Raw genomic sequence first — 112,054 nt, forward strand, 5'->3', positions numbered from 1 at the left:
GGCCTCTTTCCTTTCTCGTTCTGTATATCGACAAGCGGCACAACAATGAAGTACACAACCTTACCAGTGGGTGGCGATGGAATCGTGACAGCGCCATTTGCACCGCCAGTATCCACGCTGCCCATTGTCTGGCTGATCTTCATTGTCATGTCGACAAGTACAGCGTTGTCTGCCGACCGTATTGTCAATCCTGTCATATTAGAGAACCAGCGCAACTCCGAGAACGCCATTAGCGTGATACAGCTTGAATCCCGAATTTTCGATTGTTGAGCGACGCCCATCAGACATGGAGCCATTCAACTGCCAAGGCCCTGTCTTCGGAAGAAGCCATCCGGATGTATTCGCAACGTAATCATTCGACTGCAAGTTGCCGACTTTCAGGCTTGTGATAGATCCATCTTCAATAAATGCGGACTTGATAAATGTCTGTCCACCACTTATCCCGAATAGCGACTCAGGGGTCTGAGAGTTTGTATTCATCACAAGAAAAGTGTCGGCCCTCACGACAAAACTCGATGTCGTCCCGCCCGGACCAGACGCCAACCCCAGGCCAAACCCGGCAGCGTATGGCTGGCCGTTCGACGTTGCTTCCATGCGTACAGTCCAGAGCGTCGATATTTTTCCGTCAGTGCTGGCTTGAGCCTGTGTAACCTGCTGGACCGCTGCTGCATTGCCTGCCACGCTTGCCCGTAGCGTTTCAGTTGCCGTTGCAAAGGCTTGATCCTGCGTTGCCCGGACAACGATCTCGTTTGCATATGCAGCTTGGGTATCCCACTGATTCAAAGCCGACTGCAGGTCACCCTCACCATTGTCGTCACGCCATGCTGCGCGCAACACCTGAACGCTTGATGCCTCAGCAGCCAGCTCATCAATGTCAGTAGTGTTCTGCTGAACTTGTTGAGCCAAGCCATTTGCTGCTTCGACAACAGATCCGACATCGATCCAGTAATTGACGTTGGGCGGAGGCGTATTGATCGGCACTGCCTGGGTGGCCTGATAGATCCGCCCATTGGCAAGCGTCATCTCGCGAGCGAAATATGATTGATCAGGTATGTAAGCCGACAATCCATCCAGCGCTTCTATCTGCGCCTGCAGATCGTCGATCTTTTCAGAGAGCTGCTGACCCACTTCGCTTTCAACGTACTTGCCTGTGAGCAGTTCAAGGATCGGGGCAGGATCTGAGCTGGAGCGACCGACAACCCCAGTCCCCGCCGGGTACCACGGCCCGATATTCCCCGTCCGGTCCACAAGCCGTGCCCAGAAGAAGAACTCAGCGCCAGCCTGCGGGACCCGCATCAGATATTCGGATTGAGGGTAAGCCAAGTCGCTGAGCTTTTCTGCGCTCTCCAGATCTGTCGTCGGCCCGCACCATATCTCCGTGCGCTGCGTATCATCCGCGCCAGCAGGAAAGCCCCACTTCAAGCTGATGCCAAAGAGCTCGCTGCTGGTCGTCAGGTAAGCAACAGCAGGCGGAAGGCCTGTCTTACCCATCAGGCTGGTCACAACTGACGCGGTAGGCAGCGACGAAACATTCATAGGGCTCACTGCGCGCACCCTGGCAATGTAGTCACCCGAGTAGATTCCGCGAACCTCTGCAGCCTGCTCGGCCGTGCGAGGGACCTTGACCCACTCCCGCGCTCCCCACTTCCATTCGACGTCATAACCGGTCGCGCCAGGCGCGGCATCCCAACTGATCGTCATGAATGTGACGGCTATGCCTTGCTCGACAACAACGTGCTGACTCAGGTAGACGCCAGATGGCGCGGCTTGCACGCCCAAGGGAATACCGCTGATTGGCCGCGCGTCGACCACCGCTCCAGAATCAATTGCATCGAACTTGCTGGACTCATGCTGGATGCAATCAAGCTGGTACTGGTGCCATTCCGGGCGCGTGATATTGCGCACAAGAAACTGCATAGTTTTAAGGTCGTCGTATTCTAGAATCCAGCCACATTCAACCTCGGGGACCTCGCTGAACTCAGCCGCAAGCGTTGCACGACGGCCGTCCAGGGAACTGATTACACGCGCCTCGCTTTTTCCGCTGGGCAGATTCACGCGCAGCTTGGCACCCGTCGACAACTCAATGTCACGGTCAACGGTGATCACCCGCCCCGCTACCGCGCTGATACGCCCGCCGTTCGCACGACCGGCCAACATGGGGTCGGCAACGGCGATGATCTGACCCGGCTTCGGGATTTGGCCGTCCAGACCTACACGAAACGACGCACCCCTCGTCTGTGTCTGCTCAGTGAGCAGCGCATACTGCCCGGCGCGCTGTGCCTGGGCCAGGTTGGTGCAACCATATGCATCAACAGACAACTCATTGACCGATCCGGTCTGCGCCAGCACCTCGTCATCAAAGACCGGCTCCTTGTCGGTGTCGAATCCCTGCGCCGGGTTGTCCCAGCTGACCATCGCCAGATTATGCCGATCACGCGCCCGAGTGCCGGAATACTGGATCTCGCCAGCATTCAGGATCTGCGAAGGGTTGTATGTGTAGACCGGGTCGCCAGGCATATCAGCGTTGAATGTGATCTGGCTTCCGTCCCACGTGCTCATTCCGTGAAAGATGGCAGACAGGTCCTGAAGCACCGCATATGCGTCTGCCTGCTTCTGCAAGTAGATGTTGCAGGTCAGTCGTGGTTGCATGCCGCCCTGCCCGTCAGATACAAACTGGTCGCAATACTGAGCAATTCGATACAGGTTCCAGCGGTCGACCATCGTCGCGTCTATCCGGTGTCCAAGGCCATAGTAAGGGTTGAGGGCCAGGTCGTAGCACACCCACGCAGGGTTGTTCGTGTAGGCCTCTTTGAATGTACCATCCCAGATGCCGCCACTTGTGCCTGCGCCAGACGTGGCGTATGTCCGTGTCTCCGGATCGTAGTTTGTCGGCACCCGCACGATCCGCCCACGCATCAGGACAGCAATCTTGGCGATATCGCCGCCGAACTGCTGGGCGTCATATTCAACGCAGCCCACGGCGGTGAGCGGAAATTCCTGATCGCTGTCTACGACCTCGGCCACTGCCTCCACAAACATGCTGTCCTGAACCAACGAGCTGTTGGCCTCAGGTGTGATCCGGCGCACACGCATCGTCCAGCGGTTTCCGGCTGGCAGGTCGAGGCGGTGACTGCGTTCGTACTTTGTGACGTTCTTGCGGTCGACGAATGATGCGAGAACCTGTACGAACGGGCCGCCATCAGTTGCGATATCGATAGCGTAATCAACCCTCACGCCATTGATGTTACCGCTCTGATCCTGAGATTGAAGCTGTGGCCAGCTCAGGCGCACTCGCAGGGCGTCCAGCATTGCGTTGTTCACAGTTCGCAAGTACGGCGCTGTGCTGAGTAGCTGCTGATCGACGTTGATTTCGTTGCTCGACTCGGCGATGCCCTCCAGGCGCGCCTGATTCAGTTCACCATTGCGGAACTGCCACTTCACACCCGGATAGTTCACGGTGCCGTCTTCAGCAACCAGAGGTGTGCCGTCGAGTTTGACCGAACGCAGGCCGTCAACAGGCCCAACGATGGGACCCCAGCTCCACAGGTACACGATGCGAGCGGTGGCCAGCGAAGGCGTGCTGTTTTCCGCGATGCTCGGCTGCTTCTGCTTCGCCTCGCCACCTTTGGAGCCTTGAACGTCGAGTTTGAGCGCTGCGCACATGCGATTCTCCAGGTAATAAAAAACCCGCCGAAGCGGGTCTGGTATTTCAGATTGTCATATCTGATCTTGCGTGTAGATGCCGCCTGACTCTACGGCCCCGCCGATCTCACGCTCGCCGTACAGCACAGGGTACGGGTTGCCCTGGGCAACTGTGGTGACTGCGCCGCCGAAGCCATAGCTCGGATTGTTCCCGTCCTCGTTGTTGCCTGTAACGCTGGCACTCGTAGTCGGTGACAGCATCTGAACGACACCACCCAGGCCGACCGCCGCGCCTGTGGCAAGCAACCCCATCCCAAGGGTGCTCGTTGTGCCGCCGGTGAATGCTCCAGCCACAACAAGCGCAACGCCAAGCACGACCTGAAACAGACCGGCCTGCTTGCTACCCTGGATCAGCGGCACGATGCGAATCTCGCTGTCGTCGCTACCCTGCAGGTCGAACTCTTGCGCACCGGCGTTCCGCTTGCCACAGAACACGCTGAACACCAGGCCGCGCTCTTCGCCGGTGCGCAGAAACTTCTCGAGGCCTGGGAGTTGCGCGCAGAGGCAATTCACAGCATCACGCACGCTATGCACATTTAGGATGAACTCTTTGCCGAAGTGCTTGCGGAGAACGCCGTACAAAATAACCTTTCGCATTACAGTAATCATTGGTTGTATTCCTTGTGGCGCAGAATCAGCTTCACCCGGTTTGCCATGGACCAGCCGTAGACTTCTCGGGCAGCCAGGCGACCGGGCATGTGGTGGTAGATGAAAGGCCCGGTACCGCCGAGCGCCGGTGCTGGCTCGCTGTGCAGGCTGGCATCGGTGCCCAGGTAGATCGCTGCGTGGTTCGGGAAGTGGCAGGGACGGCCTACAGTTGGTATCTGAAAAATCAACATATCGCCGCGCTGGGGCTGATCAACCCTGACGAACCCGCAGGCCTCGTAGTTCTCTTCGTAATGGCTGGGGCTGTTCGGATCTTCCCACCACAGTTCTTTGCGCTCGAAGTTCGGCAGCGGCAACGACGCCTCGCGGGCGTACCAGTCGCGGCAGGCCGACCAGCAATCGAGCAGGCCGTGCGAGAAGTCCCGGCCCAGCAGCGGAGCCTGGAACCCGCTGGGCTTGAACCACTGAATATCGCCGCCGGGCCAGCCCACAATTGCCCAGGGCAGTTCGTGCAGCTCGCAGCTGACCCGATCGGTCATGCTCGGCGTGGCGGCGCGGTCCGGGTGGCTGTGCACGATCGCCAGCACCTCGCCCCGGTCCTCTGCCGCCGCCGCGTCGTGCTTGTCGATCAGGAAGTGCTGCAGCGGGTTGGTGGCGACATTGCCGCAAGGCACGTACTCACGTCCGGCATCGGTCTTGATCAGCAGCCCGCAGGCCTCGGCCGGGTGCGACTGCTCGGCGTGCGCCCGAATGGCGTCCTGAAGCTTTTGATTGATTCGCATGCTTACCCCTTGGCGATCAGGCTTGCGCCCATTGAGCCGCCGAACCGGCGGGTATTGCCGCGCAACTTGCAGCTGCTCCACCAGCCGCCGCAGCGGTCCAGCGCCGGGTTGTCGGTGGGTTCGTTCTTCTTGTCGAAATACGCGGTGCCGGTGTACGCGCACGCCTCCTGCCGATACTGGCCGCGCATGGCCCAGCGGCACAGCTTGGTGATTTGCTGAGACGGCAGCTGCTGCCCCTCCATGTCGATGGGACTCGAAAGCTCGAACGTGACCGAGGCACGGTTTTCCTCTGTCTTCTGCTCAATGGTCCAAAGGCTTCTGCGGGACTGATCAGCAGCATCCGGGTTTCCTTCAGCGAAATTCGCTGCATCCAGGAAGTGCTTGAACGTTTCGATCACAGTGAAGCGAGCGCCAGCAAGGTCACGGTACTGGAGGCAGATAGCTGATATCGCACCGCGAATACCCGATAGCTCGTTGGCAAGCTTGAGTGTCGGTGTTGCCGGTCGGCCATCGCCCCGGATATCGAAGCCGCTGGCCTCGATCTGAATCGGCGAATACAGCTGGCCTTGCCAGATGATGTCGCCTTCGTGCTCGTGCCCATGGAAGCGCCATAGCGTAGCGCCGAGACGTGTGGCATCCAGTTCGTACAGACGAATCTGGTTGCCGGGCTCCAGCTTCTGGATGTCCGCGCTGTAAATCATGATGATCACCAAAAGAAAACCCCGCACTTGGCGGGGTCAGGCTTGAAAGAAAACTGAATGGTTGTACAGCGTGGACGTAACTCCAGTAACGCCAGCTCTCTGAGCCGTAGTAGCGTTACGCCCCCAACGAACCGCCGCGGTCCGTTGCCTGCAAGCCCATGGACCGGGGCAATATGACCTGGAGGTCAATGTGAGCGGAGAGCAACGAGTTATCACCCCTTTTGAAATAGGCGTGTGCGGCGCACTTCAAGTAATAGGAACAGCCATCGCTGTGCTAGATGTTGCCAACAGGGAGAAGGTCGCCGATGCAGCACGCGCCGTTATAGCTGCTTTGCCTGCCGACAATTCGATTGTCCCGAATCGTTCTGCGCATCACCTTGCACTTGAATCTTTGATACAAGGTCTTTTTCTAGAGCAGTCTCGGAAATCTGGCGACTGATCCAGTCAAGCGCTTTCCCGGCGTCGCCGTGGCCCGGGAAAGGGTCTTTAATGGCTTCCATTTTCGCTCCTGCGGCTCTGCCGCATCATGCTGTTTCATGGGTTGAAGGTTTGTTTGAAGCTCACTGAGAGCGAGTGGAGGCCGCCGCCGAGCGTCGATATCTTGTAGCCGGTTGCCCGGTAACGGCCCTGACCACTGCCCGGTGGCGTCCACAGGAAGGATTTGTACCCTTCCTGCCGGTCCAGAAAATCCCGCACCAACTGAAGCTTTTGGCCCTCGCCAAACCGCCCGATGACCGATACGTCCCAAGACTGCGACCTGGTATTGATACCCACGCCGCCGGACTGGCTGTAACCGTCACCGAAATCGTTCGACCAGGTGCGCTGCGACACGTCACCGGAAGCGCCGACCTGCACGTCAAAGTCGAATATTTCAGCCATCACGCGCGCCTCCAGAGCAGGCCGCCCTGCCTCATTTCCTGCTGAATAACTTGGCGCACCTGCTGCGCCGCACTATCGCCTATGGCCTTGCCCTGCCTGGCCGCCTCGGCGTCGCTCATGCCTGGCTGCGCTTCGACGGTGACAGGCACACTGATGTGGATCGGAGCTGTACCGCCACCGCCACCTGCAGTCTTGTCAGCCAGGTATTTGGTCAGGTCGCGGTTCTGGTTCGGGTTGAGCACACGCTCACCACCATCGAGCAGCCAGGTACCCTCTTTCGGGATGTTGTCCATACCGTTGTGAGCCATACCAGCGAGCGCCGACGTGGTGACCGCTGCGACCATCGGCATTGTTGCCGCCGAGGCTGCGAGCGCCGCCCCGGGAGCAAGTGCGGGGCCAATAAGCGGTATGCCGGCAGTCGATGCGTAAGCGTTCAATGCTGCTTGCGCAGATGCTGCTTGCGCATTGGCAATCAAGCCGGTGGCAGCGGCTGACTGCCCGCTCTTACCAACCAAAAGCTGAATACCCTGGTAGATCACCCATTGAGCAGCCATGTCGGTCAAGGCGCTGATCATGGATTTGGCGAAGCCGCTTACCATGTCCATCACCGCATCGCCCGCACTCTTCGAGGTGGTGGCAACATCAGACATAAACGAGCTCAGCTCACTCCTGGCACTTCCAAGAATCGAACCGGTGGCATCTGCAGCCATGGCTGAATAGTTCTGTGCCGCATCAGCGAAGTTCTGCCAAGCATCACCAACGCCATCCATCCAGTTGGCCTGGGCCTCTTCGACCTTGTTGTAGTAATCCTGCTGAATCACCAGGCGCTCTGCCATCGCCTCGCTGATAACCGCTGTTTCCTTCAGATACAAGCTTTCACTGATATCACCACTGTTGCGCTGGAGCACAAGCTCGCGTTGCTGCTTGTTGAAATCCTGTTCAATTGAAAGCATCTGCTGGAGCTGGCCTCGACGCTTATCGCCCTGGCCTGCTCCGGCGAGCTGCTGATCGAACCCGTCTTTTACGGACTGATTGCTCTCTTTGGCATTTGAGCTGAAAGCCTTAAGCTTTTTCTCCTCTTCCAGCGCGATTTTTCGCAACTCGTTTTCTTTCTCGAGATTCGCGTTCCGCTTCAGATCGGCGGTGATCGACTCCTGCTTGGCGAGCAGCGACTTCTGGTCGGCAGTCAGAGTCTGCTTCGACTTTATATCCGCAAGCTCCTGCTCCCACTTGATAAGCTCGCGAGAGGCAGCGCCGATCTTGTCGATATCTCCTTTCTGCGCCCCCAGCAGCACAGACTGTTCTTTCAGAACCGCGTACTGCTGACGAGCCTGATCAAGAGTCTTCTGCGCAGCATCTTCCCGATATTTCGACTGCGTTTTGTTGGGGTCAGTAGTTTCGGTGATGCGGGAAATAGCATCGTTCGCCCGCTGGACAGCATCCTTTCTAGGGTCTTTCGCGACAATCGGCGTCTCAGAGCCAGGCAGCACCATACTGCGACCTGTTACATCAGACTGAACCGGAGCCGCCAACAGCATGTTGCGCCCACTGAGAAAGCTTGAGCTCTTTGAAATATTTCCAGCGGCGGCTACCACTCGCTGCATTTCCTTGATCTGCTGGTTCGCGCTGTCTGTTGCGGCTTTCGCAGATTCGTTGTGAGCTTTCGCAGCGGCAGCCGCAGCATCCAACGCAGCCTGTTCGGCCGTGTAAAGACCTACCAACTGCCGCCTCAGCGCGTCCTGCTGGATCTTGTCGTTCGACTTTACAGCGTCCTTGTATTTCTCCAGAACGTCCTTCTGCTGCGAAATAACCTTGGCCTGCTCACGCTGCTGAGACGTGAGCCCCATTTGTTCAGCGGCATAAGCAGCCTGCGCTTCAGCGTTTGCCCCGAACAAGTCGCGACTTTCGATCAGCTTCGCGATGTATTTTTCCCATTCCGCGAGCTGAGCCTTTGTCTGTCCTCCAGACCCAGAAAGAGCGGTCGAAAGCCCCTTCGTCTGTGCAACCAGGCCGGAAGTCTCTTGAGTGGCCCCAGCAAGAAGCAGCCGGTACTTCTCCGCCTGCTCGCCACTCCGTTCATTTGCCGCCGCCGATTCTTCGAGAGACGAAATATAGGACGGCATGATGTCGCCGTTTTCTTTGACTGACGCGGTGACGCTGGCGAGCGTCCTTGACCCGTTGCGAACCTGGCTGAGCATGTGCTCAAAGGCCTTGCCGCCTTCAATCCCAGCAACACCGAGGTTTTGATAGGCATTGCGCCCTCGAATTGAGAAATCGTCGAATGCTTTCGCCGCAGCCTCGGACGCCTCGGTTTGCTTGGCCGTCCATGTCGAGAACTGAAGCATTTTCTGCGCTTGACCCAGCTCCTTGAACTTCGTGATCGACTCATCAAGCGTCAGGTTCTGATCTATCAGAGCAGCAGTCGCGCTATTTGCGCCACCGCCAAAGTCGATAAACGAGGATGCAACCAAGGCCGTCATCGCGATCAGTCCGACCGGACCGGTCAGAAGACCGAGCACTCCTCGCCCAGCAGCAGACGCCGCCACCATTGCCGTGCTACTTCTGGATGCGGCCACCGTGGCGGCATCAGAAGCTCTTGATGCGGCGTCGGTTGTGAGCTTTGCCTCGGCGAATGCCGTGACAGCTGCCGTTTTCACCGCATACGAAGCTTGTATCTCGGCAGAAGTGGCTGCTGTGGTCGCAGCCAGACGTACTTCTGCCGCTGAGATTTGATCAATGATCTGAACCTCCGCACGACGCGCTAAAGCCATCCTGTTTCGGGCGGCAGCACGACCCTGCTCGGATATCTGACTGGCAAGCCTGACTGCCTCTTGCTCTCGCTCTGCCATGAGAGTCATTTGAACAGTCTTAAGATTATTCAGCTCGGACTGTTGACGTGCTCGATCGGCTGCCAGTTTTTGCTGGGCTGCGGCCACTTCTGCCTGGGCTCTGGTCAAGGTAGCTTTTGCATCAGCCTCTTTCAGCTGAGCCAGCGTAAGAATCTGCTTGGCCGAGGCTGCTTCAGTATTAGCATTTTGAATGCTCATCGCGGTTGAGCGCGCCAACGCCCCCGCCTGTGCGATCGACGCCTTCGTGGCCATTGCGAAGCCGGCCGCACCTTGCGCAGCGGCGACGGCCAGGCGCGTGCCGAGAATGTAAGCCAGCGTCTCGGCGGCGCTTGAAATCTGCTCAAAGGTTTTCGAGGTAGCCCCGAAGTCCTTGGTCAGACCATCAATGGATTGCGAAACCTTGACGATATTCGCCGATATCGCTGCGCTGGCCCCGCTCGCCTGATCCATCCGGCCAATGAACTGGGTCAGCGAGTTACCAGTTGCGGTGATACTGTTGCCGATCGTCACGGCGGTTTTGTTGAATAGGTCAGCAACTGCCTTTTCTTGGGCCTGCAGCGCCTTCACAACGGAGTCGGCCGTGAGCTTGCCCTCTGCACCCAAGGTGCGCAGTTCACCCACAGTCTTGCCCATGCCGACCGCGATGGCCTGTGCCAGCGCTGGAGCTTGCTCCATAACGCTATTCAGCTCTTCACCTCGAAGTACTCCAGAGGCGAATGCCTGGCCGAGTTGCACCAGCGCAGCGTTCGCAGAAGCAGCAGAAGCACCGGAGATAGCCAGCGTCTTACTGATGGTGCCCACTACGCCGGCTACGCCTTCGCCGGTCAGCTTCAGCTCTTTCTGGTTGGTCGCAATCCGCTGGTAGAGCTCTGCGGTCGCGCTCAACGGCTGATAAGCGCTCTGGGCAATCGAAAAAACCGCATCCTGAGCCTTCGCGAGTTCTGCGGATCCTTCTGTTACCAGCTTGAGACGGCTGGTCAGGGATGTGTAAGCCTCAGAAGCGTTGTAGATCGCGCTGACGCTGAAAGCAGCAGACAACGGCCCAGCAATGCTTGCCGCCATGCTGGAAAGGGACAGCATCTGCCCCTGCATTGCGGCCACCCTCGCCGAAGCAGCGTCAGCAGCAACGCCGGTGCGTGTTACAGACTGTGAAGCCCGGTCCATATTCTGCTGAAATCCGCCAATACGCGCGATGAGATCAAGCGTCAACGTGCCAAGGGATCTTGACGCCATAGATTTTCTCCAGGCAATAAAAAACCCGCCTTGGCGGGTTTTTCTAATAGCAAATTTTACATGGCAGTCGGTGTTATATCGTAGGAGTCACCTGAAATAGTGATTCGCCGCCTGACAGACTCGCCCACCTCTAGTTGTACTTCTCTTTCAATAAGCCCTTTGCCAGAACAGGCCAAGCTCGGCTTTATTCCCAGAACGTGACGCCCCCGCTTAACTCCAAACTTAGCTACTTCTCCTGAAGCAAACTCAGCAGCTAATACACCGTCGATGTAGAAAAAGTAGTTGCACGCAGCCCCGTAAAAACCACTGTCACGGGTCACGACAATTTGAGCGTCGCCTTTTCCGATAAACGCATGAATGCGTGAACCAGGAACAGGATCCGCTCTTTCGGGCGATATGGGCGACGTTGAACAGCCCGCGATTAAAGAAGCTACAAGGGCAAAAAAAACTGGACGCATGACGATCATTCGGTATGGGTTCGCAAACAATCTACCATCGCCAACCCCATTAAGCCCACTCATTCATGGCCTGATCAAGCGTGACTTCTACGACGCGCTCTGAATTGGGCATAAAGTCGATCAACTCTGCCTTACCACCGTTGGCACGATTGATTTGGAAGGCAATCATGGCGCTAGACCACTCGCTCCTGCGCATCGGATTCAGCGATCCGTACTTATCCCGATACGCAGACCACGCCAAAACCTCCGACCAACTGATATTGGCCTTGGCCTCAGCAATGGTGCAGCCCCCTATACCGTTGAGCACAAGCTCATGCATCAGCTCATCGGCAGGGGTCAGTTTTTTGCGGCGTGGTTAACCTCGTTCACAGCCTTCATCAAGGCGAAACCCAGTTCCGGGTCCAAATTCATCGCGTCATCGTAAGGCAGCGGTTCATCACCGTTAGCTCCGAGAAGGATGGTGGCAGCCAGGTAGGTGGCGTTTCTGGATTTTTCGGGGTCGTCACCTGCAAACAAAACCTCCATCTTTCCGTAGGTGTGGCGGCGGACGTGCACAGTGAATTTATCGGTCACCTTCTTGCCTTTTGAATCAGAGTGCGTCCATTGCACCTCTTTCTTCACCAAGGTTTCAGCAACCACAGCACCCTTCTTTTTCAACTCAGCCAGATTCATATATACCCCTTAAACCTTCTTGATCCAGGCCGAGCCGCCCGAGCGTTGAATGGTAGCCGCAGTACTCACAACGGCGTTTGCGGCGAAATCGAACGGGAAGTCCGAAACGTAGCCAGCGAAGACGAACCAGGTGCGAGTGTCTGGCAACTCGAAATCATCACCTTCGGCGTTGACAGTCGGGTCCGCAGTGCCGTCAGACCAACCAACAGCCCACTTTACAGCGGTATCGCCGTCGGACTCGGAGAGCTGATGCAGGCGAATATGGCTGGCATTTGCCGGGTCAGCATTGACAGTCAGCGAGGCCTGGCCAGGGGTGCGCAAGCCCTTCTTGTAGGTCCGCTCTTTGGATCTGAGACAGGTGTCTTCGATCTGGTCAGCAGGCGCACCGCCAGGGTTGAATGCTGTGGCGCACTCGACCTCCAGCACTGTGAGCGGGCCTGTGCCGGAAACGGGCGGTACAAGGGCATAAACCTGAGTACCCTGGGTCAGAATCGACATGGTTTTCTCCAAGTGTCGGGCAATAAAAAACCCGCACTTGGCGGGTTGTTGTGTTTGAAAACGGGTTACCGGCGAACCATCCAGTCCACGTCGAAGCTCCGGTGAAAATCTTTGGTATCGGGGTCTCGATCTGAAGCGCCCCAACGAACGATGTAGGCATGCAGCTCGATTGCGTCACGCAACGCCCGGGTGACTGCAGTCGCGCCACCAGCAGCGACCGAATAGACATCCACCTGCAAAGTGAAGCCGTCGACATCTGGCCGGCCATGCAGGTAGTTTTCCGGGCTGCCGCTGATCACGCTCCAGACTGCATAGGGTTTCGCTACGCCTTCCGGAGCCTCACCGAACGAGTAAAGCCTGCACTCAACGCCGGATCCAAGCAGCGCAGCAACGCCCGGATCTGCCGAGCACACAGAGAAAATAGGGGCGTCCATCAGGCCTCCTGAAGTGCAGCTTCAATTTCCCGAGTCAGCACCGAGGCAAACCGGTCCACGACCGCATTGACGTTGGTCGAAAACGCAGGTCGCATGAAGGGCGCGGGCGGCGTGTACTTCGTGCCGAACTCGATGTACCGCCAGTGCCGGGTGTCGCCACCCGGGTTGCCGGAGGCGTCCTTGCTGTGCTGATTTGAGCCTGCGCCACCACGAATACCGACGCGCATCGCAACGCCACCCTCTTGACGCCCCAGCCGGGCCGCCTCCTGGGTGATGATGTTTTTCCAGATTTTTTCGGCAGTTTCCGGATCGTCCAGCGCCTTGGCGCGGGCCTTGGCATCATCCCGAACAATGTTCATAGCCTGCCGAGCAGCCTTGCGAAGTCCTTTTCGGCGCAGCTTTGGGGCCAGGCCGAGCATTTTCTGCGTCACCTGCGCGAGCCCCTGCAAGCGCGCATTGATTTGATCAGTCATGAGCATCAATCCAGGTATTGGCCTTTAGGATTGCGCCGGCGAGCTCCGAAACCGCCATGTGTCTTCGGGCAAAACTCAACTGCATGCTGACTACTGCCGCAATAAGTACACCGCAAACGAGCACGCTGTGAGCTTCCTGACCAGGTATGAGGGCAAAGGCTTTTAGGGTGTTTTCCACCACAATAACCACAGTAGGCATCAGCCATCTTTCACCCCCTTCGAGACAAGAATCGTCAGGTACTCACGACCAGAGTTCGGGTCCTCCAGCGGCGGGCCGACAATACTGTACAGCTCACCCCGGTAGACGACCCGCATCGTGGCAAGCACACCTGCCCGATAGCGAATGACCATTCGCGCAGAGGCTTCGGACTGGCCGGCCTGAGCTGCGATCAGATCCCTTGCAGACAGAGGCGTCACCTGCGCGGGACACTTTTCCCAGACGGCAACCCATTGAGGCTCGGCGAACTCCCCTGTTGCGGGATCTCGAACAGCAACCTTCTGCTGGATATCGATGCGATGCCGGAGCTTACCGGCACGCATCACACACCCATCCTGCAGCGATAGGGCATCAGCAGTGAGCGGGATGCCAACGGCAGTTCAACGGCATTACCGTCAGTGATCACTTCTTCGCGGTTGGCAAACAAGTGGCCCAGTTTGAGCAAGCAGGCAGACGTGATCGCGTCATTGATCACAATGCCGTAACCGATCAAATCGACCTGCTCATAGGCGTCAGCCAAAGCTTTCCGGGCATGATCCAGCTTGCGGCAGCGGATGCCATGATCTTCCTCGTTCTCGGCGGCCGCCACTGCCGCAGCATTGGCATCGCGTGCAGCCCGCATCAGGCCATCAAGACCCGCCCTGGCAAGTTCAAATTCCTGCTGATCAGCGTAAAAGCGGCGGTTCAGGAACTGCATTGCTGCCTCTTCCGCAGCGTTCAACTGAGCCTGAACCAACACCTGGTCATCTGGCTCTGCCTGCAGGTGATGCATGGCCAGCTCAATACTGATGACCGACATGATCTACTCCTTGTCCGCTGGCTCAGACGGTGCGAGCAGCTCAGAACCGCCCTCACCTTCTGAAGGCAGCTCAGGATCTTCAACCTCGCCAGCCGCAGCAACCAAGCGCTCCAGTTCGACCGCGGCCTCATCCTTGGAACCACTGAAATCACCAACAGGCTCACCAGATCCATCAACCACGACCCACTTACCCCGGGACAGATTTTTGATGGAAAGATCGAGTGCCACAACGGCAGACTGGCCTTGCACCACCTCGCAAAGACCTGAGTCCTTCAGCTCTTTCGCCAGCCAGTCAGGTGCCGGATACGGCTGGCTATTACGCCGGCGAATTTCGCCGCGATCTTCATATGTCCGCAGCGGCTTGATCATTACGTCAGTCATGAAATACCTCGATGGGGCGGCACCCCGCCCCGGAGTGCTTACTGGGTCAGAGAGCCGGTCACAAAGGCTTCGCCGCGATACACAGCCAACGCCAGGCGCTGCTCAGCACGGACGGTGACCATGTTGTTCTCAAAATCCTTGTCGTTCTCGGTCGAGATCAGAATTTCAACATCCATGCGGTCGAAAATCTGAGCGCCCAGCGCGAACGCGCCAACCAGGAAGTCATCCTGAGGCATGGATTGAGTGGAGACTACCGGGCGACGCCACAGAGTCGGCTGAGTACTGCCCTGCGGCTGACCGATCAGATAATTGCCATTGGCGTCCTTCAGCAACTCGATCAGAGCCCAGTCAATCGGGTTCAGAACGATGCCATCAGAAGGAAACTCGGCAAGCTCGGCTTGGAGCAAAGCCAAGCGGATTCGGTCGATACGCTGCTCACCCGTTACCGTAACGCCGCCTGGCGCGGCGTAAGCCTGAGCTTTCGGGACAATACCGCCAATGTTGGCACCGATACCGTTACCGAACAGCAGTTGGTTTTCTTCAGCCAGTTTCAGACCGTAACGACCGCGCGCATCGATAAAGCTTTGCAGAGCCGGTGCGTCATCCAGGATCTGGCGGCTTGCCTTGAACAAATGCGCAAGTGTGCGAACCGGCGCATTCGCCAACGCGAACTTGATATCGGAGTAAGGCTTTGCACCACCCTCAGCGACCGGCGCTGCGCTGTTGGTGAAACCGTCCTCCTTGACGTATTCAACTGCGTTGCTGGATGTTTGACCGGGCGCAATCAAATCCCGGATGGTCAGACGGCGCTCCGGAGTAGCCTGAATGCCATACAAGCGTTCATTGGCAACCAGGGCAGCGCCAGAGCCCGCCACAGAAGTGATGGCTGCGCGCGGCACGGCGATGCGACGGGAACCCCGAAACGAAGAGTCGACACCCTCCATTTCCTGAGATGCAACAACGATCTCGCCAGCAGACTTCTGACGATCCTCGCCGGTTCGACCGGAATTGGCATTGACCAACTTCTGTTCGGCCTCTTGCAGTCGCGCCTGCAACTCGCCTTGTTTTGTGAGCAGGTCATCTACCTTGGCACGGGTTTCCTGGCTGAGTTCCTGATGCTTCTGAACATCCTTCTGGGCCTGCTCAGCATGCACCTTGAGCTGATCGCCGATGTCTCTCAGGTTGGCCTGCACTTCCTTGTACTGACCCTCGATATCATCGGAGCCGACCTTGCCCATCTGCGAGTTCCATGCCCGATAGCGAGAGGTGCCAGGCTGTACCAACGAACTGGATACCAGCACCACACACAGCGCACCCAGGATGGTCGCGGGAGTTGCACCAAAAGTAAGCGGAATCAGTGCGGACACGCTGAGAACCGCCATCAAAAACAGAGGGGACAAACGAAATTTCATAGCTTGATTCCTTATGAAGGAAAAGAGAGTTTTGGGAGTGGCGGTAGGTTCAGCGCAACAGCGCGAGGCGTATTGGTCGGGCCAGCGCTCGGCGTGACCCCGCCGGCAGCGCGAGGCGTACCGGACTTGAAATTGGCGAACAGTTCGCGACGATCACTGCGGGACATGCCAGCCTTTGCCAGAGCAACATCCATGGCCTTGAGCGAGCTGGTCTGCTTGGAAGCCTCGTCATCAGACTCGGTGACCTCATCCTGCGTAAGCAGCCCAGTGGCCAGGCCAAGCTCAACAGCACGCTTGCCACGGATAAAGGTTTCGTCATCCATCAGGGCGGCCATATCCTCAATGCCTTGGCCGCTTGTTTCGGCATACAACTCGGCCATGGCCGAATCGAACTCTTCCATGTCGTCAGCGATATCTCGCAAGACATGGCGGTTACCAACGGTGTAAGTCCAGCAGTTATGGATCATGAGAAAAGCGCTGCTGGCCACCTGACGCTGCTCGCCAGCCAGGTAGATAACTGAGGCGGCCGAGGCAGCCAAACCCAGCACCTTGGTGGTGACTGATTGAGAGTGCTCGCGCAGACGGTTGTAGATTGCGATGCCTTCAAACATGTCTCCGCCTGGCGAATTGATGTAGACCGTCACTGGCTTGTCGCCGATGGCCCGAAGGGCTGCATCTATGCGCTTCACCGTCACGCCTTCGTCATACCAGCCTTCGCCAATCAACCCGTAAATAGTGATGGTTTCGCCAGCAGTCTCTACGGCTGCCTTGATCGCCGGATTCCATTTTTCGAGCGCACGAGGGCTTAGCTCGCAGCGAAAGCTGCCAGCTTTGATGTCCAGCTTCATGGTTACTCCTTCGAGGTGTCGTTCTGGCTCAGCCAGTTATTCAGGGCGGTGCGGGCAGGCTCGGCGTCGCCCGATTTTCCAAGCTGATCAAGCGGTACCAGGTTGGATTGAACGGTCAGCACATCGCCACCAGGCATAGCGGGTAAATTTTCCTTGCGACGCCCCTCGTTGCGCGTCATGTAGCCGTTCTGCCCCATTGTGCTGAGATATGCGGCCCTACCGGTGCTGTCTGCGCGAAGGAATGCCTCAAGCGAGAACTCAGCGTAAAAGGTCCTTCGATCCACCGCAGTCATGCAGCGCTTGTTGACACACTGCTCGATGGGAGCCGTGTACGACATGATGCAGTAGGTCAGAAACGCGATCTGCTGCTGCTCAAGGCCGGTACCCCAGTTGCTGCCCTTGTCGGTCTTCATCACCATCCAGGGTGGAACGCCGAACCAGCGGCAGATTTCTTCGATGCTGTGCCCGCGCGACTCCAGCAGTTGAGCATCGACTGGGTTGATGCCGATCATCTCCGGCTTGACACCAGCCTCCAGCACCGGGCTCTTACCGGCATTCAGCGCGCCGGATATCGTCTGGACATATTCGCGAAACTCAACGCGCTGGTTGGGCGTCAGGGTCTTATCGACCGAAAACGCCACAGTCGGCATCATTCCATTCTTGAATGTGCTGTTCGCAGCGTCATCAGCAGACATCGCCGAGCCGAACACGTCGGCACCGTATCGAATTGCTGAAAGCCCCATGCGTCCATCAAGAGTGAATGCCGGGATATGCAGCATGTCTTCTCGCTGGATCTGCCGCCTTGCGCCCTTTCTCGGCCTGAAGAAGTACTTCAAGCGCCCATCGTCGTCCAACTCCACATCAACCCGGGACGGCATCAGAAAATCGAGCGCGATGACTCGGCCCGCAGAACGGTGAATCTCGCAGTAAGCATTACCCCACAACAGCATTGAGGCGACCACAGCCTGCCAGAAGTGAAAGGCGGCCATGTCCTCGTTCGGACTTGTGTGTACTACGTCATAAAGCGGGAAGTCTCTGGCGCTTTCGCGGCTCCCATCCTTTTTTCGCTGATAAATGCTTAGCGGCAGACCTGCGACAGATGTAGAGATAATGCGAACGCATGCCCAGACCGTGGAAAGCCGCATCGCCTTGTCGACAGTAACGGACTTGCCACTGCTTGACTGCGCGCCGTTGAAGGCGCTCCAGAATCCACCATCAGATAGCTTTATCGACTTACCCAGCCAACCGCTCAGGCTCTCAGATGCGGATGGCTTTGCGGCCGCGCTACCAAGAGCCTGGAAAAGGGTTTTACTCACTGGAAAGACCTCGACGGATAAAGCCCGCGATACAGAACATGCTGAACGAAGCCGCAAGCAACGCCCACGCCACACCGGCCAACATCCAAATACCCGCGCAAGCCAGGCCAAAGCCCATCAAGGCGAAGATGATGAAGCAAGAAAATGCACTCATGCGATCAAAGGGTCCCGTATGCCAGCCATGAAATTATCCATACCACCAGAGGCGGCTTCAGGATTAAGAGCCATCAGTGTGGCTGCATCGAATGTCGCCATAAGCGGGTCGATCTTGGCTGAACCGCTGACCTGCTTATTGATTGTCGTTGCGTTGCCGACCTGAACGGTTCGTGCGTTGCCTACGCACCAAGCCATCAGGCGGGTTCCTCCGTGGATGAGCTCGCCACCGGCAACTTTCCGCTCTGTCGTCTTGATGGCACCGTTAAGCCTCCACCCCTGGGAGACTGATACGATGCATTCCATGGCAATACCTCGGTCTGCCGTGATCAGCTCATCGACAATGTCCCCAATACCCGAAGCATCAACTCCGATGGCTTGCTTTTCAGGCAGCAAGCCTGCGTCGCGCACTTGGCAAATGATGTCAGCGACTGCCTTAACATCATCGCCAGGCCGATCAACAATGGTGAGATCACCGTCTTTCACAAAATCCATCAGAAGACTGGAGATATCCTTGCGGCGCTCAAGTGCGATCTTGTGTGCCCATGCGTGCGCCCAATGCAGCCACTTGCGGGTGCCCCGCTCACGACCGATCAGGCTTAGCCCGAGCAAGTCATCCAGACCACCGCCATCGATACCGGCAACAACGACCTCGCTCCGCCGCAAGAACTCTTCAAGAGTGAGCTTTTTATCGCCTTGCGCCTCCCAGTGATCAGCACCTGCCCACCGGTTAGCCCGAAGATTCATTCCGATCTGGATATTCAGATGCTTGGCAATGAATTTACGTCGACTTCCTTCATCCTTGCGAAGCTCTTTTGCCAGATTATCTTCCAGCCACTCCTTGCTTACAGAGCGTCCCATGTTCGGGTTGGTTACGTAAAAATTCTCGGCCTTCAGGTAGTCCTCGTTGGCCACCATGGCTTTAGGAAATTCGTATAGCACCCCAAGCGACTTTGGATCGTTGACGATGCCATCACGTACGTCACGGTAGTAACTCAGTTTTTCCTCAAAAACGCCTGCCGGTGGCTCATCGCTCTGCGTCGATAGAAAAATGATGAAACCTTCTTCCCGCGATATCTGACCGCCAGTAGCCTCCATCAACATCGCATCCGCGTTGACGCGCTTGCCAAAGATCCAAAGCTCATCGATCAGAATCTTTCCGGATTTTTTACCTGATACCGTGTCAGTGTCTGCAGCAACAACCTTCAGAGAAGCCTTGGTCTCCAAGTGAGTGATCGTGCGCAGGTGATCCTGAACGTGCATCAGCGCACTCAATTCTGTATCAGCTCGCACCATTGCTGCGGCTGGCTTGTAGCTGTTGCCCGCCACCTCAATAGTCGGCGCAATGATCAGCAGCTCCTCTTCATGTCGCCAGTTGAGAATCAATGCGGTCAGCATGATCCCGGCGGCGATCGTAGATTTGGAGTTCTTCTTGCTGATCAGGAGAAAGAACTCTCGGATCAGTTGCTTTCCACGCTCAGCGTCATAAGCCCCAAAGATTGCCGATACGAAATCGAACACCCACTGCTCGCAACATGCACCGAAGGTCGGCTGCCCTGGGAGATCGACAACCTTCAGGGATTTGAAAACCTCCAGCGCAGCCTCGGCCTCATCCACAAACAATGGCTTGAAGGGGATGAGTGAGCGCCTGGAGACAATACGCTGCTCCCAGTCAGGGCAAGCCGTAGTCCACTGCATTTGTCATCCCTTCGTGTTGTCGACCACCATCTTGGGGGCGGACCTCGGTGCGAACCGCCCTTTTCCAGCCTCTTTTGCTGCTGCGGCTTTCTCACCCTTCTTGCCAGAATCCCCTTTCTTGCCGTGAATGTAGGGAACCGCTGTCTGGGCGGCATTACGCCGATCAAAGACCTTGGCGCGAGGCTCATTCATGAGCGCAAGCAGCCACTCAAGCGGATCTTCTGTAAAGGGCATGCAATCCAAGAACTCGCCGCCAGCATCAGGAGGCGAGTCAGTATCTTCTTCAGCAGCCTGTTTAGATGCGCGCGGTGAGCGGCCCGGCTTAACACTGAGCTCGGCCTTCCTTGCCAGGATTGCTGCAGAAATTTTGGGGTCGTTGGCCCATCGCGATCCGGCGGCAGATGCCGTAGAAGCCTTGCACCCTGCCGCTTCCGCCGCCTCTTTGTTGGACGCACCTCGAGCCTTAGCGTCAACAAACTGTCGCTGCTTGTCTGTTAACACCATTAACATAAACCTTGGAGGGGGGATAAAAACTACGAATGGGAGAGGGGGTGGTGTCCGAGACAAAAGGTCTTGAACTTTCGACCCGCCCTCCCCCTCAGGTGAGGCAATCAGCCTCGCAATTGAGATCGATTATCATTCATTGATGCCGCGAGATTCGGCAGCCGTCTTGACCTGGTGACATGGCACACAGAGGCTTTGCAGGTTGAGGTCATCATCAGTGCCGCCAAGGGTCTTGCCAATGATGTGGTCAACCTCAAGCTGCTCGGTGATCTTTCCGCATTTCTGGCATGTGTATTGATCCCTGATCAGGATTCGCTCACGAATTCGACGCCATGGCCGCCCGCCGCGTCCGGAGCCCCATTCAGTTGGGGCTGCCGATTTAAGGCGACTTGTTTGCGCAGGCTCAATTCGCGGCCTCAGCGTCTTAAGCCTGCTCAAAGCTGTCCACTCCTGACCGGAGAGCCATCAAGGTAGGTCAGGGCCTGCATCTCCTCTTCCACCCCCTGCTCCTCCGCCAACGCCTGAATCAGAACCATCTGGTTCGTTGCAATCTGCTGGAGCAGTGCCGTCTGCTTCTTCTGCTCGGACAGCATCTGCTCCTGCAATAAGATTGAGTGCTCGCTCATACGCAATGCGGCTCCACTTGTTGATCCATTCGCGCCGGGCGGCGCACCCACTACATGCCACTATTCACCATCCATGCGCACATACGTGCCGTCGCAGACGAACTCAACGACAAGGCGGGTTGCTTCGCCAGGATTCTGGATGAGCTTGACGCTGCTCTGGCCACCCAGCACTTCACCACTGAAAGCGTCATGCAGGCACACATGCTGGCCGCTGCGCTTCACGATCAGTGGGCGGGACGACAGCAGGTAGCTGAGATTACTTTGGGCGGCACTCTTCATATCTACTCACTCTACGGTTGCGGTCGGCCATATCACTCTTGCGCATGCCAGCGCTTCGGCATGACTCAGAGCTGGACCCATAGGGATCATTGGGAATGGTGGGTAACCAGGTGCGTGGACGAGCCAAGACTTTTTCACTTGGCGTCGTGCAGGCGCTGTTTCAGCTCATAGCCCATCAGCGGCCAGATTTTCTGCTCGGCGTTCTGTCGGGAGATCTTGCGGCCGATCTCGGCGTCGAAGTTTTCCGGGCTGGCACAGGCCGATTCGCCGGTGACGGTGAAGCCGTTCTCCAGCACCAGCACACAGAAGGTCAGCAGGCCGAGCGCTTGAGTGGACTCTTGGCTCGGCGTCCCGCCCACCGGATGAACATCATCGCCGTTGCGGTACGCGCCCATCACGCCGTCGACACCAGTGAAATAGTGCTCACTTGCGATGTTCGCTTGAAGGTCGGCCGGAGTGATTCGCGGCGCAGTCTTGCCCTTGACCTGAATCTCTTGCTCGATTGCCTTGTCGTTCATGCTGTACTCCAGAATGCAAAAGCCCCAGCGGGTGCCAGGGCTTGGGTTGTTCGCGCCACGAAATGGCAGCTATCGAATTTGTGGCGCTACTGGCCTGACCTGTTCAGTGCTTCGCCAGCCTTGTCCACGGCCTTGGTCGCTGTTGTCGCCGCCCTGGTTGCTTTCTCGGCTGCCGTGCTGGTCTTGCGGGTCAGCTCATCTAGGCGATGATCACGCTGCAGCGTGGCCTCATCGTATGCAGCGCGAATCTCTGCAACCTGCTGCCGGTACGCATCCGCGAGCGTCCACTGGGCAACTTGAAAGCCCAGCATCGCACCACCGGCCAGCAGCAGGATCGCAATGAGCCAGATCTCCACCCGGCGCCACCAGTGGCGAGCGATGAAGTTGATTGCGCATCTGTCCATCACGCAGTACCTCCAAGCTGGGCGCGCAGGCGAGAAATCTCCGCGCTTTGAGTCGTTACCTTGTCAGTGAGCGTGGCGATCTGGCTTGTCAAAGCCTCCACCTTGCCCTCCATGCGCCCTACTGCCGCCGCCAATTCGTTGCGCTCTTTTGCGAACTGATCAGCACGAGCCTCTGCGGCGTTTGCTCTTGCCCGCTCGGAATCGAGCAATTCGTTCAGGCGCCGGACAGTGCCGATATCAGCGTTGTCCATTGCCCGATCAGCAGCATCCTTGGAGAGGAATTTCCTCAGCCACAGAAAGCCACCCAGTAGGATGGTGCCGGTCCCGCCCAGCCAGGTAGCTGTGCCCGGGCCGAGGTCGGTTGGGTCCATCGTTACTCCAGATACGAAAAAGGCCCAGCAGATGCTGAGCCTTGAAATAGGTGTGAACGTCTTTCCGTGCGGTCTGCCAACAACCAATCACCGGCTTATCAGAGACGCCCATAGGGCCGCCCTGGTTGCGGGTCCATCAAACCGCAGGCAATAAAAAAACCCAGCTTTTGGTGGCTGGGCTTTGGTTTCGCTGCGTATCACCGCACGCAAGATCGACATGATGGAGATAATTTACTGCCACTGCGCCACTACAGTCAAGCGGCATCTATGAAGATTTGTTCCTGATCGAAAATCTCGGTCACATGAATGACTGCGGCCTCCTCAATCTGCTCAAGACGCTTGTGAATACCAGACTTCCAGCGATGACGAGTGCGCTCAGGTGATGCGCCGGTCTCCCACGTATTCATGTCGTAGAACTCGGCGGACAGCACGATCATGTCTGTTGAGCGCTTGCCAGACTGCACACCCTTGAGCTTTGGAATAGCCCAGGCTGTCAGCGCCTTATAGACAAACAATTGAGGCGCGGGCGACACCATGCGACTTACCAGGCGGCCAATAGCCGCGACCTTGTTCGCCTTGTGCGTTGAGTACTTTGCGACCAGCACATCCCAGTGCGCAGCCTCCAGCCGCCGATGCAGCAGCGCATACAGACAGCAGTCGTAATCGAACTTGTCTCGCACTGAAAGCGTTGAGCCTGTACCACCCTGGCGCATGTCGGCATCGATCAGCTTCTGCCACGACTGCTTTGTGCTGTTATCGATGTTGTCGGCAGCGAGCACACGCACAAGGGTGCCCATCACGTCTTTATAGATGCCCATTGATCAATCCCCTGTGTAATTCGTGCCACCGGCACCGCGACGGTTGTTCGTTCGATATTGCGCTTCAGGCCCGCTGATAGTGTTGGGGCGCTGGCGCTCGGCCTGCTGCTCCAGTTCGCGCACTCGCAGACCAAGCTGGGTTACAAGTTCTTCCAGCGGCAATGCCTCTCCTGTCGGCGCCGATATCCACCCGGAAGCGTTGCAGCGGCCGCAGGGCAACTCGTAAAAGACGCCCCTCACGACGGCTCTGCCCCGACAGTCTGGACACTGGGTCAAGTCCACCCTCTCTTTGCGCAGCGCTGGCCCGTACTGCTTCTTCATTTTCCCGGCGCCCCTTCAATCTCTTTGAGCCCAACCCAAGTGTGACCATCACGGCATTCACAACCCGAGTCATCCAATGAGCCAATCCGGATGAACGCCTCATACTTGCGACCATTCAACTCATAGACATCAAGGCCCTGGGGTGAAATCTCACCCTCAACCAGACTTGCGATCTGCCCACCGAACATTACCCTGGCTTTTTTCATGGTTTCAAAACCTCGCCTATGATTGATTCGCCAACAGGGCCGCAACCCTTATCAGCCGTGGCTTGCAGGCCATTACCAGAATCGCCCAATCTAAAGCCGGTCAATGTCTGAATGCGGTCGAAGCCCTTTGAATCTAGATGCGCGTGCCACTTCTCAAGGGCGTCACGCTTGCGGGCCATCACGTCTGACTGGATGTACACCTTCACGTTATGACCCATGGCGTGGTTGATCAGCAGCTCACCGATCAGGTGGTCAATGCCAATATCCGCCCAGCCAGTGCGGGCTACTTTTCGCAGGTCGTGGCTTGTCCACTCACCCTGCCCCAGTCTTGAGAACACAGCGCTGGCCTGACCCTCGCTGAGTGCATTACCGTTGCGAGACGGAAAAAGGAATTGGCCGCTGTACCCGCTGGCCCACTGGATGTTTCGGTAGCTGATCAGCATCCTGCGAACTTGATCAGTCAGCGGCAGGTGATGCTCGACACCGGTCTTGGTGTTCTCAGCCGGAATGAACCACTCGCGCTCAGCCAGGCTGATGTGCGCCCAGCGCGCCTGCCGTGTCTCGCCGATGCGGGTGCCATGGCAGAGCATCATCAGCGCCAGCAAGCCGCCAGCTGACTCGGTCTCGATGGCGGTCAGCAAGCGCGCAATCAGCTCCTGCAACTGGGTACCGCGCAGCCTGGACGGCTTGACGCCCACCTTGGCTTTCGAGAAGTCGCTGAACTTGATGTCCTTCATCGGATTGGCTGCAATCAGGCGCAGCTTGAAGGCTTGACGGAATGCCAGGGCCAGCAACTGGAATGCCGAGCGCACGTAATCGATGCCGATGGCTTCCTGCGCCGGCCACATGAACTGGTCGTCCAGCGTGGCTTTGTCGATGGCGGTCAGCGGCACACTGCCCAGGCGCGGCTTGAGCTGACATTTGATCAACGACGCCCCGGTCTTTTTGCGCTTGTCCGACAGGCTGCGGTCGCGAGCCATGCGGTCCGCGTACCAGTCCAGCAGCTCACCAGTGGTCACCCATTTGGAAAGATTGGAACCCGCCCCGGCCTCGAGGCGCAGGCGAATGGCGGGCAGCGCCGCAACAACCTGCTTGGCCGACAAGTCAGGATAACTGCCGACGAGATTCCACTTGCCCTTGCTGACCAGGTACCACGATGCCCGGGCGCGGTCGCGCGTGAAACGTAGGTACAAGCCTCGGTTCTCTACGTCGCGCAGATCACGCTCGGCACCAGCGGACTGACGCTTGATTTCCGCATCGGTGATGCGCACAGAGGCAGTCATGCAGGCACCGCCTGCGCCTTCTGCTGCTCTGAAAGGAAATCGCCGCGCAGGGGCATCAGGTTCTTTTGAGAGAAAAACCAAACACCATTATGTCCTCCGAAATCGACGAACGCTGAGGGGCTTCCGTCCGCATGGCCTTCATGGATTTCTCCGTAAGCGTCGTACTCTTCCCGGTCATCGAACAGGACCTTCAATACCTCAACAACTCTCCCAATGAGGCCCTTCTCGCCACTACTTATGACAAGCGCCAGATCGCCTGGCTTGAATTGATGGTTCATGCCGCCACCTCTGTTTTAGGAAGTCGAAGATATGCCCTGATTTGCTCCATCGCGTCGAAATGCCCCCGGCAGACGATGGCCAGATAGCCCTGCTCATTCAGTTGGCGAATCCAGGCGTACTGGCTAGTCGAAACGGCCGCGTCGTGCGGAGCCGTGGCTTTGAACTCGATGTACAGGCCGAAGTAACCACCGCGAGCCATCGGTAGAACGAGATCGGGGACACCGGCACGGACGCCCTGCTCTTTCAGCTTGATCGCCACAAGCTTGTGCCGGTGACCACCATTCGGGACGTGATATATCAGCGCTGCAACCAACGGCATTCGCAGTTTGAGCTCATTCAGCAGCGCGGCCTGCTCCAACCCCTCACGATCAACGGCTTTCGCGCGAGTGCGCTTCGGTTTGAAAAGCGGCATATTCATGGCTTCACACTTCCTTCGCGAATCAGAATGTCCTGCGTACGCATGACGCCCTCGGCGTGGAACAGACGGACCTCTTGCCGACTAAGCACGGCCGGAGCGCGCAGGCGACCGTCCGCAATGTCGCGGCAGTAGGCACAGGCCCAAGCAGCTTGAAAATCGTTCGGCTTGATGCCCATGCCGCACGTACCAGCCAGCCGGTAGTGAGCCAGCACGGTCGTGGATGACTCGCTTGAGCAGCCTGGATAACGGATCTGGCAGTCACGGTCACGCGCCGCACGGGTAAGCTTGCTCATTGCGCGTCTCCGTTGCGCTTAGCGCGCAGTGCGGCCAATGCCTTGTTGCCCACATCAGGAGTGATTGATTTGCCTGGAGCCGCAAGCTGCGCAACCGGTACAGGTGGCAACTCTTCGCCGCGCCAGATCTTGCGACACTGATCCAGGTACTTTTGCTCAAACCGAGCCATACCCAAGTCACGAGGAAGGGTTTGCAAGCTGAGAAACCCGGCGGCGGCAGTAGCGTGGTAGATCGCCGGATGGAACCACTTGCCGCGCCCTTCCATGCCCGGGTGTGAGTTGCGCAGAGCCTGTGAGTAAGCAACCTCGACACCGGGCAACCCAAGACCTTCTGGAGCAAAACACCAGCTTACGAAGACGCCCGGTGCAGGCACGAACGCCGACTTACTGGCACTGACTACACGCATACCGTGACGCAACTGATCCATGGACGTGATCCCCGAGCGCATGAACTCGGCCAGCCACTCAAGCTTTGAGGCATCCATGATTTTCTGATTGGGCCATGACTGCCGCCACGCACCACAAGCCCCTTGCAGCCTGAGAAAAAGCTCATCGATCACCTGCTCAGTGGCCGGGTCAATCTCGACGGCAACGGCAGGTGCCGGGCTGTAGGCTGGATCAGTTTTCCGGTGATGGGCAAGGTAACCGGCTCGAACAGGACCGCTCACAGAATCACCCCCTTAGATGCCCAGCCGCCTGGTGCTGTTGGCTCCTCATCGACGACAGGCAACGCGCCGCTGGCTCGCTCCTTCACGAACCAGACCACAAGGCGATGGCACCAGCCTGCCGCCGTGTCCACTGTGCCGGGTTTGGCTACGAACCACCCCATGAAACCTTTGATCACCGTATCGGGGATATCGGTCGGTTTCACACCAGCAATCTGAGCTTGGGCGATCAGATAACGGCTATCCGGTGCCCAGTCGGCAAACATGGCAAATCGCTGGCGATCATCGGCGACCTCAAGGGCTTGCTTGTCCTGCTCCTCGACGATCTCTGAAATCTCGCGCAGCTGCTGCTCTTCGGTTAATTGATGGTTAAGTGACGGATTGGGTGCAGATTTCGCACCCCGTTCGGTCGAAATCTGCACCCCGTCCTGCTGTAAATTGCACCCCGTGCCGTCATCTGCACCCCGTTCTGTGCGGGGTGCAGTATTTGCACCCCGCTTGATAGGGAGGTCATATACAACTGGTCGCCGGTCATGACGCTCAATGTATACGGCGGCCAGAGCCTGATTGCCTGGAACGATAATTCCAGACGACCGCAAGACTTCCAATTTGGCTCGCACGGTACGCTCAGAAAGACCGGTGTCTTCGCTCAAGGTTGTGGCTGAGGGGAACGCCCCGCGACCATCCGTACCGGCGTAGTTGGCCAGGCAGAGAAGCACGTGCCGGGCGCTGGAATCAGAAAGGGTTTCACGTGGGATCTGTAGAGCCCACGACATTGCTTGAACGCTCACGGTACAACTCCAATATTTTTCTCGGCCAGAAGGGCCAGGCCTTTCGGGGTTACAAGAGGCTGAAATGCCGCACGCTCGACCCCGGTTTCGGTATCTGGCTTTAGCGCTGTGACCTTGTGCTTTAAGTAGCCAGCCTTTATGCGAGGCTCCATTGCTATCCAGCGCGTCGAGCCACCTCGGCGATAGATCCACCGGTTTGCATGCATCCAATCGAAAAGCTTTGATGGTGGGATGCCAAGCTGTTTTGCGGCATCAGTGATGCAGATAGCGCCCTCGGCGGCAGCCAGACGCCTGATCGCTGCAACCTTGGGTGCTTGCAGTTCAATCACGCCGATCAAACGACTGTTTTCTCGCGCCTGATCGGCGGCAAGCTGAAGGGCCTCGGCGTAGTTTTCAGGAATGCGCGGTGCGGCCTGCTCTTCCAGTTCGCGCCAGCGACGTACAACAGCCATACGCATTGGCGCGCTGTAACCAGTCAATAAGCAGTCGGTGTGCTCTCGGTCGAGCAAGTATTCGGTCTGACTGCGATTCATACCGTCCAGATAGATATGAGCAAAACCGCTCACATCTTCTTTCAGGTCGCGCAGCATGACTTGAATGTCGCGCTTCACGTCGGGATGGCGCTTGCCGGTCAATGCGGCGATATCGCGCGACGACATGACCTGTCGCATCAGTTTTGGCGATGCGTGCAAAACTGACGTATCAGCTCCACTATTGATCGCCTCGTTCAAGGTGTGCATAATCTGCCCCGCATTGTTGTGAAGAAGCCGGTCTAGCCACCGGCTTTTTTTTGCCCGGAATTTGGTACTGGATGAATCAACAGCTAATCCGCTGTACTTACTGCCCTTCCTGCTTGAGGGGATAATCAGCGTCAAGCCACCGATACGTGAGCACGGGTGGTTGGAGCGCACAGTTCTCGCGCGGTTACGAGCCCCTTGGTTAGCTCTTCAGCCTTAAAAGCCTTGTCCGCGCCCATGCTGTGAATTCCGGATACCCAATACGAAACCGCTGCCTGAGAAACGCCCAGAGCCGCAGCCGTCTTGGTCTGCCCGCCGAAAAAGTCAACGAGCCTCTGAATGGGGGTCATCTGAGAGCCCTCCTGATAAGCCTGCTTATATCGTATTTAGAAGAAGGCTTATTTGCAAGCGCATAAGGGAACTTATAAATTCGTGAGCATGAAGACTCTTGCCGAACGCATTAAAATCGCTCGCCAGCATGCGAGCCTCACCCAGAAAGCACTGGCCTCAAAGGTTGGTGTCGAGCAGCCTGTTATTTCCCAGCTGGAAACCGGAAAGAACCTGCAAAGTGCTCACCTTCCAAAAATTGCGCATGTGTGCGGGATCAGCGCTATCTGGCTTTCCGATGAGATCGGAGAGATGGTTGAAGGCCGCCCAGGAGCTGACCACCAAGCCAATGTTTCATTGGTCGAGCGGCCCAATATGGTGTTCAGATACCCAGTTATAAGTTGGGTTGAGGCTGGCGATTGGGCCGAAGCGGTTGAGCCATTTCCTCCCGGGTTTGGCGACGCCTACGAGCTTTCAGACTACAACTCGAAAGGTCAGGCTTTCTGGCTGAAGGTGCGTGGGGACTCTATGACTGCCCCAGCAGGAACCAGCATACCTGAGGGGATGATGATATTAGTTGACACCGAGGCTGACGCTATACCTGGGAAACTTGTAATCGCTAAGCTTCCCGCCAGTAACGAGGCAACTTTCAAGAAGTTGGTAGAGGATGGCGGTGTTCGGTATTTGAAGCCCCTCAATCCTGCCTACAAGATGATTGAGTGCGGTCAAGACTGCCGGATCATCGGCGTGGCGGTAAGGGTGATGGGCAAGCTTTAGAAGGAGCCAAAGGATTTTTCAAAGCAAGGAGTGCCACCTGTGAGCGTTGTGAAATTCAGCTACAAGGATGCCAAAGGGCAAGTAAGTGAGCGAGAGCTGATCCAGTGGTCAGAGAACTCCAGCTATATCCAAGGTCGCCGCACAGGCGACACTTTTCCAAAAAGCTACCGAAAAGACCGGATATTAGGCTTCATATCTGGCGCTGATTTGCTCCTCGGCGAATCAGCACCTCCAGCACCAAAACCAAGCGCATTAAATTACGCCGCCGCGGCAGCAGCTGCTACTCGTGGAGAAAAAAACATCTCACCTGGCGCTACCAATCAAATACTGTTTACCGGTTTTTCCTCGACCGAGAGATCAGAGCTTGAAGCACTGGCGAGCGCATCTGGAATGAAGACCGTAAAGACTCAATACAGCGGCCCGCTAATCGCGGGCTTTTTTGTGTCCATCCCTCAGCATTGAATACAGCCTGTTGCGATTCTCCCACGAAGCAAATACTGTATATATATACAGATATAGAAAGGAGAATTCTTATGCTGTCTCGCCCCGCATTTACAACTACCAAACCTCGCACCTATGAGCACATCCGTCGTCGAATCCAGCGAATCCTGACTGATCCAAAGCTGCAAAAAACCCAGAGCGTAACGGTCGCACGACTGCCTGATGAGTCCTGTTCCGATTGGAGAAACCTAATGACAGAGATTGGCGAGGTGGATGGCATTCGCCTTGATGATATGGGGGATGGCGTAGTAAGGATTGCCTGGAAGGAATACAGCGAAGCCTGAGAGGAGCCCGCTAATAGCGGGCTTTTTTTCGGCCCAAGGAAAATTTATAAGCATGCTTATTGACTACCACTGATAAGCAAGCTTATATTTAACCCATCGAGACGCCACAACGCCTCGACAGACCGCAGGCATATGCCCGGCCATGGCAGCGATCAAATAGCCATGACCTTCAAGCGGATTATTTGAGATGGGTAGCCTCTCCCAAGGTGTGCAGCGTAAAGCATCGAAACAGAGCGTTGGCAGCCAAGCGTGGCCAACTGTTGAGCCCTAAGGGCTCCCGAGAAAACAATCGCCCAGTCCGCAGGTGGCGTGTAACAGCGGCAACAGGATGGATAAATCACTGAAGCACCTGGCTTGCCGGGTGCTTTGGGATGACAACCAACCCGACAAGGATCAACACATGAACGCAGAACAGAAACTGACGCCTCCAGCAATCGGCCAGGTGTGGCCAGGGCAAGGCGGCATCTACGGCGGCCTTCGCCTGTATCCGGAAGGCATGTGCCACATCATTTACGCAGTCGAAGATGTTCCAGGTCGCCACGAATACGGCGGCTACGGCGAGAATGTGGAAGCGGAAAGCCGCGCGGACGGGCTCGCGAACACCAAGACATTGATCGCGAATGAGGGTGTGCATCACGCCGCCATTGCGGCCTCAAGCTACACGGCAGACGACCACAAGGACTTCTATCTGCCTGCCGTCGGTGAGCTGCACCACGCATGGCAGTACTTGCCGGAGTCATTCGCCACTGACCAGTACTACTGGTCGAGCACGCAGTACTCAGCCCGCTACGCCGACGGCATGGACTTTGAGCATGGCTGGCTCACCAGCTACGGCAAGGGCCTCGAGCGCGTGGTGCGTCCCGTCCGCAGATTCCTTCAGTAATTCATTAAATCACTCTCCTTTGTTCAAGGAGGGATCGGTCGAGCAGAAAGAATGGAATCAACAATCGTAAGCGGCGCTTGGAAGGGTCATCTCGGCCGTGGACTTGCGCCGCGAGAGTTGCAGTTTTTGTTGTCGGTCGCCCAGGGCTGCACGGCCAAAGAAATCGCACGGACGTTCGGCATCGCACCGGGCACCGTGGTAAAGCGGCTGTCAGTCGCAATGTTCAAGCTCGGCGTGAATCGCCAAACCGCTATGATCGCCGAGGCCATGCGCAGGCAGATCATTTCCCCGCTTTGTTTCATGTTTGCGTCGTTGATAGCTCTGCATTCAGTCCTCGATGACGACGCAATGAGGCGAGACAGAAAAATTCCCGAGTCACGCCGGGGCGGTTACGAACTGAAGATCAGTCGCAAGGGTGCCGAGAAGATTCGGCCCGCATCTGCGATCTGCTGAACAACCAGCGCCAACGTCAGCCTGACGAAAACTGCTCGACGCCCTGCCCCGGCAGGCCGCATCGGAGATTGATCGGAACGCGCTCAAGCGAGCTGCAGCGCTAGGATCGCAAAGCCCCGGGAATCTCCTGAGCCGGTATGAGCGAGACGGCCAACACCAAAAACGCGGCGGGAAGCAAGTCTGGGTAGCGCCAGGGTGTTTCGATCAATCTCCGATGTGGATGACCCCAAACCGTTAAATCGGCCCCCTGCATCAACAAGACTAGCGCCATTTGAGCGTGAGCAGTCGGTTCGCATGGCGACCAGTTCGCCGCGAGCGCCGACGCCGGAGAGAAAGTGCAACCGGACCGATCACCTCGAAAGAGGCTGTATCGGAATGTCGGCGCCCCATGAAAAAAGCTGATCCAGGCCAACTGTTTGCATGCGAACGGGTGGACGTAGTTAGGCATCTTGGCCAGGACCGACATTCCAATACAGCTTCAACGGTGGCCACTGCCTTCCCAGTGAGCGAGCAATGGAGGATGCAGCCATGCAGAAGTAGCCGACCGTCGCCGAGCGACAGCATGACCAGCCGCTACAGCGCTGGGCGCTTTGACCGACGACAGAATATCGGTCACGGAGTGCGCTGGTGTGCCGCCAGCCCCGTTAGCGGGAATCGACCCTACGGTCGGTCATTGGCATTGACGCCGGAGACGTAACCGGCACCGCAGGCGAATCCGGGGCCCCGAGCGGGCCAGTCCAGATGCAACTGGGGTAGCTCCCAGCGCCTGCACCCCCCTCCCTTTCAGTTCGACCGCATCGGCAGGTGCCAGGCCAGTCTCACGGCTGGGTTTGGTCACCCGTGCCTGGCATCTGCCAATGCGGTCAAGGAGCCTCACATGCATCAGACGATCAGTCAGCGCCGTGCAATTCTTGAAGGCCTTCGCCAGCGCTGCACGCTCTCAACTGCCGAGTTTTACGACAAGACCGGGCGCTTCAACCCGGCAACGCTGCCACGCTTCAACGTCGTTCCAGCTGGCGGCAACCAGTTCGGCATTGTCGAGCGCTCGACGGGTGTCGTGAAAGAAGTCTGCACGGGACACAACGCTGCATGCAAAACCGCTCAGCACCTTGAGCAAGTACCGGCACAAAAGCCGAAAGCAAGCTTCGCTGTCTTGATGTTGCGCTGGACTGCAATCCTCTGCGTGATCATCGCCCTGTTCGCCTTCTACGGCTCTCACCCGTGATCAGCATGGAGCTGAGCAGTGTTCAGCACAACACAGCGAAGTCCGCAGAGCTGTCTGCGGCAATGGCGGCGTTTCTCGCCCAGGGCGGCACAGTCTCGAATCTTGAGGGCTTTGTGCATAGGCCGCGACAGCCGGCCAAGGCTTATGGCCGGAGCATGTCGATTTCCAGCTCTGCGAAAGTCGAGCGAGTAAGCAAGGGTCAGCAAAAAGGAGTGCGAGTCAGTGATTCGGTGAAGGATCTCGTGAAGAAGCTCGCTGAAACGATGACGCTTGCCCAGGCACGAAAAGAAACAAACCTGAGCTCTTATGTCTTGAAACGCATCGCACTCGAATGCGAGTTCGCATTTCAAGAATGGGACCCGAGTCAGAACCTGGTTCCGAGCAGCACAGATCCGGTAGCCGATGCTCTCAACGTCGTGCGTATTAAAGCCGCGCGAGACAGAGGCCTTTCGCAGAAAGCTGCGATCAAAGAGCTGTCGATCAGCAATACGCTCATGAAGCGACTGATCAGCGAGTTCTCAATAGATTACCCGTTGCAGCGCACATCTCGATGAGACGAATACTCTCAAGAGCCAATCAGCGCCGCCGCCCTCTTCAACTCAAAATACCACCTCATGGAACCAGTCATGGAGAAGAGCCAAGCAGCAAAGCATTCGAGCGACTACCGAAAACGCCAAGCCAAGAAGAACGAAGCCTTGGGCATCGAGCGAGTGACACTTAATGTCGCTACCGGCGTAAGGAGCGGCATGGCCGAAGCAATGAAGCGCAACGGCATCAAAAATGCGCAGGAAGCATGGCAGAACCTTGGTTTGCACTTCATGCGTGCCACTCCCAAGCAGCAAGACAAGATGCTCAAGCCTGACACGTCAGGTTTTGTTGTATCCGAAAAACTGGCGCATCAGTTCCACGAAGAAAGCTTGAAAGAGATTCGGCACGACCCTGGTGACGAGATAGTAGCGCCCGCCAGCAATTCGTAACCCCCCCCTTCCAATCAAAACTGCCACCGGCAAAAAACAGCTGGCGGCTGCCACACAACTTGAGGAAAGCACATGAAGCCTGTTTTCAACATCGAGAACGTGACACTGAACATCCACACTTACCAGCGCGCCCCGGCCTTAGTTGCGCTCGGCGCAGCCCTTGCTGCTGCGACTGCTACGCCAGCTCCAGAGCCAGTCGAGCTGACAGGCGTACCGGCGCACGGCGAATACTGGCCGGGTGAAGGTGGCAAAAACGGCGGCTACGTACCGGCTCGCTGTGACGTTCCAGCCCACTACCTGATCATCGCTGCCGAGGATGTCGGCAAGCGCGCATGGGGTGGCTACGGAGTCGAGTCGAAAGCTCTCAGCAAGACTGATGGCAAAGCCAACACCTGCGCCCTGATCGAGTCTGAAACCGATCATCCGGCCGCCCAGGCTGCGGCTGAATATACGGCTGATGGTCATAACGACTTTTGCCTGCCGTCTGCCGCCGAGCTTTATCAGGCATGGGTGAACTGCCCTGAGCTGTTCGCAAAAGAGTGGTACTGGAGCAGCACGCAGCGCTCAGCCTACAACGCATTCATTCAGGGTTTCGGTGATGGCTATCAGTACGGCAACGGCAAGACCAGCGAGTTCCTCGTGCGTCCCGTCCGCAGAAAATTCATTTGATTCTTCATTCATTTATCCATGGGCGCATCAGCGCCTTTTTTGTTGCCTGAAAAACTGGAGCAGCACATGAGCACAGCAGAAAGCGTTGCAGTTCAAATCCCAGCAATCGGCCAGGCCTACGGCGGCGGCTTCGTAACCGGCATCACTCGTGATACAGAAACCGGTGTCCGCCGCCTGCACATCACTGCCGGTGCCGAGCATGAGCTGCGCGGTGCATGGGGCAAGTACGGCGAGAAGATCGCTGGAGCTGACAGCTTCACTGATAGCAGGGCGAACACTGAAGCGATTGCCGCCGCGGGCAGCGAGATCGCTCAGAAGGTGCTCGCGCTGGAAATCGGCGGCTTCACTGACTGGGCTATCCCGGCCCGCGATGCGCAAGAGCTTCAGTATCGCCACTTCAAGCCGACTAACGAAGAAAACTGGCAGTACGGCCGCAGCGGTGACAACCCCAGCAGCGAGCCGGTCGGCAAGCTCTACAGCGAGGAAGATCCGGCGCAGACGGCTCACGAGGCCTTCCGCGAGGGCGGGCCGGAAGCCTTCAAAGAGCGCGTCTACTGGTCGTCTTCGCAGCGCTCAGCCGACACCGCGTTCGATCAGAATTTCGCTGATGGCGATCAGAGCTACTACGGCAAGTACCTCGAGTTCCTCGTGCGTCCCGTCCGCAGCGAAATAATTCAATAATTCATTCATTTACCAGCCGCTTGCGGCTGGTCGCCCAAGGAGGGGCATGCCGTGGCAATGCATACCGAACTCTCCATCTACAAAGCGGCTCTCGGGCTGCTGCAGATGGCTACGAACCTCACAAGAAATATTCCGCGCGACCTCAAGCAGTCATTGGGTCGCCGCGTAATCGATGAGTGCATTGATGTGCTCATGCTTGTGGCCAGAGCGAATTCGGCTCAAGACAAGCGCCCGCATCTGTCCAGTTTGGTAGAGCGAGTTCAAGTGATCGAGATGCTGATGCGGCTGTTCAAGGACAGTCGTTTCATTAGCGTCACGCAACTCGCAAACGCCATTGAGGTTACGACCTCTATCGGCAAACAGGCCAACGCCTGGAAACGCTCCACCCAATCCGCGCCCGCTTCCTGAGGGTCAAGGCTCTCAGGACTGTGCGATTTGAATCTGGTCGTGCCGCTGACTCGATGAGTCACCGCCATGCGCGTCAAGGGTACCGCCGATCTAAAGGGTTCGGGCTGGTCCTGCGCAGTTTCCCCGCTGAGCAATCGACGGGGTGACGTAGATAGCACGACAGGTCGCAGCGCTCAGCCAACAACGCATTCAATCAGAATTTCGATGATGGCAATCAGAACAACAACGACAAGAACAACGAGTTCCTCGTGCGTCCCGTCCGCAGATTCAACGCCCTACCCGTTCAGCGATCTGGTACAGGCTTATTACGACTGTCGGCGCTCAAAGCGCAACAGCGCAAGCGCGCTGACTTTCGAGGTGGGCCTGGAAAGAAACCTGATCAATCTACACAACGACCTGATTGCTGGCCGATACCAGCCTGGTCGTTCTATTTGTTTCGTTGTCACAAGACCGAAAGCCCGAGAGGTATGGGCGGCCGACTTTCGCGACCGCATCGTGCATCACCTGCTCTACAACCGCATCGGTCCAAGGATAGAAAGCACTTTCATTGCGGACAGCTGCGCCTGCATCACCGGACGCGGAACGCTGTACGCAGCAAAGCGGCTTGAGTCGAAAATCAGGAGCCAGACACAGAACTGGTCGCGTCCAGGCTTCTACCTGAAATGCGACTTGGCCAATTTCTTCGTCGCAATCGACAAGCGCGTGCTGGCCCAGCAGCTTTCTGAACGGATCACTGATCCGTGGTGGCAGGCGCTCGCGTTGCAGGTGCTCTGGCACGACCCACGTGAAGACTTCGCTACGCGCAGCCCTGCGCACCTGTTCAATCGCGTGCCGCAGCACAAGCAGCTTGCGGCACAGCCTGCGCATCTCGGGTTACCGATCGGCAACTTGAGTTCGCAGTTCTTCGCGAACGTCTATCTCGACGCGCTCGATCAGTTCTGCAAGCACACGCTGAAAGTTCGGCATTACATTCGGTATGTCGATGACTTCGTGCTGCTGCATGAGTCGCCGCAGCAGTTGAATGAGTGGCACGCCCAGATCGAGGCCTTTCTGCCGACACTGGGCGCTCGGCTCAATCCGAAGAAGACGATTCTTCAGCCCATCGACCGGGGTGTGGATTTCGTCGGGCACGTCATCAAGCCCTGGCGCAGGACAACTCGGAAGCGATCAGTTGCGCAGGCCCTGAAGCGCGTTGCTGCAGCGCCAGCGGAAGACCTTCGCGAGACGGCCAACAGTTACTTCGGGCTGCTCTCGCAAGCGAGCCACAGCCATAAAGACCGCGCAAAGCTGGCGAACCTGCTGTTACGGCGCGGACATACTGTCAATGGCTCGCTGACCAAGACCTACGCAAAAAACCTGATTCATCAACACCAATTTGCCGCCGCCGGTTACGGATGTGCGCGCATGCATGGAGGCACCCATGGCGAAGTTCTACTACCAGATAAAAGGGCGTCTACCAGCCAAAAGCGAGTACAGCACGTCAGAATGGGCCTGGCCTCCGGTGTTCAGCGGTCAGGTTGAAGCCGAAAACAGGAAAGCGGCGCGGACAGCGGTCGAAGGTCTGTACGAGCGCAAGTTTCCGATGGCCGTAAAGCTCAAGGACATCGACGCACACGACTACTTGTTGCACATCCAGCCCCTTGAAGACACCGATACCTACCTGTTGTCGCGCTTTGAAGACAAGGCCTGCAAGGAATGCGGCGCGGTGTTCAAGCTGATCGACAAGTACAACGACCCGTACACAGAGACGAAGAGCCACGACTACTGCACTGAGGCCTGCCTGGCGGCAGCGAAACACCGTGACCTTTCCGAATTCCGACTGGCCAGCGAAGGCCGGTCACCGCCGGTGATCTACCAGGTGCGCCAGAAGTCGACCGGCATGGTCTATGTAGGGCAAACCACTCAACCGTTCACGCTTCGTTGGTGGCAGCACTTGAGCAATCCAACGGGATGCAAATTTCACGCAGCGCTTAAAAGTACTGAAATAACTGACTGGGATTTCGGTGTTCTTGAAGTGATCAATTATCCAGAGGGCTGCACCGATCGGGCGGCCTACATCACCCGGCGCGAAGGACACTGGATTGAGGCTCTCTCAGCGGTAGACGCCGGATTCAACACGGTTCGCCCAGTGGCGACGGCCAACCCGGCACAGCCAGCATATCCCCTCACCTGAACACCACCCCTAAATTCAACGATAACGCTCCCTCCGGCGAGGGCGGCGCTCACCTGAGGTAATCAAAATGCCCGTACTTCACAGCGTCATTCACAAGATCGACAAGAAGCCAGATGGTAGCCCTGCAGTTCTGTTTCTCGGCAATGCCGAGCAGGTTGAGAGCCAGGCGCGGGATGATCTGATGTGTCAATTCAACGAAAGCTACAACGCCACCGCCGGCAAAGGCTGGGGGCTATTCCACCCCGAGTCGGGCGCCTATCCACTGAGCGGATGGCTCGACAAATACCTGGGTGACGGAATCGACTTTCTGGAGTTCAGCACCACCGCTGTAGAGCACTTGGTAAAGCTGATGGAAGAGTCGAACCTGACAACCGGCGGGCACGCCCTCTTCTGCCACTACCGGCAAGGCATGACCGATTACCTGGTCATTGCTTTGGTGCAGGAAACGGAAGCAGTGACCATGACCGAAGAACTTGCTCTCATGACAGTCAAGCGCCTGGATCTGGACCACATTCGCCTGGCTGCACGGATCAACCTCAGCGAATGGAAGAACAACCCGAAATCTCGCCAGTACATCTCGTTTCTGAAGGGCAAGCAGGGCCGCAAGGTCAGCGATTATTTCCGCGACTTCATCGGTTGTCAGGAGGGCGTGGATGGCCCAGGCGAAACCCGCACCCTACTCAAGGCATTCAGCGACTTCGTGGAAAGCGAAGACCTGCCCGAAGAGTCGGCGCGGGAGAAAACCAAGACGCTGGTGGATTACGCCAGCAGCCAGAGCAAACTGGGTGAGCCCATTGGCCTGGAAGAGCTGTCCGAGCTGATCGACGAAGACCGCCCGCGCGCGTTCTACGATCACATCCGCAACAAGGATTACGGCCTGTCTTCGGAAATCCCGGCGGACAAACGCACCCTGAACCAGTTCCGCCGCTTCACGGGCCGCGCCGAAGGCATGTCGATCAGCTTCGAGCAGCATCTGCTCGGATCGAAAATCGAGTTCGATAAGGCCGGAGGCACGTTGACTTTGCGGGACCTTCCAACCTCGCTCATTGATCAGCTAAAGCGGTCGGTAAACAGCTAACAATCATTCCGCTTCCATCCGGCCCCGCATGTGCGCGCAATAGCCACAATAGCCGCCGTTATGGTAGGCCTCATATTTCTCTGACCACGGTATCGGGGCGCTGCAGCGCTCACAACTCTCCTGAGCAAACTCATCCAAAACCTGCGTATTGAAAACGTGAGCTTGCGCAGGGGTCAGCACCTCTCGCCCTTTATCAAGTACCAACCTCGAAATACCAAGCGCTGCCCCCTCAAGGTGATCGCCGTCGACTACCGCGCTTAAAAATTCATCAAATTCATCACGAGCCTGATCATGCATACCTTCTCTCCTTGACCCGGCCCCATGCCGGTCACCAGTTATAGCCCACCCCAACAAAATTGCCACCACCGGATACGGAGGTAGGCGCATGCATGGAGAAAGCCATGAGCAAGGAAACCAAGATTTTGATCCCGGAGATTCCCGGCGAATGGACCGAGCGCACACGCAGCGGACATACGTGCACGTGGAATGATGGCTGGCACGGCAAGCCCCATAAAAACGGCCTGCCCTACGTAGAGCTCACCGCACCTGAGAAGGGGCTATACGCAGAGCGCATCGATGGGGCCTGGTACTGGGTGTCCGGCTGCGCAAAATGCACCGGAAGCGGAGAAGGCTGGAGCTACATCGTCTGCGACAAACACGACATTTGCGTGAGTTGCAGCGCTCATAGATCCACGCTGACAGATACCCCTTGGGGGCGGCGTGATGGGTTCATCTGCAAGCCCTGCCAAGACCGTGAGGATGCGGCAGCCAAAGCCGAAGCCCTGGCCAGGTTTGCTGATGCTGAATACGACGAATCGGACTTTGAATGTCAGGACGAGTGCAAGTGTCCGCACTGCGCGACCGTGATCCATATAGAGACCGAGGACTACGGCGACAAAAATATGGACTGTGACACCTGCGGCGGTAGCTTCCGGCTGCAACTCGAATACAGCGTCAGCTTCACTACAACGGTGATTGGCGAGAGAGTAACGACCTGAGCCGCCAGAAAGGGTTGCCGGTCTTCGCCGAGTTCTGATCCACCCTCCCCACTTTTGAATCACGCCAGCCCGGCAATGCCGAAGGCTGCCTGGAGTTCTTATGCAATCGATCATCTATGCGGGAATGCGCAACGGTGAGCGCGACCAGAAAATTCTGGAAGCCCTCACGTTCAAGCACGTCAAAGAGGTAGCAGCAGATTTCAAGCTGGCTCCCTCGACGATCAGATCAATCGCAAAGCGAATTGAGGCAATTGCCGTTTATGACCTGAGCCTGATGGGGGGGGGTAGCCCGATCCGTATTGGCCAGGTTGCAGCAGACTCGTTCCGCAAGGCTGCTCTCGGGGCTTACAGGAACTTCCATGGCACATTTCGCAACCTTGAACTGAGCTGCTGGAAGATCACTGACGGCGAGAACGCAGTTGATGTGGCAGAGCTTCGGCTCATCGATACCGGAGAAAAACCGCTTTAGCTCGGCATGTCGAAGATGAAGAAGTCTTTCAACCTTCCGCGCAAGTGCTTGGGCGTTTCCGCCGCGAAATAAAACCTCCAAGCTCCGTCGGCAAGCAGTTCCGAATCAACAAGATAGGTCCCCACTTCGTTTTCAGTCATCCCTACAGCGACTGCAATCTCCTTATTTGTAGGTCTGCTGCTCATAAGTAAGCCTCCGATGCTCGGCAAAGCGCCGAACTTCAAGAAATAGCCCACTTCAACGAATCACGCCACAGGCGAGGATGATCTATGTCCGCATTTCAGCCGGCCCCGTCTATGGGCCTTCCCTTTGAACAAGAGCTGGTAGTCGATCTTTTCGCCGGAGGCGGCGGCGCTAGCACCGGTATCGCTCGTGCATACCGTGAACCTGATGTGGCTGTGAACCACAATCCAATCGCCCTGGCGGTGCACCGCGCCAACCACCCGCACACCCAGCACTATGTGGCGGACGTGTTTGAAGTCGACCCGATCAAGGCTACGAAGGGTCAGCCAGTAGGCGTACTGTGGGCATCGCCAGACTGCCGCCATCACAGCAAAGCCAAAGGTGGCGCACCACGAGATCGCAAGGTTCGCGGGCTGGCCTGGGTGGTGGTGCGCTGGGCGCACTCGACCAAGCCCCGAATGCTGTTCCTGGAGAACGTCGAAGAGTTCTGCAAGTGGGGCCCGGTTGATGATGCGGGCCAGCCGATCAAGGCTGAAGAAGGCAGAACGTTCAGGGCCTTCGTTGCCGCGCTCAGTACCGGCCTGCCCGAAGATCATCCTGACATGCCAGAAATTCTGGCTTCCATTGGGGAGTTCGTGCCGGTCGCGGCACTGGTTCGCGGGCTTGGCTACAACGTTGAATGGCAAGAGCGGATCGCGGCCAATGCCAATGCACCGACTATTCGTAAGCGCCTGTATATGATCGCCCGTAACGACGGAAAGCCCATCGTCTGGCCGGCACCCACCCGGCATAAGAACCCTGTCGGCAACCAGCTACCCTGGCGCACAGCAGCCGAATGCATCGACTGGAGCAACGTCGGCAAGACGATTTTCCGTGACAAGCCGATGGCCACGAATACGCTGCGGCGTGTTGCCAAGGGCCTGTGGCGGCATGTTCTGACCAACGCCAGGCCTTTCATCGTACCGATGCGCGGCACGTCAGCATCACACACAAGCACGCACAGCATTGAAGAGCCGGTGTCGACGATCAGCGCAAACGGAACCCATCACGCCCTAGTGCAGCCAGCAACCGCGCCATTCCTGACAGAGTGCGCCAACGCCTCGTCCCAGCGTATTTTCAGCGTGCAGGAGCCGTTGCGTACGCAAGTCGCTCAGGTCAAAGGTGGGCACTTCGCGCTCGTGGCTGGGCACCTGACGGCGTTCGGCCAGAACGCTATAGGCGGCAGCTTGAGCGATCCACTGCAAACCGTGATGGCAGGAGCCACGCGGCACGGGCTTGTGGCAGCCAACATGGTCACGCTGCGCAAGGGGTCGATTGGCGCAAGTGTCGACCAGCCCTTGAGCACGCTGACCTCAAGCTCCGGGCATCACGCAATATCGGCTGCTTTCTTCGAGCAGGCGAATGGCGGCTTCTACGACGGAGATGGTCGCGCAGCTGATGCGCCGCTGTCGACCATCTGCCAATCCGGTTCCAACCAGAGACTGGTCAGCGCATACCTGGTGAAGTATTACGGCAGCGTGCGGGACGGAATCTCGCTGGCTGAGCCAATGCACACACTGCCGACCAAGGATCGAATCGCGGTCGTCGAGACAATCCAGGTGCAAGACACGCTCACGCAAGAGCAGATGGCCGGCGCCCGCCGCTGCGCCACCTTCATGCATGAGCATCTGCCTGAGCACTTCAAAGAGCCCGCAGAAATCGTACTGGTCAACGGCTACGCACTGGTCGACATAACTCTGCGCATGCTCCAGCCGCCAGAGCTAAAGCGCGCTCAGGGCTTTGATGAGCATTACATCATTGACCGCGGCCTGTTTGTCGACCCGGAGACCGGCATCGAAGAATGGCGACCGGTGAGCAAGACCGACAGCGTGCGACTGATCGGCAACAGCGTCTGCCCCGACGAAGCCGAAGCTCTTGTGGCAGCTAACGCTGCTGACCTGATCGACCTCTACCGGCGCCTCGCCGCATAACCCACTCCATTAACGCCGGGCATGCCCCGGCAAGGGATATCCATGATCAATTTATTCTGGCGACTGCTCGCCAAGCTACTCGCGCGCCCGGCAATCGCTGCCTGGCTCATCACCCGCGCCCAGCGCACCCCTTATCTGCACATCATGTCAGCCGATGGCAATGACATGTACATGGGCAGATGGTGGCTCTTCAACCCATACGATCGTGAAACCCACGTTGGCCGACTCAGCTGGATACCATGGTCGATCCGCGTGCACCACATCATGCGGCCCGACGCCGACCGCGACCTTCACGACCATCCGTGGGATGCGCGCACAGTGATCCTGCGAGGCTGTTACACAGAGCAGCGCCTGCTTGATCATGAAGACCCGGTGCTGCGAGGCCTGAATATCCCAGCCAATGCCCAAGCGACTGAGTATATCGACCGCCGACCAGGCGACACTGCCCAGCTCAAGCATGGCGAATACCACCGCATCGACGAAGTGTCGCCCGGTGGCGTTTACACGCTCTTCATCACCAGCCGCTGGAAAGGCGACTGGGGCTTTCTGGTCAACGGCGCAAAGGTCACCTGGCGTGAATACACAGGAGAAAGGTCATGACCGGCAAATCGAATAAGGGCCACGCCATCCCGCAATGGCTGCGCGACCAATTTGACGCCATAGAAATAGCGGTAATGCGCGGTAACAGCGCGGCGGCCACATTCACGGACATGCGCACGAAGGTTCAGGCGTACTTCGATATGCAGGCCGATCAGCAACAAAAGCCTGTGGAATGGGGATCCCCTAAAACCGTACGCCAACTAATCAGTCAGTTGCAGACGCTGGATCCCGATCTGGAAACGGTCGCTCTGTATCGATTGCCGAGCGATGTGCCCGGCGTCGGCGGAAAGGTAAGGCAGGGACACATCTCTACGTCTTACGAACGCATGGAAGGCCAGTGGCTCGGCTCGTACAAAGGCAGCGGGCGTCTGGTGTTGGCGTTCTGGACGAAGCTCGATCCTCGTGAGAATCCAGATGGGCAGCCGGCCATGGCCGCTGCGCCGGTACGGGCGTTGATGCTGCCAGAGCCAAAGACGCGGCAAGAAGTGATCAATAACACCCACTACTCGCAAGGCTGGAATGATTGCATCGCTGAAACATCCCGGCTCAACACCCCGCAATAACCCATCTCCCCTCTATACATGCTGCCCGGTGGGCGGCAAGGACGAAGTCATGCCTGAAGAAAAGTCAAAAGCCTGGCCAGATCACTACCGATACGTCGATGAGATGGACCCAAAGGGCCTGGAAGTCACTTGCAAGAAATTCGTGGTTGTCGGCGAGACCGATCAGTGCTGGTACATCGTAGAGGAATTCCTTAACAACCTCTTCGGCGGGTCGCAGCGTGAATCCCTGCTGAAGAAGCACCGCAAACGAGTCTTAAAGGATGGCGGCGAATACGGTCGTCGATTCGCCTACACCGACAAGTCCCTGGCGCTGCGCTCGTACAAACAGCGCAAGTCATGGCAAATGCGACACGCCCAACTGTCTCTTGAGCGTGCCCAGGCAGCCATTGCGTATTTCGGTGATGCCAAGACCGAAAGCACTGTGCCTCCCGACAGCCTGATAGTTCCCTGCGAATACATACAGGCCATGAACTGGAGCGAGTGCTGATGACTATCTCACCACAACCGAAAGAACGGCCGATCCTCTTTTCGGCACCGATGGTTCGCGCCATCCTGGATGGTCAGAAGACGGTCACCCGCCGAGCGGTGAAGGTGCAGCCCCGCTCCAGGGGTGACATCGGAAGCTACGGCCTTGGACAGCCGTTCATTCGTCACCCAGACCCAACTAAGCGCAATCTCGAATGCCCATACGGTCGCCCAGGTGATCGGCTATGGGTGCGTGAAACGTTTGCTCTACTCGGCAACGAGGATGGTTGTTGCATCGACTGGCAAGACAATCTGATCAAGGGTGATGAGCGAAACGCAGCCCGGATCTACCGGGCGAGCTGTCCGGCGGGTGACTACGGCCTTAGCCAGATACCGGCCAAGGCTGACTGGAAGCCAGATACCGAAGCAATGGAGTATGACGGAGCATGGCGCCCCAGCATTCATATGCCGCGCTGGGCCAGCCGCATCCTGCTGGAGATCACCGGCGTTCGCGCCGAGCGGTTGCATGACATAAGTCGCGCAGATATTCGAGCGGAAGGCCTGGAATGCCCTCCGGAACTGGCAAGCGATGACGTTTCTCCAAACTACCGAGACTGGTATCCAGAAGCTTGGCGGAAGCTGTGGGAGTCGACTGGCGGCGACTGGTCAGCAAATCCATGGGTCTGGGTCGTCGAGTTCAGGCGGGTGAAGCCATGACCCGCCTCGCCCTCGCCATGATGCTGCTGGCCACCGGTGCCAGCGCAGCCCCAACCCCACGCGAAAACGTGATCGAAATCGAGCGCGACTCACAGCGCGGAGTTACCTGCTACATCCTGAACGGCGTCGGGATTTCGTGCGTGCCGGACAGCCAACTGAAACCAGAACCCAAGCCAACACCCACGGATGCGCCAGATCGGCGCTTTGATGAGAGGTATTCGATGTGAGCGCCGCAGCCAAGGTTCTCGATCCTTGCAGCGCCAGCCGCATGATGTGGTTCGACAAGCAGGATCAACGCGCCCTGTTCGGGGACATCCGCGACGAGCAGCACTTGCTGTGCGATGGTCGAGTGCTGAAAGTCGAACCTGACGTACTGATGGACTTCCGCCAATTGCCGTTCGAGGCCTCTACCTTCCGCTTGGTCGTGTTCGATCCGCCGCACCTGACCCGCGCCGGGCAGGATAGCTGGATGCGCGCCAAGTACGGGGTGCTGACCAGCGATTGGCGCGAGGATATTCGGCAAGGCTTCGCCGAGTGCTTCCGGGTGCTTGAGCCGGAGGGCATCTTGATCTTCAAATGGAACGAAACCCAGGTAACCGTGACCGAGCTGCTGGCCCTTACTGACGAAAAGCCCCTGTTTGGACACAAATCCGGCAAGCGCGAAAAGACGCACTGGATCACTTTCATGAAGCGGGGTTTGCCATGCGCCTGATCCCGCAAACCGGCTGGCTCCGCCGCCAACTTGAGGCAGCGCTGATCCTGCTGGCCGCATGGATTCTCGGCGGCCGCAATGTCGCCCGCTCCGGCGTCGTCTCCCGATCCGACAACAACGAAATGTTCGAGATGGACTTCGAGCTGCGCGATATCGCCCGGCGCATCCGCAAAAACTACCTGTAACCCCTTCCCTTTCAATCTGCCTGCCTTCGGCGGGCATGGAGAGCTATTACCATGACGAAACACACCCCCGGCCCTTGGGCCGTAGATGAATCCCGCCACGAAGGTGCAATCAATCGCAAAGATCCGTTCCGCCACATCGGCATGGTCAGTCAGTTCCTGCATGACGCCAGCAGTCGTGCAGAAAACGAGGCCAACGCAAAGCTGATCGCCGCCGCGCCTGACCTGCTTTCCATCGCAGAACGAGTTCTTGCAAAGCTGGATCACCCTGTTTGCTGCGTCACCTCCTCGGATGCTGAAGAGCTAAGAGCAGCAATCGCCAAGGCTACCGCATAACCCATCCCCACCTCTGCCGCAGTGCGCGGCCCGGAGACACCAATGAGCGCAATTGAATTTCTCAGCCACGAGGAAGTGTGCGAGCTTACCGGCGCTCGCACGAAGGCAGGACAGATCACAATCCTCAAGCAAAATGGCATTCGGCACACGATAAAACTGAGTGGCTGGCCCTGTGTAATTGTTGCCGCAGTCACAGGCACCGAATCATCACCAAAGGTCGCTGAAAGACCAACTTGGCAGCCAAGGAAAGCAGGATAGATGCCGCGCCCCACCACCACCCCAAGATTGCGCAAGCGCAAACAGCGTAGCGGCGCAATCTACTATTACTACGAAACAGGACTTGAAGGCCGCAAGGAAGTTTGCCTTGGAAGTGACTACGCCTTGGCAATAACGGAGTACGCCCGGCTTGAAAAAAGCCGGGCATCAGCCGACCTGGCGGCCCAAGTTCTGACATTCAAGTACGTTGCTGATTTGTACATGACAGAGGTGGTCCCAGGAAAGGCACCAAGCACGCAGAAGGACAATGCCCGCGAACTAAAGCAACTGCTTTTATTCTTTGATGAGCCACCGGCACCGCTTGAGTCAATAGAACCGCATCATGTCGTTCAATACATGCGGTATCGCTCAAAGACTGCGAAGGTGCGCGCAAACAGAGAAAAAGCACTTCTTAGTTCAATCTGGAATTTTGCCAGGGAGTGCGGATACACCTCGCTTGCCAACCCATGCGCAGGGATCAAAGGCAACAAGGAGACGGGGAGGGATAACTATATCGAGGACGAAATGTTCATGGCCGTCTACGAGCGCGCAGACCAGTCGCTCAAGGATGCTATGGACCTGTTCTATCTAACGGCCCAGCGCGTGACAGACACGCTAAAAATGGATGAGCGGGACATTCAGAATGGTCAGCTTTTTGTGCAGCAAGGTAAGACACTGGCAAAAAGACGGATTGAGATTGTAGGTCAGCTCAAGGTCGTAATTGACCGAATTTTGACCAGAAAGGCGGAATATCCGATCCGCACAAGCAGGCTGGTTGTCATTGATGGCGGTCAGCCTATGACACCAAGCATGCTGCGCAATCGTTTTGATGCGGCAAGAGAGGCTGCCGGGATTGAGAAGATAGATTTCCAGATGAGGGATCTTCGAGCAAAAGCCGCGACAGACAAAGAGGAATCTACTGGCAGTATTCGGGATGCGCGCGACCAGCTTGGGCATACCACTGTTGGAATGACTGAGCAGTACATTCGCCGCAGAAGAGGACTGAAAGTGATGCCTACAAAATGACTTTTCAAGCCAGAAAACGCTTCGCTACGAATTCAGACCCCTTGAAAACAAAGGGCTGCGCGGGAGGCAAAAAGACCACGTAGCGAAGCTATATTGCATGCAAGCCATTGAAATAAAAGAACAAGTTTATGGACTTAAAATCCCTCGTCCTCTGGACGTGCCGGTTCGACCCCGGCTCGGGGCACCATATATGAATCAAGGGCTTGCACGGGGAGACTCGGCAGGCCTTTGGTGTTTTTGGGGGTTGCGAAAATTGCAGTGGTCCGCAATTGCTGTTTTTACAGCTCCCTTCTCCGGCGTCCTGCCGAGATTCAAATCTCCCTCCTGATATGCCCTTCAGACCGCAATACAAGAAACAGACAGACGCGGCAGCAATACCAATACAAGCCAAGGCTCTCGCTTTCCTCATACAACATTGCTGATAATCGAAGCTGGAATGGAACATCTCGACCAAGGACGCGATATTTATGGGCACTCCCTTCTCTCAAATCAGCGATCGCTTGAACAACCGCCGCTTTACGGTAGCGGATAATGCACAAGGGCTATCAGGTGCAGGCACAGTGTTTCATTATCATGTCGAGGAAGATGCCATTTCAGGCACTTATCGAGGCGGCCGAATACGCATAGGCAATCAAGTCGGGCGCGTAACGGGCCCCGATACCATTGAGCTGCTTTATCAGTGCTTAACTAAAGATGGCCAGATTCTTTCGGGCTGGTCCCGTGGTACGGTAGGCATTGATCAGAAAGGACGCACCACACTGACCTTTGTATGGGGTTGGTTATCAGGCGCGACTGGAGGTGGGGAGTCCAGCTACATCGAGCTTGCTGTATAGCAACCAGGAGTTTCTGATTACTTTCGTAGATAGCCGACCACATGCCACGCACATAGCCCGGCCCCCCCCCCTGCAAGAAGACCATTTGAACCAATGCGCCGGCCTGTGTTTCGCTTCCAGCCTAAGCCAACCGCCTCATCGACAGCTCCATCTTCGCCATCAGGTCTCTCTGTTCTCTCAAAGAGAGCACCAGATGCGCGATGGACCTGCTGGATGCAAGATCGGATAAAGGCATGCCCGTTACGTACAGCTCGATATCGCCAGACTCGGGGTTGAAAAGCTTCACCGAGAAGGTTTCCCCTGCGATGACGCATTCGCATCTGCTAGGCAGAAAGGCCGTTTCAAGGACTCGCTGAAGCTCGGGCTTTGAATACATGATTTGCTCTCTACTGATCAGATCTTTCCGACAATACTAGACAAGTATTATCTCAATCTGTTGCCGATCGTCGGCATATTCTTTCAGCCCAAATGGCCGCGAGCGTACTCAATCAGCTCATCCACATACATTTCTGCACGGGCAAGCCTGGTGCTCAGAGAAATACTTGAACCATGAGTAGTGGTTCGTCGATACAGACAGTTTTCTGAAAAAGATAGAGGTGGCCTGCCTGAAACTACGTCAGACAGTTCAGGGTGCTCGTTTAAAAACGCTAGAAGCCTTTCGCTGGCCCTGTGCAGGGTTTCTTCCATGAGACGGCTGAATCTGCCAGCATTTCTGTTTACGTAGCCAACAAAATACTCGCTCTTGTAGCAGTCCGGTGACGCCACATGACATTCGGCACAGAGCAGGAATCGGTTCTCTACCGTGTCAGCTCCACCCAGAGAATGCGGAATGATGTGGGCGACTTCCTGATATCCCTGATCGCCACAGCACCAACAGATACGCAACTCTTCATTGTCATCACACACTGCTTCGAGTGCGTATTCAGAAAAGCCGTACTGTTTGATCCAGTGCGAATTGTCTTGCCAGGCCTTGCGAACAACTTCGCGCCTGATCACTTTTCTCTTTGGTGACAGCCCCATTAGAGACACCTGCTCGATCAACTCCGAATAATGGCTTCATGATCGCAATGAAGCTTCGTCAAAGCCATACTGAGGCTATAGCGGGTGTAGGACCGGATTTATCCGGGAAGACAATATGACTGAGGATATAAATATCGAGGATGTACAAGTTTCCTGGTACACAAATCATGAGCAGGCCCGACATCAGCCGAACCTGCAAGACAACCTATCTTACGGACATACGCAGGTGGTCGGACCAAACACCGGGCCGCTGCATGGGTCTTTGGACGGGCCGAATACCGGGCACGCGGCCTGGGCATTCAGGGAGAAACCACACAGCAGAACTACAGCAAACATCACTTTCTTCATTTGCAACCTCCTGGTCGAAACATCAATAACATTCCGTGCTTCCCCTGCAGCCAGGGCACCCGCCCGCAGAGGTGCCGAATATTCGCCGATCACAGGATGTGCCGCAAGATCTGCCAACAGTAGCCGCCGAGCCCCAGGCAAGAAATCCGGTTGAACCAACCTGTTCGCACGCCCTCAACCTCTTAAGCAAGCCAAATCTTATTCGGATGGACAGCCAAGGCTGGGAGGCAGTTATGAAGAACAGCTCCAGTACAAAGAAAAAAGCGGTGCCGTCACCAGATCAATCAGGCGAAGTCGAGCGCGACAACGATGCGCATCGGCCCGACGGATCTTCCGGAACAGCACATGATTCAACGGCACAGAAAACTGCCCCTAAGGAAGGTAAACATTCAGGCTGAAGGGATATGGGGTGCGCGTCTACCCCATTACAACGGGCAGACTTTTCATTCAAGTGATTTGCCGTTAACCATGATGCAGAGAGTTTGAGCATTCAAGGCGCAGGCGGATTGAGTCTATAAGCAAGGCCCGTCCGATTATCAGCCTCTTACCGCCTGCCTGCGCTGAATGCGATCAGTGGCCTTGGAAACCACATACGTCCAGCTCAAGAAACCCATCCCCGCAACAATGAACACTGCCGGGCTACGCATCAGGACAATGCCTCCGATCAACATACCCAGGCCCAACGCACCGATGAGCCAGGCAGATAGTGCAATCAGATTCATACAACCCTCCTTTGTCATAAATAAATTGGTCGCACCTTCGGCATTGCCATGCGTATGAGTATTCCAGTTGCGGGGATGCGTGCTGACCGGCTTGAAGGGTGAGTGGGTATTTTGCGAAGGTGGTTCCAAAATCCAGAGGGTCACCTGCCCAAAAAAAGTTAGACAGCTGGAGGGAGTTAAACCATGCCAACCTGACGTTCAAGCACTAACATACTGTGAAATCCGAACCCATCCTGCGAATCGACTATCAGATGGTCAAGACAGCACCTCAACCGGGCTGGCCAAAGTGGTTTGTCGCTCGACATATTGCAAACGCAATGTCGTATATTCCAATGCATTCAATTCAATAAACAGCCCTTGTCATGTTTTTTTGGGGCTCACATTGCTATCAAAGGGGAGAAGTGATTCTTTCCATTTCAAATGGGCGGACGCCCAATATCGATCACGACACGTCATCAAAGGGATCATTCCCCGAAAATACGATTTTGCAATCACACTTAACAGATCAATATCCTTGCGCAGCAGCCTTATAACCTCCTCAACCTCTTCCAAATGTCGTTTTTCATAGTCAATTCTATTGCTCACTAAATCTTTATAGTTACGGTACTGAGCCAAAGTGGCTTTATTTAAATCCAGCCCCAGCCCCTTGAGTGCGTACTCATCACCATAAGGCGCACAGAAGCCAAGAATTCGGCTCCGCGCCTCAGAGCAAGCCACGTAATCAAGCAACGCGACCAAACCATTCTCTTCACACTGCAACCCTTCAAGCTCACGAGTAACAACGTGCCGCTCCGACTCATAAACCTCTAATATTTCTTTTGCCCTATTAAGCTGAAAGTTGATATGAGGAGTGTTTACTCTTGGCGGCAGAGCCAGCAACTCACCATATGCTTCCTGACCTGTAAACTCACTCATCCAGCTCCACCAACCACTTGATTAAAATTTTAGCGATTATGCGCATAACTACACTCGCGCATCGCGCGCCATTGCCAATTGCCCCAAAGTATCAGACTTTCGGAACACCTCGCTTTTTCATGCCCAATAAAAAACCCCGTAGACGTTAATCTACGGGGTTTTCAATAGTGGAGGCCGAGGTCGGAATCGAACCGGCATAGACGGATTTGCAATCCGCAGCATAACCATTTTGCTACTCGGCCTCAGACGCCTGATGCTTCAACAACCACATCAACCGTTTTGAACTCTTTGGGATCAAGCCTTGGCTTTATCCTCAACCCATTGAATCTTAAGGGTTTTTTCTAGTTCCTGAATCAGGAATGGACGCAATTCTGGACTGGTTGGCTGGGCATGTCAAGAACGAGAACGAAATAATTCCATACATGCCCATCCATTGCCGGCTCTACTCTTTGCTCAGGTCCACCAGCGGTTCCTTGCGAACTTCGGTTGCACGGCCGTTCTGGATGGTCTTGATCTGTTCCAGAGCGGTGCCAACTGCGTTTTTGTCTGCCAGCAGGCTGTAGCTGATCTGGAACTGGCGCTGTTCTTTAGGCGCGATGGTCGGCACGAGTTTCAGAGGACGCTGGTAGCGGCGGTTGTAGGAGAAGCTGGTGCCTGGCTCAAGGCCGGTGACGTAGCCCTGGCCACGGGTGTCGGTGTTTTTCCATAGGGAGAACACTGGCAGTTGGCGGGTGTTGAAGCCCACGGCTACACCGAGGCTACCGGCTTTGTTGTGCAATACCGTCAGGGTGTCGCCCTTGGCGTCGCCATAAGGCACTACGTTATAGACGGTTTCGTCGTAGTCCGGTGTAGGCCCACGGTAGGTTTGCCAGTCAGGCAAGTCGCCCTTGCCTTTTTCGTTGAAGGGCGAGACTTGCTGCACCGGGGCCTCGAAGCGTGCGCCCTCTTCCAGGAACGGCGTGCTGAAGTTGCTGTGGTACAGCGCCTGGTATTCCTTCGGATAGTCGCCGTTGTTGGTCAGGGTGTCGTTAAGCGTAAAGCTTGCGCTGCCCGGATCGGTGACCAGTTCGGTCTGGACCGAGAAGTCGACTTTCTTGAACGCCTGCTCCTTCAGTTCGCCTTTGAGGCGAATGGCATAAGGCGGCTTTTCGTCGATGTGCAGGGTTACCTTGTTCGCCGGGATATTCGCCGCACGGCCGTGCAGGGTCAGCAGTTCGCCATTGTCGATGCCCGGATGGCCAACCCATTCATAACCACAACGGGTCACCAGTTCGTTGAAGCCTTCCAGCCAGCCCAATCCGCCGCGCCCGTTCAGTTCGATAAAGGCCGGGTTGACCACCTCTTTCACCGGTGAGTCCCAGCCCATGCGCACATCACCGACCGAGGCTTGTAATACGTTCATGCCACGGGTGGGCACGACCGAGAGCTTCATGGTGCCGTTGTCGATCTCGATGATGCTCACGCCTTCCTGGCGACCGCCATGCAAGGTGCGCATCGTCACGGAGAAAGGTTTGTCGGTCTTGATTCCGAGCTGGGCGCTGGTGATCTGCTGGTTCTGGGCGGCCTTGTCGGTGTCAAGCAGCACATAGTCCCAGGCAAAGGCATTGGAGGCAGAGGCGATGGCAGTGGCACCGAGGAGCCAGGCGAGCGATTTCATGGGGTGGTCCTTATTGGAATTATGGGGACAACTGAACATGATTAAACGATTCAGCGACCCAATAAGTCTAGTCAAAATCTCTGAACCCGTGAAAGAGATTTGCACGCCCCAGTAGATTCGACTGGCTGACCACAACCGGCGACCACAATTGAAAATGTTTATCGTTCACGATTAAACTCCGACTTTTTAGCGGGCCCATGCGCCCTGCTCTTCATGTTCGGGATCACTGCAATGACCGATTCATCCGGGCATCTGTACACGTTTCTGGGGATTCGCCAGGAACTCGTCAGCTACGCGGCAAAGATCACCGGTGATCGCATGCAGGCTGAAGACATTGTCCAGGAAGCCTGGATTCGTTTCATTCCACAGCAAGCCAGCGCCAAGACGGCTATCGAGCAACCGGCAGCGTATCTGTATCGGATCGTGCGCAATCTGGCGCTGGACCTCATACGCAGTCGTAGCCGGGAGCAGGCGCATCAAGTCTCCCCTCCCGCCTGGCTGTTGCCAGCGCATATCAGTGATCCAGCCGAGTTATGCCAGCACAACATGACGCTGGAACGTCTTTCCCGCGCCCTTGAAGCAATGCCCGAAAACAGCCGTCGTGCGCTTGAAATGCATCGCTTCGGCGGCTGCACCCTGGCAGAAATCGCCGAGCATCTGAACGTTTCTCTGACCACGGCCCATCGCCTGCTGCGCGATGCGCTGGTTCGTCTGGCCCGTGAAGTGGACAACCCGGATGATGGCGAGGGTGCATCCCTGTGAGCCGCAAGGACGATGCACTGGAACAGGCTGGTGACTGGCAGATACGCCTGCAGGAAGAACCGGAGGCGCGTGAAGCGTTCGAGCAGTGGTTGCAGGCCAGCCCTGAACACCGAGCGGCCTGGCTCAAGATGGAAAAACTCTGGGGGGCGCTGGGTGATTTGCCCGTTGCGCCCAATCATCCAGCGCCCCGCTCCAAACCGAAGCCCAAAAGCCATCGCCTCTGGACACGTCTGGCGCTGGCTGCCGGGATCGCGGCAGTCGCGGTGCTGGTTGCACCACAAGCCAACCTCACCTTGCGCGCCGATTACCACACTGGCGTTGGAGAAACCCGTACTGTCCAGTTGGCGGACGGCTCCACTGTCACCCTCAGCCCGCAAAGTGCATTGAGTCTGGTCGGCGGCGATGCCCGGAAGGTGGAGTTGCTGCAAGGCCAGGCCTACTTCCAGGTCGCCCCCGATCCGCAACATCCGTTCATTGCTCAGGCCGGGCAGCTCTCGGTGCGGGTATTGGGCACGGCCTTCGATCTGGACCTTCAGGAGCACCACGCCGAAGTCGCTCTGGAACATGGCCAGGTACAGGCAGAAAACACCCAGCCGCCACTCAGCGAGCGCCTGATGCCAGGCCAGCGCCTGAGATTCAGCTGGCCGTCCGGCAAGGTCGAGCGTTCGCGCTTCAATCCTGCAGAAGTTGCGTCATGGCGCAGTGGTTCGCTCTTCGTCGAAAACCAGACCGTGGCCGAAATCACCGACCGGCTGCAACGCTACACCAGCGGCTGGATAGTGATTGCAGAGCCGGCACTGAAACAGCGGCGCATCACTGGCGTATTCGATCTGAACAACCCGGATCGAGCCCTCAAAGCCCTGGCGCAATCACTGGCAGTTGAAACCCGGCAAGTATCGCCGTGGGTGCATGTGATGGGAAATTTCTGATTTTTTATCCGGAAGATGGAAAAAATCCCGACGCCCTACGTCTTTCATGATCATTTTGAGAATTTATCTCAAATGCAATCAAGACGTATAAAGGATCTTATCGATGCCGCGCTTCCCTGCATTGCCGACTCTGGCTCTGGCCATCATGCTGCCGATGGACAACGTTCTGGCCAACGAAACGTCGCAGAGCCTGCGCACGGCAAGCTACAGCATCGCCGCGCAACCACTGGCTTCGGCACTGGCCCAGTTTGCCCGACAGAACAACCTGCAACTGAGTTTCGATGCTGCCCTGGCCCAAGGCAAGATGGCCCCGGCGATCAGCGGGCAACTCAGTGAGCGCGAAGCCTTGGCCCGGTTGCTCAAGGAATCGGGCTTGAGCTGGTCACTGACCGACGATCGCATACTGTTGCTGTTCCCCCAGCCTGCCAGCGGCTCGCTTGATCTGGCGCCCTCTCTCATTACTTCCAGCACATTCACAGAACAGGCCGACGGCCCGGTGCAGGGCTATCGGGCCACCCGCAGCGCGACCGGCAGCAAGACCGACACCGCTCTGCGCGATATTGCGCAGTCGATCCAGGTCGTGTCGCGCAAGGTGATGGAGGATCAACAAGCCAATAAACTCGCCGATGCCCTGACCAATGTCAGCAGCGTGCAACGCGGCAACTCACATGGCGGCTCGTCCGAAAGCTTTGTGATCCGCGGCTTCAAAGCTACCAGCTATGCGGTGGACGGGATGTTGATCAACCCGCTGGCATCGCGACCCGAAGCCTTGCGGGACCTGGCCAATGTCGAGCGCGCCGAAGTACTCAAGGGACCAGCGTCAGTGCTCTATGGCCGAGGCAATCCCGGTGGCCTGATCAATCTGGTCACCCGCAAGCCTGAGTTCACGCCCGAAGCGCAGGTCAAACTCCAGGCAGGTTCCTACGATTTCTACCGCCTTGAAGCCAATGCCAGTGGCCCGCTGGACGAAGCCAGGACCCTTGCCGGGCGCATGACAGTCGCCACGCAGACCGAGCGAGGCTTTCGTGACACGTTCCGTGACAGCAAACGCACCTACCTTGCTCCGACCCTGCGCTGGGAGCCCACCGAAACCACGCGGGTCGATGGCGGCATGGAATATATCGACCAGACCAGCCCGTTCGACCGCGGCCTGATCCCGGTCAACGGCAAGATCAACATGAGTGCCGACCGCTATCTGGGCGAACCCTGGGCACGTGACAAGGCCAACAAGTTTGCGCTCTGGTATCGCGCCGAGCATGACGTCAATGACTGGCTGACCCTGCGCCAGATGACCCGCTGGGATCAGTCGCACAAGGACCGTTACGTCGTCGACCTGCGAACCCTCGGTTCGGATGGCCGCACCCTTGCCCGTCGCGCCACTGACGGAGAAGAACGCATCAAGACCCTGGACATGCAATTCGAAGCCATTGCCCGGTTCGCCACAGGCGGCCTGAACCATACAGTGCTTGCCGGTTTTGAATACATCGACGGCAAGCGCCGCAGCCGCAGTGATCGCGCCACGCTGACCTCCATCGATATTTTCAATCCGGTCTACGGCGCTACACCCGGTCCTTTTGCATTCAGTGAAAAGGCCAGTTTCGACCTGAGCGCCTACAGCTTTTACCTGCAGGACCAGATCGACCTGAGTGAACAGTGGAAGCTGATCCTCGGCGCCCGCTACGATGAGACGCAGCAGAAGAACAGCACTATCAGTGCCGATAACACTCCTCCTACCGACATTGATCCCAACAAAGTCTCGCCACGTATCGGCCTGGTTTACCAACCAACCAACTGGCTTGCGCTCTACGCCAGCTACAGCACCTCATTCACACCGCAGAGCGACATCCAGCGCAACAGCAAGCCTCTGGACCCGGAGGAAGGCGTTCAGTATGAAGTCGGAGCAAAATTCGATCTGATCCCGGATCGCCTGAGCGCCACCTTGTCCGCCTTCGAGATCACCCGCCAGAACGTTGCCGCGACAGATCCCGAAGACGATAACTATTCGGTACAGACCGGCGAGCAACGTGTGCGCGGTGTCGAACTGGACGTCAGCGGTACACCGCTGGAAGGCTGGGAGATCATCGGCAATATCAGCGCGCTGAACGCTGAAGTGACCAAGGACACCACCATCCAGGTCGGCAACAAGCTTGAAGGCGTGCCGACCCTGAGTGGTTCGCTGTGGTCCAGTTACCAGTTGCAGGAAGGTGCGCTGAGAGGATTGGGCTTCGGTGCCGGAGTGGTTGCCGTCGGCGAGCGCGAGGGCAATATCGACAACACCTATGACGTGGGCGGCTATGCCCGGATCGACGCCAGCCTGTTTTACGACATCGATGAAAACATCCGGGTATCGCTCAATGGCCGCAACCTGACCGACCGCAAGTACATCGAAACCGTTGCCAGTACCGATGGTAACTATGCTGGAGCACCGGCATCGGTGGTCGCGACCTTGAGTGCCAGGTTCTAGGGCGACATATCTCTGCATTTAGTGAATGAGTTCGTTCCTACAGATTAATGCCGATCAGTTAAGGTCAATGAATCACTTTGTGGGAGGCAGCTTGCTGGCGACTTCAGCGTACGACGCAGAATATCTGCCAGTTTCAGGCCTTTTTCGCCAGCAAGCTGCCTCCCACAAGTGTTGTTTGTGCCTTAACTGATCTGCATTACTCCCAGGTACGGATGCATTCGCGAGATTCAGTTCCACCCTCCGCCCATCACCTTATACAAGGTAACTCTGTTGCTCTGCTCGGCCAGTCGCAAACTGATCAAATCCTGTTGGGCGCTATACAGCGACCGCTGTGCGGTCAGTGCTTCGAGGTAGCTTTGCGAGCCGCCGCGATAAAGTGCATCGGCCAGCTCGAAGCTTTTGCGACTGGCATCGGTCAAGGCCTGCTGCGCCGCAAGCCGCTCATCCAGCGTGCTGCGAACCGCCAAAGCATCGGCCACTTCCCTGAAGGCACTCTGAATGCTCTGCTGATAGGTCTGGACCTGAATTTCACGCTCGACCCTGGCGGCATCCAGCGTTGCGCGGTTGGCGCCAGCATCGAAGATCGGCACGCTGATGCTCGGGGCAAAAGTCCAGGCACCGCTACCGGCCTTGAACAGGCTGGAGAGGCTTGAACTGGCAGAACCGGCATTGGCCGTCAGGCTGATTGTCGGGAAGAATGCCGCACGTGCAGCACCGATATCGATACTGGCCGACTTGAGGCTGTGTTCGGCAGCCAGCACATCAGGCCGACGCTGCAACAGACTGGATGGCAACTCATCCGGTACCTGAACCAGTTGCGCAGCCGATTGCAGATCAGTACCCGGCAACATGTCATCAGGAATATCACTCCCCACCAGCAAGCGCAGCGCGTTCTGATCTTGAAGAATCTGGCTGGCATAGACCGCCACATCACCCCGCGCCGACTCCACGGTGGTCTGGGCCTGCGCCAGAGACAGACCGGAAGACCCGCCCAACGCATGACTGCGCTGAGTCAGTTCATAAGTCTGCTGCTGGCTGGCAAGCGTTTCCCGAGCCAGTTGCAAGAGCTGGTTATCCGCCGCCAGAGTCAGCCAGGCTGTCGCCACTTCGGCCACCAGGCTGATCTGGGTACTGCGCCGGGTTTCGGTGAGGGCCAGATAATCCTCCAGCGCTTCGTCCTGAAGATTCTGTATCCGTCCGAAAACATCCAGCTCATAACTGGTCATGCCCACCTGTGCGCTGTATTCATGACTGGTCGTGGCTGTGCCGCTGCTGGACATGGCTCCCGGCGTACGGCTTTGGGTACCGCTGACGCCAGCACTGAGGGTCGGCAGGCTCGCCGCCCGCTGGATACGGTACTGAGCCTGAGCCTTTTCGATGTTCAGGCTGGCCAGACGCAGATCGCGGTTATTGGCCAGGGCCAATGCCTGCAACTTCACCAGACGGCTATCGGTGAAGAATGTCTGCCACTCGACAGAAGCGGCCGTCGTGCCTGAATCGGCAGCTTTCAGCGGCAACCATTGCTCGGCGACCGGGGCCTCGGGGCGCTGATACTCGGGTGCCAGATTGATACAACCGCCGAGCAGCGCCAGAGCGGCTGGCAAAAGCCAATGCAACTTGATCATGCGTCACCTGCGGAGACTGTTTGAGTGGAGGTCGAGGCCCAAGAACGGCTGGCAAAACTCCGACGAACCAGAACGAAGAACAGCGGCACGAAGAAGATTCCCAATACGGTGGCGCTGAACATGCCGCCCAATACGCCTGTCCCGATGGCCTGACGCCCCGCAGAACCTGCACCGGAACTCAAGACCAGTGGCAATACGCCAAACATGAACGCCAGGGAAGTCATCAGAATCGGCCTGAGACGTTGACGCGCCGCAATCAGAATCGCGTCCTGCAGGTTCTTGCCATGTTCCTGAAGGTGCTTGGCGAATTCGACGATCAGAATGGCGTTCTTGGCCGCCAGCCCAACCGTCGTCAGCAATCCCACCTGAAAGTACACGTCATTGCTCAAACCACTGAAGCGGGTCGCCAGCACTGCACCGACCACACCCAGCGGCACGACCAGCATTACCGAGAAAGGTACAGACCAGCTTTCATACAACGCCGCCAGACAAAGGAACACGAACAGCACCGAAATCCCGTAGAGCAGCGGAGCCTGGGAGCCGGACAGTCGCAACTGATAAGACTGGCCGGTCCACTCATAGCCGATGCCTTCAGGCAATTGCTTGATGATCGCCTCAACAGCCGCCATGGCATCGCCGGAACTCACTCCTGGCGCCGGATCACCGACCACCTCCAGCGACGAATTGCCGTTGTAGCGTTCCAGCAAGGGCGAACCGTAGCTCCAGGCGCTACTGGCGAAAGAAGAAAACGGCACCATTTCATCGTTGCTGTTGCGCACGTACCAATGATCCAGATCCGCCGCCTGCATACGGGATGAGGCTTCGCCCTGAACGTAGACTTTCTTGACACGCCCTTGATTGAGGAAGTCATTGACGTAAGTGCCGCCCAGTGCGGTAGACAGGGTGGAATTGATATCGCTGGTACTCAGGCCCAAGGCTCCTGCCTTGCGATCATCGATGCTGACTTTCAACTGAGGCGTGTCATCCAGGCCGTTACTGCGCACGCCCAATAACCGAGGGTCCTTCCTGGCCAGTTCGATGAACTGCTCACGAGCCGCGACCAGCGCCTCATGCCCTAGCCCGCCAAGGTCCTTGAGTTGTAAATCGAACCCCGAACTTTGCCCCAGCCCCCGAACCGCCGGGGGCTGCATGACGAATACAGACGCATCGCCAATGCTCGACAACGCAAGGGTCGCCCGCTGGGCTATGGAGGCCGCATCCTGCCCTTTCCCAAGACGCTGGCTCCAGTCCCTGAGTTTGATAAAGGACCTGCCGGTGTTCTGGCTGTTACCGCCCATGCCCATCCCCGTAATGGTGATCAGGGACTCGACTTCCGGCTGTTCGAGCATGTAACTCTCGTATTGCCTCATCACCGCCTGGGTACGGCTGTCGGTAGCGCCCACCGGCAACTGGACCTGAGCCATGAGCATGCCTTGGTCTTCATCCGGCAGAAACGAGGTCGGCAGGCTGGCATAAGCGGCGGCCATGGCCAGCAATATCAGCGCATACGCCAACAGACTGCGACGCCCACGCTTCAGCATGCCGCCCACAAGATGCTGGTAATCGTCGGCACCGCGCTCGAAGGTCCGGTTGAACCAGCCGAAGAAACCGCCACGCGGGGTATGCCCCTGGGCATCGGACGGCTTGAGCATAGTGGCGCACAAGGCTGGCGTCAGGGTCATGGCCACCAGCACGGAGAGCAACATGGCAGAAACGATGGTCACCGAAAACTGCCGGTAGATGATCCCCGTGGAGCCGCCAAAAAACGCCATGGGTATGAAAACAGCGCTCAACACCAGAGCGATGCCGATCAAAGCACTGGTGATTTCATTCATGGACTGTCGGGTGGCCTCAAGGGCAGACAGCTTCTGCTCGCCCATGACCCGCTCGACGTTCTCCACCACCACAATGGCGTCGTCCACCAGCAAACCGATGGCCAGCACCATGGCAAACATGGTCAGGGTGTTGATCGAGTAACCGAACAACGCCAGTACGCCAAAAGTCCCCAGCAGTACCACCGGCACCGTGATCGCCGGAATCAGCGTGGCTCGCAGGTTCTGCAGAAACAGGAACATGATGAGCACCACCAGAACGATGGCCTCGCCCAGGGATTTGACGACCTCCTCGATGGACAGACTCACGAAAGGCGTGGTGTCGTAGACAATCACGTTTTTCAACTGCATTTGCGTGGGGTAGAACGGCTCCAGCTCCTTGAGCTTGGCCTTCACGGCTTCCCCGACGCTCAAGGCATTGGCACCGGCCGCCAGTTGCACGCCCATGGCCGCAGCCGGCTTGCCGTTGAGCGCTGAGGTCACGTCATAACTTTCGCTGCCCAGCTCGACCCGCGCCACATCGCCCAGCAACACCACTGCCCCGTCGCTGGAAGACTTGACCACCACATTGCGAAACTCTTCAGCCGTCTGCAACTTGCTGCGGGCGCTGATGGTGGCGTTCAGTTGCTGACCAGCCACGGCGGGCAAGGCACCCAACTGCCCGGCGGAAACCTCAGTATTCTGTGCCTCCAGAGCGCTACTGATATCGGAGGGCATCAAGGCATATTTTTCCAGCTTGCCCGGATCCAGCCAGATCCGCATGGCATAACCCGACCCCATGGTCTGAACATCGCCCACACCATCGACACGGCTGATCTGGTCGAGCAAGGTGCTGGAGATGTAATCGCCGATCTGGGTGCCGGTAACGCTTTCGTTATCGGAGGCCAGGGCTGCAATCATCAGAAAGTCCGAGCCGCCCTTGGTCACCGTCAGGCCTTCGCTCTGCACCGACTGAGGCAATCGCGATTCGGCCTGTTGCAGTTTGTTCTGCACTTGCATCTGCGCCACATCCGGGTCAGTACCAGCGGCGAAGGTCAGGTTGATACTGGCGCTGCCCGCTGAGCTGCTGGAGGCCGACATGTAGGTCAGGTTATCCAGCCCTTTCATCTGCTGCTCGATGACCTGGGTCACCGAGTCTTCAACCGTCTTGGCCGATGCGCCGGTGTAAGTGGCCGAGATTCGCACGGTCGGCGGGGCGATGTCCGGGTATTGCTCCAGCGGCAACTGGCTGATGGATAAAGCGCCGCCGAGCATGATGCAGATGGCGATGACCCAGGCAAAGATCGGCCTGTCGATAAAGAAGCGCGCCATGTTCAGCCCTCCTTCGCAACAGTGGCGAGCGACACTTGCTTGCTGGTAGCCACTACTTCGGCACCAACCCGCACCTTCTGCCCGCCTTCGACAATCACCTGATCACCCGCCGTCAGGCCGGAGGTCACCCACCATTGATTGCCCACCGCCCGGTCAATCGTCAGCACTCGCTGCTCGACCTTGCCATTGACCACTACCAGCACGGTAGTCACGCCACTGGCGCTACGACTCACGGCCTGCTGCGGAACCAGAATCGCCTTGTTGTCCCGAGCCTGTTCAAGCACGGCCCGCACATACATGCCAGGCAACAACAGTCGATCTGGATTGGCGAACCGGGCACGCAGGGTCACAGTGCCGGTTCCTTCATTGACGCTGACGCCACTGAACTGCAAACGACCTTCCCCGGGATAAATGCTGCCATCTTCAAGCTTGAGGCTGATGTTCACTGCGCCATCGCTGTTGGCTTGCAGCACGCCGCTGGCCAGATCGCGCTTGAGACGCAGCAACTCCGTGGTGGATTGCGTGACATCGACATAGATCGGGTCCAGTTGCTGCACAGTCGTCAACGCCGCGTCCTGATTGGCCACGACCAAAGCGCCGGGTGTCACGGTGGATGTTTCGATGCGCCCGCTGATCGGCGAAGTGATACGGGTGTAGGCAAGATTGATACGCGCGGTTTCTACACCGGCCTGCGCAACCTGCAACTCGGCCTCAGCGCTGAGCAGGCTGGCCTGAGCATCTTCGTTATCCTGCTGGCTGATGGCATCGATCCTTGCCAACTGGACATTACGCTTGGCCGTGGCCTGCGCCGACTTAAGGGTCGCACGGGCTTTGGCCAATGTTGCCTGGGCTTCAGCCAGCGCCGCTCTGTAGGTAGCGCCATCAAGCTGGTACAGAGCCTCCCCGGCCTTGACTTCAGCGCCTTCGGTAAACAGTCGTTGCTGCACGATACCGCCAACCTGCGGCCTGATCTCTGCCACCATGAAGGCCTGCGTACGCCCGGCCAGTTCGCTGGTCAGCACCTGACTCTGTGGTTGAACGCTGATCACTGAAACCTTGGGCAATACCGCGACAGGCGCAGGCGCCTGCGGCGAACAACCGCTCAACAGGCTTAAAAGAGCGACATAAAGAACGAATGTGGCAGTCACCAGATATTTGGCGAAGATTTTGATCGACATAAATGCCTCTACAAGACGTTGTGGCTTGGGCCTGTCGCCATGTTGTGAGGCAAATGTGCAGGAAAATTGAAGATTGCCCTCGCCGCTTGAATCTTCGCCGCCAGCGGGCCTAAATGAGCGGCCTCTTCATCGACATAAATGTGCAAACCCCATGAAATTGAGTATCTCCACCAAACTCTTCATTGCGGTCCTGACCGGCGTGCTGTTTGTCATCCTGAGCATGGGTCTGACTGCGAACTGGAGCTTTGGTCGTGGCTTTCTGGGCTATCTCAATGAACAGGGCATGCAGCGGATGACGCCGATCCTGCCAAAGCTTGCTGCCGCTTATGCCCACGAAGGTAACTGGGAGTTTCTGCGCCACAACAGGGATCGCTGGTTTGAAATCATGCGTCCCGACCATGATGAAGAAGAACGCATGACCACCGCCCCCAGGACCATGCAGACTTCAGACCTGACAGGCGCAGTGCTTCGTCTGGCGTTGCTGGATGAGCACAAGCGCCAAGTGATGGGATATTCGGGCTTGAATGACGATGACTATATGCGCCCCATCGAAGTGGATGGCAAAACCGTCGGCTGGCTGGCCATCACACCTTTCCAGAGCGTCAGTGAAGCCGGTGGCGAACGCTTTCAGCAATACCAGCTGCGCGCCAGCCTGGGCATGGGCGTGCTGTCACTGGTGCTGGCCATGCTGATTGCCTGGTGGATCGCCCGAACCCTGCTTGACCCGGTAAAGCGCGTGGCGGCGGCTACGCATCGACTGGCCGCTGGCGAGTACAGCAGCCGGGTGGTTGTGTCCTCCAACGACGAAGTCGGGCAACTGGCCCGCGACTTCAACCAGTTGGCCTACACCCTGGAGCGCAACGAACGCATGCGCCGGGATTTCATGGCCGACGTTTCCCACGAGCTGCGCACGCCGCTGTCGGTACTGCGCGGAGAGCTGGAAGCTATCGAAGACGGTGTACGCACCCTCGATCAGGCATCCATGAAGTCATTGCAGGGCGAGGTCGGCATGCTCAGCAAACTGGTGGATGATCTTTACGAACTGTCACTGGCCGATGTAGGTGCCCTGACCTATCGCAAGACCGATTGCGAACTCAATGAACTGCTGGAAAGCAGCGCCGCCATGTTCCATGAGCGTTGCGCAGCCCGGAAGCTGAGCCTGGAACTGGAGCTTCCCGCCCAGCCACTACCCTTGCAGGCCGACGCCAAACGCTTGCAACAACTGTTCAACAACCTGCTGGAAAACGCTGCGCGCTATACCGACGAAGGCGGCGTCCTGCGAATTCAGGCGGCCATTGAGGGAGATGAACTGCGGATCGACTTTCTCGACTCAGGCCCCGGTATCGAGGCCGAACAACTGCCGCGTCTGTTCGAGCGCTTCTACCGTGGCGAGGCTTCACGCAACCGGGCCAGTGGCGGCGCAGGTCTCGGGCTGGCCATCTGTCACAGTATCGCGCTGGCACACGGCGGCAGCCTGACGGCAGATCACTCACCCCTGGGCGGTCTCTGGCTGACCCTTCGCCTGCCACGGAGTATCTGACCCATGGCCAATGACGCGCCAATCCTCATCGTCGAAGATGAACCCAAACTGTCTGCACTGATGCGCGATTACCTGAACGCAGCAGGTTATCCGACCCAATGCCTGGCCAATGGTCTTGAAGTGGTGCCAGCGGTACGCACCTGTGAACCGAGGCTGATTCTGCTGGACCTGATGCTACCGGGTCGCGATGGCTTGCAAGTGTGCCAGGAACTGCGCAGCTTCAGCACAGTGCCGATTGTCATGATCACGGCCAGGGTCGAGGAAGTGGATCGCCTGCTCGGTCTGGACCTGGGGGCCGACGATTACATCTGCAAACCGTTCAGCCCGCGTGAAATGGTGGCCAGGGTCAAGGCCATCCTGCGCCGTAGCCCACAGCTTGCGTTGCTGGAGGCTCAGCCAAGGTTGCTGATCGATGAGGAACTGTATCGCGCCTCGTTCGATGGCGTGGCGCTGGACCTGACGCCGGTTGAGCTGCGCCTGCTCAATACCCTCGCCCGCTCGCCAGGCCGCGTGTTCTCCCGTGACCAACTCCTGGACAAGCTTTATTCGGATCATCGCGTGGTCACCGACCGCACCGTAGACAGCCATATCCGCAACCTGCGGCGCAAACTTGCGCAGGCCTGCCCGCAGGAAGATCCCATCCAGTCGCTCTATGGCGTGGGCTACAAGCTGGAACTTTGACTCGCGCAGGGTCTGTCGCTGGTATGATCCGCTTTTCGCTCTGCACCGCTGAAATCGTTTAAGGACCCTTCATGGCCAGCCATCCGCAACGTGTCGCCATTGTCATCCCGGCAAGATACGCCTCCACCCGCCTTCCCGGTAAACCGCTTGCCGACATCGCAGGCAAACCCATGGTGCAGCATGTGTATGAGCGCGCTCTGGAAGCCGCCATTGCCGATACGGTAGTGATTGCCACCGACGATCAGCGTGTGGCCGATGCGGCGCGCAGCTTTGGCGCGGCGTGTGTGATGACATCCCCCGACCATCCTTCGGGCACTGATCGCCTGGCCGAAGTCATGAGTCAGGTCGAAGCCGATATCTATGTCAACCTGCAAGGCGATGAGCCACTTGTCAGGCCTGCGGATATCGCCACGCTGGTGACCGGCATGCTCGCTGATCAGTCCGTGCAGGTCGGTACGCTCTGCCATCCGATAGACTCGGCCGAAGCAGGCAACCCCAATACCGTCAAAGTGGTCCTGGCCGCCAACGGCAATGCGCTGTATTTCAGCCGCTCGCCGATTCCCTACCCCCGCGAGGCAGAAACGGCCACTTACCTCAAGCATGTCGGGGTCTACGCCTATCGCCGCGAGGTGCTGGCCAGCTACTCCGGCCTGTCTCAGCCAATGATCGAGCATGCCGAAAAACTGGAGCAACTGCGCCTGCTGACTGCCGGTTACTGCATTCGTGCCTGGGTGGTCGAGCCCACCGGGCCTGGCGTCGATACCCCAGAATGCCTGGAAAAAGTCCGCGCCCTGATCGAGGGCCGCTCACTGCCAAGCCTGCCCGCACTGGCCGATATTCGACTGGTGATCACCGATGTCGACGGCGTGCTGACCGATGGCGGCATTTTCTATGACGCAACCGGCGAATGCCTGAAACGCTTCCACGTTCGCGATGGCATGGGCATGCGCATGCTGGAAGAAAACGGCGTGCGAGTGGCGGTCTTGTCAGGACGTGACTCGGCGACATTGCGCAAGCGCGTGGCGGACCTGGGCGTCGAACTGTGCCAGTTCGGCATCAAGGATAAAAAGGCCGCCTGTGAGCAGTTGATGGCCGCCGCCGGAGTGACCGCCCGTCAAACAGCCTGTATAGGTGATGATTCCATCGACCTCCCGGCCTTTGCCGCTTGCGGTCTGTCGTTCGCCGTCGCCGATGCGCCGGTCTATGTGCAGCAACAAGCCACCCATGTGCTGCAACGTGCGGGCGGCACCGGGGCATTCCGGGAGGTTTCCGATTCCATTCTGATCGCCCAGGGCAAGGCTGACGTCTTGGGTTCAGCAACCGGTTATGCATCGGTAATGGCCAGGATGGCCCAGTAAAACCGGAGGCTCCCGACGCCAAAAGGCTCGGGAGCCTTTACCCCCGCATCACCATTTCCCCTTCTGCATGGAACAACTCCCGCACATCGACCACTCAGGTTCAAACGAACCTTAGACTGCGGGAGAGAATTCATGGGCATTCAGTCCGCCAGGGCTTTCAAATACGTACAAGAGTTTTCATGCATTGCCGAGCGCTGCGAAGACAACTGCTGCAAGGGTAACTGGCGCATTGCAGTCAGCAATCGCAGCCACGAGCTGTACAGCCGGGAGTTTCCCGAGCTCTTGAATCTGATCGTCAAGGACGATTCGGGCTACCAGATGGACAAGGCCGGTGGCCAGTGCGGCGCGCTGCAAGGCGGACGTTGCCAGATCCATGCCCAGCAGGGTGAAGAAGTTCTCACCGATACCTGTGCCAACTACCCTCGCATGTATCGCCGCATCAATAACTCGTTGGTGAAGTCCGCAACCATGAGCTGCCCCGAAGTTGCCCGTATCGGGCTGTTTGGCGAATCGCCGTTCAAGATCGAAGAAGGTCCCCAGGACGACCATCATCTCTACGCCGCCGCCAATCAGGAATTCCCGGGTATCGATCAGGCTCAGTGGCGTTCGGTGGTGGAGTCTCTGCTGCAAATCACCCTGTCGAAGAAACTGCCGGTTGGTCAGGTATTGCTGCGTCTGTACGACATTTCTGCGCAACTGTCGGAACTGCCTCACGCCCGCTGGATCGAGGAAATCCCGCTGCTGGCCGACAACACCAGCAAGCTTGCGGAGGATGGCAGCGAGCCGATCCTTGCCGATCCATTGCTGATCGTGCTGATCAACGTCCTGAATGCACCGGGTGCGCCCTCCTCCTTGCGCCAACAGCTACTCACCTCTTCGCTCATTGTGCCCGGCGAAACGCCTGCACAGGCGCAGTGGACGCTACGGGCCGAGTATCGGAACCTGTACACCGAAAAGCTGCAGCACAGCCTTGATCTGATCCTGAAGCGTTTCATTGCTGCCGAGATGACCCGCACCGGCTTCCCGTTCATCTCCAACACCAGCGCCGGACAGGATTACGGCTTGAACCTGACCGAGTGGGCAACCACCCTGGCCATCCGCACCCTGACCCTGCGTAATCTGCTGATTGCTCATTGTGATGTGAACAACCAACTGGCGCCGGACAAGCAACAGATCGTGGATCTGGTCTACCGGTTCTGCCGGGCTGCCAGCCATAACGCAGTGACTGCCGCCGAACGCACCTTGCGTAATGCGATCACCGAAAAAGGCCTGGCGTACCTGAACACTCTGATCAGGCAGGTGGATGCCTGACGGTATCCGCCACATCCCTTCCTGAGCCCTGTCCTGAACAGGGCTCAGGCAGCAGAGAATGCCGTACAGAGCGTTTCATAGATCCAGATCAATAAACCCTGCTGGCAAGGCGATTACCGTTCGCGACTTTTTGCGACCGACACCGCCATGACACCCTTTACCCCGGAATTGCTCGCCCCCGCCGGCACCCTGAAAAACATGCGCTATGCGTTTGCCTATGGCGCCGATGCAGTCTATGCCGGCCAGCCGCGCTACAGCTTGCGGGTGCGCAACAACGAATTCGATCACGCCAACCTGGAACTCGGCATTCGCGAGGCTCAGGCTCAAGGCAAGCGCTTCTACGTCGTGGTGAACATCGCACCGCACAACGCCAAGCTCAAGACCTTCCTCAAAGACCTTGAACCCGTAATCGCCATGGCTCCCGACGCGCTGATCATGTCCGACCCCGGCCTGATCATGCTGGTGCGCAAACACTTCCCGCAGATGCCGATTCACCTGTCGGTGCAAGCCAATACCGTGAACTGGGCCAGTGTCGAGTTCTGGCAACAACAAGGCCTGAGCCGGATCATCCTGTCTCGCGAACTGTCCCTGGAAGAAATCGACGAGATACGCCAGCAGGTTCCCGCCATGGAACTGGAAGTGTTCATCCACGGCGCGCTGTGCATGGCCTACTCCGGCCGCTGCCTGCTGTCGGGCTACATCAACAAGCGTGACGCCAACCAGGGCAGTTGCACCAACGCCTGCCGCTGGAAATATTCCGCGCAAGAAGCCACGGAGAACCAGCTTGGCGACATCGTGCAAACCTGTGAACCCGAGCCGACCCTGGGCGCAGGCGCGCCGACCGATCAGGTGTTCCTGTTGCAGGAAGCCAATCGCCCGGAAGAACTGATGCCCGCCTTCGAGGACGAACACGGCACCTACATCATGAACTCCAAGGACCTGCGCGCCGTACAGCATGTCGAGCGCCTGACCCGCATGGGCGTGCATTCATTGAAAATCGAAGGCCGGACCAAATCCCACTTCTATTGCGCCCGCACTACACAGGTCTACCGCCGGGCAATCGACGACGCCGTAGCCGGCCGCGAATTCGACCGCAGCCTGATGACCGATCTGGAATCCCTGGCCCAGCGCGGCTACACCGAAGGCTTCCTGCGCCGTCATGTCCACGACGAATACCAGAACTACCAGAACGGCAGCTCGGTTTCGGAGCAACAACAGTTCGTCGGCGAACTGACCGGCGAACGCCGCGACGGACTGGCCGAAGTACGGGTCAAGAACCGCTTCAGCCTCGGCGACCATATGGAATTGATGACGCCCAAAGGCAACGTCCACTTTGACCTGCATCAGTTACAGAGTGCCAAGGGCGAGACAATCGAAGTGGCTCCGGGGGACGGGCATACGGTGTATCTGCCGATTCCTGAGGATGTGGATTTGCGGTTTGGGTTGTTGATGCGGGATGTGAGATTCACCAACAGGTAGGATTGCGGACCAGGGAGCAGGAGCGAATTTATTCGCGAGGCGGCATTTCAAACGACTCATCTCTGTCGGATGTCATACCGCTTTCGCGGATAAATCCGCTCCCACCGTCCCCTGTTTGCTGCGCGACAGTGCAGCGCCTGAGTTACAGGGTTTTCATGTACTCGATCAATGCATAGCGCTCGTCATCGTTGAAAGAGGATGCACCATAGTCATGACCTGCCTTGGAGTTCCCCGGTAAGGAAGTATCGAAAGTGAACGGGGCACCAGGCCCATTGGCATCGATAAAACCGACAGCCTTCGGATCGAACACAATCGAGCCCGCCTTGAAGCTCGAAGGACGTGCGTCGGGAGGCAGCAGCAGATCATACAGCGTGCGTACCGAGCCGTTGTGCAGGTAAGGCGCTGTTGCCCAGATGCCCGTCAATGGGCGCGCCTTGTAGGCAAGAGTCGGATAGTCCTGGATATCGAGTGCATAGCAGGCCTGGAGTCGCTTGTTCTTTTCGGTCGAGGCAAAGCTCAAAAAGGAGAAAACGCTCTTGCGTTCGATTCGTGGCGGTTGCGACTGGACGTTCAGGTAATCCTTCATCGCCAGCTCAAGAAGGTCTTTCTTCTGGTTCAGTAATATTTCCCGTGCCGTTACGCCCAACTGTGTGACCAAAGTCGTCTGATCTGTGACAACACCTTTGAACGTGTTGAGAAGTGCGCCCTTGAGCTTGCCAGGATCACTGATGAACTGGACGGCATTACAGGCCATCCAGGGGTCGGTATTGATGCTTTGAAGGCTTTCGGGCCTCGTACTGATAGGCGTCATCTGAGCGACGATCTTGCTTTTCAGATCATCGCGTGACAACGGTAAATGGCAGCTTGAGCAATTATTGTCGAACAGCTTGGCACCCTGCTCCACCTTCACAGGATCGATAGCTCCGAGTTTTTCAGGCCATTTCGGTGGTTTCAGGCGCTGCAACGTGCGCTCGAGCTGATCAAGGTTATCGATGCGCACGCTTGAAACAAAGCCCTTGAAAAGCGAATTGGAGCGAAAGGCCACATCACCGAAGACCCCCACGACTTCCGAGGCGTTGCGCGCAAGAGCGCCAACATCCAGGCCATCCGGGCCCAGCCGCTTGTTTGGAGCGACACCGTTCCATTGCACTTTATCGTGCTGGGAAGTGTTCCACAGAAACGGATAGCTGACTGGAGCATCCGAGGGGTTGGGCGTTGGGTTTGGCGCCCCATTGAGCTGCGCCACACGGTTGAGAATATGCCCCACGGCATCAACTCGGCCCGGGCCATACACCAGATCCGTCTTATAGAGCGATGCGCTTTTCTCAAGGAAAAGATTCAACTCATTCAGTGAACTGGACAGAAGCTGACGATTACCTTCGGAGTCGTCACCTGCAAGGACCTTTGTCGCAAAGCGATCAAATTTTTCATCATCACTCTGGGTGTCGATCAGAGCATCGCGGAAGGCATCAACAAACTTCTGGAAATCGGCATTGGTAGGGCCGCCCTGAACTTCCCAGGTATGGCCACCGTAGGAAACATTGGCCGTGTGACAGGCCGCGCAGTTCATTCCCACCCAAGGTTCCTTGTCAGACTGGTTGTTCTTCCAGCGCAGGCGAGAAAACGTCAGGGACTTGTCACTGCCTTGATCGACCACAAACCCCAAGGGCAACCGATAACTCTTGTAGTCAAACTCCAGAGTGCGCGGTGTATAACCATACCTTTCGATATTCGCGTCGGACATGAAAGGCACTTTCGAGCCTTTTATTTCCAAGGCCATCATCCAGCTCAGAGGAACCAGACGTGACCCTTGAGAAGTGTCCTGCCAGACTGCGAGATCTTTCGCACTCCAGTTCTGATCCAGACTGTACTCATCTGCCAGTACCACTGCCGATGTCAGGCTTCCAACCCCAATACTTACCGCTGCCAACACAGACTTCACTGTCATTTTCTCGATCCTTGTGGCTGTCTCCAGGAACCGCAATCAGCGGGCGTATAGCCCGAACCCTCGATTGGGCTACCCCCTGATTGGGAGTGTAGATATTTTTCAAGCAAATGATGGCATTTTGTTACACCTCACAAAACCGAGGCATTTCTCCTCCCCCAAATCCCCCTCTACTGCCCCAGCAGGCAGGCACCGAGCAGATTTTGATGTCGTTTATAATCAAAATCATTGACCTCTAAGATTATGAACATCATCATTAATGAGCATTTATATACGCTGGGCTGAAATCCGGGCGTTGCATCACGCTGAATGCTTGCCACCCTGCACACGGCGTCTGCCTGACGAGAAAAGCAGGCCTTATCGGATTGCCCGATTTCCAATTCACAGAGCCAAATCAACATGAAGGCATTTTTCATCGATCGTTATGGCAAGAACAGCGGACGTCTTGCCGAGTTACCCGACCCGGACATGGGGCCCGACGACGTTCTGGTTCAAGTGCATGCCACCAGCGTCAATCTCCTGGACTCCAAGATCAGGAAAGGTGAATTCAAACTGATCCTGCCCTATTCCTTTCCACTGGTGCTGGGTAACGATCTGGCTGGCGTGGTGGTGCGTACAGGCTCTGCTGTGCGGCAGTTCCGGCCGGGTGATGAGGTTTATGCGCGCCCTCCTCAGGAGCGCATCGGCACCTTCGCCGAGCTTATCTGCGTCAAGGCAGATTCACTGGCTCTGAAACCCAAGAACATAAGCATGGAGGAAGCAGCCTCTATCCCTTTGGTCGCTCTGACGGCCTGGCAGGCACTGGTCGAGACCGCAAGGTTAAAAAAGGGACAGAGAGTACTTATACACGCCGGCTCAGGCGGCGTTGGAACCATCGCCATTCAGCTTGCCAAGCACCTCGGGGCCGTTGTTGCCACAACTACCAGCACGAGCAATGTCGAGTGGGTGAAAGCGCTGGGAGCGGACGTTGTCATCGATTACACGCAGCAAAGCTTCGAGAGCGAACTGCACGACTATGACGTCGTACTCAATAGTCTGGGAGCCGACGTTCTGGATAAATCGCTCAAGGTTCTGAAGCCCGGTGGTCAGCTCATTTCCATCTCCGGGCCACCGACGCCCCTGTTTGCTGACGAGCAGAAACTGTCCTGGGGGCTGAAGCAGGTCATGCGTTTGCTGAGTTATGGCATCAGGAAGAAAGCACGCGAATTCGACGTCAGCTATGCATTCGTTTTCATGCAGGCAAATGGCGCTCAACTGCGTGAAATCAGCGCGCTGATCGAGTCCGGCGCAATCAAGCCGGTGATAGATCGCTCCTTCCCGTTCGAGTCAACAGCAGATGCTCTTGGCTATGTGGAACAGGGGCGTTCCAAAGGCAAGGTGGTCATTAAAGTCAGGTAAACACGGCCTGACAGGCCAGGGCAGCCTCTACGCTGTCCTGGCTTTCACCTCTGGCACATACGAAAAACCTGCCGCCTCCCAGTCGTACCAATCGGGGGTAAGGCGGAGTTTACGGGTGCAAATGAGCATTTCGATCGGGCTCGCGCACGAGCCTGTTTTTAACGCGGCATCACCGAGCGCAGATACATTTCGTACAAAGCCTGATCCTGACCAGGCATCCATCATGAACATGACTAATGTTTTATTGAAATCAATTCGTTTTTGTTCATGTCGCCACCGTTCTTAAAATACATGCAGCTTTCACGGCAGGCAGAGTAACGGCTGCCGGGTTAAAAAAGAATGTTAGCCAAACCTGAAAGTTGAAGCAGCAAATTCAGGTCGGGCTTAAAGGAGAGGTATCAGATCAAGATGAACAAAGAACTCACATTTGCTATCAAGAGCATTGGTTTTGATGAGCATTACTTACCCTCAGACAATACGCGCATCACGACCAACTTTGCCAATCTGGCCAGGGGCGAAAATCGCCAGGAGAACTTGCGCAACACCTTGAAGATGATTGACAATCGCTTCAATGCCCTGGCGCATTGGGACAATCCTGAAGGTGATCGTTACACGGTCGAACTGGATATTATCTCCGCGGAGATGAATATTGACGCTGAAGGCGGTGACCATGCCATCCCGTTGATTGAGGTTTTGAAAACAACGATTGTTGATCGAAAAACCAATAAGCGTATCAATGGGGTCGTGGGGAATAACTTTTCCTCTTACGTACGCGACTATGACTTCAGTGTGCGGTTGCTAGAGCACAACAAGAACCAGTCCGGATTCAGTACGCCAGAAGATTTCGGAGATCTGCACGGAAAGTTGTTCAAATGCCTCATCAATTCAAATGCCTATAAAGAGCATTTTGACAAGCCACCTGTTATCTGCCTGAGCGTATCGAGCGCCAGGACCTACCACAGGACCGAGAATCAGCATCCTGTCCTGGGAGTTGAGTACCAGCAGGATGAATACTCTTTGACGGATGAGTATTTCAAGAAAATGGGGCTGAAGGTTCGCTATTTCATGCCGCCGAACAGCGCTGCGCCTTTGGCTTTTTATTTTTCAGGCGATGTGCTGGGTGATTACACCAGCCTTGAACTCATTGGCATCATTAGCACAATGGATACTTTCCAGAAGATTTACCGGCCTGAGATTTATAATGCGAACTCGGTGGCAGGAAAATCCTATAAGCCGAGTTTGAAAAACCAGGACTATTCATTGACTCGAATTGTGTATGACCGCGAGGAACGTAGCCGGCTGGCTATTGAACAAGGAAAGTTTGCCGAAGAAAACTTCATCAAACCCTACCAGGCCGTTCTTGAGCAGTGGTCCGCCCGTTGCGCTCTTTGATTAATTAAAAACAAGGCCATCTTCATGAAAAAATTGTTACCCACTTCGACTGCAGGCAGCTTGCCTAAACCCTCCTGGCTTGCGCAACCTGAGACCCTTTGGTCACCCTGGAAATTGCAAGACGAAGAATTGATTGAAGGCAAGCAAGACGCGCTGTGTTTGTCGCTGCAAGAACAACAATTGGCCGGAATCGATATCGTCAGTGACGGTGAACAAACTCGCCAGCATTTCGTGACTACGTTTATTGAACACCTTGACGGCGTTGATTTCGAACAGCGCGAGACTGTCAGAATTCGTGACCGCTATGATGCGAGCGTGCCAACGGTTGTGGGTGCTGTTGCTCGACGAAAGCCCGTTTTTGTCGAAGACGCCAGATTTCTACGCCAGCAAACCAGGCAGCCAATCAAGTGGGCCCTGCCAGGCCCAATGACAATGATTGATACCCTTTACGATGCTCATTACAAAAGCCGTGAAAAACTGGCTTGGGAGTTTGCCAGGATTCTCAATCAGGAGGCCAAAGAGCTGGAGGCTGCCGGCGTCGACATCATTCAATTCGATGAGCCTGCATTTAACGTTTTTTTTGATGAGGTGAATGACTGGGGCGTTGCCACCCTGGAACGGGCGGTTGAAGGACTCAAATGCGAAACCGCTGTGCATATTTGCTACGGCTACGGCATCAAAGCGAATACCGACTGGAAGAAGACCCTGGGCTCGGAGTGGCGACAGTACGAAGAAGCCTTTCCCAAACTGCAAAAGTCCAGTATCGATATCATCTCGCTGGAGTGTCACAACTCTCACGTCCCCATGGATCTGATTGAACTCATTCGGGGCAAGAAAGTGATGGTAGGAGCCATTGACGTGGCAAGCCATACCATTGAGACGCCCGAGGAAGTCGCCAATACCCTGAGAAAAGCACTCCAGTTCGTCGATGCCGACAAACTCTATCCATGCACCAACTGCGGCATGGCGCCTTTGCCACGTCGAGTCGCGAGCGGAAAGCTGCGCGCGTTGAGTGCGGGTGCAGAAATCGTCCGCAGAGAACTCTTGAACGAGCGCTGAACAACCTTCGGGAATGACGCAGGTAAATTGAACAGACGATCAGGTCGCTTTTGATCAATGGCCGCTTTCACAGGCTGAAGTCAGCCAGACTATCCGGCTGCTTCAGGCGTCCCCATCAACAATATCAACCCACTATCTTCTCAGGACCTGCCATGTCGCCTTCTGATACTGCTATCGAGCCATTGAGCTTTCGTGAAGCGCTCGGATACTACGCATCTGGTATTACCGTGATTACATCCCACATTGCCGGGGAACCGATTGGCTTCACGTGCCAGTCTTTCTATAGCGTGTCGATGAGCCCGCCACTGGTATCGTTCAGCGTCATGAGCAGCTCGGCCAGCTATCCCGGAATTCGCCAGGCAGGTCGGTTTGCAGTCAATATCCTCTCGGGTGAGCAGGCCAATATTTCCAATCAGTTCGCTCGGCGAGGTACGGACAAATGGCATGGCGTCGAATGGGAGGAGTCTCCGCTGGGTAACCCGATCATTGTCGGCAATCTGCACTGGCTTGATTGCGAAATACATGCCGAGCACGCCGCAGGTGATCACCTGATCGTGATTGGTGAAGTAAAAGCCTTAAACCTGCAACAAGCGACTGCTGCTACGCAGCCATTGCTCTACTTCAAAGGACAATATCGCAATCTCGCCGCGCATAGCGGAGTTTGAACGGTTACCTCCCAGTCCAATCAGCTGAGAGCCATACTATATGCAGGGCAAAGAACCTAAAACCCGGCCTGCCCAAAACCTCCAGACCAACCCACAAAAATGCACAAAAAGCATTTAAAAACAAAATATAATTCACTTGTTTTATAATTAGCTTAGATCAAAAAAGAATTTCCCACCCCAATTCCATACGATTACCTTCTTTCGCAAGTTGAGCTTCTGCAACTGTCTCGCGAAAGCGACTACCCGAGCGACCTCGCCACCACCACATCGCTCTCACCATCCCCAATCACACGCCTTTTTGTTGCGGCCCGATAATGAACGGAGTAGCCATGTCTTTACGACGCTCTACAGGGCATCTCTGCGCACTCATCGTTGCGCTGATTTCAATTGCCGCCTGCTCACCCTCCAATGAATCGAACGATAAGGTATTGAACGTCACCTTCTTCGCTGACAATACCATTCTCGTGAGTGTTGATCCGTTTCAGGTCTACTGGCTGGAACACCGGGTCATGCTGCGTAATGTCGCCGAGTCATTGACCGACCAGGAACCTTCCAGCGGTCAGATCATTCCATGGCTCGCCAAACGCTGGGAAATCAGCGATGACGGCTTGGCTTATACCTTTTATCTGCGTGACGATGTCACATTCAGCAACGGAGAGCGTTTTAATGCCAATGCCGTCAAAACGGCGTTCGATAGCAACAAGGCACTGGTCGAGAAGCTGCCCAGCACTTTTGGCGCCACTTACCTCAGCGGATACGACCACGCGCAGGTAATCGATGACTTCACAGTGAAGCTTGTGCTGAGCAAACCCAACGCAGGCTTTCTGCAAGCAACATCGACCACTATTCTGGCCATTCTTGCTCCTGCGTCCTATGCGCTCACCGAACGGGAGCGTTCACTGGGCCAGATCATTGGCACCGGCCCCTTCGTCCTGGACTCCTACACCCCCGAAACCGGCGCTAAACTTTCCAAACGTCATGGCTATCACTGGGCATCGGCCAACTCCAGGAATCAGGGCGATGCCTATCTGGACACCGTGAATATCACCTACACCCCGGAAGAGAGCGTCCGCAACGGTCTCTTTTTGCAAGGCAAGGTGGACATTCTTTGGCCACGGCTGCCGTTCTCGGAAATCAATGCAAATCTGTTCGAGAAAAAAGGGGCAACCATTCAGACTCGCTCGCTGCCCGGCCCCGCCCTCAATCTATACCCCAACGTAAGTGCCCAGCGAATCTTGAGCGACAGGAAAGTCAGGATTGCTCTTCAGAAATCCATTGATCGCAAAAGCTTTGCTCAAGTCGTGTTCTCCCCCACCTTCCCTGTTGTCAGTGGAGTACTGGATGTCACCACGCCGTACTACAAGTCTCAGTCACAAAAGCTGGCGTACGATCCTGACGGCGCTGCTGACTTACTGGATCAAGCAGGCTGGATCAAAGCGGACGATGGCTTCCGATATAAAGACGGAAAACGCCTGCGTCTGGTGTACAACATTTCTCCTGCGGAGACTCCAGGCGACATTCTCATTCAGGATCAACTGCGCAAAACGGGAATCGATCTGAATCTGAACGTACTGACTCGCGCCGATTGGTCTGCCAGAAACGGGGCCGGGAATTACGACCTGACGGCCGTATATATGACACGTGCTGACCCCATCATTCTGCAAACAATCCTCGACCCTCGAACGGCTTACAGCGCAGCGGTCGCAACCAACATATACGAGCCCCAGACACTGCCGAAAGCCCGCGAATTGTTCGATGCCGGCGTTACCTCCATTGCGCCGGAAAAACGAGAGCAGGCATACGGTGCGCTACAAGATCTTTTGATAGATGAGGCCGCTACGTTCCCTCTTCATGAGCGCTTGCTTCAGGCCGCTACGTCATCGCGCGTCAAGAATTTTCACTGGACAGCTGAGGGCATTGCGCTATTTGGCGACATCCAGCTGACAGGTAAGTAAATAACCTTTAACGACGAACTACGCGCAACTCTGGAGTAACCATGACAACGAATGATGCCTGCGTCCCGGATGTGCCAGACGCACCGGTAACGTTCAGTAACCTCATCGAACTTGAATCCCGGGCGGCCAAGGTCATACCCACGGCGGGGTTCGAGTACATTGCACGCGGGGCTGGTGATGAGCAGACCTTGCGTGAAAACCGGGAGGCATTCAGCCGAGCCTTCATCGATCAGAGAATCCTGACCGGCAAGGTCGTGGAGACATTGGAGACATCAATCCTCGGGGTCTCTTTACGCTCGCCCATTACGATCGCGGCAATGGCGTCGCAAGGTATTGCCCACCCCTCTGCTGAATCAGGCACTGCGATTGCGGCGGATCACGTCGGAACGCTGCTCTGCGTGAGCACCGTCTCGACCCAGAGCCTGGAAACCATTGCCGCAGCAAGCGCAGGGCCTAAGTGGTTTCAGCTTTACCTTACTCGCGACGATGGTTTTAACCGCGAACTCCTCAACCGGGCACGAGCGGCAGGGTACACAGCCGTGGTGTTAACTGCCGATGTCACGGTCGGAGGCATCCGGGAGCACAACCGTCGAAACGGATTCGATGCAGGACATCTGCGCGGGAATTTCATAGACGCCGCCGGTAACCCCCGCTGTACCGATCGATCGTTCCAACCCGCTTTGTCTCTGGATGCGATCAGTTACGCTCATGAGCACAGCGGGCTGCCTGTTGTCGTAAAAGGCGTGACCACAAGCCAGGATGCTCTTCGCGTCATTGAACACGGTGCCGCCGCGATCCAGGTTTCAAACCATGGAGGAAGGCAACTGGACGGTTCCCCGGCGGCCTTCACATCACTGCTACATGTGGCTGAGTCTGTTGAAGAACGGGTTCCCATCATCTTTGACAGTGGCATCAGGCGCGGCACAGATGTGTTCAAAGCAATTGCAGCGGGCGCCGACGTAGTCGCATTGGGGCGCCCGGTGCTTTATGGCTTGGCGCTGGGAGGATGGCGAGGAGTAGTTTCCGTGCTCGAACATCTGGACAATGAGCTTCGTACGGTGATGCAACTGGCGGGTGCCGCAACTGTTGCAGACATCCGAAGCACCCGGCTTACTTTCGGCCTTACCGATCGGCAAATTCCTGGCTATGCGTAAAGTCAGTTCCCCCCTCTGCAACTCTGGGAGTTGACGCCTCTGGTGCAGCTTGATGCGACTGGCCAGGACAGCCTGCGCGCTGTCACTGGCCACATACGAAAAACCTGCCGCCTCCCAGTCGCGCCAATCGGGAGTGGAGCCTGGGAGCCAGGGCGATGCGATCAGATATCAGGAAGAAAACTCACACCCCTTCTGAACAAGCGACTTCATGACCCAGGATCGGTCATTTTCACCCAGAGCTATCTGTTCGAGTTGCTTCTGTTCCGCGGCATGCTTGGCTGACGCGCGGTCATAAACGTCGCCGACCTGATCGAAAGGCACGCACAGCAAGCCATCACCATCGCCGATAATCAGGTCGCCTGGCTCTATGACCATGCCATCAAGAGCGATGGGCACGTTGACTTCGCCAGGGCCATCCTTGTAAGGCCCGCGGTGGGTGACGCCCGCTGCAAATACCGGAAAGTTGCCAGCGGCAATGCTGTCGGCATCACGGATCGCGCCATTGATCACAATCCCGGCAACGCCTTTCTTGATTGCATACGCAACCATCATCTCGCCAATAAGGGCATTGCTCAGATCCCCTCCTGCATCCACCACGATAACGTCTCCAGCCTGGGCGATATCGAGTGCATGGTGAAGCATCAGATTGTCACCGGGCCGCGCCTTGACCGTGAGAGCGGGTCCGGCCAGCACACCCGTGCGGTGCATGGCATGGAGTCTGGTACCGCCAGCAGTCATGCGATGCATCGAGTCGCTGACGTTCGCGACAGGGACACTCCTGTAACGCTCAACCCACTCGGGAGCGACCTTGCGCTCTTGCTTCAGCACTCTAAAACCAATGGACATTCGGCATTCCTCTTGTGTTTTTTGTGTGCCGTCGAGGTCCAACTGAACCAATTAAATGAAACGGCATTTCAAAATTAACACCTGTTTTTTATTCCCGCAAGATTGACCAGACTGAGCTCAAGGCAGAAAAGCTGCCGATGAATGGCTAAAAATAACCAAAACTCGCCTAATTAATTGACATAAAACGGATTTCATTGTTTTCAGGCGTGACTTCTCAGAACGCAAAAAAGTCTTCGCAATATTTTTTATTGCAACGCCGTTTCATTATGCTAATTTCATCCCTGTCGAGACAGCCGAAATAACGGCAAAACCGCACTCAGACAAAAAGACCAAGGTGTGCAAATGACTCAAACCCTCTTGTTGACCGGGCCTGAACTGACAGCCGAAGCCATGGCGTATGCCGCCTCTCAAGGTGTTCGGGTCGTGCCTACAACGCCATACACCCCCGCCGACGAGCTGACCGCAATCATCGCCAGTGAGCAGCCTGATGCAATTATCGTCAGGCAAGGCAAGCTGACGCGGGAAATGATCGATGCTTCCAGGAAACTGAAAATCATCGCAAAGCATGGCGTGGGCTATGACACCATCGACATCGCCGCAGCTGCCGAGCGCAGCATTCCGGTCACGATTGCCCTGGGAGCCAACGCCCAATCCGTTGCAGAACATGCATTGGCCCTGATGTTCAGCGTTGCACGTCAGACCGCTCTTCTGGATGCCAGGATGCGCGACGGGCACTGGGACAAATCCACCTCTGTTGGCATAGAGCTGTCAGGCAAGACGCTGGGCCTTGTCGGGCTGGGTTCGATCGGCCGTATCCTGGCGGAACTGGTCGTCCCTCTGCGAATGGCAGTAAAGGTCTATGACCCCTACCTGAAAGAACTGCCTTCAATACCGGATATCCAGCTTGTCCGCGACTTCGATACATTGGTAGCAGACAGCGACATCATCAGCCTGCATTGCCCCCTGACCGACCAGAACCGCAACCTTTTCGGGGAAAAGCAATTCAACCGCATGCGCCCAGGCAGCATCCTGATCAACACTGCCCGAGGTGAACTGATTGATACCGATGCTCTGGTACAGGCACTCAGCACCCGCAAGATTGCCGGAGCCGGGCTGGATACATTCAACCCCGAGCCACCGCCTGCCGACTCACCGCTATGGGGGCTGCCGACTCTGGTAGCGACACCTCATGTCGGGGCGAATACAGCAGAAGCACGAGATCGCGTGGGTTTACTGGCCGTACAGCAGATTGTGAACTTCTGGAACGGCACATCGCCTGACCCTCGCGCCGTAGTGAACCGCCACCTGTTTGAAAGCTGATCCCGCAAGCGCCCCGAAGCGCAGCGGGTGAAATTCATAAATCCATAACGCTTCTCCAAAAAAAACAAAACGGGAGAGAGTCATGTCCATCAGTTCCAACGAGATCAGCGCCCTTGAGCAATCAACGATGCGAAAGGTCGCATGGCGGTTATTACCCTTTCTGATTCTCTGCTACCTGCTCGCGATCATCGATCGCGGCAACATCGGTATGGCGTCCTTGCAGATGAACCAGGATCTGGGTCTGACGCCCGCAATATTCGGACTTGCAAGCAGCCTGTTCTTTGTTTCGTACTTTCTTGTGGAGGTCCCGAGCAATCTGGCCTTGCAGAAGTTCGGTGCGCGGCGCTGGATCGCAAGGATCATGATTACCTGGGGGCTTATTTCTGCGGGCACCGCTTTTGTCCAGGGAGCGAACTCTCTCTACGTCATGCGCTTCCTTTTAGGCGCAGCCGAAGCTGGCTTTTTTCCGGGAGTGCTGCTGTACCTCACCTACTGGCTGCCATCCGCCTACAGGGGACGCATGGTGGCAATCTTCATGGTGGCAATTCCGGGCGCCAACTTCATTGGCTCTCCTCTCTCAGGCCTTCTGCTGAGCATGGACGGCTGGCTGGGCATGCGAGGCTGGCACTGGCTTTTCATTCTTGAAGGGATTCCTGCCACCTTACTGGGCATTGCCTGCCTGTTCGTACTCACAGACCGTCCTGAACAAGCACACTGGCTAAATGCAGAGCAACGGAACTGGCTGATCACTCGTCTCGACGAAGAGCGCGCCCGAAAAACAGCCATTGGCCACATCTCCCTCTGGAAGCTGCTGCGACACAAACATATCTGGGTCTTGGCTCTGATTTATTCGGGAGCGTCAGCCGCTGGCAGCACCATGAGTGTCTGGGCACCTCAACTGCTGAAAACATTCGGCCTGAGCAATATGGAAATCGGCCTGGTCAACGCCATTCCATACGGGCTGGCATCAGTGCTTATGATCGTATGGGGACGCAGCTCCGACAAAACCGGCGAACGGCGCTGGCACACCGCAACGACACTACTGCTCATCACGGTCGGACTATTGATGGCACTGGTAACGTCATCACTGGTCGCCACAGTATTCATGCTGAGCATGGTGTTGATCGGTGCCTACTCCATGAAGGGACCATTCTGGGCGCTGGTTTCAACCTGGCTGTCATCATCAACGGCCGCTGCAGGATTGGCAGCCGTAGGCGCCATGGCCAACCTGATTGGTGGAGGTGTGATGGTGAACGTTTACGGAGCCATACATAACTCCACAGGCAGCTATGCATTGGCGCTGCTGCCGCTTGCAGCCCTTTGTGCAGCGGGGGCAATCATGGTCTTGCTGATGGGACGAAAACAGCTTCTTGATTCAGCCGAAACCTCAGGATTTGAACGCAAGGCAAATGCCCACTGATCAAACAGCATCAACCTTTCAATACTGCCGCCAGGGTCAAACCTGAGCGGCAGTGCTTTTTGTGCCAGGAAAGTTTCCGCCCCCTTCCCCTTCCCGAAACCAAATAAGCTTTCTGCTCAGGTGCTTACGCATTGCTCCAAGCGGACAATGGCAGTATTTTGCAGCGTAGTAATGCATCACCCGATGCCCACAACTACAAGGGGAAATCCAAATGGTTAAAATCCGCCCGCGTCCCGCTGTCGCCGGGGTTGCATCGGCAGATCGGGTGCTGACCGTTCTTACTGCATTCAAGGTGGGCGATACGGCTTTGGAGCTTGCCGAGCTGGCCAATCGCACAGGGCTGATCAAAAGCACCATCATGCGACTGATGGTCTCGCTGGAGAACTACGGACTGATCACCCGCATGGCGGACGGACGCTATCAACTCGCAACAGAAATCATGCGATTGAACACTGTCTATCAGGATGGGCTCGATCTTGAGCGCCATATAACACCGCTGCTACACCGGCTGACTCAGGAAACAGGCGAAACCGCATCGTTCTATGTGCGCCATGGCGCTTACAGGATGTGCCTCTACCGGGTTAACTCACCGCACCACTTGCGCCTGCACCTGCAACCGGGCGACACCCGCCCCATGGACGGAGCTGCCGGGGCCGAAGCACTACGTACGCCCTACTCGCTGGCAGCGAAAATGATAAAACCCATCTATTCGGTAGGCGCCACGGACCCGCACGCATCCTCAATGTCACTGCCCATTTTTGGGCCGGGTGAAAACCTGATCGGGGCTCTGGTACTGTCAGGCCCGGCAAGTCGCTTGACAGCAGACCAGGCTAGAACCCTCCATCCGCTGTTTCAGAATGCAGCCCTTGAACTGACCCGCAGCCTGGGTGGCGATGCGCTTGCCATCGACCAGGATGAACCGGCGCCTAAGAAGCCGCGAGCACAAAAGCCCCCAAAAGCCTAAGAAGCAACCGCCACGCAGACGCGAGATTATCACCTCACGGCCGCCTCCATTATTCGATATGGCTCATATCTGCATGCGGATTAACGCAATATATCGATGGGCTCTTCGCCTCTAGACTAGACCCTCCAGCCCCAAGAGGGCTCATGTACTCATGAAAAGGAGAACCCATGACGGTCAAAGCCTACGGCGCCTACGCTGGCGATAAACCCCTTGAGTCACTGGAAATCACCCGCCGCGCTCCAGGCCCCCACGATGTTCAGGTCGATATCGCTTATTGCGGCATTTGCCATTCTGACCTGCATCAGGTGCGTGGCGAATGGGCGGGCACTCAGTTCCCTTGCGTGCCAGGCCATGAAATTGTCGGGCGCGTGTCCGCAATCGGCAAGCACGTAAAAGGCTTCCAGCACGGCGATCTGGTCGGTATCGGCTGCATCGTCGACAGCTGCAAGCAGTGTGAAGAATGCGACTCGGGCCTCGAAAACTACTGCGACGGCATGATCGGCACCTATAACTTCCCGACCCCGGATGCTCCCGGCTGGACCCTTGGCGGTTATTCGGAACAGATCGTGGTACACGAGCGCTACCTGCTGCGCATCCGTCACCCGGCTGAACAACTCGCCGCCGTGGCGCCGCTGCTCTGCGCGGGGATCACCACCTATTCACCGCTGCGCCACTGGCAGGCTGGCCCCGGCAAGAAAGTCGGGATTGTCGGTATCGGTGGCCTTGGCCATATGGGCATCAAGCTGGCTCATGCCATGGGCGCGCATGTGGTTGCTTTCACCACCTCCGAATCCAAGCGCGAAGCGGCGAAAGCACTGGGCGCCGACGAGGTCGTCATCTCGCGCAACCCAGAGGAAATGGCCGCCCATGCCAAGAGCTTCGACCTGATCATCAATACCGTGGCAGCACCGCACAGCCTCGATGATTTCCTGGCGCTGTTGAAGCGTGACGGCACCTTGACTCTGGTTGGCGCCCCCGCTTCACCACACCCGTCCCCCGAGGTGTTCAACCTGATCTTCAAGCGTCGTTCGATCAGCGGCTCGATGATCGGCGGCATTCCTGAAACCCAGGAAATGCTGGACTTCTGCGCCGAACACAACATCGTCTCGGACATCGAACTGGTGCGTGCCGACCAGATCAACGAAGCCTATGAGCGCATGCTCAAGGGTGACGTCAAATACCGTTTCGTGATCGATAACACCACGCTGGCCAACGCCTGAACCCAGGCATTAAATCCACAATCCGCACAGGCCGCGACCAGAGCATGGCCTCAGCCTGTGCGCAGTTGAAGGGTATTTATCAATTTCACTCATATAGCCTAGAAACCAGGCGCCATGGAGCGTCCGTCAGTACGTGCTAACGTTTAAGCAGTGTTGCGCAAGTGAAACGCTTGCTTTTTGGCCCGCAAACAAATGGCACTCAAGGGCATTTCCCCACTGGATGGCTGGATAATCATGGAACTGCAGATCAACGATAAGACCTATCAGGTCCAGGCCGAAGGCGATACCCCACTGCTGTGGGTCATTCGCGATGAACTCGGGCTGACCGGAACCAAGTACGGCTGCGGCCTTGCTCAATGCGGGGCCTGCTCCGTCCTGATCGACGGAGTGGCCGCACGCTCGTGCGTCGTTCCGATCCAGGGTGTCATCGGGCGCAAGATCACGACGATCGAAGCCATCGAAGAAGATGACGTAGGCAAGCGAGTGGTTGCCGCCTGGGTCAAGCATCAGGTCCCGCAATGCGGCTATTGCCAGTCAGGTCAGGTCATGGCCGCGACCTCATTGCTCAAACAGGTTGCCCACCCTTCGGATGCAGAGATCGGAGCCGCGATGATCAACCTGTGTCGTTGCGGCACCTATAACTTCATCAATGCAGCCGTGCATGAAGTGGCTGGCGAAAAGGTCGCGCTGTTTGAGCCCGCAGCCACTCCCGGCAAGTCTTGAGAACTGCACGAGGCGCAGACCTCGGCAATCGCGCTTCAGAAATCGTGATCCAGGCTCTGTACGAAAAGTCGGCGAGCGAAGGTCAGGCAAGGCAAAAACAGGCGAGGAACGGTCGGAGTCGCGCTCGACTTTACGTGTTGTAAATGAGCATTGCGATGGGGGCGCCGAGCCCGGACTCGCGCACGAGCCTGTTTTTAACGCAGCATCACCGAGCGCAGCCACTTTTCGTACAAAGCCTAGAACCTGAGCAATGGATGCGTCTTGAAAGAGATGGCAGCCTGAGGAAATCATAATGACAACGTTGGCGAATAGTCCCGACGCAAGCGAGGCGTTTCCGACAGGGGAAGCGATCAATATCTCTCGGCGTCGCTTTCTGATTGCATCGGCTGGCACCATGGCAGGTGCTCTGGTCCTTGGTTTCGGCCTGCCGATGGGCCAGGCACGGGCTCAGGCCCGAGTGGCGGCAGAGGTTCCGGGAACGCGAGTCCCCGCCTTTCTCGAAATCCGCCCGGATAACACCATCCGCCTGCAAAGCCCTTTCATCGAAGGCGGCCAGGGCATTTTTACCGCCATGGCGCAGATTGTCGGTGAAGAACTGGATGCCGACCCGGCCACCTTTATCGTGGAAAACGCCTCTCCCGGCAGTGAATACGTGGTCCTGAGCAACGGCATGCGGATCACCGGCGGCAGCATGTCGGTACGCATGAGCTACCCCACCATGCGTCGTCTCGGAGCCCTGACCCGGGCGATGCTATTGCAGGCGGGCTCGGAACGTCTGGGTGTACCGGTCAGTGAACTCACCACCCAGCCTGGACAGGTCGTTCATGCGGCTTCGGGCAGGACGTTGAGCTACGGCGAACTGGCCTCACGCGCCATGGACCTGCCAGTGCCCGACCCGGACAGCGTCAAGCTCAAGGACCCGAGCCAGTTCCGCTGGATCGGTAAGTCGGTAAAACGTCTGGACGGCTACGAAAAGTCTACGGGCAAGACCGTCTACACCATCGACTGCAAGGTCGATGACATGCTCCACGCGGCCGTACAGCACGCCCCAAGGCTCGGCCTGACGGTCGGCACCATCCGTAACGAAGACCAGATCAAGGCCATGAAAGGCGTTCACTCCGTGCATCGCCTGCCCGGCGCGGTTGCCGTCGTCGCCGAGCGCTGGTGGACGGCCAAACGTGCGGTAGAAGCTGTGCAGGTGGACTGGAAAGAGCCAGGCCCGGATTCGGATCTGCGTTACATGCCGGCGGACTTTTCCAGCGCAGCCTTCAGCGAGCGACTGGCCAACGAACCCGGTGCAGGCAAGGACGACGAGGTTGTAGGCGAAGCCGGCAAGGCCCTGGACAGCGCCCATACCGTTGTCAGCGCTACTTATTACAGCCAGTTTGTCCATCACGCACAGCTGGAGCCGCCTTCTGCGCTGGCGCGTTTCAACCCGGACGGCACACTGGACCTGTGGCTGCCCAATCAGGCACCGGACCTGTTCCTGGCCGACGTGGCCAAGAGAACAGGCCTTGAGCCGTCGAAGATCAACCTTCATTCCCCGGTACTTGGCGGCTTCTTCGGCAGACACTTCCTCTACAACAGCGCATCGCCTTACCCTCAGGCTATCCAGCTGGCCAAGGAAGTCGGGCGTCCGATCAAACTGATCTGGAGCCGCGAAGAAGAATTCCTGCGCGATGTACTGCGCCCCATGGCCGTCGTGCGCTTCCGTGGCGGGCTCGATGCCAAAGGCATGCCTGTCGCACTGGAAGCCTTAAGCGCCACCGAAGGCCCAACCGAAGCCATCAGCAACAAACAGGGAGAGAAAATTGACCCCACGGCCCTTGAAGGGCTGGCCGGCAAGGTCTATTCGATCCCCAATCGCAGGATTGCCCAGCTGTATGTGAAGAGCCCGGTCATGCTTGGCTACTGGCGCTCGGTCGGCAACTCGATGAATGATTTCCTGTATGAAACCTTCCTCGACGAGCTGGCAGACAAGGGTGGACAAGACCCTTACGAGCTTCGACTGCACTTGCTCAAAGACAATGAGCGGCTGACCAACCTTCTGCGTGCCGTCGGTGATCTGGCTGGCGGCTGGAAACGTGGCCCTTTCACGGCCGAAGACGGCACGCTCCGCGCCCGTGGCGTTGCCATGGCGTCCCCTTTCGGCACCGAGGCGGCGGTCATCGCGGAGGTTTCGATCAAGAATGGTCAGGTCAAGGTACACGACATCTGGCAGGCCATCGATCCGGGCAGCATCGTCAACCCCGGCATCATCGAAGCCCAGGTCAACGGTGCCGTCGCGCTTGGGCTTTCACAGGTCTTGCTTGAAGAAGCTGTGTACGAGAACGGCATCCCCGCCGCCCGCAACTACGACATGTATCCGATCCTGCCACCTGATCGCATGCCCCGCGTGCATGTAAAGATCATCGAGAGCGGCGCGAAAATGGGTGGTATCGGTGAGCCGCCGTTGCCCGCCGTTCCGCCAGCCGTGGCCAATGCGGTCGCCAGGCTGACTGGCCAGCGGATTCGCAGCATGCCGCTGTCTCGGTACACCTTCAAAGACCAACAAGCCTGACACCTAGGGATCACAGATGACTACAAGCAGACTCAAGAAAGTTGCTGCCATCCTGGTGCCGGTGAGTGTCGTGGCGGCAGCCGGCGTAGCCTGGTTCGTGACACGCACACCCGCCTCGCCCTTCGACGGCGTGGCCAGCCCTCCGAGTGCGCCCGCGCAGCTGATCCAGCGTGGCGAATACGTTGCCCGGCTCAGCGACTGCGTGGCATGCCATAGCACACCGAGCAGTGCGCCATTTGCCGGCGGCCTGGAGATGGCGACCCCCTTGGGGTCAATCTTTGCCACCAACATCACACCCGACAAGGAAACCGGGATCGGCAACTACAGCCTGGCGGAATTCGACCGGGCATTGCGTCTGGGCGTGGCCCGTGACGGCCACAGGCTTTATCCGGCAATGCCTTATCCCTCCTATGAAAAGCTCAGCGAGGACGACATACGTGCGCTCTATGCGTATTTCATGCAAGGCGTAAAACCCGTCAAGCAGGAAAACCAGCCGAGCGAGATCCCATGGCCGCTGAACATGCGTTGGCCGCTAGCCTTGTGGAACGCGGTCTTCACGGATTCGGGAAGCTATATAAAGGCTGAAACCGCAAAAGACCCGCTGTGGCTTCGCGGCGCCTACATTGTGCAAGGTCCGGGGCATTGCGGCAGTTGCCACACCCCGCGCGGCCTTGCCATGAACGAGAAAGCCCTGGACGAACGCAGCCCGGCGTTCGTTTCCGGCGCACTGCTGGATGGCTGGTATGCGCCGAGCCTGCGCAACGATCCAAATACCGGACTTGGACGCTGGAGCGAGGAAGACATCGCACGCTTCCTCAAGACAGGTCGTAACCAGCATGCCGTTGTTTTCGGCTCGATGACCGACGTGTTCAACAACTCCACGCAGTTCATGACGGACGAAGACCTGAAGGCCGTTGCGCACTACCTCAAGTCGCTGCCGGGGGACCCCAAGCGTGACGGCGAGCCATGGCAATACGATGCAAAATCCAATGCCAACCTGACGGTCAGCGAACAGTTGAAGGTTCCGGGTGCAAGCACCTACATGGCCAAATGCAGCTCCTGTCACGGGCCGGACGGACGTGGACAGGGAGAATGGGTTCCGCCTCTGGCAGGCGCCTCATCCTCACTGGCGAAGGAACATGCATCGTCGATCAACGTAACCCTGAACGGGTCGGGACGTATCGTTGCGGATGGAGTACCGGATGCCTATCGCATGCCACCGTTCCGCAATCAGCTCTCGGATCAGGAAACCGCAGACGTGCTGACCTTTATCCGCACCTCCTGGGGTAACAAGGGCGGCCCGGTCACCGTGAAGGATGTGCAGGATCTTCGCGAACGGACCAATCCGGCAAGCAGTAATGTGATCATCTTGCAGATGCGGTAAGCCTCTTCGCGGATGAATCTGCTCCTACCCCAATGAAGGCTGCGTAGGAGCGACTCCGCTCATTCGCGAACAAGGCGAGCATCATCCCGCTTTAAAGAGGTGCTTCGTTTGAAGCCCTGCGCCTGCCCATCATCTGCTCCGTCTCTTCCTGATGAACCTGTTTCACCATTGCCACGTACGGAGGGTTCTCTGCCGGAGGGATCTGCGGGTCGTACAGTTGAGCAAGCATCCATAGCGCATGGCGATCACCCTTGACGAAGGCATCGGCAGTCTTTTGCGCCTCTCCGGGCTCCATACCCAACGCCTCCAGCGAGTTGCGACCTGCACGCACGGCGCTGTCGAAGGTTTCGCGGATAATCTCGTCACACCCGGCCTTGAACAGGTCATAGACATGCAGACGATCATAAGCCCGAGCCACCACATGCAAGTCGGGACGCACCCGCTTGGCATAGCGGACAATGGTCAACGCACGGGCGCGATCATCAATGGCAACCACCAGCAGACGCGCCTTCATCAGGCCCGCCGCCTCCAGAAGATCAGGACGCGACGCATCGCCGAAGAACGTCTTGATGTCAAATCGCGCCAGGGTTTCAACCACCTCGGCGCTGATGTCCAGAACCACCGTGCTATAGCCATTGGCGTTCAGCAGGCGATTGACGATCTGACCAAAACGCCCGCACCCGGCAATGATGACCGCCCCCTCGTCATCGATGGCATCAGCCTCACGGGCCTGTTTTTTTGCCTGACGCGGCAGGATCACCCGTTCCAGAAAAACGAATAACAGCGGCGCACAGAGCATCGAAAGCGCCACGACCAACAGCAGAAGCTCGGCCATGCCTTGCGCCAGCACACCGCTGCCCACGCTGAAAGACAGCAGGACAAAGGCAAACTCACCGCTTTGCGCCAGGCCCAGCGCAAGCAGCCATCGATCCATGCCCCGAAGCCGGAACAGACTGCCAATCGCCCAGAGCACCAGTGCTTTGGTGACAATCAACAGCAAGGTCAAACCGACAACCAGCCCAAGATGCTCAAACAGCAAGGCGAAGTCGATACTTGCGCCGACTGTTATAAAAAACAATCCCAACAGCAGCCCCTTGAACGGCCCGATATCGCTTTCCAGTTCATGTCGATATTCGCTGTTGGCGAGCACGACACCGGCGAGAAAAGTCCCCAGCGCAGGCGACAGACCAACCAGACTCATGAGCAGCGCTGTGCCGACCACGAGCAACAGCGCACTGGCCGTGAAGATTTCGCGCATTTGCGCCGTGGCGATAAAACGAAACAAAGGTCGCGTCAGGTAGTGCCCTCCGACCACCACCGACGCAACCGCCAGCAGCGTGACCACCCCGATCATCCAGCCCGGTAAACCGGTGAGTAACGTCGCGCCGGAACCATGAGCGACTTCGGTCTCGTTACCGGCGAGCAAACCGGGAACGGCCAGCAATGGCAGTAACGCCAGCATCGGGATCACTGAGATGTCCTGAAACAGCAACACCGAAAAGCTTGCCCGACCGCCATCGCTGTCAAGCAAGCGCTTCTCATCAAGGGTCTGCAACGCAATGGCCGTGGAGGAAGCCGTCGCAATCAGGCCGATGGCCAGCGCCGTTTTCCACTCCACGTCCATGGCAACAGCGATGCCCCAGACCGCCAGAGTGGTCAACAGTACCTGCAAACCACCAAGCCCCAACAGGCGATGACGCATTTCCCATAACTGTTGCGGTTGCAGTTCAAGGCCGACCAGAAAAAGCATCATCACGACACCGAATTCGGCGAAATGCTGCAAGCGCTCCGCCTCGGCACCCACCAGCCCCAGTAGCGGACCAATGATGATCCCGGCGATCAGATACCCCAATACCGAGCCCAACCCAAGCCGTTTGGCGACAGGTACAGCCAGCACGCCCGCGCACAGATAGAGAAAGGCATGAAACAGTGCATCGACCGTCATGCCTGCGCCCCCTGTCCATCGGGCAGCAGGCAGGTTGCAGAGGTCGGGTTAGCGAACAAAAACAGCATCATGCTATGCATGCCTCGCTTGTCATGAAGAAATGGCCACAACGTCGGTCTCGATCAGTTCAAGAGACTGGACCATGTGAGCCACTGTGGATTTGTAGGTCTTGAAATGAGGAGAATCCAGATGAGCGCAATAGGCTTCGGCATCCTGGTATACCTCGACCACAAAGAACCGGCCTGGCACCTCACGTACTTCAAGGGCATAGAAAGCAATCACTCCAGGCTCCAGCGCACCCGCAGCCTCCACGATTTTTCGGGAGGCTGTCCGATACTCATCGAGCTTTGCGGGATCGACCTCAATCCGCGCAATGCGCACAAGTGGTGGGCGGCCTGGAGGAGCTGGTTGACTTGAATCAATCATGTCCATCTCCTCCTCGATCAAAACTCCTGCCACGTCAGGCGCAAGACGATTTCGTTGATGTCCACTTCTTCAGGCTGACTGATGGCAGACACAACGTAACGTGACTGATCCGTATCAGGCATTACCTGGCGCGAAGAGCATTTCCCAGTTGGTGAACGGACCCAGCGGGATGATTTCCCAATCGATGAGCCCGGCCTCGGCCAACGGGAATTCGCGCAGTGCCTGACGTGTAGCTTCAACCGATTCGCACTCGACAATCAGCGCAACACCGGGACGGTCCTGGCGGAAGTAAAAGTCGCGCACGATGCCGTTCTTGTAGAGCTGCCAGGCGTGACGTGCCTCGTCCAGCATATGAGGTTGGTACTTTTCCAGGCTGGCACCGGGCTGTGGAACATCGAGACAAAGTAGTTTCATGGGAGGGCTCGCCTAGTGAAGTTACGGGTCAGACCGGCTGGAATCGGCGCACTGTTTCGGCCACGCGCTGGCCCAGGTAGGCAGCGGTTTGCAGATCACTATTGACAGGAGCGTCATCCGGCCCCTGATCGCCGTTGGATTGCGCCATCGCGCCCAACCAGCTACCCAGTCGGTTGAGGTCTTGCTCGCTGCCTGTGCTGATGTTGTTACCCGGCTTCAGATCGAGCCCTACCCACAACATCCCGTGCTGGGCGGCAAAGAGCGCCATGGAGATCAGAGAATGCAGTTTGTCGCCGTTTTGCGCGCCCGAATTCGTAAAGCCGGCGGCAACCTTGTTGCCCCACTTCAAATCATTCCAGGCAAGCCGGGTGGAGTCCTCGCAGAACTGCTTGAAGCGGGCGCTGGGAGCACCGTTGTAGGTAGGCGAGCCAAAAATGATTGCATCACTGGCCTCAAGAACATCCCAGGCTATCGAGCCTTCGGATAGCGCGATCAACCGAGCCTCGGCACCGTCAACCCGGCGAACGCCCTCGGCCACGCTCTGAGCCTGCCTGGCGGTGTGGCCCCAGCCACTGTCATAAACGATGGAAATCAACATGCTTCATGAATCCTTCTTAAGCCATGGAGAGAAAGAAAAACGACGATGACAAGTCGCTGTACTGGCTCCGTGCAGGCACCAATAGCCACGGGAAGGAAGTTTATAGTAGAGTAATAATCACCATTTCCGATATTTCTTCCTCTTTAAGTAGAACCACAGGCACCAATTGAGAGCCGAGAATTTATGAGAGATCCTCTGGATGGCATTGCCCTGTTCGTTGAAGTGGTCAATGCAGGCGGTTTTTCGCGTGCTGCGGAGCAGTTAGCGCTGACACGCTCTGCGGTGGGCAAAGCGATTGCCCGTGTGGAAGAACGGCTGGGTGTGCGTCTGTTCCATCGCACCACCCGCACCCAGAGCCTGACCGAGGATGGGCAGCTCTATTACGAACATTGCCTGCGCGCACTGGAAGAAGTCCGCTCAGCCCAGTCTCTGATCGAATCCGGCATGCACGAGATTGCCGGCCGCATGCGCGTGACCATGCCCGCCCTGTTCGGCCAATACTGTGCGACCCCGCTGCTGATGGAGCAGGCACGCGAACATCCAAAACTGGAACTTGATCTGCACCTGTCCGACCAGTCGGTTGACCTGATCGCCGAAGGTTTCGACCTGGCAATACGTTTTGGCCCACTGTCACAGTTGAACGGCCTGCAAGCCCAGCACCTGGCCGTACAACAGAAACTGTTGTGTGCATCGCCGGCTTATCTGGCAGAAAAGGGGCATCCACGCACCATCGCGCAGTTGATGGATCACAAAGCGGTTCTGTATCACCGGCGCGATTACACCCAGACCTGGCCGGTTTTCGACATGGATGGCCAACTCAAGAACCTGTCCCTTGCGCCGCGCATCCGGCTGAATGATCTGTCTTCAATCGCCGATGCAGTCGAAGCCGGAATGGGGGTCGGCTGGCTGCCTTCCTGGCTGATACGTGATCGTCTGCGCTCGGGCGCAATCGTCCAGCTTCTGGAAAACCACCCGCCTACAACCATGGATTGCCACGCCGTCTGGCCGCAGATGCGGCAGATGCCCAAGCGACTGCGCCATCTCATCGACGTGCTCGCGACACGATTACCGGAGGTGATGCTCCTTTGAATCACCCAAGCCAGAACCCCACCCATGACATCAAGGACCGACCATGAAACTTCGCCGTTTGTTTTCCACCTGCTCCATGACGCTTTGCCTGCTTGCATCAGGCTGGGCCAATGCACAACAGTTCCCGCCTTCGGTGGTGGTGCGTGTCGCACAGCTTGAGATCGATCCGCAGCAACTGGAACGCTACTCACAGATCGTCAAAGAAGAGATGGAAATTTCCGCACGGGACGAACCGGGCGTGCTCGCCATTTACTCCGTGGCCGAGAAGGATCAGCCCCACAAGCTCCACTTCTTTGAAATCTATGCCGACGAGCAGGCCTACAAGTCCCATATCGCCTCTGCGCATTTCAAACACTATGTAGAAGCAACCAAGGCAATGATTGTCTCGCGCAAGCTGATCGAGACGACACCGGTGCAATTGAGCGCGAAATAAACCATCAAGCGGTTTATCACCTGGAGAACCACATGAAGAAACTTGCCTGTCTGACGCTGCTGGCCGTTACCAGCCTTGCAATGGGTGCGGCATTCGCACAAACGCCTGCACCGGCCAAACCCATGGCGTATTACGTCGCCGAGTTCAAGCCCACCACGCCGGGGGCCATCAAACCTTATAGCGACCGGGTCGAAGACACCTTCAAACCGTTTGGCGGGCGCTTCATCGTACGCGGTGGAGAAGTCGATGCTCTGGAGGGTGAAAAAACCATGGGAAGAATGGTAGTCATTGCGTTCGACACTATCGAACAGGCCCGAGCGTGGTACCGCTCGCCAGCGTATGAAGCGATCAGGCCGATCCGCCACAAGGCAGGCAAAACCAACGTTTACATCGTGCAGGGAATACAAGCGCCACTACCCCAGTAAGAGCGAATTCATTCGCGAGAGGCCGGTACATCCCAAGAAAATGTATCGTCTGGAATACCGTCTCGCGAATGAATTCGCTCCTACGCGGGAGGTTTAACAGATCAAGGATTCTGCGTCACCGCATCAGCCGCAGGCAGTACGAAACCTGTGGCGAAGGTTGGTTTGACGTCCAGTGGCTTGGCGATCAGGCCATGGGCCTGGTAGAAGTCGGCCGTTTCCTGTTGCTCGGTGATGGTCTTGGCATCCACGGCCTGCCAGCGCAGTTTCCGGCGCTCGAATTGCAGGCGTGCAGCCTCCTGAGGGAAGCCGATGATCTGCGCCAGGGTTTTTGAATAGCTGTCGAGGTTCTGGTAAGCCCAGATCTGCGCATTGGCCAGCCGTACCAGATAATCCTGCAACGCTTCGCGACGGGCCGGGTCAGCCAGTGCCTTGTCGGTGGCGGCCAGGAAACTGTTGCCGCTGGACAGCCCGCGACCATTGACCAGCACCCTGCCCTGACCGCTGAGTTCAGCCAGCGCGGTGTAGGGTTCCCATGTAGCCCAGGCATCCACCGAACCATTGGCCAGTGCGACCTTGGCGTCCACCGGCCCGAGGAAACGGAACTCCACGTCCTTCTCGCTCAAACCGGCAGTAGCCAAGGCCTTGAGCGCGATATGGTGACCAATCGAGCCGCGCCCGGTGGCAATACGCTTGCCTTTCAGGTCCGCCGCCGTTTGCAGTGATGACTTGGGCTCGACCAGCACCGCCGTGCCGTAAGCGTCGGACTTGTCCACGGCAATGGCCTTGACCTGCGCCCCGGACGCCAGCGCGAACAGCAATGGCGCATCACCGATGATGCCCGCGTCAACGGCCCCGGCATTCAAGGCTTCGGCCAGCGGTGCAGCGGCCGGAAACTCCGCCCAGCGAATGTCGTAAGGCAGATCACGCAGAGCATCAGCGGCTTCAAGCTGGGCGCGCATATTGCCCTTCTGATCACCGATTCGCAGTTCGATACGTTGTTCGGCGAGGGTCGGGCCTGCCAGCAGCAGGGCGGCGCCAAGCGCCAGGATTCTTGCAAAAGGGGGCATCGCGGACATTCTCCGTGGCTGAGGTAGCCTGTGGTCAGGTTCTGGAGGATGACTGTACCGACAAGTTAATAATCAGTGAAATGCATTTTAGTCATATCCTAATATGCGCAATATTTTAATTATCGCCATTAGCTTATATCAAAAAAGAATTTTACAGCGCAAACCACCAAGAATACGGTCATAAGCATCGCCCAACCTGGGCGGGATAACAGCGCCTGAAACGGGCGTTCCCGTGTTTCCTGTGATGAGTGCCTGATGAACCAGTCTTCTGCTACCACTGTTAGCGTGATCGCCAGCCAACTGGATGCCCAGACCAACGAATTGATCCGTCGGCAACTGCCTGAGCACCGGGTTCTGGACCTGACGCCCGATCAGTTCAATGCCGAACGTGCAGACGTGGTGATCCTGCGCCCGGTCAACGTACGCGGCCGTCGGGTGGATGAACCACCGCGCGGCTGGCCCTGGTCGCTGCGCTGGGTGCAACTGGTGTCCTCGGGCATCGATTTCTATCCAGACTGGCTGTTCCAGGGGCCACCGGTCACCAGCGGCAAGGGCAGCAATGCCGAGCAGGTCGCCGAGTTCGCGCTGGCAGCCGTATTTTCCGCAGCCAAACGCTTGCCGGACATATGGGTCAAGGATGACGACTGGAGCTTCAGCCAGTTACAACCGGTACGTGGCCGTACCTTGGGTATTCTGGGGTTAGGCAGCATCGGCCGCAGCCTGGCGACCAAGGCCACGGCGCTGGGTATGCGCGTGATCGCCCTTGGCCGACCAGAGCAGCCGCTGACCGAGTTGCCGCAGGTCGAAGTGGCTGAAAACCTCCATCACCTGTTTGCCGAATCCGACCATCTGGTGCTGGCTGCTCCCCTGACCTCGCAGACCCGCGGCCTGATCAATCGTGAAGTACTGGCCAGCTCCAAGCCCGGTCTGCATTTGATCAATATTGCCCGTGGCGGGTTGCTTGATCAGCAGGCCCTGCTCGAAGCACTCGAAGCCGGCTGGATTGGCCGCGCCACACTGGATGTAACCGAACCCGAGCCACTGCCGGCAGGCCACCCGCTGTACAGCGATCCACGGGTATTTATCTCGCCACATACCTGTGCGCTGTCCACCGACGGCATTCAAGGCTTCGTCAACGATTTCGTCGAGAACTTCAAGCGCTATCGTCAGGGCCTGCCCCTGAACAACCTGGTGGATCACCAGCGCGGTTACTGAAGCTCGCGACAAACCAGACCACCCCATAAAAAAATACTGCCCATTTACAGACTGACCGACCCCGACCCGGCGGAGGCACAGGATTCCTGCACCCTCCCCGGCTCTCGTGCGTTTCCGTGGACGGTTGCAGGTTGCACACACCAACCGAGCATGTTGACCGTCAGGAACTCCGTCCATGGCCAAACCTACCTTGCGCTACAGCATTTCCCCGTTACTGCTGTCATTGCCTCTGAGTACCTTCGCCGCCAGCGACCCGCTGCCGGAAGAACGTCTGCCCAGCGTTACCGTCACCGCCGAACACCGTCAGGAAAACCTGCAGAAAACCCCACGGGCAATCAGCGCCTTCGATGAAAACACCCTGCGCGACCAGCAGATCAACAATATCCGCGACCTCTCCGGGCGGGTGCCGAACCTGACACTCAGCCGTCAGTCGATCTCCTACAGCGCACAGACCTATGGCATTCGCGGCATTGGCGAAACCGATCCGATCCAGGAAGCCGCTGTCGCGGTGTACGCCGACGATCTGTACATCCCCCGGGCGATTTCCTCGATGCTCGACTTCAACGATGTCGAGCGCGTCGAAGTATTGCGCGGTCCGCAAGGCACGCTGTATGGCCGTAACAGTGCGGCTGGTGCGATTCGGGTGATCACCCATGATCCGACCCAGGAAACCCGTGGCTTCGTCGAACTGGGTGCCGGGACTTACAACGCGCAAAGCAGCCGCCTGTTGATCAGCGGGCCGTTGGTGGACAACACCCTGTTCGGCAGTTTTTCTGCGCTGCGCCTGAGTCGCGACGGCACGGTGCGCAACCGCACTCGCGATACCGATGTGAACAATGTCGATATCCAGTCCTATCGCGGCAAGCTGCGCCTGGCACCGCTGGATTCGCCTTGGGACACGCAACTGACCCTGGCAGGCACCTTCGACCGTGGTGACACCACCAGCTACACGCCATTCGACCCGGCCACCGGCCGCTTCGACAAGTTCAAGACCTACAGCAGCCTCGATCCGAAGAACCGCCTCGATCAGGGCAGCGCCGTGCTGCGAGCCATCTACACCTTCGACGATCACCTGAACTTCAAGTCAGTCACCGGCTGGTCGGCCTTCGACCAACCCGTGGACTATGACAACTCCGGCGAAGCCAACAGCGGCAATGCCTCGCCGGTACAAAACAACCTGATCCGCTACAAACAGCGCTACGCCACTCAGGAATTCCAGCTCAATGGCGACTACGAACGCTTCAACTACACCCTCGGCGTCTACCTGTACAAAGAGCGCTTCCGTGCCGAACGCGACAGCCTCACTTATTCGGTAGCGGCTGATCGGGTCAATGCCAGCGGCCAGTACAGCACCACCGACACAGAAAGTTACGCGCTCTACGGCCAGGGTAACTACAAGCTGACCTCGCGCCTGTCGCTGACCGCTGGTCTGCGCTACACCAGCGAACACAAGAACTTCGATTACAAGAACTACAGGATCACCACCGCTCGGGAGATCACCGGGCTCAACTTCAGCGCAGAAACCAGCGACAGCTGGGCCTCCGTAAGCCCGAAAGTGGGTCTGGAATATGCCTGGAGCGAGAACCTGACCCAATACGGCTACGTGGCCAAGGGCTTCAAGGCCGGTGGCTTCGACAACCGGGCACCGACCCTCGCCGCCGCCCAGCAGGGCTTCGAGCCGGAAAACGTGATCACCTATGAAACCGGCTTCAAGGGCGATTACCTCGGTGGCCGTCTGCGCAGCAACGTCGCGGTGTTCTACAACGACTACCGCGACCTGCAGACCAATGCCTGGGACCCGGCCATCAGCGCCAACCTGCGAACCAACGTCGGCAGCGCACACAGTTACGGCGTCGAGCTGGAAAATACCGCACTGCTCAACCGCGACCTGACCCTGACCGCCAACCTGGGTTACCTCAAGGCCCAGTACGACGACTTCAAGAACGCCGCAGGTGCGGGAGTGGATGCCGATGGCAACTGGATGGTCTTCGCCCCGCGCTGGAACGCATCACTGGGCCTGAACTGGACCGTACCGGTGAATGTGCCCGGCGCTCTGGTGGCTGGCACCGACTGGCAGTTCCAGACCAAGTCCTACGCCAACGCCGTGAATGGCGATATCTACGAAGTCCCTCAGCAGAGCTTCTGGAACGCCAACACCAGCTACAGCAGCGGCGACGGTCACTGGACCACCACCCTGGCAGTGAAGAACCTGCTCAACCGCGCCTACCCGCAAAGCATCGCCTATTCAGCGGCAAGCAGCACGGCGTACTACGCGGTCAACGACCCACGCACCATCACTCTGAGCGTGCGCTACGACCTGTAACCGAGAACGTGATCAGCCTGCATCGACACCCAGAGGCGGTGCAGGCAGTTCCTGAATTACATATTCCAGAATCGAATCAATACATGAAAACAAATTATTTATCGTTCTATAAAAAAACCCTTAGTCTCAACCCATGCCCAGCTTCGCAAACAAGGATTCCTTCATGAGCCACTCCGCACAGATCATCGACCTAGGCCTGTTTCGCAAACGCAAGCACGCACAGCAGTTGGGCCGTCTGATGTGGGCGATGTACGCTCATCAGGCAGGAATCGTGACGCAACCGGGAAGCGATGGCCTCGCGTCACCGAAAACACCTCGTCAAGCGTAACGCCATGACGACATCGGAGCGTTTCCTGGCAACATCGATTGACACCCCACTTGACCTTGGACAAGAGGCGGCCACCAACGAAGACGACCTGATCGGCTCTCGCGTCGCACAGAACCTGCAACGCCTGCGCAGCAAACGCCAGTTATCGCTGGATGCCCTGGCAAGATTGAGCGGGGTGAGCCGGGCGATGCTGGCACAGATCGAGTCCGGGCGCAGCGTGCCGTCGATCAAGGTACTGTTCAAGATCGCCAAGGCTGTCAGGGTTTCGGTTGCAGCCTTTCTGGAAAACCGCGAATGCGAAGGTGTGACCGTGATGCCGGCACGCGACAGCAAGCGCCTGGTCAGTGCCAGCGGCGACTTTATCAGCCGGGCGCTCTACCCGTACGACACATCGCGTCATGTTGAATTCTATGAGTTGCGGATCAGCCCGCTGGGGGAAGAACATTCCGCCGAGCATGGGCCGGGCGTGCAGGAGAATCTGGTAGTCGCGCAGGGTGCGCTGGAGATCAGTGTGAACGAAGAGCGTTTCCTGCTCTCAACGGGGGATTCGATCATGTTCTATGCAGACCAGCCCCACCGCTACCGAAACCCGGTAGACAGCGAGGCGGTGGCTTATCTGGTGGTCACCCACCCCGAGCGCCGCGACTGAGGTTCGCGACGTCCCGCATCAGATCAGCAGGTGCAGCACATCATCGGCATGCCGTTGCAGCTCATCATCATCGGCATGCTGCAATCGTTCATCATTTTCATCATCAGCATGCAGCAGTTGTTCATCATGTCCATGCTCATGCCAGCCATCGGCATCATCTTGCAGGTCATGCCGTCAGCCATCATGGTGCATTCCATCATGCACTTCATCATTGGCATGCCCATACCCATCGGCATCGACATCCCCATCATCGGCATGTTCATGGACATCGCCATGGCCGCTTCGGACATGCACATCATCGACATGTTGGCGCACTGCATCATGACCGGCATGCCGCAGTTCATCATCATCTGCATCATTTCGGCGTTGTTCTTGAACATGGCCATGTCCATGCCAGCCGCCGGCTTCATGGTACACATCATGCCGTCTTCGACCATTTTGCAGGTCATGGTCGCCATCATCATCGGCATGCCCATCATTGGCATCATCGGCATGTTGGCGCTCATTGGCATCTGCATCGCGTTCATCATGGTGAAATCCTCTTCAATTTTGACGATAGGGTGTGGAGCTGATGGGGCCGATTCTAGGCTCAAGCGTGAGCACGGCAAGATGCTGGCAAAACAGCACCGGCTGCTGCCAAGGCAAACGGTTTCATGCCAATTACCAGTGCATGAACTGTAGCAGCAGATAAATGGATGCCATTGCATCCATAGAGCACCACTTAACGACCGATACCACGCAATGGATATCGCTATTGGTTCCATGCTCATAACTCAAATGCATATTTGTTCTAAACACGATGCAAATAAATGCTCAAGCTGCGCTTTCCAATAAAGCCGATACAACGTCAGTTGGCTCTTCACCCGGCATCCGATCACGGCTAACCTTGGCGACCGGTCAGGCCAGCATTCGAGCCTGCCGATCAAAATGCTCTCGGAAAACACTGCCACGATGGATATCTCTTCGACTCACCCCGCACTCAATAGCAGCAAGGAAAACGCTGGCGGCGGGCGCGTTCAGGTCATTGACCGTTCGATTGTTCTGCTGCGCACCCTGGCTGGCCTCAAGAACGGTGCCAGCGCGCTGGACCTGGCGCGGCTGACCGGCATCGATCGCTCCACCATCCATCGTCTGCTCAAGACCCTGACCTACTGGAGCCTGATCGAATCCCAGGGCGCGACCTACCGGATCGGGCCTGAGAGCCTGATCTACTCGGCGGCCTATCTGAACCGCATGAACCTGCGCAAGATTGCCCTGCCCTACGCCATCGAACTGCAACGGGTGATTGGCGAACGCCAGGCAATCGTCTCGCTGTCGGTTCCAGTGGGTGATCAAGTGGTGTTGATCGAGAGGATGTGGACACCGACTACGCCACTCAACGTCATCGTCGATCTGGCAGATCAGTACCCCATTGATGGCAGCCCCAGCGGCCGCGCCGTGCTGTCTACTTACAGCGAAGAAGCAGCGCTGAACATTCTGGGCCAGGAACGCTACGCCAAAGTGCTGCCCGCACTGGAGAAGATCCGCAGCCAGCAGGACTTCGCCTTCGGTCATGGCGAGTTCAAGCCGGGCCTGTCGTCCGTGGCCTTTCCGATCCGCCTTGAGGCCGGCCTGGCTCTGGGCGCCGTGGTGGTGGCAGGCCTGGCAATGGAGGATGAAACCCATCCAGCCTCGTCACTGGCCAGCCATGTGCGCCGCGCCTGCGAGGGCATCGCGGCGCAACTCGGCAATCTTTAAGCCGGCAACTGTGGCCCAAGCGCCTCAAGCAGACGGTTTTTCTGCACCTTGCCGTAATGCGAACGCGGCAATTCGTCGATGAAGTAGATCTGTCGCGGGACCTTGTGCCGCGACAGGCTGGCGCGACAATGCTCGGCCAGTTGTTGCAACGACGGCGGGCTTGCCGGGTCAACCACCACTGCCGCACACACCTGCTCACCCCACTCGATATCCGCCAGACCGAACACATGGGCCTCCTTGACGCCCGGACAGCTCAGCAGGCTCTGCTCGACTTCGCCAGGTTGTACCGACTTGCCGCCACTGCGAATGATGTCCTTGCAGCGCCCGAGCACGACCAGTTGCCCATCGTCACGAATCCGTCCCAGGTCGCCACTGCGCAGCCAGCCGTTATCCAGCGCTTCGGCACTCTTGGCCTCCTGCTGCCAGTAGCCGCTCATCAATTGCGGCCCGCCCAGCAGAATCTCGCCCATGCCATTGGCGTCCGGCTGGTTAATGCGGATGGCCGCAGAAAACAATGGCCGCCCTACCACGCCTTCGGCACTTTCTCCGGCACGGCGTAACGCTGCCATTTGCGCGGCAGCGAGATAACAACTCCAGGGAGCCTCGGTCATGCCGTAAAGCACACTGATTCGCCCACTGAACAACTTGAAAGAGCCTTCCAGCACTTCACCGTTCAAGGCTGCTGCGCCGATATCCAGGCTCTTGAAGGCGGGCAATTTTGCGGGCTCGCTGCCATTTTCACGCAGCAACCGCAACAGCTGAGTCGGCACCAGAGAGCTGAAGGCAACCTGATGTTCACTCAACTGCGACAGGAAATTCCTGCTGTCGAAACGCCCACCCAGCACCACCTGCCCGCCGCTCAGCAGATGCGCCAGCACCGCTACCGCCGCAATCGGCCACAACGGACGGACATTGAGCAATACATCGCCCAGAATCGCACCACGGCCCATCACGATGTTCTGCAACACGGCACAGAGGCTGGCATGCCGGTGCATGACCGCCTTGGGCACACCTGTGGTGCCGCCGGTGTAGTTCAGTGAAGCCAGGGCCTGGGCCGGTTGTGCGGCGCGCGGCCCGATCTCGGCAGGCGCTGTTTCGATAACCGAATCCAGCGAGCGGCAGGCAATGCCCGCCTGCGTCAGACCCTCGGCAACCGCCGCGTACTGCCCGGAAAACAACAGCAAGGCAGCACCTGCATCACGCAACTGGGCCAGCAGTTCATCAGGCGACAGTGCCGGATCAAGGGGTACGCGGACACGTCCATTGGCCATGCAGCCATAGTCGGCGATCAGATAATCGATACTGGCATCGGCCAGCAACGCCACCCGCGAACCGGGTGCGATATCGAGCCGGTCCAGCACCTGGCCGAATGCGGTAAGAGCACGGTCGAGTTCAAGAAAACTCAGGCTGCGAGCACTGGCCGGCTCGCTCAACGCTGGCAGATCAGGCCATTTAGAAGCGGCCTGCCCCAGCAAGGTACTGATATCCATATCTACCACCCACTCAAAACGATACGCCCATTGACCTGACGCGACTCCAGCAGCGCATGGGCTTCGCTCACTTGCTGAAACGGCAACACCCGGTCGATCAATGGCCGCACCTGACCGCTATGGATCAGCGCCAGCGCGACCCGCAGCTCTTCCACAGTGGCACTGCCCGATCCCTGAACCTTGAGCCGCCGACCGATCAGCAAGCCTGGCGGAATCGGCACACTCCCCGGCTGGACATTACCGAGCACCACCACGCGACCGCCAAGGGTCATGCTGCGCAAGGTGTCTTCAAGGGTGTGCCCGAGGTTTTCCATCGCCACATCCACGCCGCGCTTGCCGGTCAGCTTCCAGACTTCGGCACTGTAGCTGCCGTCTGAAACCACCACTTCATGGGCACCCAGTTCGTGGAGAAAATCGCGCTTCGCGGCGCTGCCGGTCACGGCAATCACCCGCGCGCCCAGCGCTCGGGCCAACTGGATCTGATGCGCGCCCAGGCCACCACTGGCGCCGTTGATCAATACGGTCTCGCCCGGTTTGAGCGCCGCCTCGCCGTGCAATGCCCGCACGCTGGTAGCAATCGGGCAGGACGCCAGCGCCGCCAGGCTGTAATCCAGGCCGTCAGGCAATTCGATTGCAGAGATCGCCGGAATACGCAGGTATTGGGCGTAGGCACCTTCGGTATCCACCGACGGCAGGCCCAGCGCTCGACACAAATCCTGGCGCCCGCGCAGGCAATCGCGGCACTGGCCACAGAAACGTCGCTGATAGACCACAACCCTTGAGCCGACCACCAGTTGCAGAACGCCCGCGCCGACCTCAACCACCTCGCCAGCCACTTCATGGCCCAGCACCACGCCGGTATGCGCCCCGGGAAGATGCCCGGCACGGTGCAGCAAATCGTGATGGCAGACGCCTGCAGCGTGAACCTTGACCAGTACTTCACCCGGACCGATCTGTGGCGTAGGCACCTCTTCGACTTGCAGTTGCTCAGGCCCGCCGAAGGCTTTCAGGACTATCGCTTTCATTTTTTATAACCATTAGTGACCCACTAAGAATATGTTCATATAACAAACATGTTGTTTGCATTATGAACATCAATTAAGTTTTCCTCACTTTGGCGCGGACCTCAAGAGGCAATGCGTCTTTCTTTCACACTCAGCGAAATCGAAGTCATGACAGTCGAGTATCAACACCTTGGGGAAGGCGTTCTGCAGGTCACTCTCAACCGCCCCGAGCGTCTGAACGCCCTGGACAGCCAGGCCAAACGCGAACTGGGCGAAATCTGGCAGCGCGCCGGGGACGATCAGGCCGTACGCGCAATCGTTCTGCGCGGCGCTGGCGAGCGAGCGTTCTGCGCAGGCTCCGACCTCAAGGAAATCGAAGCCACTGGCGAAGCCGTGAGCAGCGAATTGCTCGCCCGCGCCCTGCCCGGCGTCGGCTTCGACCTGAACAAGCCGGTGATTGTCGCACTGCACGGCCACACTCTGGGCCTGGGCATCAGCCTGGCGATTCATTGCGACTTTCGCATTGCCCGACATGACACTCGTTTCAGCTTTCCGGAAGTGCAGCACGGCATGTTGTCGGGGTTCAGCGCTATCACTCTGCCGGGGCTGATCGGTGAAGCCGCCGCGCTGGACATCATGCTCAGCGCCCGCCCGTTCGATGCCTCCCAGGCACTGGCCATGGGGCTGGTCAACCAGCTTGCGGACGATGCCCATGCCAGCGCGCTGGAACTGGCCTCACGCCTGGCGGCTCATTCGCCCAAGGCGGTGGAATGGACCAAGACCCTGCTGCTGGCCCAGAGAAAGGCCCGTCTCAAGCAACACATGGCGCTGGTCGATCAGGCCCGCCAGGACGTCATGCTTTACCGATAACCACAATAACCAACACTTTTCGCCTCGCCAGTACTGTCAGGAACACCCACCACCAGGAATGGAAAGCGGCACCCGCATCGGAGCCTCACCATGTCTCACCCCAACACTTTCCAGCCCAGGCTCAACCTGCTGACCGCAGCGACCCTCGGCCTTTGCGCCAACCAGTTGGCATTCGCCGCCGAAAGCACAATCGGCAGCACTGATACCGCTCTGCAGACTGTCGTTGTAACCGGTGCCCGCGATGAGGGCCGCACCGTGGCCAAGAGCCTGGCCCCAATCGACGTGATCAGCGCCAACGACCTGGCACGCTCGGGCAAACAGAACCTGCGCGATGCCCTGGCCGCCAGCGTGCCGTCCTATACCAATGCCGCCGGTTTTACCGGCGGCACCGGGCTTTCGGTGAAGTCCGCAACGTTGCGTGGCCTGGGCGGTAACCACGTGCTGGTGCTGGTCAACGGCAAACGCCGCCACAACACCTCGCTGATCTTCGTGCAGACCGCTGCTACCTCCAGCGGCCAGTCACCCGCCGACCTGGACCTGATCCCGGTCAGCGCAGTGGACCATATCGAAGTGCTGCGTGACGGTGCCGCTGCGCAATACGGCTCGGACGCCATCGCCGGGGTGATCAACATCATCCTCAAGACCAACCGTTCCGGCGGCAGCGCCAGCGCGCTGTACGGGCAATATAAAGAACGGGTCGGCGGCAAGGGCAACTTCGGCGCTCGTGGCCAGGGCCAGATCAATCAGGGTTTCGAGCTGCCCAATGACGGCTTCTTCAGCCTCAGCGCCGATATCGGCATTCAGGAAAGCTCCAACGTCGCGGGCGCAGTACCTGACCGCACCCGCATCTATTTCCCGCAGAACGGCAGTGCCGACCCACGGGAAACCAGCGAAAGCCGCTATCGCCAACAACTCGGCCAGCCTCGCTCACAAACCTATAACTTCGGCTACAACGCCGAGTTGCCGCTCAACGATGACGTCAGCCTCTACTCGTTCTCCACCCTCAGCCATCGCAACTCCACCAGTTGGGGGACTTACCGTACCGCCAACTCGCCGCAGAACATCGTCTCGGTATACCCGGACGGTTTCTCGCCGCGCTTTGTGGTGGAAGAGGACGACTTCCAGACAGTGTTCGGCGCACGCCATGAAAACCTGCTCGGCTGGCGCTGGGACCTGAGCACCAGCTATGGCCGCAACGATGCCAACACCCGCAACGAGCGTTCGCTGAACCCGTCGCTGGGCCCGGACAGCCCTCGCGACATGGATGGCGGCCATCTGATTGCCAGCCAGTGGACCAATAACCTGGACCTGACCCGTGGTTTCGATACCGGGCTGTTCGCCAAGCCCCTGAACGTTTCCACCGGGCTGGAATTCCGCCGCGACGGCTTCGCCATCGAAGCGGGCGAATACGCTTCATACGCCGATGGCGGCTACATCTTCCCCGTCGGTCATCCATTGGCCGGGCAACGCCCGAACCCTGGCGCACCGGGGCTGGTCGGTTTCACGCCGCAGGATGCACACAACTATTCACGCACCAACACCGCTGGCTACATCGACCTCAGCCAAAGCCTGACCGAGCAATGGGATGTCAGCCTGGCCGGACGTTTCGAGCATTACAGCGACTTTGGCGATACCGGCAGCGGCAAGTTCTCGACGCGCTATGCCTTTACGCCGCAGTTCGCAGTACGCGGCACCGTCAGCAACGGTTTCCGGGCGCCGTCGCTGCAACAACAGTATTACTCCTCGTCGCTCACCGCCTGGCGCACCAGCCCGCTGACCGGCCAACTGGAACAGGCAGTCACTCGCTATGTGACGGTGGATGATGCTGCCGGTCAGGCACTCGGCGCCAAGGAGCTGAAACCCGAACGTTCGATGAACTACAGCCTGGGCTTTGTCGCCACGCCGACGGAAAACCTCAATGTGACAGTCGATCTGTATCAGATCGATATCAAGGACCGCATCCTGCAGACCAGCAACCTGCAAGGCACCGCAGTCTCCAACCTGCTGGCGGCCAATGGCCTGGACCCGAACCAGATCGTGTCCTACTTCGGCAACCTGGCCGACACCCGCACCCGTGGTATCGACCTGGTGGCCGATTACCGCTATGACCTGGGTCGCTACGGCAAGACCAAATGGACTCTGCTGAGCAACCAGAGCCTGCAGACCATCGAGAAAATCAAGGAGCCCGAATCACTGGCCGGCACCGGCGTCAGCGCCGTGGGCCGTGATCGCCAGGGCAACCTGACCACGGCTTACCCGAAGAACGTCACGTCCCTGACCGCCGCCTGGCAACTGGGCGATTTCGACGTAACGCTCAAAGGCACCCGCTACTCGAAAGTCACCGGACGCAATCAGGTTTCCGCCAGCCGCGACGAGGAAATCCGCCCGGCACTCATCACCGACCTGAGTTTGGGTTACTGGCTGAGCGATGCCATAAAAGTGACCGTCGGCGGCGAGAACATCTTTGATCGCAGGCCACAACAGCTCAACGAAGAGGCCAAGCGTTTCTACTTCTTCCCCACCGACAACCCGACCTATAGCTGGTACTCGCCCTACGGACTGGAAGGTGCCTACTACTTCGCCAAACTTGACGTGAGCTGGTAACACCCATGAGCACTCCCGGCGCTTTACCCGCTAGCACACAACCTGCCACAGAAAACAATGAGGTGGTTTTCGACCAACGCCTGTACCGCAAGCTGGCGTGGCGAATCATGCCGTTCCTGTTTCTGTGTTTTGTCCTGAACTGGCTGGACAGGGTCAACATCAGTTTTGCCCACCTGCAATTCAAGACCGACCTGAACATCAGCGACGCCACCTTCGGCATCATCGTCGGGGTGTTCTCCATCGGCTATCTGCTGTTCGAGATCCCCAGCAACCTGCTGCTGGAGAAGTTCGGCGCGAAGAAAACCATGACCCGGATCATGATCCTCTGGGGCCTGGTGACCATTGCCACCGCCTTCGCCCAGACGCCCGCGCAATTCTATGTGTTGCGCATACTGCTGGGCGCGGCCGAGGCCGGGTTCTTCCCTGGCGTGATCCTGTACCTGACCTACTGGTTTCCGGCCAGCCATCGGGCGCGGATCACCTCGCGTTTCATCATGGCGATTGCCGTTTGCGGGATTATCGGCGGCCCGTTGTCGACCTGGATCATGAGCCACTTCGGTGGCCTTGGCGGCTTTACCGGCTGGCAATGGCTGTTTGTCGTCACCGGCATTCCACCGGTGCTGGCCGGGCTGTTCGCCTGGTACTGGCTGGACGATAAACCGGCCAATGCAAAATGGTTGAGCAGCGCCGAAAAGCAGGCCATCGCCAACGCCCTTGCCCATGAACGCAAGCAGCGTCAGCCAAGCGGCCATCAGCGCTTCGTCGAGGCGTTGAAAGACCGCAAGGTCTGGTTCATCACCCTGGCCTACTGCCTGACCATCATGTGTACCGGCAACGTCACCAATATCTGGGCGCCGTCGATCATCCGCGATTCGGGGGTCACCAACCTCGGGCATCTGGGACTGCTCTCGGCACTGCCCTATGTCGTCGGTGTGTGCATGATGCTCTGGGCCTGCCGCCATTCGGACCTGCATCAGGAACGTCGCTGGCACTTCGCACTGGGCGGGCTGACCGCCGCACTGGCGATGGCGATCCTGCCGCAAATGCTGTTCAGCCCATGGTCGGCGATTGCCGTACTGACCGTGATGACCAGCGGCTATCTGGTGGCCACGTCGATTTTCTGGACCATCCCCACTTATTACCTGTCGGACGGTGCCAAGGCAGCCGGCCTGGCACTGGTCAACTGCTGCGGACAAGTCAGCAGCCTGCTGACGCCGATCATGATCGGCTCGATCAAGACCAACACAGGCAGTATCAGCCTGGCGCTCTACATAGTCGCAGCCCTGGTGGCCTGCGGCACCCTGATCCTTTTGCTCGGCGTTTCACGCCAGTCCTTGCGCGATGCAACCTGAACCCTTTTCGAGAGTTACACATGACTGATTACCTGGCACTGGCCCATGAACTGGCCACCCACATCCAACCCGGCGCAGCGGAACGCGATGCCAACCGCACCCTGCCCTACGCCCAGCTCGACCTGATCCGCGAGTCGGGGCTGGGGGCCGCTCGCGTGCCCACCGAACTGGGCGGCGGCGATATCAGCCAGTTGCAGGTGGCGCAGATCTTCATCGCCCTGGGCAAGGCCGACCCTTGCGTAGCCCAGGCACTGTTTCCGCATTTCGCCACCGTCGAACACCTGCGCCTGATCGCCAACCCCGAACAACAGCGCCGCTATCTCAGCGCCTTTGCCGACCGGCAATTATCCTCTGGCGCAGTCGCCGAGCGCAGCGGCACCTTTCGCGGCGAAATCCATACCCGCCTTGAGCGCCGTGGCGAACAGCTGATTCTCAATGGCAGCAAGTTCTACAGCACCGGCTGCCTGTTCGCCGATCTACTGAAGATCCAGGCGGTGGACGAGGAAGGCAACGCGCTTTACGTGATCCTGCCCGCCAACACGCCAGGCATCACCATGCTCGATGACTGGGACGGCATGGGCCAGCGCAGCACCGCCAGCGGCAGCACCTTGCTGGAGAATGTCATCGTGCAACCGGAACAGGTGATTCCTCTGGCCCAGTGGTATCAGCGGCGCAACTACGTCGGGGCCAGCGCGCAACTCATCCACTGCTCCATCGATATCGGCATTGGCCTGGCGGCGCTGGACGACGCCGTACACTGGGCACGCAACGGTTCGCGCCCGGTTCGCGAAAGCGGTGTCGACAAAGCTCGTAACGATCCGTACATCCTGCACACCATCGGCGACCTTTCGGCTGCGATCCATGGTGCCGAAGCGCTGGTTGAAAAGGCTGCGCTGAGTGTCGATCTCGCGGCCCGCACTCAATTGCAGGGCCTGCTGGCCGGCGAAGAACTGGACGCTCTGCTGGCGCGTTCCTCGATTGCCGTGGCCGAGGCCAAGATCGCCTCGACCCGCGCATCGCTGCATGTCTGCGAGCGGCTGTACGAAGTGGGCGGTGCTGCCACCACGCAATCGAGATACAACTTCGATCGTCACTGGCGCAATGCCCGGACCCACACCACACACGATGCCGTGGCCTACAAGTACAAGGCCATCGGTGATTACCTGCTCAACGGTAACTACCCGCCGATTGCCTTCACCTACTGACAGAGCAGGTTTCCCATGCAGCCGAATCGCAAGCCCTGTGCGCCCCTGATAGCAGGCGCCTCATTGTTGTTGACCTTGCTGTCGAGCCAGGTCCGGGCCGCTGAGCCGGCTGCCTGGGCTGATCTGGATGCGCAGATCGCCCGCGCCCTGCCCGGCGTGATCGAACTTCGCCATGGCATTCACCAACACCCGGAACTGGGCAACCGCGAATTCAACACCAGCAAACGCATTGCCCAAAGGCTGCGTGAGCTGGGTCTTGAGGTGCAGACCGGCATCGCCCATACCGGCGTGGTCGGCATACTTCGTGGCGGCAAGCCGGGACCGGTGGTTGCAATCAGAGCCGAACTGGATGCCCTGCCGCTGATCGAGCAGACCGGCCTGCCCTACGCCTCGACCGTGCGCGTTCAGGACCAGAGCGGCGACTTTCGCACCCGTGGCAAGGAAGTCAGCGTAATGCATGCCTGCGGCCACGACGCTCATATGGCCATGGCCCTGGGCGTAGCCGAAGTACTTGCCGCCCATCGCAGTGAACTGCCTGGCACCCTCAAGCTGATATTCCAGCCTGCCGAAGAAGGTCCGCCACTGGGCGAAAAAGGCGGTGCGCAATTGATGATCGAACAAGGTGTCCTGACCAACCCTGCACCTGCCGTGATCTTCGGCCTGCATGTCACTGCCGGCACTGCTGGCACCTTCACCCTGAGCCGTAACCGCACCACGGCGGCGGCCGATACCTTCGTCGCCCGTATCAAGGGCCGCCAGACCCACGCCGCATTCCCCTGGACCGGCATCGACCCGGTCCCCGTCGCCGCCCAGACCATCCTCGCCTGGCAGACCATTCCCAGCCGCCAGTCGAACCTGAGCCTGCTGCCCGCGCCGGTGATTTCGGTAGGCCGGATCGAAGCCGGAGACCGCCACAACATCATCCCTGCCGAAGTGCGCCTGGAAGGCTCGATCCGCACCGTCAGCGACGAACAGCGCGAAGACGTGCTGATGCGCATGCGCCGAAGCGCAGAGAAAATCGCCGAAGCTTCCGGCGCCACGGCAGAGATCGACTACCTGCCGGGCAACTACCGCGCAGGCCACAACGACACCGCACTGGTCGACCGATTGCTGCCAGTGCTGCAAGAAGTCTCCACCACACCCGTAAAAATCGACAACGGCACCTACGGCGCCGACGACTTCGCCGAGTATGCACGGCAGATTCCGGGGATCTTCATGCGCATGGGCGTCACGCCACCAGCACTGGAAGGCAAAGCCGTCTGGCCGACTCATTCACCGGGGTTTACCGTGGATGATCCAAGCCTTGCCGTGGGGATTCGGGCGCTGAGCCGGATGACGTTGAGTTATATGGTGGGCGGATAATCTCCATCCGCT

General features: G+C 57.6%; 124 protein-coding genes, 1 tRNA gene and 1 pseudogene (1 of these 126 cut by a window edge). 63 read left to right on the forward strand and 63 right to left on the reverse strand.

Annotation, left to right across the window (positions count from 1 at the left end; genetic code table 11):
• Nucleotides 1-198: 198 nt before the first annotated feature.
• The 40 genes from JL015_RS23820 to JL015_RS24015 all read right to left on the reverse strand — a co-directional run bounded on the left by JL015_RS23820 (nt 199) and on the right by JL015_RS24015 (nt 28,974).
• The gene (locus JL015_RS23820; RefSeq protein WP_201020193.1) at nt 199-3,663 is read right to left on the reverse strand and encodes a host specificity protein J; all 3,465 of its coding nucleotides are present in this window, start codon (nt 3,661-3,663) and stop codon (nt 199-201) included.
• Nucleotides 3,664-3,717: 54 nt separating this feature from the next.
• Nucleotides 3,718-4,299: a tail assembly protein gene (locus JL015_RS23825; RefSeq protein ID WP_201020194.1), complete on the reverse strand. Its 582-nt coding sequence runs from the start codon at nt 4,297-4,299 to the stop codon at nt 3,718-3,720.
• Between the two features lie 8 nt (nt 4,300-4,307).
• Nucleotides 4,308-5,090, reverse strand: coding sequence for a C40 family peptidase (locus JL015_RS23830; protein ID WP_201020195.1), 783 nt, complete (start codon nt 5,088-5,090; stop codon nt 4,308-4,310).
• 2 nt (nt 5,091-5,092) lie between these two features.
• On the reverse strand, nt 5,093-5,791 hold the full coding sequence (locus tag JL015_RS23835) for a phage minor tail protein L (RefSeq protein ID WP_201020196.1): 699 nt from the start codon (nt 5,789-5,791) through the stop codon (nt 5,093-5,095).
• Between the two features lie 320 nt (nt 5,792-6,111).
• A complete protein-coding gene (locus JL015_RS23840) occupies nt 6,112-6,291 on the reverse strand; it encodes a hypothetical protein (protein ID WP_201020197.1) in 180 nt (59 codons plus the stop codon).
• Between the two features lie 34 nt (nt 6,292-6,325).
• Nucleotides 6,326-6,670: a phage tail protein gene (locus JL015_RS23845; protein ID WP_201020198.1), complete on the reverse strand. Its 345-nt coding sequence runs from the start codon at nt 6,668-6,670 to the stop codon at nt 6,326-6,328.
• A complete protein-coding gene (locus JL015_RS23850; protein ID WP_201020199.1) occupies nt 6,670-10,752 on the reverse strand; it encodes a phage tail tape measure protein in 4,083 nt (1,360 codons plus the stop codon). Before JL015_RS23850 ends, JL015_RS23845 begins: the two co-directional genes overlap by 1 nt.
• Before the next feature lie 56 nt (nt 10,753-10,808).
• Nucleotides 10,809-11,219: a hypothetical protein gene (locus JL015_RS23855; RefSeq protein ID WP_236250270.1), complete on the reverse strand. Its 411-nt coding sequence runs from the start codon at nt 11,217-11,219 to the stop codon at nt 10,809-10,811.
• 40 nt (nt 11,220-11,259) lie between these two features.
• Complete coding sequence (locus tag JL015_RS23860) at nt 11,260-11,529, reverse strand: phage tail assembly protein T (RefSeq protein ID WP_201020200.1); 270 nt, start codon at nt 11,527-11,529, stop codon at nt 11,260-11,262.
• Nucleotides 11,530-11,546: 17 nt separating this feature from the next.
• Complete coding sequence (locus JL015_RS23865) at nt 11,547-11,882, reverse strand: phage tail assembly chaperone family protein, TAC (protein WP_201020201.1); 336 nt, start codon at nt 11,880-11,882, stop codon at nt 11,547-11,549.
• Between the two features lie 9 nt (nt 11,883-11,891).
• Nucleotides 11,892-12,380: a phage tail tube protein gene (locus tag JL015_RS23870; protein ID WP_201020202.1), complete on the reverse strand. Its 489-nt coding sequence runs from the start codon at nt 12,378-12,380 to the stop codon at nt 11,892-11,894.
• Between the two features lie 65 nt (nt 12,381-12,445).
• Nucleotides 12,446-12,814, reverse strand: a complete 369-nt coding sequence (locus JL015_RS23875) for a DUF3168 domain-containing protein (protein ID WP_201020203.1) — start codon at nt 12,812-12,814, stop codon at nt 12,446-12,448.
• Entirely contained in the window at nt 12,814-13,287 is a 474-nt protein-coding gene (locus JL015_RS23880; protein ID WP_201020204.1) for an HK97-gp10 family putative phage morphogenesis protein, read from the reverse strand. Before JL015_RS23880 ends, JL015_RS23875 begins: the two co-directional genes overlap by 1 nt.
• Nucleotides 13,280-13,486 (reverse strand): hypothetical protein, encoded by a 207-nt coding sequence (locus tag JL015_RS23885; protein ID WP_201020205.1) that lies wholly within the window; start codon nt 13,484-13,486, stop codon nt 13,280-13,282. Before JL015_RS23885 ends, JL015_RS23880 begins: the two co-directional genes overlap by 8 nt.
• A complete protein-coding gene (locus tag JL015_RS23890; protein WP_201020314.1) occupies nt 13,486-13,827 on the reverse strand; it encodes a phage head closure protein in 342 nt (113 codons plus the stop codon). Before JL015_RS23890 ends, JL015_RS23885 begins: the two co-directional genes overlap by 1 nt.
• Complete coding sequence (locus JL015_RS23895; protein WP_201020206.1) at nt 13,827-14,303, reverse strand: head-tail connector protein; 477 nt, start codon at nt 14,301-14,303, stop codon at nt 13,827-13,829. Before JL015_RS23895 ends, JL015_RS23890 begins: the two co-directional genes overlap by 1 nt.
• A 3-nt stretch (nt 14,304-14,306) precedes the next feature.
• Nucleotides 14,307-14,684, reverse strand: coding sequence for a hypothetical protein (locus JL015_RS23900; RefSeq protein ID WP_201020207.1), 378 nt, complete (start codon nt 14,682-14,684; stop codon nt 14,307-14,309).
• A gap of 38 nt (nt 14,685-14,722) precedes the next feature.
• Entirely contained in the window at nt 14,723-15,922 is a 1,200-nt protein-coding gene (locus JL015_RS23905; protein WP_236250276.1) for a phage major capsid protein, read from the reverse strand.
• 185 nt (nt 15,923-16,107) lie between these two features.
• Entirely contained in the window at nt 16,108-16,944 is an 837-nt protein-coding gene (locus JL015_RS23910; RefSeq protein WP_201020209.1) for a head maturation protease, ClpP-related, read from the reverse strand.
• Between the two features lie 2 nt (nt 16,945-16,946).
• A complete protein-coding gene (locus tag JL015_RS23915; RefSeq protein ID WP_201020210.1) occupies nt 16,947-18,260 on the reverse strand; it encodes a phage portal protein in 1,314 nt (437 codons plus the stop codon).
• Entirely contained in the window at nt 18,253-18,414 is a 162-nt protein-coding gene (locus tag JL015_RS23920; protein WP_201020211.1) for a hypothetical protein, read from the reverse strand. The genes JL015_RS23915 and JL015_RS23920 overlap by 8 nt, the downstream gene beginning before the upstream one ends.
• A complete protein-coding gene (locus JL015_RS23925; protein ID WP_201020212.1) occupies nt 18,411-20,111 on the reverse strand; it encodes a terminase large subunit in 1,701 nt (566 codons plus the stop codon). Before JL015_RS23925 ends, JL015_RS23920 begins: the two co-directional genes overlap by 4 nt.
• Before the next feature lie 3 nt (nt 20,112-20,114).
• Complete coding sequence (locus JL015_RS23930) at nt 20,115-20,615, reverse strand: terminase small subunit (protein ID WP_201020213.1); 501 nt, start codon at nt 20,613-20,615, stop codon at nt 20,115-20,117.
• Between the two features lie 132 nt (nt 20,616-20,747).
• Entirely contained in the window at nt 20,748-21,053 is a 306-nt protein-coding gene (locus tag JL015_RS23935; RefSeq protein WP_201020214.1) for an HNH endonuclease, read from the reverse strand.
• Nucleotides 21,050-21,241 carry a hypothetical protein gene (locus JL015_RS23940; RefSeq protein WP_201020215.1) on the reverse strand — a complete coding sequence of 64 codons (192 nt, stop codon included), beginning with the start codon at nt 21,239-21,241 and terminating at the stop codon, nt 21,050-21,052. Before JL015_RS23940 ends, JL015_RS23935 begins: the two co-directional genes overlap by 4 nt.
• A gap of 60 nt (nt 21,242-21,301) precedes the next feature.
• The gene (locus JL015_RS23945; RefSeq protein WP_201020216.1) at nt 21,302-21,520 is read right to left on the reverse strand and encodes a hypothetical protein; all 219 of its coding nucleotides are present in this window, start codon (nt 21,518-21,520) and stop codon (nt 21,302-21,304) included.
• Between the two features lie 134 nt (nt 21,521-21,654).
• Nucleotides 21,655-22,038: a Gp49 family protein gene (locus JL015_RS23950; protein WP_201020217.1), complete on the reverse strand. Its 384-nt coding sequence runs from the start codon at nt 22,036-22,038 to the stop codon at nt 21,655-21,657.
• An 86-nt stretch (nt 22,039-22,124) separates the two neighbouring features.
• A complete protein-coding gene (locus JL015_RS23955; protein ID WP_201020218.1) occupies nt 22,125-22,442 on the reverse strand; it encodes a hypothetical protein in 318 nt (105 codons plus the stop codon).
• Complete coding sequence (locus JL015_RS23960; protein WP_201020219.1) at nt 22,442-22,813, reverse strand: chemotaxis protein; 372 nt, start codon at nt 22,811-22,813, stop codon at nt 22,442-22,444. Before JL015_RS23960 ends, JL015_RS23955 begins: the two co-directional genes overlap by 1 nt.
• A gap of 254 nt (nt 22,814-23,067) precedes the next feature.
• Complete coding sequence (locus JL015_RS23965; protein WP_201020220.1) at nt 23,068-23,631, reverse strand: hypothetical protein; 564 nt, start codon at nt 23,629-23,631, stop codon at nt 23,068-23,070.
• 3 nt (nt 23,632-23,634) lie between these two features.
• Entirely contained in the window at nt 23,635-23,952 is a 318-nt protein-coding gene (locus tag JL015_RS23970; RefSeq protein WP_201020221.1) for a hypothetical protein, read from the reverse strand.
• Nucleotides 23,949-24,158 (reverse strand): hypothetical protein, encoded by a 210-nt coding sequence (locus tag JL015_RS23975; RefSeq protein WP_201020222.1) that lies wholly within the window; start codon nt 24,156-24,158, stop codon nt 23,949-23,951. Before JL015_RS23975 ends, JL015_RS23970 begins: the two co-directional genes overlap by 4 nt.
• Nucleotides 24,155-25,441, reverse strand: coding sequence for a tyrosine-type recombinase/integrase (locus JL015_RS23980; RefSeq protein ID WP_201020223.1), 1,287 nt, complete (start codon nt 25,439-25,441; stop codon nt 24,155-24,157). Before JL015_RS23980 ends, JL015_RS23975 begins: the two co-directional genes overlap by 4 nt.
• Entirely contained in the window at nt 25,438-25,719 is a 282-nt protein-coding gene (locus JL015_RS23985; protein WP_201020224.1) for a hypothetical protein, read from the reverse strand. The genes JL015_RS23980 and JL015_RS23985 overlap by 4 nt, the downstream gene beginning before the upstream one ends.
• The gene (locus tag JL015_RS23990) at nt 25,716-26,132 is read right to left on the reverse strand and encodes a VRR-NUC domain-containing protein (protein ID WP_201020315.1); all 417 of its coding nucleotides are present in this window, start codon (nt 26,130-26,132) and stop codon (nt 25,716-25,718) included. The genes JL015_RS23985 and JL015_RS23990 overlap by 4 nt, the downstream gene beginning before the upstream one ends.
• A 2-nt stretch (nt 26,133-26,134) precedes the next feature.
• On the reverse strand, nt 26,135-26,431 hold the full coding sequence (locus tag JL015_RS23995) for a DUF1364 domain-containing protein (RefSeq protein ID WP_201020225.1): 297 nt from the start codon (nt 26,429-26,431) through the stop codon (nt 26,135-26,137).
• Nucleotides 26,428-27,099, reverse strand: coding sequence for a replication protein P (locus tag JL015_RS24000; RefSeq protein ID WP_201020226.1), 672 nt, complete (start codon nt 27,097-27,099; stop codon nt 26,428-26,430). The genes JL015_RS23995 and JL015_RS24000 overlap by 4 nt, the downstream gene beginning before the upstream one ends.
• On the reverse strand, nt 27,096-27,872 hold the full coding sequence (locus JL015_RS24005; protein ID WP_201020316.1) for a helix-turn-helix domain-containing protein: 777 nt from the start codon (nt 27,870-27,872) through the stop codon (nt 27,096-27,098). Before JL015_RS24005 ends, JL015_RS24000 begins: the two co-directional genes overlap by 4 nt.
• Before the next feature lie 11 nt (nt 27,873-27,883).
• Entirely contained in the window at nt 27,884-28,762 is an 879-nt protein-coding gene (locus tag JL015_RS24010; RefSeq protein WP_374063470.1) for a phage antirepressor KilAC domain-containing protein, read from the reverse strand.
• Nucleotides 28,759-28,974 carry a transcriptional regulator gene (locus tag JL015_RS24015; protein ID WP_201020227.1) on the reverse strand — a complete coding sequence of 72 codons (216 nt, stop codon included), beginning with the start codon at nt 28,972-28,974 and terminating at the stop codon, nt 28,759-28,761. The genes JL015_RS24010 and JL015_RS24015 overlap by 4 nt, the downstream gene beginning before the upstream one ends.
• 88 nt (nt 28,975-29,062) lie before the next feature.
• On the opposite strand from JL015_RS24015, the gene JL015_RS24020 reads away from it, so the two are divergent.
• The 14 genes and pseudogenes from JL015_RS24020 to yejK all read left to right on the forward strand — a co-directional run bounded on the left by JL015_RS24020 (nt 29,063) and on the right by yejK (nt 39,060).
• On the forward strand, nt 29,063-29,728 hold the full coding sequence (locus tag JL015_RS24020; protein ID WP_201020228.1) for a LexA family protein: 666 nt from the start codon (nt 29,063-29,065) through the stop codon (nt 29,726-29,728).
• Between the two features lie 39 nt (nt 29,729-29,767).
• Complete coding sequence (locus JL015_RS24025; RefSeq protein WP_201020229.1) at nt 29,768-30,190, forward strand: hypothetical protein; 423 nt, start codon at nt 29,768-29,770, stop codon at nt 30,188-30,190.
• A 71-nt stretch (nt 30,191-30,261) separates the two neighbouring features.
• Nucleotides 30,262-30,513 carry a DUF1654 domain-containing protein gene (locus tag JL015_RS24030; protein ID WP_201020230.1) on the forward strand — a complete coding sequence of 84 codons (252 nt, stop codon included), beginning with the start codon at nt 30,262-30,264 and terminating at the stop codon, nt 30,511-30,513.
• A 400-nt stretch (nt 30,514-30,913) separates the two neighbouring features.
• Nucleotides 30,914-31,396: a DUF1566 domain-containing protein gene (locus tag JL015_RS24035; RefSeq protein WP_201020231.1), complete on the forward strand. Its 483-nt coding sequence runs from the start codon at nt 30,914-30,916 to the stop codon at nt 31,394-31,396.
• A 51-nt stretch (nt 31,397-31,447) separates the two neighbouring features.
• Complete coding sequence (locus tag JL015_RS24040) at nt 31,448-31,849, forward strand: helix-turn-helix domain-containing protein (RefSeq protein ID WP_201020232.1); 402 nt, start codon at nt 31,448-31,450, stop codon at nt 31,847-31,849.
• Between the two features lie 877 nt (nt 31,850-32,726).
• Nucleotides 32,727-33,074, forward strand: a complete 348-nt coding sequence (locus tag JL015_RS24045) for a hypothetical protein (protein ID WP_201020233.1) — start codon at nt 32,727-32,729, stop codon at nt 33,072-33,074.
• A gap of 5 nt (nt 33,075-33,079) precedes the next feature.
• Nucleotides 33,080-33,628, forward strand: coding sequence for a hypothetical protein (locus tag JL015_RS24050; RefSeq protein WP_236250271.1), 549 nt, complete (start codon nt 33,080-33,082; stop codon nt 33,626-33,628).
• Between the two features lie 72 nt (nt 33,629-33,700).
• Nucleotides 33,701-34,051 carry a hypothetical protein gene (locus JL015_RS24055; RefSeq protein WP_201020235.1) on the forward strand — a complete coding sequence of 117 codons (351 nt, stop codon included), beginning with the start codon at nt 33,701-33,703 and terminating at the stop codon, nt 34,049-34,051.
• Between the two features lie 72 nt (nt 34,052-34,123).
• Entirely contained in the window at nt 34,124-34,720 is a 597-nt protein-coding gene (locus tag JL015_RS24060; RefSeq protein ID WP_201020236.1) for a DUF1566 domain-containing protein, read from the forward strand.
• 66 nt (nt 34,721-34,786) lie between these two features.
• Nucleotides 34,787-35,401, forward strand: a complete 615-nt coding sequence (locus JL015_RS24065; RefSeq protein ID WP_201020237.1) for a DUF1566 domain-containing protein — start codon at nt 34,787-34,789, stop codon at nt 35,399-35,401.
• Nucleotides 35,402-35,452: 51 nt separating this feature from the next.
• A complete protein-coding gene (locus JL015_RS24070; RefSeq protein ID WP_201020238.1) occupies nt 35,453-35,809 on the forward strand; it encodes a four helix bundle protein in 357 nt (118 codons plus the stop codon).
• Nucleotides 35,810-36,013: 204 nt separating this feature from the next.
• A pseudogene (locus tag JL015_RS24075) lies at nt 36,014-37,162 on the forward strand (RNA-directed DNA polymerase); the annotation flags it as partial.
• Nucleotides 37,163-37,229: 67 nt separating this feature from the next.
• A complete protein-coding gene (locus JL015_RS24080; RefSeq protein WP_201020239.1) occupies nt 37,230-37,982 on the forward strand; it encodes a GIY-YIG nuclease family protein in 753 nt (250 codons plus the stop codon).
• A 67-nt stretch (nt 37,983-38,049) separates the two neighbouring features.
• The gene (gene yejK, locus JL015_RS24085; protein ID WP_201020240.1) at nt 38,050-39,060 is read left to right on the forward strand and encodes a nucleoid-associated protein YejK; all 1,011 of its coding nucleotides are present in this window, start codon (nt 38,050-38,052) and stop codon (nt 39,058-39,060) included.
• Between the two features lie 3 nt (nt 39,061-39,063).
• Here yejK and JL015_RS24090 read toward each other — a convergent pair whose 3' ends face one another.
• A complete protein-coding gene (locus tag JL015_RS24090) occupies nt 39,064-39,357 on the reverse strand; it encodes a hypothetical protein (RefSeq protein ID WP_201020241.1) in 294 nt (97 codons plus the stop codon).
• A gap of 104 nt (nt 39,358-39,461) precedes the next feature.
• On the opposite strand from JL015_RS24090, the gene JL015_RS24095 reads away from it, so the two are divergent.
• Together JL015_RS24095 and JL015_RS24100 are read left to right on the forward strand one after the other, a co-directional pair.
• Nucleotides 39,462-40,058: a hypothetical protein gene (locus JL015_RS24095; protein ID WP_201020242.1), complete on the forward strand. Its 597-nt coding sequence runs from the start codon at nt 39,462-39,464 to the stop codon at nt 40,056-40,058.
• A gap of 100 nt (nt 40,059-40,158) precedes the next feature.
• Nucleotides 40,159-40,527 carry a hypothetical protein gene (locus JL015_RS24100; RefSeq protein WP_201020243.1) on the forward strand — a complete coding sequence of 123 codons (369 nt, stop codon included), beginning with the start codon at nt 40,159-40,161 and terminating at the stop codon, nt 40,525-40,527.
• Here the strand turns inward: JL015_RS24100 and JL015_RS24105 are convergent.
• Nucleotides 40,524-40,712 carry a hypothetical protein gene (locus tag JL015_RS24105; protein ID WP_201020244.1) on the reverse strand — a complete coding sequence of 63 codons (189 nt, stop codon included), beginning with the start codon at nt 40,710-40,712 and terminating at the stop codon, nt 40,524-40,526. The two genes, JL015_RS24100 and JL015_RS24105, sit on opposite strands and share 4 nt — an antisense overlap.
• A gap of 84 nt (nt 40,713-40,796) precedes the next feature.
• On the opposite strand from JL015_RS24105, the gene JL015_RS24110 reads away from it, so the two are divergent.
• The 12 genes from JL015_RS24110 to JL015_RS24165 all read left to right on the forward strand — a co-directional run bounded on the left by JL015_RS24110 (nt 40,797) and on the right by JL015_RS24165 (nt 48,369).
• Entirely contained in the window at nt 40,797-42,680 is a 1,884-nt protein-coding gene (locus JL015_RS24110; protein ID WP_201020245.1) for a DNA cytosine methyltransferase, read from the forward strand.
• Nucleotides 42,681-42,722: 42 nt separating this feature from the next.
• Nucleotides 42,723-43,280: a hypothetical protein gene (locus JL015_RS24115; protein WP_201020246.1), complete on the forward strand. Its 558-nt coding sequence runs from the start codon at nt 42,723-42,725 to the stop codon at nt 43,278-43,280.
• Complete coding sequence (locus JL015_RS27840; RefSeq protein WP_236250272.1) at nt 43,277-43,843, forward strand: hypothetical protein; 567 nt, start codon at nt 43,277-43,279, stop codon at nt 43,841-43,843. The genes JL015_RS24115 and JL015_RS27840 overlap by 4 nt, the downstream gene beginning before the upstream one ends.
• 49 nt (nt 43,844-43,892) lie before the next feature.
• Complete coding sequence (locus tag JL015_RS24125) at nt 43,893-44,330, forward strand: hypothetical protein (protein ID WP_201020247.1); 438 nt, start codon at nt 43,893-43,895, stop codon at nt 44,328-44,330.
• Nucleotides 44,330-45,025 (forward strand): morphogenetic protein, encoded by a 696-nt coding sequence (locus tag JL015_RS24130; protein ID WP_201020248.1) that lies wholly within the window; start codon nt 44,330-44,332, stop codon nt 45,023-45,025. The genes JL015_RS24125 and JL015_RS24130 overlap by 1 nt, the downstream gene beginning before the upstream one ends.
• Nucleotides 45,022-45,252, forward strand: a complete 231-nt coding sequence (locus JL015_RS24135) for a hypothetical protein (RefSeq protein ID WP_201020249.1) — start codon at nt 45,022-45,024, stop codon at nt 45,250-45,252. The genes JL015_RS24130 and JL015_RS24135 overlap by 4 nt, the downstream gene beginning before the upstream one ends.
• Complete coding sequence (locus JL015_RS24140) at nt 45,249-45,737, forward strand: class I SAM-dependent methyltransferase (protein WP_236250273.1); 489 nt, start codon at nt 45,249-45,251, stop codon at nt 45,735-45,737. The genes JL015_RS24135 and JL015_RS24140 overlap by 4 nt, the downstream gene beginning before the upstream one ends.
• Nucleotides 45,728-45,922 carry a hypothetical protein gene (locus JL015_RS24145; RefSeq protein WP_201020250.1) on the forward strand — a complete coding sequence of 65 codons (195 nt, stop codon included), beginning with the start codon at nt 45,728-45,730 and terminating at the stop codon, nt 45,920-45,922. The genes JL015_RS24140 and JL015_RS24145 overlap by 10 nt, the downstream gene beginning before the upstream one ends.
• A 51-nt stretch (nt 45,923-45,973) precedes the next feature.
• The gene (locus tag JL015_RS24150) at nt 45,974-46,255 is read left to right on the forward strand and encodes a hypothetical protein (protein ID WP_201020251.1); all 282 of its coding nucleotides are present in this window, start codon (nt 45,974-45,976) and stop codon (nt 46,253-46,255) included.
• A 42-nt stretch (nt 46,256-46,297) separates the two neighbouring features.
• On the forward strand, nt 46,298-46,513 hold the full coding sequence (locus tag JL015_RS24155; RefSeq protein WP_095067827.1) for a DUF4224 domain-containing protein: 216 nt from the start codon (nt 46,298-46,300) through the stop codon (nt 46,511-46,513).
• Nucleotides 46,514-47,536: a site-specific integrase gene (locus tag JL015_RS24160; protein ID WP_201020252.1), complete on the forward strand. Its 1,023-nt coding sequence runs from the start codon at nt 46,514-46,516 to the stop codon at nt 47,534-47,536.
• Between the two features lie 467 nt (nt 47,537-48,003).
• Nucleotides 48,004-48,369 carry a hypothetical protein gene (locus JL015_RS24165; protein WP_201020253.1) on the forward strand — a complete coding sequence of 122 codons (366 nt, stop codon included), beginning with the start codon at nt 48,004-48,006 and terminating at the stop codon, nt 48,367-48,369.
• 121 nt (nt 48,370-48,490) lie between these two features.
• Here the strand turns inward: JL015_RS24165 and JL015_RS24170 are convergent, their stop codons facing one another.
• The 3 genes from JL015_RS24170 to JL015_RS24180 form a co-directional block, all read right to left on the reverse strand.
• The gene (locus tag JL015_RS24170) at nt 48,491-48,745 is read right to left on the reverse strand and encodes a DUF1652 domain-containing protein (protein WP_201020254.1); all 255 of its coding nucleotides are present in this window, start codon (nt 48,743-48,745) and stop codon (nt 48,491-48,493) included.
• Between the two features lie 83 nt (nt 48,746-48,828).
• The gene (locus JL015_RS24175; RefSeq protein ID WP_201020255.1) at nt 48,829-49,389 is read right to left on the reverse strand and encodes an HNH endonuclease; all 561 of its coding nucleotides are present in this window, start codon (nt 49,387-49,389) and stop codon (nt 48,829-48,831) included.
• A 210-nt stretch (nt 49,390-49,599) separates the two neighbouring features.
• Complete coding sequence (locus tag JL015_RS24180; RefSeq protein ID WP_201006755.1) at nt 49,600-49,737, reverse strand: PA0050 family protein; 138 nt, start codon at nt 49,735-49,737, stop codon at nt 49,600-49,602.
• Between the two features lie 233 nt (nt 49,738-49,970).
• Here JL015_RS24180 and JL015_RS24185 point away from each other — a divergent pair, with 233 nt between their 5' ends.
• On the forward strand, nt 49,971-50,135 hold the full coding sequence (locus JL015_RS24185; protein WP_201020256.1) for a hypothetical protein: 165 nt from the start codon (nt 49,971-49,973) through the stop codon (nt 50,133-50,135).
• 138 nt (nt 50,136-50,273) lie between these two features.
• Here JL015_RS24185 and JL015_RS24190 read toward each other — a convergent pair whose 3' ends face one another.
• The 4 genes from JL015_RS24190 to JL015_RS24205 all read right to left on the reverse strand — a co-directional run bounded on the left by JL015_RS24190 (nt 50,274) and on the right by JL015_RS24205 (nt 53,031).
• Entirely contained in the window at nt 50,274-50,459 is a 186-nt protein-coding gene (locus tag JL015_RS24190) for a hypothetical protein (RefSeq protein WP_201020257.1), read from the reverse strand.
• Between the two features lie 360 nt (nt 50,460-50,819).
• Nucleotides 50,820-51,374 (reverse strand): hypothetical protein, encoded by a 555-nt coding sequence (locus tag JL015_RS24195; RefSeq protein ID WP_201020258.1) that lies wholly within the window; start codon nt 51,372-51,374, stop codon nt 50,820-50,822.
• A gap of 168 nt (nt 51,375-51,542) precedes the next feature.
• Nucleotides 51,543-51,616 (reverse strand) — tRNA-Cys (locus JL015_RS24200).
• Nucleotides 51,617-51,816: 200 nt separating this feature from the next.
• Nucleotides 51,817-53,031, reverse strand: coding sequence for an aldose 1-epimerase family protein (locus JL015_RS24205; RefSeq protein ID WP_201020259.1), 1,215 nt, complete (start codon nt 53,029-53,031; stop codon nt 51,817-51,819).
• 231 nt (nt 53,032-53,262) lie between these two features.
• On the opposite strand from JL015_RS24205, the gene JL015_RS24210 reads away from it, so the two are divergent.
• The 3 genes from JL015_RS24210 (at nt 53,263) to JL015_RS24220 (ending at nt 57,186) form a co-directional block, all read left to right on the forward strand.
• Nucleotides 53,263-53,793 (forward strand): RNA polymerase sigma factor, encoded by a 531-nt coding sequence (locus JL015_RS24210; RefSeq protein ID WP_201020260.1) that lies wholly within the window; start codon nt 53,263-53,265, stop codon nt 53,791-53,793.
• Entirely contained in the window at nt 53,790-54,722 is a 933-nt protein-coding gene (locus JL015_RS24215; protein WP_201020261.1) for a FecR family protein, read from the forward strand. Before JL015_RS24210 ends, JL015_RS24215 begins: the two co-directional genes overlap by 4 nt.
• 103 nt (nt 54,723-54,825) lie before the next feature.
• Nucleotides 54,826-57,186, forward strand: coding sequence for a TonB-dependent siderophore receptor (locus JL015_RS24220; protein WP_201020262.1), 2,361 nt, complete (start codon nt 54,826-54,828; stop codon nt 57,184-57,186).
• 227 nt (nt 57,187-57,413) lie between these two features.
• Here JL015_RS24220 and JL015_RS24225 read toward each other — a convergent pair whose 3' ends face one another.
• The 3 genes from JL015_RS24225 to JL015_RS24235 are packed head-to-tail and all read right to left on the reverse strand — an operon-like array spanning nt 57,414 to nt 63,132.
• Nucleotides 57,414-58,811: an efflux transporter outer membrane subunit gene (locus tag JL015_RS24225; protein ID WP_201020263.1), complete on the reverse strand. Its 1,398-nt coding sequence runs from the start codon at nt 58,809-58,811 to the stop codon at nt 57,414-57,416.
• Nucleotides 58,808-61,954: an efflux RND transporter permease subunit gene (locus JL015_RS24230; protein WP_201020264.1), complete on the reverse strand. Its 3,147-nt coding sequence runs from the start codon at nt 61,952-61,954 to the stop codon at nt 58,808-58,810. The genes JL015_RS24225 and JL015_RS24230 overlap by 4 nt, the downstream gene beginning before the upstream one ends.
• A 2-nt stretch (nt 61,955-61,956) precedes the next feature.
• The gene (locus JL015_RS24235; RefSeq protein WP_201020265.1) at nt 61,957-63,132 is read right to left on the reverse strand and encodes an efflux RND transporter periplasmic adaptor subunit; all 1,176 of its coding nucleotides are present in this window, start codon (nt 63,130-63,132) and stop codon (nt 61,957-61,959) included.
• 151 nt (nt 63,133-63,283) lie between these two features.
• Here JL015_RS24235 and baeS point away from each other — a divergent pair, with 151 nt between their 5' ends.
• The 5 genes from baeS (at nt 63,284) to trhP (ending at nt 69,501) form a co-directional block, all read left to right on the forward strand.
• On the forward strand, nt 63,284-64,672 hold the full coding sequence (baeS, locus tag JL015_RS24240) for a sensor histidine kinase efflux regulator BaeS (protein ID WP_201020266.1): 1,389 nt from the start codon (nt 63,284-63,286) through the stop codon (nt 64,670-64,672).
• Nucleotides 64,673-64,675: 3 nt separating this feature from the next.
• Entirely contained in the window at nt 64,676-65,353 is a 678-nt protein-coding gene (locus JL015_RS24245) for a response regulator (protein WP_201020267.1), read from the forward strand.
• A 71-nt stretch (nt 65,354-65,424) separates the two neighbouring features.
• The gene (kdsB, locus tag JL015_RS24250) at nt 65,425-66,711 is read left to right on the forward strand and encodes a 3-deoxy-manno-octulosonate cytidylyltransferase (RefSeq protein WP_201020268.1); all 1,287 of its coding nucleotides are present in this window, start codon (nt 65,425-65,427) and stop codon (nt 66,709-66,711) included.
• A gap of 132 nt (nt 66,712-66,843) precedes the next feature.
• Nucleotides 66,844-68,022, forward strand: coding sequence for a flagellin lysine-N-methylase (fliB, locus tag JL015_RS24255; RefSeq protein ID WP_201020269.1), 1,179 nt, complete (start codon nt 66,844-66,846; stop codon nt 68,020-68,022).
• Between the two features lie 147 nt (nt 68,023-68,169).
• Nucleotides 68,170-69,501 (forward strand): prephenate-dependent tRNA uridine(34) hydroxylase TrhP, encoded by a 1,332-nt coding sequence (gene trhP / locus JL015_RS24260; RefSeq protein WP_201020270.1) that lies wholly within the window; start codon nt 68,170-68,172, stop codon nt 69,499-69,501.
• A 142-nt stretch (nt 69,502-69,643) separates the two neighbouring features.
• On the opposite strand, the gene JL015_RS24265 is transcribed toward trhP, so the two are convergent.
• Complete coding sequence (locus JL015_RS24265; RefSeq protein WP_201020271.1) at nt 69,644-71,449, reverse strand: di-heme-cytochrome C peroxidase; 1,806 nt, start codon at nt 71,447-71,449, stop codon at nt 69,644-69,646.
• 396 nt (nt 71,450-71,845) lie between these two features.
• Here JL015_RS24265 and JL015_RS24270 point away from each other — a divergent pair, with 396 nt between their 5' ends.
• From JL015_RS24270 to JL015_RS24295, 6 genes are all read left to right on the forward strand, one after another.
• Nucleotides 71,846-72,844: an NADP-dependent oxidoreductase gene (locus JL015_RS24270; protein WP_201020272.1), complete on the forward strand. Its 999-nt coding sequence runs from the start codon at nt 71,846-71,848 to the stop codon at nt 72,842-72,844.
• 408 nt (nt 72,845-73,252) lie between these two features.
• Entirely contained in the window at nt 73,253-74,236 is a 984-nt protein-coding gene (locus tag JL015_RS24275) for a DUF1852 domain-containing protein (protein WP_201020273.1), read from the forward strand.
• A gap of 24 nt (nt 74,237-74,260) precedes the next feature.
• Nucleotides 74,261-75,295, forward strand: a complete 1,035-nt coding sequence (locus JL015_RS24280; RefSeq protein ID WP_201020274.1) for a methionine synthase — start codon at nt 74,261-74,263, stop codon at nt 75,293-75,295.
• 152 nt (nt 75,296-75,447) lie between these two features.
• Nucleotides 75,448-75,960 carry a flavin reductase family protein gene (locus tag JL015_RS24285; protein WP_201020275.1) on the forward strand — a complete coding sequence of 171 codons (513 nt, stop codon included), beginning with the start codon at nt 75,448-75,450 and terminating at the stop codon, nt 75,958-75,960.
• Nucleotides 75,961-76,289: 329 nt separating this feature from the next.
• Complete coding sequence (locus JL015_RS24290; RefSeq protein ID WP_201020276.1) at nt 76,290-77,915, forward strand: ABC transporter substrate-binding protein; 1,626 nt, start codon at nt 76,290-76,292, stop codon at nt 77,913-77,915.
• Between the two features lie 41 nt (nt 77,916-77,956).
• The gene (locus JL015_RS24295; RefSeq protein ID WP_201020277.1) at nt 77,957-79,069 is read left to right on the forward strand and encodes an alpha-hydroxy-acid oxidizing protein; all 1,113 of its coding nucleotides are present in this window, start codon (nt 77,957-77,959) and stop codon (nt 79,067-79,069) included.
• Nucleotides 79,070-79,237: 168 nt separating this feature from the next.
• On the opposite strand, the gene JL015_RS24300 is transcribed toward JL015_RS24295, so the two are convergent.
• Complete coding sequence (locus JL015_RS24300; RefSeq protein WP_201020278.1) at nt 79,238-79,915, reverse strand: RraA family protein; 678 nt, start codon at nt 79,913-79,915, stop codon at nt 79,238-79,240.
• Between the two features lie 342 nt (nt 79,916-80,257).
• On the opposite strand from JL015_RS24300, the gene JL015_RS24305 reads away from it, so the two are divergent.
• The 7 genes from JL015_RS24305 (at nt 80,258) to JL015_RS24335 (ending at nt 89,506) form a co-directional block, all read left to right on the forward strand.
• On the forward strand, nt 80,258-81,235 hold the full coding sequence (locus tag JL015_RS24305; RefSeq protein WP_201020279.1) for a hydroxyacid dehydrogenase: 978 nt from the start codon (nt 80,258-80,260) through the stop codon (nt 81,233-81,235).
• 82 nt (nt 81,236-81,317) lie between these two features.
• Nucleotides 81,318-82,655, forward strand: coding sequence for an MFS transporter (locus JL015_RS24310; protein ID WP_201020280.1), 1,338 nt, complete (start codon nt 81,318-81,320; stop codon nt 82,653-82,655).
• A 211-nt stretch (nt 82,656-82,866) separates the two neighbouring features.
• Nucleotides 82,867-83,619, forward strand: a complete 753-nt coding sequence (locus JL015_RS24315; protein WP_201006791.1) for an IclR family transcriptional regulator — start codon at nt 82,867-82,869, stop codon at nt 83,617-83,619.
• Nucleotides 83,620-83,786: 167 nt separating this feature from the next.
• Entirely contained in the window at nt 83,787-84,839 is a 1,053-nt protein-coding gene (locus tag JL015_RS24320) for an NAD(P)-dependent alcohol dehydrogenase (RefSeq protein ID WP_201020281.1), read from the forward strand.
• 234 nt (nt 84,840-85,073) lie between these two features.
• Nucleotides 85,074-85,562 carry a (2Fe-2S)-binding protein gene (locus tag JL015_RS24325; protein ID WP_201006795.1) on the forward strand — a complete coding sequence of 163 codons (489 nt, stop codon included), beginning with the start codon at nt 85,074-85,076 and terminating at the stop codon, nt 85,560-85,562.
• A gap of 292 nt (nt 85,563-85,854) precedes the next feature.
• On the forward strand, nt 85,855-88,122 hold the full coding sequence (locus tag JL015_RS24330; RefSeq protein ID WP_201020282.1) for a xanthine dehydrogenase family protein molybdopterin-binding subunit: 2,268 nt from the start codon (nt 85,855-85,857) through the stop codon (nt 88,120-88,122).
• 16 nt (nt 88,123-88,138) lie between these two features.
• Nucleotides 88,139-89,506, forward strand: a complete 1,368-nt coding sequence (locus JL015_RS24335) for a c-type cytochrome (RefSeq protein ID WP_201020283.1) — start codon at nt 88,139-88,141, stop codon at nt 89,504-89,506.
• Nucleotides 89,507-89,597: 91 nt separating this feature from the next.
• On the opposite strand, the gene JL015_RS24340 is transcribed toward JL015_RS24335, so the two are convergent.
• From JL015_RS24340 to JL015_RS24355, 4 genes are all read right to left on the reverse strand, one after another.
• A complete protein-coding gene (locus JL015_RS24340) occupies nt 89,598-91,451 on the reverse strand; it encodes a monovalent cation:proton antiporter-2 (CPA2) family protein (RefSeq protein WP_201020284.1) in 1,854 nt (617 codons plus the stop codon).
• 90 nt (nt 91,452-91,541) lie between these two features.
• Nucleotides 91,542-91,877: a putative quinol monooxygenase gene (locus tag JL015_RS24345; protein ID WP_201020285.1), complete on the reverse strand. Its 336-nt coding sequence runs from the start codon at nt 91,875-91,877 to the stop codon at nt 91,542-91,544.
• A gap of 114 nt (nt 91,878-91,991) precedes the next feature.
• Nucleotides 91,992-92,291, reverse strand: a complete 300-nt coding sequence (locus JL015_RS24350; protein ID WP_201020286.1) for a superoxide dismutase — start codon at nt 92,289-92,291, stop codon at nt 91,992-91,994.
• A 28-nt stretch (nt 92,292-92,319) separates the two neighbouring features.
• Entirely contained in the window at nt 92,320-92,889 is a 570-nt protein-coding gene (locus tag JL015_RS24355) for a flavodoxin family protein (RefSeq protein ID WP_201020287.1), read from the reverse strand.
• 183 nt (nt 92,890-93,072) lie between these two features.
• On the opposite strand from JL015_RS24355, the gene JL015_RS24360 reads away from it, so the two are divergent.
• The 3 genes from JL015_RS24360 to JL015_RS24370 are packed head-to-tail and all read left to right on the forward strand — an operon-like array spanning nt 93,073 to nt 94,836.
• Complete coding sequence (locus JL015_RS24360; protein ID WP_025260351.1) at nt 93,073-93,978, forward strand: LysR family transcriptional regulator; 906 nt, start codon at nt 93,073-93,075, stop codon at nt 93,976-93,978.
• Between the two features lie 43 nt (nt 93,979-94,021).
• Entirely contained in the window at nt 94,022-94,411 is a 390-nt protein-coding gene (locus JL015_RS24365; RefSeq protein ID WP_025260352.1) for a putative quinol monooxygenase, read from the forward strand.
• 32 nt (nt 94,412-94,443) lie between these two features.
• Nucleotides 94,444-94,836, forward strand: a complete 393-nt coding sequence (locus tag JL015_RS24370) for a DUF1330 domain-containing protein (protein WP_201020288.1) — start codon at nt 94,444-94,446, stop codon at nt 94,834-94,836.
• A 101-nt stretch (nt 94,837-94,937) separates the two neighbouring features.
• Here the strand turns inward: JL015_RS24370 and JL015_RS24375 are convergent, their stop codons facing one another.
• Nucleotides 94,938-95,903, reverse strand: coding sequence for an ABC transporter substrate-binding protein (locus JL015_RS24375; RefSeq protein WP_025260354.1), 966 nt, complete (start codon nt 95,901-95,903; stop codon nt 94,938-94,940).
• Nucleotides 95,904-96,158: 255 nt separating this feature from the next.
• Here JL015_RS24375 and JL015_RS24380 point away from each other — a divergent pair, with 255 nt between their 5' ends.
• From JL015_RS24380 to JL015_RS24395, 4 genes are all read left to right on the forward strand, one after another.
• Nucleotides 96,159-97,118 (forward strand): D-isomer specific 2-hydroxyacid dehydrogenase family protein, encoded by a 960-nt coding sequence (locus tag JL015_RS24380; RefSeq protein ID WP_025260355.1) that lies wholly within the window; start codon nt 96,159-96,161, stop codon nt 97,116-97,118.
• Between the two features lie 175 nt (nt 97,119-97,293).
• Nucleotides 97,294-99,441: a TonB-dependent receptor gene (locus tag JL015_RS24385; protein WP_201020289.1), complete on the forward strand. Its 2,148-nt coding sequence runs from the start codon at nt 97,294-97,296 to the stop codon at nt 99,439-99,441.
• A 163-nt stretch (nt 99,442-99,604) separates the two neighbouring features.
• Entirely contained in the window at nt 99,605-99,769 is a 165-nt protein-coding gene (locus tag JL015_RS24390) for a hypothetical protein (protein ID WP_162883744.1), read from the forward strand.
• Nucleotides 99,770-99,773: 4 nt separating this feature from the next.
• Nucleotides 99,774-100,418, forward strand: coding sequence for a helix-turn-helix domain-containing protein (locus JL015_RS24395; RefSeq protein ID WP_025260357.1), 645 nt, complete (start codon nt 99,774-99,776; stop codon nt 100,416-100,418).
• A 23-nt stretch (nt 100,419-100,441) separates the two neighbouring features.
• Here the strand turns inward: JL015_RS24395 and JL015_RS27845 are convergent, their stop codons facing one another.
• Nucleotides 100,442-100,948, reverse strand: coding sequence for a hypothetical protein (locus JL015_RS27845; protein WP_236124344.1), 507 nt, complete (start codon nt 100,946-100,948; stop codon nt 100,442-100,444).
• A gap of 421 nt (nt 100,949-101,369) precedes the next feature.
• On the opposite strand from JL015_RS27845, the gene JL015_RS24405 reads away from it, so the two are divergent.
• Nucleotides 101,370-102,155: an IclR family transcriptional regulator gene (locus tag JL015_RS24405; RefSeq protein ID WP_201020291.1), complete on the forward strand. Its 786-nt coding sequence runs from the start codon at nt 101,370-101,372 to the stop codon at nt 102,153-102,155.
• Here the strand turns inward: JL015_RS24405 and JL015_RS24410 are convergent.
• Together JL015_RS24410 and JL015_RS24415 are read right to left on the reverse strand one after the other, a co-directional pair.
• Entirely contained in the window at nt 102,152-103,645 is a 1,494-nt protein-coding gene (locus JL015_RS24410) for a class I adenylate-forming enzyme family protein (RefSeq protein WP_201020292.1), read from the reverse strand. The genes JL015_RS24405 and JL015_RS24410 overlap by 4 nt on opposite strands.
• Nucleotides 103,646-103,647: 2 nt before the next feature.
• A complete protein-coding gene (locus tag JL015_RS24415; RefSeq protein ID WP_201020293.1) occupies nt 103,648-104,670 on the reverse strand; it encodes an alcohol dehydrogenase catalytic domain-containing protein in 1,023 nt (340 codons plus the stop codon).
• 111 nt (nt 104,671-104,781) lie between these two features.
• On the opposite strand from JL015_RS24415, the gene JL015_RS24420 reads away from it, so the two are divergent.
• The 5 genes from JL015_RS24420 (at nt 104,782) to JL015_RS24440 (ending at nt 112,042) form a co-directional block, all read left to right on the forward strand.
• On the forward strand, nt 104,782-105,519 hold the full coding sequence (locus JL015_RS24420; RefSeq protein WP_236250274.1) for an enoyl-CoA hydratase/isomerase family protein: 738 nt from the start codon (nt 104,782-104,784) through the stop codon (nt 105,517-105,519).
• A gap of 90 nt (nt 105,520-105,609) precedes the next feature.
• Complete coding sequence (locus tag JL015_RS24425; protein WP_201020294.1) at nt 105,610-108,123, forward strand: TonB-dependent receptor plug domain-containing protein; 2,514 nt, start codon at nt 105,610-105,612, stop codon at nt 108,121-108,123.
• Nucleotides 108,124-108,128: 5 nt separating this feature from the next.
• Nucleotides 108,129-109,475 (forward strand): MFS transporter, encoded by a 1,347-nt coding sequence (locus tag JL015_RS24430; protein ID WP_236250275.1) that lies wholly within the window; start codon nt 108,129-108,131, stop codon nt 109,473-109,475.
• Nucleotides 109,476-109,495: 20 nt separating this feature from the next.
• On the forward strand, nt 109,496-110,680 hold the full coding sequence (locus tag JL015_RS24435) for an acyl-CoA dehydrogenase family protein (RefSeq protein ID WP_201020295.1): 1,185 nt from the start codon (nt 109,496-109,498) through the stop codon (nt 110,678-110,680).
• A 15-nt stretch (nt 110,681-110,695) separates the two neighbouring features.
• A complete protein-coding gene (locus tag JL015_RS24440) occupies nt 110,696-112,042 on the forward strand; it encodes an amidohydrolase (RefSeq protein ID WP_201020296.1) in 1,347 nt (448 codons plus the stop codon).
• On the opposite strand, the gene JL015_RS24445 is transcribed toward JL015_RS24440, so the two are convergent.
• Nucleotides 112,024-112,054, reverse strand: partial view of an MFS transporter gene (locus JL015_RS24445; RefSeq protein ID WP_201020297.1) — the end only. Its footprint extends 1,226 nt past the window's final position; 31 of the gene's 1,257 nt are visible here — the last part of the coding sequence; its start codon lies off the right edge, out of view; it ends in the stop codon at nt 112,024-112,026. The two genes, JL015_RS24440 and JL015_RS24445, sit on opposite strands and share 19 nt — an antisense overlap.

The organism is Pseudomonas cichorii (assembly GCF_015471405.1).
Taxonomy (GTDB): domain Bacteria; phylum Pseudomonadota; class Gammaproteobacteria; order Pseudomonadales; family Pseudomonadaceae; genus Aquipseudomonas; species Aquipseudomonas serbiensis.

Bases quoted from the DNA above. Each gene is read 5' to 3' on its own strand.
- JL015_RS24185 (WP_201020256.1), top strand. From the start codon at position 49,971: ATGAAGAACAGCTCCAGTACAAAGAAAAAAGCGGTGCCGTCACCAGAT.
- JL015_RS24065 (WP_201020237.1), top strand. From the start codon at position 34,787: ATGAGCACAGCAGAAAGCGTTGCAGTTCAAATCCCAGCAATCGGCCAG.
- JL015_RS24325 (WP_201006795.1), top strand. From the start codon at position 85,074: ATGGAACTGCAGATCAACGATAAGACCTATCAGGTCCAGGCCGAAGGC.
- JL015_RS23975 (WP_201020222.1), bottom strand. From the start codon at position 24,158: ATGAAAAAAGCCAGGGTAATGTTCGGTGGGCAGATCGCAAGTCTGGTT.
- JL015_RS23850 (WP_201020199.1), bottom strand. From the start codon at position 10,752: ATGGCGTCAAGATCCCTTGGCACGTTGACGCTTGATCTCATCGCGCGT.
- JL015_RS24040 (WP_201020232.1), top strand. From the start codon at position 31,448: ATGGAATCAACAATCGTAAGCGGCGCTTGGAAGGGTCATCTCGGCCGT.
- JL015_RS24230 (WP_201020264.1), bottom strand. From the start codon at position 61,954: ATGGCGCGCTTCTTTATCGACAGGCCGATCTTTGCCTGGGTCATCGCC.
- JL015_RS24340 (WP_201020284.1), bottom strand. From the start codon at position 91,451: ATGACGGTCGATGCACTGTTTCATGCCTTTCTCTATCTGTGCGCGGGC.
- JL015_RS24335 (WP_201020283.1), top strand. From the start codon at position 88,139: ATGACTACAAGCAGACTCAAGAAAGTTGCTGCCATCCTGGTGCCGGTG.
- JL015_RS24430 (WP_236250275.1), top strand. From the start codon at position 108,129: ATGAGCACTCCCGGCGCTTTACCCGCTAGCACACAACCTGCCACAGAA.
- JL015_RS24160 (WP_201020252.1), top strand. From the start codon at position 46,514: ATGCCGCGCCCCACCACCACCCCAAGATTGCGCAAGCGCAAACAGCGT.
- JL015_RS23875 (WP_201020203.1), bottom strand. From the start codon at position 12,814: ATGGACGCCCCTATTTTCTCTGTGTGCTCGGCAGATCCGGGCGTTGCT.
- JL015_RS23890 (WP_201020314.1), bottom strand. From the start codon at position 13,827: ATGCGTGCCGGTAAGCTCCGGCATCGCATCGATATCCAGCAGAAGGTT.
- JL015_RS23870 (WP_201020202.1), bottom strand. From the start codon at position 12,380: ATGTCGATTCTGACCCAGGGTACTCAGGTTTATGCCCTTGTACCGCCC.
- JL015_RS24175 (WP_201020255.1), bottom strand. From the start codon at position 49,389: ATGGGGCTGTCACCAAAGAGAAAAGTGATCAGGCGCGAAGTTGTTCGC.
- JL015_RS24020 (WP_201020228.1), top strand. From the start codon at position 29,063: ATGAAGACTCTTGCCGAACGCATTAAAATCGCTCGCCAGCATGCGAGC.
- JL015_RS24150 (WP_201020251.1), top strand. From the start codon at position 45,974: ATGACGAAACACACCCCCGGCCCTTGGGCCGTAGATGAATCCCGCCAC.
- JL015_RS24405 (WP_201020291.1), top strand. From the start codon at position 101,370: ATGGATATCTCTTCGACTCACCCCGCACTCAATAGCAGCAAGGAAAAC.
- JL015_RS24210 (WP_201020260.1), top strand. From the start codon at position 53,263: ATGACCGATTCATCCGGGCATCTGTACACGTTTCTGGGGATTCGCCAG.
- JL015_RS24425 (WP_201020294.1), top strand. From the start codon at position 105,610: ATGTCTCACCCCAACACTTTCCAGCCCAGGCTCAACCTGCTGACCGCA.
- JL015_RS23860 (WP_201020200.1), bottom strand. From the start codon at position 11,529: ATGCATGAGCTTGTGCTCAACGGTATAGGGGGCTGCACCATTGCTGAG.
- JL015_RS24095 (WP_201020242.1), top strand. From the start codon at position 39,462: ATGAGCAAGGAAACCAAGATTTTGATCCCGGAGATTCCCGGCGAATGG.
- JL015_RS24090 (WP_201020241.1), bottom strand. From the start codon at position 39,357: ATGCATGATCAGGCTCGTGATGAATTTGATGAATTTTTAAGCGCGGTA.
- JL015_RS23960 (WP_201020219.1), bottom strand. From the start codon at position 22,813: ATGGACCCAACCGACCTCGGCCCGGGCACAGCTACCTGGCTGGGCGGG.
- JL015_RS23920 (WP_201020211.1), bottom strand. From the start codon at position 18,414: ATGAGTGCATTTTCTTGCTTCATCATCTTCGCCTTGATGGGCTTTGGC.
- JL015_RS24440 (WP_201020296.1), top strand. From the start codon at position 110,696: ATGCAGCCGAATCGCAAGCCCTGTGCGCCCCTGATAGCAGGCGCCTCA.
- JL015_RS24420 (WP_236250274.1), top strand. From the start codon at position 104,782: ATGCGTCTTTCTTTCACACTCAGCGAAATCGAAGTCATGACAGTCGAG.
- kdsB (WP_201020268.1), top strand. From the start codon at position 65,425: ATGGCCAGCCATCCGCAACGTGTCGCCATTGTCATCCCGGCAAGATAC.
- JL015_RS23845 (WP_201020198.1), bottom strand. From the start codon at position 6,670: ATGGCTGAAATATTCGACTTTGACGTGCAGGTCGGCGCTTCCGGTGAC.
- JL015_RS24435 (WP_201020295.1), top strand. From the start codon at position 109,496: ATGACTGATTACCTGGCACTGGCCCATGAACTGGCCACCCACATCCAA.
- JL015_RS24275 (WP_201020273.1), top strand. From the start codon at position 73,253: ATGAACAAAGAACTCACATTTGCTATCAAGAGCATTGGTTTTGATGAG.
- JL015_RS23955 (WP_201020218.1), bottom strand. From the start codon at position 22,442: ATGGACAGATGCGCAATCAACTTCATCGCTCGCCACTGGTGGCGCCGG.
- JL015_RS23885 (WP_201020205.1), bottom strand. From the start codon at position 13,486: ATGCCTACTGTGGTTATTGTGGTGGAAAACACCCTAAAAGCCTTTGCC.
- JL015_RS23985 (WP_201020224.1), bottom strand. From the start codon at position 25,719: ATGAACCATCAATTCAAGCCAGGCGATCTGGCGCTTGTCATAAGTAGT.
- JL015_RS23835 (WP_201020196.1), bottom strand. From the start codon at position 5,791: ATGATTTACAGCGCGGACATCCAGAAGCTGGAGCCCGGCAACCAGATT.
- JL015_RS24355 (WP_201020287.1), bottom strand. From the start codon at position 92,889: ATGTTGATTTCCATCGTTTATGACAGTGGCTGGGGCCACACCGCCAGG.
- JL015_RS24005 (WP_201020316.1), bottom strand. From the start codon at position 27,872: ATGTCGTGGGCTCTACAGATCCCACGTGAAACCCTTTCTGATTCCAGC.
- JL015_RS24370 (WP_201020288.1), top strand. From the start codon at position 94,444: ATGAAGAAACTTGCCTGTCTGACGCTGCTGGCCGTTACCAGCCTTGCA.
- JL015_RS23995 (WP_201020225.1), bottom strand. From the start codon at position 26,431: ATGAGCAAGCTTACCCGTGCGGCGCGTGACCGTGACTGCCAGATCCGT.
- JL015_RS24345 (WP_201020285.1), bottom strand. From the start codon at position 91,877: ATGATTGATTCAAGTCAACCAGCTCCTCCAGGCCGCCCACCACTTGTG.
- JL015_RS23980 (WP_201020223.1), bottom strand. From the start codon at position 25,441: ATGACTGCCTCTGTGCGCATCACCGATGCGGAAATCAAGCGTCAGTCC.
- JL015_RS24155 (WP_095067827.1), top strand. From the start codon at position 46,298: ATGAGCGCAATTGAATTTCTCAGCCACGAGGAAGTGTGCGAGCTTACC.
- JL015_RS23820 (WP_201020193.1), bottom strand. From the start codon at position 3,663: ATGTGCGCAGCGCTCAAACTCGACGTTCAAGGCTCCAAAGGTGGCGAG.
- JL015_RS24410 (WP_201020292.1), bottom strand. From the start codon at position 103,645: ATGGATATCAGTACCTTGCTGGGGCAGGCCGCTTCTAAATGGCCTGAT.
- JL015_RS24390 (WP_162883744.1), top strand. From the start codon at position 99,605: ATGAGCCACTCCGCACAGATCATCGACCTAGGCCTGTTTCGCAAACGC.
- JL015_RS24310 (WP_201020280.1), top strand. From the start codon at position 81,318: ATGTCCATCAGTTCCAACGAGATCAGCGCCCTTGAGCAATCAACGATG.
- JL015_RS24115 (WP_201020246.1), top strand. From the start codon at position 42,723: ATGATCAATTTATTCTGGCGACTGCTCGCCAAGCTACTCGCGCGCCCG.
- JL015_RS23840 (WP_201020197.1), bottom strand. From the start codon at position 6,291: ATGGAAGCCATTAAAGACCCTTTCCCGGGCCACGGCGACGCCGGGAAA.
- JL015_RS23990 (WP_201020315.1), bottom strand. From the start codon at position 26,132: ATGCCGCTTTTCAAACCGAAGCGCACTCGCGCGAAAGCCGTTGATCGT.
- JL015_RS23945 (WP_201020216.1), bottom strand. From the start codon at position 21,520: ATGAAGAGTGCCGCCCAAAGTAATCTCAGCTACCTGCTGTCGTCCCGC.
- JL015_RS24245 (WP_201020267.1), top strand. From the start codon at position 64,676: ATGGCCAATGACGCGCCAATCCTCATCGTCGAAGATGAACCCAAACTG.
- JL015_RS23900 (WP_201020207.1), bottom strand. From the start codon at position 14,684: ATGACTGACGTAATGATCAAGCCGCTGCGGACATATGAAGATCGCGGC.
- JL015_RS24030 (WP_201020230.1), top strand. From the start codon at position 30,262: ATGCTGTCTCGCCCCGCATTTACAACTACCAAACCTCGCACCTATGAG.
- JL015_RS24320 (WP_201020281.1), top strand. From the start codon at position 83,787: ATGACGGTCAAAGCCTACGGCGCCTACGCTGGCGATAAACCCCTTGAG.
- JL015_RS23970 (WP_201020221.1), bottom strand. From the start codon at position 23,952: ATGAAGAAGCAGTACGGGCCAGCGCTGCGCAAAGAGAGGGTGGACTTG.
- JL015_RS24305 (WP_201020279.1), top strand. From the start codon at position 80,258: ATGACTCAAACCCTCTTGTTGACCGGGCCTGAACTGACAGCCGAAGCC.
- JL015_RS24125 (WP_201020247.1), top strand. From the start codon at position 43,893: ATGCCTGAAGAAAAGTCAAAAGCCTGGCCAGATCACTACCGATACGTC.
- JL015_RS23940 (WP_201020215.1), bottom strand. From the start codon at position 21,241: ATGAGCGAGCACTCAATCTTATTGCAGGAGCAGATGCTGTCCGAGCAG.
- JL015_RS24395 (WP_025260357.1), top strand. From the start codon at position 99,774: ATGACGACATCGGAGCGTTTCCTGGCAACATCGATTGACACCCCACTT.
- JL015_RS27845 (WP_236124344.1), bottom strand. From the start codon at position 100,948: ATGATGAACGCGATGCAGATGCCAATGAGCGCCAACATGCCGATGATG.
- JL015_RS24100 (WP_201020243.1), top strand. From the start codon at position 40,159: ATGCAATCGATCATCTATGCGGGAATGCGCAACGGTGAGCGCGACCAG.
- JL015_RS24280 (WP_201020274.1), top strand. From the start codon at position 74,261: ATGAAAAAATTGTTACCCACTTCGACTGCAGGCAGCTTGCCTAAACCC.
- JL015_RS23825 (WP_201020194.1), bottom strand. From the start codon at position 4,299: ATGCGAAAGGTTATTTTGTACGGCGTTCTCCGCAAGCACTTCGGCAAA.
- JL015_RS24060 (WP_201020236.1), top strand. From the start codon at position 34,124: ATGAAGCCTGTTTTCAACATCGAGAACGTGACACTGAACATCCACACT.
- baeS (WP_201020266.1), top strand. From the start codon at position 63,284: ATGAAATTGAGTATCTCCACCAAACTCTTCATTGCGGTCCTGACCGGC.
- JL015_RS23965 (WP_201020220.1), bottom strand. From the start codon at position 23,631: ATGGGCATCTATAAAGACGTGATGGGCACCCTTGTGCGTGTGCTCGCT.
- JL015_RS24415 (WP_201020293.1), bottom strand. From the start codon at position 104,670: ATGAAAGCGATAGTCCTGAAAGCCTTCGGCGGGCCTGAGCAACTGCAA.
- JL015_RS24235 (WP_201020265.1), bottom strand. From the start codon at position 63,132: ATGTCGATCAAAATCTTCGCCAAATATCTGGTGACTGCCACATTCGTT.
- JL015_RS24380 (WP_025260355.1), top strand. From the start codon at position 96,159: ATGAACCAGTCTTCTGCTACCACTGTTAGCGTGATCGCCAGCCAACTG.
- JL015_RS23950 (WP_201020217.1), bottom strand. From the start codon at position 22,038: ATGAACGACAAGGCAATCGAGCAAGAGATTCAGGTCAAGGGCAAGACT.
- JL015_RS23865 (WP_201020201.1), bottom strand. From the start codon at position 11,882: ATGAATCTGGCTGAGTTGAAAAAGAAGGGTGCTGTGGTTGCTGAAACC.
- JL015_RS24265 (WP_201020271.1), bottom strand. From the start codon at position 71,449: ATGACAGTGAAGTCTGTGTTGGCAGCGGTAAGTATTGGGGTTGGAAGC.
- JL015_RS24180 (WP_201006755.1), bottom strand. From the start codon at position 49,737: ATGAAGAAAGTGATGTTTGCTGTAGTTCTGCTGTGTGGTTTCTCCCTG.
- JL015_RS24080 (WP_201020239.1), top strand. From the start codon at position 37,230: ATGGCGAAGTTCTACTACCAGATAAAAGGGCGTCTACCAGCCAAAAGC.
- JL015_RS24145 (WP_201020250.1), top strand. From the start codon at position 45,728: ATGCGCCTGATCCCGCAAACCGGCTGGCTCCGCCGCCAACTTGAGGCA.
- JL015_RS24205 (WP_201020259.1), bottom strand. From the start codon at position 53,031: ATGAAATCGCTCGCCTGGCTCCTCGGTGCCACTGCCATCGCCTCTGCC.
- JL015_RS24220 (WP_201020262.1), top strand. From the start codon at position 54,826: ATGCCGCGCTTCCCTGCATTGCCGACTCTGGCTCTGGCCATCATGCTG.
- JL015_RS24225 (WP_201020263.1), bottom strand. From the start codon at position 58,811: ATGATCAAGTTGCATTGGCTTTTGCCAGCCGCTCTGGCGCTGCTCGGC.
- JL015_RS24105 (WP_201020244.1), bottom strand. From the start codon at position 40,712: ATGAGCAGCAGACCTACAAATAAGGAGATTGCAGTCGCTGTAGGGATG.
- JL015_RS24375 (WP_025260354.1), bottom strand. From the start codon at position 95,903: ATGCCCCCTTTTGCAAGAATCCTGGCGCTTGGCGCCGCCCTGCTGCTG.
- JL015_RS24035 (WP_201020231.1), top strand. From the start codon at position 30,914: ATGAACGCAGAACAGAAACTGACGCCTCCAGCAATCGGCCAGGTGTGG.
- JL015_RS23880 (WP_201020204.1), bottom strand. From the start codon at position 13,287: ATGACTGATCAAATCAATGCGCGCTTGCAGGGGCTCGCGCAGGTGACG.
- JL015_RS24050 (WP_236250271.1), top strand. From the start codon at position 33,080: ATGGAGCTGAGCAGTGTTCAGCACAACACAGCGAAGTCCGCAGAGCTG.
- JL015_RS24350 (WP_201020286.1), bottom strand. From the start codon at position 92,291: ATGAAACTACTTTGTCTCGATGTTCCACAGCCCGGTGCCAGCCTGGAA.
- JL015_RS24110 (WP_201020245.1), top strand. From the start codon at position 40,797: ATGTCCGCATTTCAGCCGGCCCCGTCTATGGGCCTTCCCTTTGAACAA.
- JL015_RS23925 (WP_201020212.1), bottom strand. From the start codon at position 20,111: ATGCAGTGGACTACGGCTTGCCCTGACTGGGAGCAGCGTATTGTCTCC.
- JL015_RS24165 (WP_201020253.1), top strand. From the start codon at position 48,004: ATGGGCACTCCCTTCTCTCAAATCAGCGATCGCTTGAACAACCGCCGC.
- JL015_RS24170 (WP_201020254.1), bottom strand. From the start codon at position 48,745: ATGTATTCAAAGCCCGAGCTTCAGCGAGTCCTTGAAACGGCCTTTCTG.
- JL015_RS27840 (WP_236250272.1), top strand. From the start codon at position 43,277: ATGACCGGCAAATCGAATAAGGGCCACGCCATCCCGCAATGGCTGCGC.
- JL015_RS24270 (WP_201020272.1), top strand. From the start codon at position 71,846: ATGAAGGCATTTTTCATCGATCGTTATGGCAAGAACAGCGGACGTCTT.
- JL015_RS24385 (WP_201020289.1), top strand. From the start codon at position 97,294: ATGGCCAAACCTACCTTGCGCTACAGCATTTCCCCGTTACTGCTGTCA.
- JL015_RS24295 (WP_201020277.1), top strand. From the start codon at position 77,957: ATGACAACGAATGATGCCTGCGTCCCGGATGTGCCAGACGCACCGGTA.
- JL015_RS24045 (WP_201020233.1), top strand. From the start codon at position 32,727: ATGCATCAGACGATCAGTCAGCGCCGTGCAATTCTTGAAGGCCTTCGC.
- JL015_RS24330 (WP_201020282.1), top strand. From the start codon at position 85,855: ATGACAACGTTGGCGAATAGTCCCGACGCAAGCGAGGCGTTTCCGACA.
- JL015_RS24135 (WP_201020249.1), top strand. From the start codon at position 45,022: ATGACCCGCCTCGCCCTCGCCATGATGCTGCTGGCCACCGGTGCCAGC.
- yejK (WP_201020240.1), top strand. From the start codon at position 38,050: ATGCCCGTACTTCACAGCGTCATTCACAAGATCGACAAGAAGCCAGAT.
- JL015_RS24360 (WP_025260351.1), top strand. From the start codon at position 93,073: ATGAGAGATCCTCTGGATGGCATTGCCCTGTTCGTTGAAGTGGTCAAT.
- JL015_RS23905 (WP_236250276.1), bottom strand. From the start codon at position 15,922: ATGGGCAAGGTCGGCTCCGATGATATCGAGGGTCAGTACAAGGAAGTG.
- JL015_RS24290 (WP_201020276.1), top strand. From the start codon at position 76,290: ATGTCTTTACGACGCTCTACAGGGCATCTCTGCGCACTCATCGTTGCG.
- JL015_RS24190 (WP_201020257.1), bottom strand. From the start codon at position 50,459: ATGAATCTGATTGCACTATCTGCCTGGCTCATCGGTGCGTTGGGCCTG.
- JL015_RS24300 (WP_201020278.1), bottom strand. From the start codon at position 79,915: ATGTCCATTGGTTTTAGAGTGCTGAAGCAAGAGCGCAAGGTCGCTCCC.
- JL015_RS24285 (WP_201020275.1), top strand. From the start codon at position 75,448: ATGTCGCCTTCTGATACTGCTATCGAGCCATTGAGCTTTCGTGAAGCG.
- JL015_RS23830 (WP_201020195.1), bottom strand. From the start codon at position 5,090: ATGCGAATCAATCAAAAGCTTCAGGACGCCATTCGGGCGCACGCCGAG.
- JL015_RS23910 (WP_201020209.1), bottom strand. From the start codon at position 16,944: ATGAAGCTGGACATCAAAGCTGGCAGCTTTCGCTGCGAGCTAAGCCCT.
- JL015_RS24130 (WP_201020248.1), top strand. From the start codon at position 44,330: ATGACTATCTCACCACAACCGAAAGAACGGCCGATCCTCTTTTCGGCA.
- JL015_RS23855 (WP_236250270.1), bottom strand. From the start codon at position 11,219: ATGATCGTCATGCGTCCAGTTTTTTTTGCCCTTGTAGCTTCTTTAATC.
- JL015_RS24365 (WP_025260352.1), top strand. From the start codon at position 94,022: ATGAAACTTCGCCGTTTGTTTTCCACCTGCTCCATGACGCTTTGCCTG.
- JL015_RS23895 (WP_201020206.1), bottom strand. From the start codon at position 14,303: ATGTCGGTCATCAGTATTGAGCTGGCCATGCATCACCTGCAGGCAGAG.
- JL015_RS24015 (WP_201020227.1), bottom strand. From the start codon at position 28,974: ATGACCCCCATTCAGAGGCTCGTTGACTTTTTCGGCGGGCAGACCAAG.
- JL015_RS24195 (WP_201020258.1), bottom strand. From the start codon at position 51,374: ATGAGTGAGTTTACAGGTCAGGAAGCATATGGTGAGTTGCTGGCTCTG.
- fliB (WP_201020269.1), top strand. From the start codon at position 66,844: ATGGGCATTCAGTCCGCCAGGGCTTTCAAATACGTACAAGAGTTTTCA.
- JL015_RS24055 (WP_201020235.1), top strand. From the start codon at position 33,701: ATGGAGAAGAGCCAAGCAGCAAAGCATTCGAGCGACTACCGAAAACGC.
- JL015_RS23930 (WP_201020213.1), bottom strand. From the start codon at position 20,615: ATGGTGTTAACAGACAAGCAGCGACAGTTTGTTGACGCTAAGGCTCGA.
- trhP (WP_201020270.1), top strand. From the start codon at position 68,170: ATGACACCCTTTACCCCGGAATTGCTCGCCCCCGCCGGCACCCTGAAA.
- JL015_RS24315 (WP_201006791.1), top strand. From the start codon at position 82,867: ATGGTTAAAATCCGCCCGCGTCCCGCTGTCGCCGGGGTTGCATCGGCA.